This window comes from Terrimonas pollutisoli, from assembly GCF_029360765.1.
Taxonomy (GTDB): Bacteria; Bacteroidota; Bacteroidia; order Chitinophagales; family Chitinophagaceae; genus Terrimonas_B; species Terrimonas_B pollutisoli.
Genome location: NZ_JARKNA010000007.1, coordinates 65,957 through 181,299 on the forward strand (window position 1 = coordinate 65,957; position 115,343 = coordinate 181,299).

Below are 115,343 nucleotides of genomic sequence, written 5' to 3' on the forward strand. Positions count from 1 at the left end.
TGTTGCACCATCATTATCCCGAACCGTCAAACGGAAATTATATATTCCATCAACCAAACCCGACAAGGAAGCTGATGCCTGGGTAGCATTGCCAATCGTTGCTGTATTGGGACCTGATACCTGTGTCCACTGATACGATGCTATCGTTCCATCTGCATCGGATGAGCCAGTCCCATTCAAAGTAGCTGTGCTCGTCGGCAAAGTAATGGTGATATTGTTACCTGCATTTGCCACCGGAGCCTGGTTCACAACTGGGGCCGGGTTAACTGTTACAGTTACCTCATCCGTGTCTGTTGCACCATCATTATCCCGAACCGTCAAACGGAAATTATATATTCCATCAACCAAACCCGACAAGGAAGCTGATGCCTGGGTAGCATTGCCAATCGTTGCTGTATTGGGACCTGATACCTGTGTCCATTGATACGATGCTATCGTTCCATCTGCATCAGATGAGCCAGTTCCATTTAAGGTAGCTGTGCTCGTTGGCAATGTAATCGTAATGGCATTACCGGCATCCGCCACAGGTGCCTGGTTAACTACCGGTGCCGGGTTAACTATTACAGTCACATCATCGGTGTCTGTTGCACCATCATTATCCCGAACCGTCAAACGGAAATTATAGGTTCCTGCTATCAAACCCGACAAAGAAGCCGATGCCGAAGTAGCATTGCCAATCGTTGCTGTATTGGGACCTGATACCTGTGTCCATTGATACGATGCTATCGTTCCATCCGCATCAGATGAACCAGTTCCATTCAAGGTAGCGGTGCTCGTTGGTAAAGTAATCGTAATGTCATTGCCAGCATTAGCAACAGGCGCCTGATTCGGTGCCGGTTGACTGTTAGATACATTTAAAACAACCCAATCTGCATCCGCAGCGCCTTCTGCATCGTATGCTTCCAATCTGAAAGTATAAGTTCCGTTTATAAGTCCACTAAGGCTAACATCACTTGAGCTGGCATTTGCTAAGGTCGCATTGCCGGGACCCGATACCTGCACCCACCGATAAGTATTTCCACCGGAACCTGATAAAGTGGTGGTAGTGGTTGTAACTGTTTTGTCCTCACCTGCATCGGCTGTAGGTCTGGGCAACCATGGTGGCATTTCATTCACCTGCACAGTTACCACAAATTCCCTTGACTGTTCACGAACCTGCCACAACTCATCTTCGGTAACACAAGTAATCAATTGTTCCGGAAAATTCATTGATGCAAGACTTTGTCCGCTGGAGTTGAGGCCATCCCAGGTAATGGGACCGCAATTTCCACCATCCCAGAAAGGATTATTGAAACCATCCTTATGTGTCCAGGTAGATTTATTCCCTTCAACGGTTATTTGCGAGCAGGATGCCCCCTGTTGCGCCCAAACGTAGATACCGACATTTGTCCAGGGTCTGCGTTCGGAGTAAACAGAATTATTTAGCAGCTTAATGTTATTACCACCTGCAATCCCGATTCCATAGTTGCCGGGAAATACGAGTTTATTGTTTTCAACAATTACATAACCACCGTCAAAATCTCCACTCATTAAACCGCCACCAGAAGGACTCGGGCCACCTCCTCTGAACAGGTTATCTTTCACCAGTACAGGGCTTCCGGAAGTACCGTTTGAACGATACATATTAACGAGATCCTCCGCATATGATTCGCCCCGAAAACATTCACCGCGATTTCCACTTACACTATTGCCACTTCCGGTAACTGAATTGAATTGAACAAATTGCCCTCTGGGAAAAGGCCCCTGGGCATTGATAAATTGATTGTTATTGACTTTTATTCCAGAGCAGGAGGTAGCGTATACACCCGATTTATTATTCGCGAAGAAACAATTCTCAATAGTGACATTACTACAATTTTCAAGCTCTACACCAATTCCTTTTGAAACGCCGAAATAGCAATTACGGATCGTAATATTATTCCCATTAAAAATCGTGATATTATTTCCATTCATATTTGTGAAGGAAAGATTTTCAATCACAAAATTTGATTGGCCATTATAAGTTCGGGGAGCGCTGGCAGGAAGCTTTAGATAATTAGTCTGCGAAAAAGAAACCTGACAACAAAATACACAGACAAGCGCAGCCACATAGTTTCGGATGACGTTACCTACGGTAACGTAGTTTTTCGTAGGGTACATACGTATAAGATATTGGATTATAATAGGTTCTAATGTGAATTTAATCAAAGTATATGCCAATTGCAAACAAAATCCTAAGGAAGTTTTGTTTTGTTGTGTGAAATCAATCCATGGCAAAATTTATATGAGAAAGCCCTTAGCGTTTTGACGAAGTAGAATTTTAGAGTCCTGCATATTCTGTTTAAATTCTTTTTTTTGAATTAATAGTATAATGCCAATTTTATTTTTATTTTTACCCATATGATCGCAATCAAGATCCTGTGATTAACTGCTAATCAGAGTTTTTACACTCTTTTGACTCCACTACTCCCAGCTAAAACCGCATAGTTTTTTTAATTCCGAGCAATTATTTATTATTATGAAAACTCTTGCGCCAGTAGTGCTTTTCTGCTATAAGCGGCTAGATACTCTCAAGCTTACGATCGAAAATCTCCAACAAAATTTTCTTGCGTCTGAAAGTGAATTATTCATTTTTTCGGATGCTGCGAAGACGAAAGCTGATGAGCCGCTGGTTTCAGAGATCCGCCATTACCTGAAGACACTTGAAGGTTTTAAAAAGGTAACCATCACAGAAGCTGCTGAAAACAAAGGGTTGGCCAAATCCATCATTGGCGGAGTCACGGATATGCTGAATAAATATGACAAGATCATTGTGCTGGAAGATGACCTCGTTACCAGTCGGAATTTCCTTGTTTATATGAATGAAGGATTAAATTACTACGAGAATAATCCCAAAATATTTTCGGTTGCAGGTTTTAGTACGCCTGTCAGGGGCCTGAAAAAGAATACGGTTTTTTTTACAAAACGTTCAGATTCATGTGGCTGGGGTACCTGGAAGAGCAGGTGGGAAAAAATTGACTGGGAGGTAAAGGATTATTCCTCGTTTATGAAGGATAAGTCAGCGCAACGAAAATTCAATGAAATGGGCTCAGATATGACTGGTTTATTGAAAAAACAACGGGAAGGCAAAATAAATTCCTGGGCCATAAGATGGTGTTTCCACCAGTTCAAACACGACCTGTATTCCGTTCATCCCGCCGTTTCAAAAATTCAAAACGTTGGGTTCGATTCCTCACATGCAACCCATACAAAAGAAAAGTTCAATCGGTTTTACACGCATCTTGACAACGACCCGACTTTATCAACAGATTTTTCTGTTCCGGTCAAAATAGACAAAAAGATCATTAATCAATTTACCCGACCCTATAAAATTTATAACAGGGCCTGGTACAAAATTGTAAATGCTGTATTATCAAAAATTTAATTTCTATTTTCACCGATTATTAACCCCTTAAAAGTAGTAGTATAAAGAATTGACAATATGGCTGAATGTGCGATAATAACGACAAGTTGGGATGATGGACATCCATTGGATTTTAAAATTGCCGAGTTATTGGACAAATACAAACTGCCGGGAACATTTTATATTCCAAAAAATAATGCTGAAAATAGAGTGATGGATGAAGGTAGTATACAGGCATTGGCAAAAAGATTTGAAATTGGGGGACACACATTAAATCATTTGACTGCGGAGGAAATTGATCTGAAAACCTGGAAAGTTGAAGTAGAAGCATGTTACAACTGGCTTTCAAACATAACCGGAGAATACCCTACTAGCTTCTGTTTTCCAAAAGGTAAGTACAACAAAGGGGCGGCTGATGTAGTTTTCAAGACTGGATTTAAGTTAGCCCGGACAACTGAGCTGATGAATTTAACAACAGGGACAGACAGAATAATTCCGACTACTATTCAAGTTTATGAACATTCAAAGGTAACTTACTTCAAACATCTTCTAAAGAGAAGAAGATTCAACAATCTCTTTTTATGGATGCAGGGAAATTGTCAAACAGACATTGAACGCCTGGCAGACAAATACCTTGAAGAGTCGATTGCAAAAAATGGGTGCCTGCATATATGGGGGCATTCCTGGGAAATAGAAAATAAAGGCCTTTGGAAAAAGATGGAAAATGTCTTCAAAAAGATTTCTGGCATCCCTGAAATAAAATATGTTTCCAACAAACATCTTATCCAATTTTCGTAATCGTTAGTTTTTCCAATCTTTTTTGAAAAACATCGCTTTTACAAACAACTAAAAGCTATTCGCAACCGGAACCTATCAAAAGAAAATTGTTTAATGAGACCAAAAATACTGTTCATATTACACCTGCCGCCGCCTGTACATGGCGCCGCCCTGATGGGCGACTATATAAAAAAGAACAAAAGAATCAATGAAACTTTTGAAAATAGCTTTTTGAATCTTTCAGCTTCAAAAAGTATAGATACGATTGGTAAAGCAAGTTCAAAAAAAGCTCTGTTTCTCGTTCAGCTCATCTATTCTACCATTAAATCTCTTATTCGCACCAGGTATGCGGTATGTTATGTCACATTGACCAGCAAAGGCGTTGCTTTCTACAAGGATTTTTTGATTGTGACTATTTTGAAAATTTTCCGCAAAAAAATTCTACTTCATTTCCATAATAAAGGCGTTGCCGAGGGTAGTAAGAGTAATAAAATCAACCGGTTTCTTTATCAGTTTGTGCTGGGTGGAAAAAAAACAAGGATCATCCTTTTATCACCTTTCTTGTATTCTGACATCAGCCAATATGTAGAACCTGCACGGATCTTTTATTGTGCCAATGGCATACCAGAAAGTAACAACACACCTGCGATAAAAGTAAAGCAGAGCCGCACCCGCCTTCTTTTTCTATCCAACATGATGGTGGCTAAGGGAGTGTTCACTCTTTTGGAAACATGCTTGCAATTAAAGAAAAAAAATATCGATTTTGAATGTCATTTTGTTGGAGATTGGCTGGACATTACCGAAAATATGTTTACCGAAAAAGTAAATCAACTTGAATTGGGTGAAATTGTTACTGCCCACGGGAAAAAATACGGAATCGAAAAAAACAAATTTTACCAGGATGCAGATATTTTTGTCTTGCCTTCGTTTGACGAAACCTTCAGCCTGGTGTTACTTGAAGCCATGCAATTTGGATTGCCGGTTGTCGCTAGTGCTATAGGGGGTATTCCGGATATTGTTGTCGATAATGTAACCGGCTTTCTCGTTCCACGGCAAGATGCCAGTGCCCTGAGTGAAAAGCTCATCACTTTAATAAACAATCATGAATTACGTACATCTATGGGTATTGCAGCAAAAAAAAGGTTTGAGGAGAATTTTACGATGGACAAATTTGAAAGTAGATTTTTAAACATTTTAAACCAGGTTGCAGAGGCTGCTTAAATTCGCAGCGATTTACGGACAGAACAGTTACTGTTTCAATTAAACCTTACCAAATTTAGTATTGCTGTAATATTTGTACCTCGCTTACTTACTACGAAACACTAAATAATATGAAAACAATACCAACCATCAATGTATTAGGTTATGAGGTGTTTAATTCCACGCTTGACAAAATTTCATATGACCAAAAAACATTACTTAATACTTTTAGCCCAAACTCTTACGGTCTTGCAACAAAAGATAAGGCTCTTGAAAAAGCACTAAAAGGAACAGATATTCTTGTTTTAGATGGAGTCGGTATTGCCATGGGATCGATACTGTTGCATGGAAAGAATATCAGGAAAATTGCCGGACAGGATTGTTTCGATTATTTTGTTGCAGAAGCAAATAAAAATAAACAGAAAGTCTTTTTTATGGGTTCCTCAGAGGCTACGCTGTCAAAAATTATTGCCCGGTTAAAAAAAGAATACCCTGACATTAGCGCTTCTTCTTACTCCCCTCCTTTTAAGTCTGAATTCACACAGGAGGATAATAATAAAATTATTGATGCCATAAATGCATTCGAACCCGATATTCTTTTTGTAGGGCTCACAGCTCCCAAGCAGGAGAAATGGGCCTATGAACACAAAGACCGCATTAATGCCAGGATCATTTCTACAATTGGAAACGTATTTGACTGGTATGCCGGCAATAGTTCAAGACCGGCTAAAATATGGATAAAACTAAGGCTCGAATGGCTGGTAAGAATTTTCTTACGGCCTGAAATCTTCAAACGAAACACGGGTAATCAACTAAAATTTGTAAGGGACCTTCTATTGCATATTACTTATATAAAAAGAATTAAAGATTAAACTATGTTAAAAGTCGCATTGATTGGAGCCGGTAAGATGGGAATTTCTCATTTGTCAATTTTAGGAGCATCCCCTGAAGTAGAGGTAGTGGGTGTTTGTGATACATCAAAAATGGTAAATGATTTTTTATCCAAATACGGGAATTTTAATTGCTTTACTGATTATAAAAAAATGATTGCTGAAGTGAGGCCTGATGCGGTGGTTGTGGCCGTACCCACAAAGTTTCACTACACAGTTATAAAAGATTTACTGGAAAACGGTATTCATGTTTTTGCCGAAAAACCTTTTTGCCTGACCGTACCCGAAGGAAAAGAATTGGTAGAACTGGCAGCGAAAAAAAATCTCGTTACACAAGTTGGCTATCACAATAAATTCATTGGCACCTTCCGGGAAGTAAAGAAGATAGTCGACAGTGGTGTTCTAGGCGACGTATATCACTTCGTTGCCGAATCGTACGGCCCGGTTGTAACAAGAAAAAAACAGGATACCTGGCGTTCCGACCCATCAGAAGGTGGTGGCTGCTTGCTCGACTATGCCTCTCATGTAATTGACCTGATAAACGACATACTTTCTCCTGTGAAAGCTTCAAAAGGCACACTCTTGAAATCAATTTACTCAAACCAGGTGGAAGATGCGGTTTATTCCCTGTTAGAGCTGTCATCCGGCGTCACCGGGGTACTCTCTGTAAATTGGAGCGACGATACTTACAGAAAAATGTCGACTTCCATTACTATAGCAGGAACAAAGGGAAAGATTATTTCTGATGCTAACGAATTGAAAGTTTACTTAAAAGGCGATGCCCAATTAAATGGCTATTCAAAAGGTTGGAATGTAAAATACATCACGGAACTAACCGAAGAGGTAGACTTCTATTTACGGGGAGAAGAATACTCTGCACAGTTAGACTATTTTATCCAGGCGGTTCAGAAAAAGAAACCGAATACCATCAACACCTTTGCCAGTGCACACAATACAGATTACGCCATTTCAATATTAAAAAAAAGTTCAACTACTATATAATGGAAAAAATTCTTTTTGGAGATAATCAATTCTTTGCCGTTAACCATATTTCAGACGAAAAATCAAGGGCGCAGTCCATTCGCTTTAAAACAGATGAAGCCATTATAAAAACGCTGAATGATGCAAGAAATGAAGGAATCAATACTTTCATGTGCACCACCCACGACAGGATCGCTAATATTTGTGATATCATCCGGAAACAACCGGAAAACTACCAGGGCTTTAAAATTTATCCCTGTATGCCTTATGCTCATAAGTACGCTAACGCCGTTACTGAGTTGGGCATAGCCGGTACACTTAAACAGTATGTGCCTGGCAATTTTTTTGGATCTCTATTTAAAGGAGGGGTTGCCTATTTATCAAAAGATTATATGGCAATCATGGAACTGCTGATCGATTCGGAAATGAAAATGTTCAAAGGAATAGACACCCCCGTTATTTTCTTACAAAACGTGATCACAGATTTGCTTTTGGGATTAAGGGCGGGAGAAGTTTTTGTTGCCTTCTATAAATATATTCAGAAAAAATATAACGCAGAGGCGGGTTTTATCACGATGAATATGCCAAAGCTGCTGGATGTATTAGAAAAAGGAGGAATTAAAAATCCTATTATTTGTTCATCCATTAATAAAGCTGGTTTCCGGATGTCAGGCGGTAAAGAAATCTATGAAAAAACCTTAAAGGCAAGAGAGTTAAGAGCCATTGCAATGCAGGTATTAGGCGGCGGCGCTATTTCCCCGAGAGAAGCAATCGAATATGTTAGTAACTTGCCGAATATTGAATCGATTTTGTTTGGAGCCTCCTCTAAGGGTAATATTCATGAAACGGCATCACTCATCCGTCATTATGATCAAAAGCGTTTATCGGCTTAATATTTAGAGCGCAGTCCATTTAAAAAGTATCCTATCGTAATCCTGTTTATATTTCGAAGATTTGTATGAATGCCAATGAAATTGAAAAACTAAGTGTAGTTGGAATGCATTCAAAAAAAATACAATGAACCATAGACTTACAAATTTACTACGGATAACTTTTATTGTATTAGACTTAGTTGTATTGAACCTGGTATTCCTGATCTGCCAGTATGTTTTTGCAGACGCCATTCAATCCAATAAGATCCAATACACCTACTTATGGTTTTTTTCTAATGTAGCCTGGTCCGTTGGAAGTTGGGGCACCCGTATTTATCACGATGCCTACATTTATTCCTTCGAAAGGTTTTCGAAGCGAACCATGTCGGCTTATGCATATTTTCTTGCATTGGTGATGCTCTACCTCTTCTTTTATAAAGAGGCGGATATTTCACGTTTATTCCTGGTCAGTATTCTTTCTTCCTTTGCCATTAGCTTGTTGATTAACCGGTTTATGCACCTGGCCATGCAACAATATTTTCAAAGCAAGGATCATATTGTTCGAAAAGTGATGATCATTGGCTATAATGACAGGGCAAAAAAATTGGCGACCTATCTTGAACAGGAGCCTCTTAAAACCGAAGTTGTGGGTTTTTGTGAAGAAGAAGAAAATGTAAATGAACTCTCGGTTTATCCCATTGTAGGAAGCATCAGTGATGCCATCGAAGCATCCAAACAATATAAAGTCACTGAGATATTTTCCACCATTGCTCCTGAGCAGCAATCAGGGATTTACAGGTTAATTAATGAAGCAGACCAGGCTTGTATCCGTTTTAGAATTGTTCCCGACTTCAATCATTTTATTCGTAAACCAGTCCATCTTGACTATCTAAAAGACATCCCGGTTTTGTCACTACGCAAAGAGCCACTGGATGACGTGGGTAATCGCATAAAAAAAAGGTTTTATGATGTTGTGGCAAGTTCACTGGTAATCCTATTTATTTTATCCTGGTTGATCCCTATTGTCGGTCTTTTAATCTGGCTGGAATCAAGAGGACCTATATTTTTTACCCAACAAAGAAGCGGTAAAGGCGGTAAGGCATTTAATTGCTTGAAGTTTAGAAGCATGAAGGTGAACAAAGAATCCAATGAAAAGCAAGCCACTAAAAATGATGACCGTATTACCCGGCTTGGAAGCTTTTTAAGAAAATCGAGCCTTGATGAAATGCCACAATTTCTGAATGTATTTATGGGTGATATGAGCATTGTTGGCCCCAGACCGCATATGCTGAAACACACTGACGATTATTCGAAGCTACTGAATCGCTATATGGTTCGACATTTTCTAAAACCCGGCATAACAGGTTGGGCACAAATTCACGGCTATCGCGGCGAAATAAAACATATGCAGGATATCAACAACCGGGTTGAATACGACCTCTGGTATCTCGAAAACTGGAGCCTTTGGCTCGATACCCGCATTATATTGATGACTGCCTTTAATATGGCGAAAGGAGAAAAGAACGCTTATTAATAACATTTTGTTATCTGCAGCGAACTTAGAATGATATTTGCTAAGGTGTAACCAACAATCACTTTTATTAGTTATATCTTAGGTCTGGTGAAAAAAAATACTTTCCTTTTTATTTCTGCCTTTTACTCAAGTTTATTGTCAGCCCAGGTTAATAGCCGTGGCGCTGAAAAACTTATCCCGAAAGTTTCCCTTGTTACGCACAAGTTAGGTGGCACTGAGGTCAGGCTAAAAATGCTGCAATATGGCCCTGCTTCCCATTATGTTTTTATCAACCTCCATGACGATGAGAACACTTCTGTTGAGGGAGTGTCAAGTACATTAGAAAATTCCGGAGGTACTTTGATAACGATTGAAAATAACGGCAAGCGAAATATTCAATTCAGGCATCGTGGAAAAAATTATTCCATTGACCCAAACCGGATATTTTCAAGAACAGGTATTAGAAAAACATTGGCACAATCGGGAAAAGCAAACTCAAAACTAGTGGATGAAGTAGAGAGCTTTGCTTCCCATATTTTAAAATTAATACCTGGCGAAACAAGATTTGTGATTGCATTGCACAACAATACTAACGGAAATTTATCCGTGACTGAATATTTGCCCGGTAACAAAAGAGAAAAGGATGCTAAAAAAGTGTTTGTTGCAACCGGCCAGGATACTGATGATTTTTTCTTAACCACCGACAGCCTCTTCTTTCAGTATTTATCTGCCAGGCATTTCAATGCTGTGCTGCAGGACGATATAAATGTTGAGCAAGACGGGTCACTAAGTGTATATTTTGCCGGCAAAAATATTTCTTACCTGAATTGCGAAACTGAACATGGAAGGGTTGCACAAAATGAAAGAATGATAGCCGCGGCTTTGAAATATATTACTGCAAAAAATTAGAACGAACTTACCTTTCAACAACCTGCAACACGACAAATTCCTGTTCCATGTTCAATGAATGCTCGTACAGTCTTTTAATAAATGATTGACCCCATTTTGCATAATAATAGAGCATGTTTTCACGGCGTTCCTGCAGCCCTTTATTGGGAAACAAAGCCATCTTGATCTTTTCGACCTGGCGTTGCTGATCAGAAAATTTTCTTTTTTCAGCCCTAAGCATTTTCTTTTCCAGTTCTTTCAACCGGTGCAGCGTTATTGTTTTTAAAGATTCAACATGCCTCCCGAGAGTGACGTCAATTGATGCTGCCTGGTCCTTTATTGCTTCGTATAATCTTTCAGTATCCGTCAATGTTCCATTCAGCCGGAGCTTTTTATCAGAATCCCGTCTTACCAATTTATTGACCAAATCCTGTTCAGGCAAAAAAAGATCTTCAATTGTAAGCTGAAGCCTCTCAACTTTTTCCTTCCATTTATCTTCAATGATCAGAAAAGAATTTCTTAAAACTTGTACAGGGTATGGAACCTTGTAGTGATCAAACAAATCTTTTAATTCCAGCCAGTAAGACAACTCTCCCCCTCCGCCGATAAATGCCACTCCCGGCAAAATAGTTTCCTGGTACAAGCCACGGAGGATTACGTTAGGACTAAATCTTTCGGGGTGATTCTTCAGCTCCCGGAGCAATTGGTCCTTTGTGAAAGACATTTTGGTATTCAATACATCGTAACGATCATTCTTAAACTCAATTCTCTCACGAATATCATCTTGCAGGTAAAATAAATTAATATCCCTCGGATGTGCCTGCACTTTATAAAGCTCTCCTAACTTCGAAGAAGTGTTTTCAACAATGGCTGATGCTGTTTGACGCAATAAGTCGTCTTCGAAAACATCAATCATCTGTCGTTTTAAATTTGCATTGTCAGGCAACAATACTACCAGGCCGTATTTGGCGAATAATGCATTGATAATTTTAAAAGTCGCAGTTTGTATATCATCGTGCTGAGAATAACTATTTCGCAGCAACTCAACGGTCTCCTTTCCATGTGACAATACGGCCAGCTGACCTTCAATCTTATCTATTAACTGCAGAAAATCTTTGTCAACCTTCATCCGGCCAACTGCTCCCTTTTGTTTTGTATTCCAAACAATTTTCTCACCATCCAGGCTGATGTTATTCAACTCATCCAGGTCCGCATCTTCCGACCCAATGTAGTATACGGGAACAAACTTGTGCCCGGGTAAAGCCTGCGTCAGATGATCGGCCAGTTTAATGGCATGAATAATTTTATAAATAAAGTATAACGGCCCCGTAAAAATATTATTCTGATGTGCTGTTGTTATAACAAAAGTGTCACTGGACAACAGGCTGTCGATATTTTTTCTAACTGCTTCAGCCGCTTCTACAACTTCATACTGTTTTCTTAGTTCCTGTACCAGCAACTCACGGTTTGTTGCAAACTTTTTTCTCGATTCGATAGCTTTTTTTATTCCATCTAATGTTGGAGGATGTGCTGTAAAAGAAGCCAATTTTTCTGAATGGTCAACATAATCCTGTACGAGTTTAGTAAAAGCCCCGGTCTGGCGATAAGATAGTCGTGTAGATATACAGTCCATATTGCTATAAAAGTAAGAAGTTGGTAAAACGCTGCCTACCTCTCAACAAATTTTTAACGATTTCGTTCAAATCCGGCACTCAAAACACAAAATTTTGTATTCATTCAGTGTGTTTGCAGCTAAGATAGATCACCGGAACAGCAAGCCATTTAAAAATCTTTAAAACATTTGTAAATTCGTAACACAAGCTTGCACATGGAAACCTACGGTAAAATACTCCTATTTGCCATGCCTGCCTTCCTGGCCCTGGTGTTATTTGAAAAATGGTATGGCGTCTACAAAGGAAAAGATACGGTCCGTAATCTCGATATGATCAGCAGCCTGAGCAGCGGGATTACCAATGTGACAAAAGATGTGATTGGTCTTTCCTTTATCGTTCTGTCCTATCCGTTTTTATTAAAACACCTGTCACTTACCCAAATACCAAATAAGGTGATCGTTTATATCATTGCCTTCTTTGCTTTGGATTTTGCCGGTTATTGGGTTCATCGCCTGCAGCACGTCACCAATTTCTTTTGGAATGGACATATCGTTCACCATAGCAGCGAGGAATTCAACCTTGCCTGTGCCTTACGACAAAGTATATCATCAATTGTAAAGACCTTTGCTATTTTCCTTTTACCTGCTGCTTTATTCGGGGTTCCTGCTGAAGTAATAAATGTAGTGGCTCCCCTTCATTTATTTGCTCAATTCTGGTACCACACCCAGCACATTAATAAGATGGGCTTTTTAGAAAAAATTATTGTAACCCCTTCGCATCACCGGGTGCATCATGCCATCAACCCGGAATATATTGACAAAAACTACGGCCAGATTTTTATTTTTTGGGATAAATGGTTTGGCACTTACCAGGAGGAATTGCCAAACATCCCTCCTGTATACGGCATTACAAGACCCGTCAGAACATGGAACCCTATTAAAATAAATTTTCAGCATTTCTGGTTATTGTTGAAAGATGCGTGGCGAACCCATAGCTGGAAAGATAAATTTACCCTATGGTTCAAGCCAACTGGTTATCGTCCGGCTGACATGATCGAAAAATATCCTGTTTACAAAATTGAAGATGTGTACAATTTTGAAAAGTATGACACCCGGACATCATTTGCCTTTAATACATGGTGCTGGATTCAATTGCTCATGATACTTTTCTTCATCAGCTATTTGTTCGGGAATATTGCAACTATCAATCAATTGGATGAAACTTATATTTTCTGGTATACAGGCTTTATTTTTCTAAGTGTGTATGCACTTACAGACCTGATGGACAGGAATAATTACGCTATAGTTTTTGATATTCTTCGTTGCGGACTTGCTTTATTATTCCTGTATGAGCAACAGGACTGGTTTGGAACAAATGATTATTCGGGGTCCATTAAATATTTTCTCGCTGCCTATTTTATTGCTTCTTTTTTGATCAACTGCTGGTTTGCGTGGAGCCACAGCAAAGAAGATCATTCGCTGGCAATAAGTTCATAAATTTTATAAGCGGGGAATCAGGAAGATGTTTTGATCTTTTCTTTTGTCAATTCATTATTGACTGTTCGCCAGATCTGTAATGGGTTCTCGTTTTTTAGTTCGTCCGGTAACCTGTCATTGGTCCAGTTTTGAAACACTACGGGCCTTACAAAGCGTTTTATTCCATCTGCTCCCACTGATGTGAAACGGGAGTCTGTGGTAGCAGGGAACGGTCCACCATGATGCATGCTGAGGCAAACCTCCACACCAGTTGGAACATTGTTTAAAATAAACCGGCCGCAAATACTTTTTATTTCTTCCACTATCAGTTCGTGTTTGGATAGATCTGCTGATGTTGCCATTAATGTCGCAGTCAATTGTCCTTCCAGGTGTTTGACTACGTCTGCCATTTCATCGGCATCTTTACAACGAATAACCAATGAATAAGGACCGAATACCTCCTGGTGCAAAACCGGGTTGTTCAAAAATGCTTCGCCGGTCGCTGAAGCAATAGTTGGAGCGGCTTCGTTGAGTTGCGGATCTTTCTCCGAAACGGCAATCGTTTCTACATTTTCCTGGGATAAAGCATTGCCCCGTCTTTCCACATAATTTTTATAGATACCCGGATGCAACATCGTGCCGGGTGAAACCTGCTTTATTGCTTCACCAAGCTGTTGAATAAAATGTTGAAGACCGTCACTTTCTATGCCAATAATTAAACCCGGGTTAGTGCAAAACTGGCCAACTCCCAGCGTAATAGATGACGCATATAGGACAGCCAATTCCTTTGCTGACTCTCGTAATTTTTGTGGAAATACAAAAACCGGGTTGACACTTCCCATTTCGGCAAAAACAGGGATGGGTTTTGGACGTTGGTTGGCCCAGTCAAACAATTGTCTTCCCCCAAGATAAGAACCGGTGAACCCGACAGCCGCTGTGTGAGCATGTTCGACAAGTGCTTTACCTACTTCAAAACCCGCTCCATGCATATGAGCAAATATGCCTTTGGGCATGTTACAATCCTCAGCGGCTTTTAGGATCGCCTCTGCCACCCTTTCACTCGTCTGTGCATGAGCTGGGTGAGCCTTTACAACAACCGAACACCCGGCTGCAAAAGCACAAGCCGTATCGCCTCCCGCGGTTGAATAGGCAAAAGGAAAATTGCTTGCTCCAAAAACAACAACGGGCCCAAGCGGAACGACTGTTTTTCTCAGGTCCGGCTTTGGTGGTGTTTTATCAGGTATGGCGGTGTCTATTCTTACTTCCAGCCAATCACCCTTTTCACAGGCGTCGGCATAGCTGTTTAATTGAAAAATCGTTCTGGCTCTCTCCCCTCTAAGCCTTGCTTCGGGCAAGTTCGTTTCACTCATAGCAATTTGGATCAGTTCATCGCCAGCGGCCTCCACCTCTTTCGCTATCGCCCTCATAAAAGTGGCCCGTTGCTTCAGCGAATATTTGCGATACTCCTGAAAAGCCGTCCATGCCAGTTGCATGGCTTCATCGATCTCTGCTAATGTGGCGTCTTTAAACTCCATATTCATTTTTTTTATAAATCATTTTTAAGCAAATAAAGTTAGTAAGATTGTCGCACAGACACACGGCGACTAAAACACCAACTAAGGTTGTGCCAATTCAAAAAAAATACCCGCGAGGGGGTATTCTCTATACTAACTGAATGAATTTATTTTGGAACTGCAACCAAAGACACTTAAGATCTCAAAATAACAAACCATCGCAAACCGTCCCCACCGTCTGCCCCGCTGAAGCGGGGCTTTTATTATTGAAACCCTTCGGGTGGTCCTTTGGCGGGAGTGCCTGAAAATCATGAATATTTTATTTACTAAAATTTGTAACTTAACTTTTCTGATCGCAAGCCACCATTAAGGCTACTTGTAAAACCGGACCAGTTTTGAGTTCTACACGGGTTGTTTTCAGAAAAATTTAAGGCACTGAAATACTGAGAGGGGATAAAAAAAGCGACTTGCGCCGCTTTTAAAAAATTCACTACGGAATAATCCTTATTGTGATTTGCTTTCAAATTAGAAATTGAAGATAGTATCAAAATATTAAAAAGCATAAAATGAGTAAAAAAATTTTAGGCCTGGATTTAGGAACAAATAGTATTGGATGGGCATTGATAAAACTAGATTCTGAAAATAAAGATGGTAAAATCATAAACTTAGGCAGCCGTATTATCCCTTTAGGTGCAGAAGTATCCAACTTTGAACAGGGAAACCCGCAAACTAAAAATGCAGACAGACGGATGGCAAGAAGCATCCGACGGATGGGCAAACGATACAAAGCCAGAAGAAACAAACTGCTCTATATACTTTATCAAACAGGTTTGCTGCCAGACCAGTTTCAGTTTTCGGCCCCATTCGATAATCCATTAGCAATTCAAAAGATAAACCTACTGCCCATTCGAAAAAATAGCAACCAGCTAACGGCCGTTGAATTAATGCGGCTAAAAGTAAAAGCCCTGACTGAATCAATAGGATTAAAAGAAATTGGCCGGTTAATTTTTAATTACAACCAGTTAAGGGGCTATTCCGGTGGCGGAGAGGATGAGGAAGAACAAAAAGAAGAAACAAATGAAAGCAATAGTGAGGATGCAGATTTTTTGAAGTACGAAAAGATCATAAAGCAGGTAAAAATAATAAACGATCCTGTAAAGCAGGAGGGGAAGAAAAAGGGCAAAGAATATTTTATCGCAGAAGTTGAACTCGATGGTGAAATCCTGAAAGGAGAAACAGTTTTGAATACCTTAAAAAAAGATGACGAAATTGAATTACAAATAATAACCAGAAGAGATAAAAAAGGGAACGTCACTTCTATAAATTTTTCAATTCCAGTAAAGACCAACTGGCGTAAATCAATGGAGGAACTGGAAGAGGAACTGGATAAACTTTCTGACGAAAAAGGATCTGAAGCCTATTTATGTGAATATTTTTCGAAAAAACTTTCTGACAAGAATTATAAAATTCGAAATAAAGTAATCCTGCGAAAACGTTACGAGGCAGAGTTTGACGCTATTTGGCAATCACAGATTAAACTAAATCCGGAATTCAGACAAATAGTGGAAAACCAGCAACTGCTGAATACAGTTGCCTCTTTTATTTTTCCAGGCAATAATCCTGACCATAAACAGGCGGATTACAGAAATCGCACCATTGAAAAAGGATTGAAGTATCTAATAAAGGAACAAGTAATTTATTACCAACGGGAACTTAAGGACCAGTCAGATTTGATTGGTTTTTGTCGCTATGAAAAAAGTGAAAGAGTAATTCCTAAAAGCCACCCCCCATTTCAGGAGTTTAAAATCTGGGAACAGATCAACAAGCTCTCCATTAATACCAAGATTCAGAAGGGAATAAAAAAGAATGGTGAACCAAAATATGAATACAATGACGTTCCTTTAGCAACAAGTTACAAACAATGGCTTTTTGACGAGTTCCAAAAGAAAAAAGAAATATCAGGTAAGGGATTTTATGTCAAGCTTGAAAAAGAAGGCACTATAATAAAAAATGAAACTTTTTTAAATGGGATACATAAAGATGCCAAACTTAAAGGAAATGAAACCCTTCTTTTTTTAAAAGCGCAGCTTAAGGAATGGTTTGAAAAACTTAAACTGAATGAATCAAAAAATCTTATAGAGTTTTGGGAAATCCTCTATAACGCAAAGGGTAACGAATACGACCTCAATAGCGAACGGTGTAAAAAAATAAGAACTTTCATTGAAAGTAAAACCGGAATTATTGAAAATATTGATAAGCTGGTTATCCGGTTTGCCAAAATAAAGTTTGCCCGGAACTATGCTTCCTTATCGCTAAAAGCAATTATAAATCTATTGCCTTTATTAAGGACCGGTGATTATTTCGACCCTTCTTTGCCTCATAGTATCCATTCCACCATAGTCAAAATACTAAATGAAAAACAGGAGGACCCCTTTTTAAAATCTGTTCAGGAAATACTGGATAACTACCAGCATATTTTTTTAGCTGATGGAGGAATGCAGTCCAGCTACGCAGCCATACTGGTGTATGGGAAACACACGGCTGAAACTTATACAGGCGATGATATTAAGAGCTATGCGGAGATAAAACAAATTCCACGGGGAGAATTAAGAAATCCTTTAGCCGAACAATTAATAAATGAAACCCTCAAGATGTTGGCAGCTATCTGGAAGCAGCATGGTGAAAAGCCTGATGAAGTACATATTGAACTGGCAAGAGAATTGAAGAACAGTGCCGACGAGAGAAAAAAAATATATGACGCAAATAATAATAACAGGAAAATTAATGAGCGGGTAAAACAAAGGTTAAGAGAGTTAAATAAGGAAACTTCGTTAGGCAATATTGAGCGATACAGACTTTGGAGCTTGCAAGCCTCTGAACCCTTTCCCACTCCGGAAAAAGCCAGTGAACCCACAGCCGGAGAAATAGAAAAAATGCGTCTTTGGGAAGATCAGAAATGTATTTCCCCTTACACTGGTCAGCCAATACCGCTTAGCCAATTGTTTGATAAAGGCCTTTATGACATTGACCACATTATTCCCAAATCAAGATATTTTGACGATTCTCTTACTAATAAAGTGGTTTGTGAGCGGAGTGTCAACATAGATAAAGGTAACAGGACAGCATGGGAATATTTCGAAGCAGGCTCTGTGACGGAAAAATTGCTTTCAAAAGAACATTTCACCAGTCATGTCAATCAAAACTTTTTTGGCAAGAAAAGAAAAAACCTACTGGCTACCAAAATTCCTCAGGACCCTGTGGCCAGACAATTAAAAGACACCCAATACATAGCTACAAGGGTAAGGGAAGAAATCTCAAAAATAGTTGGCAGCGATAATGTAAAAACAACCACCGGAAGTATTACAGATTATTTAAGGCATAACTGGGGACTAACAGATAAATTCAAAGGCCTTACATCAGAACGTTTCAATAACGCAAGACAGCTTTTAAAAAACGAAGAGAAAAGAAATGAATTAAAATGGAGCAAACGGATTGACCACCGGCACCATGCAATGGATGCTCTAATTGTTGCCTGTACCCAACCGGCACACATACACCGGCTGAATAACCTGAACAAGGAACTGCAGGATTGGCTTTCAAAAAACAAAGAAAAAGTTTCAAAAGATTTTGCCGGTACAGATGAGGAGTTGATGGAAGAATTTTTAAACCTTGCCAAAGACAAGAGAGAGTCGTTGTTAGAAGAAATAAAAGGGTTCCGGAATTTTGAGCAGCCATGGAAAAGTTTCTCCGTTGATTCAAAAGCCGCTTTGGAAAAAATCATCGTTTCCCACAAACCAAAAGAGAAATTGCTGATTCAAAAAGCAGAAAAAGGCAAAGACGCAAACAAAAAAGATGTGCTACGCATCAGGGGTAAATTACATGATGCCACGCTATATGGTTTAAGCCAAGGCAAAGAATCTTACCGGATAAAACTCAGTAAGCTGGCAGGCAAACAATTTGCTACAGAGAAAACAATTGAAAAAATTATTGACCCTCTGATAAAGGAAGCACTGAAGAATCACTTGGAGAAATATAAGGGTAATAAAACTGAGGCATTTTCAGCAGAAGGCATTAATGATCTAAATAAAGAAAGAAAAGTTCCTATTTATGGATTTAAGATATTCTACAAAGATCAATCGGAAAAACTGAGCCTCAAGCAACTTGCAACAAAAAAGGCAACTCCGGAATTTTTCAATGAAGTACTTTCCAGGATGATTGATGAAGATTTAAAAAATAAAATCATTTCTCATGTTGATGCATCAGGCGGTTACAAGGAAGCCTTTTCTGAACAAGGCATTAAACAGTTTAATAAGAAGCTGGAAGAAGAAATTCATACAAGGCATCCCGGGAAAAAATTCAGGCCGGTAACATCTGTTAAAATAGAGCCTCTTGAAGATAAAACAAGTGAGGAAGAGATCGATTTATCATTATTGCCACTGGAAAGGAAAAGCAGCTATAATAAAAATCTTCTAATAGCAACTGGAAGCAATTACGCATTTGCTGTTTTAGAGAAAGATGGAAACAGACATTATGACGAAATAAGTTTTTTTGACGCCGCTAAAATTGTCAACGAAGCATTCAAAAAGGGAGATAAAAACATTAGTCGTGTAATGGCTCGTCATTTTGAAGTCAAAAACCATGGTTCAACACTCTTGTTTCTGCTGAAACAAAACGATATGGTTTACCTGCCGGATGAGGGAGAAGCGATAATTATGGATGAGGGGAACTCCGGTTATACTACATTCTGGAATGATAAAAAAAGCAGGTCTCCTAAAATCTACACTGTTGTAAAATTTAGTGGGAATGAAATTTACTTTCTCAAACATGATATTGCACAGGTGCTAATTAATAAAATTGAATTTGGTAGTCAAAATTGCTACCAAAATATAAATGGCAATTCGATAAAAAATAGTTGCATTAAATTGCTAGTTGATCGTCTTGGCAATATTCAGCCGTTTAAGCGTATTAACAATGACAATTCACGATCATCATTTCAAAAGATTAAAATAATGCCGACATCAGAACAAGACAGGAATGAAATATTGCAAAAGCCCGAAGCCGGCCTTAACATTTCCGATATAATGTCATAGCGGTTTACTGAAACTCAAAATCACCATTCTATGATTAAAGCGGACGCCATATTCCGGCAAACTGTCTTGCGTATTACATTTACTGCCTCCGCAAAACAATAAACTATCTTTTGACGTTATGCCTGTAATCAATTCTCCACGCATAGGTGTTTGTGCCTACGAAGGTGATACTATTGATACAAAAAGGGATGGGGCATTCGTGAAACGATGATTTCAATTATGCAATTCTGGCAGTCCCGGCATTACACAAGATGTATTACACATTTTGTGTAATGATGGAAAGGCCACAGACTAAAACAGGAACTGTGCCGTTATAGAATAACAACCCACTATCCCATGATAAAACGGACGCTTTATTTTGGCAACCCGGCTTATCTGAAAACCGCCAATGAACAACTGGTGATAGAAATGCATGACAGCGGTGAAACCAAAACCGCCCCGATAGAAGATATCGGGTTGCTTATTTTAGACCACCAGCAGATCACCATCACCCAGGCTTTAATGGCAAAGCTGCTGGCCAATAACACGGCAGTGATCACCTGCGATCATACCCACCACCCTACCGGTATGTGGTTGAGCCTCGACGGGCACACCCTGCAAAGCCAAAAATTCCAGGCACAGATAGAAGCTACTGTCCCGCTTAAGAAACAATTGTGGCAACAAACCGTAACCGCCAAAATAGAAAACCAGGCGGCCTTATTAACCATACAAAGGGAAGAAAACAAATTGCTACTCACCTATGCCCGTGAGGTAAAAAGCGGCGATAGCGAAAACCATGAGGCCAAAGCAGCGGCTTACTACTGGAAAAGAATCTTTCCTGATTTTTTGGAGTTCAGAAGGGAACGTTATGGACCGCCACCCAATAATTTATTGAATTATGGTTATGCGATTTTAAGAGCCCTCGTGGCAAGAAGCCTGACAGCATCGGGCATGTTGCCTACCTTGGGCATCCATCACCGCAACCAATACAATGCCTATTGCCTCGCCGACGATATTATGGAGCCTTACCGGCCTTTTGTGGACAGGATCGTCTGCCAGATCATAAGGGGTAACGGAAAGTTTTTGGAAATGACACCGAATATGAAAAAAGCATTGCTGGAATTGCCGGCGACTGATGTAATGATAGAAGGACAAAAAAGCCCGCTGATGAATGCCGTGCAAAGAACAACAGCTTCACTGGCTAAGTGTTTTGAAGGGAAGAGCAGAAAGGTGATGTACCCGGTGATGGAATGAGGGAATGTCTGAACCGGGATTTGTGCAGATTGTATGGATTTGGAGGATAACTCTGGACCGCTGAAATTTCTTAGAATGTTTGAAAGATTCAATGCCTATAGAATAATGTGGGTACTCGTATTTTTTGACCTGCCTACGGAAACCAAAAAGGACCGGAAGATCTATGCCAAATTCCGTAAGGATATCATGGCGGATGGGTTCAATATGTTCCAGTTCAGCATTTACCTGCGGCACTGCGCCAGCCGGGAAAATGCCGATGTACATATCAAAAGGGTCAAAACCATCTTACCGCCAAAAGGACATGTAGGCATTATGTGCATAACGGATAAGCAGTTCGGGATGATGGAGATCTTTAGAGGCAAGGAAGCTGTGGAAACACCCGACACGGTGCAGCAATTAGAACTTTTTTAGTGCTGTTTCCGGCTCCGAAGGAGTAACCGGTTTATAGATAGTCACCACACCGTTAGGCCGGCTCCATCGGAGCCACCCGTTAATCCAGGAATTCAAATAAATATTTTTCTTCAAAAGGAATTTCAAATTTTTGTAAGAGATTATGATACTCCTCTTTGAAAGTGCTCTTTTTGTGATGCTGTTCTCCGACGCTACGGTCGGAGTCAGACTTTTATCGTCTGACCTGGTTCAACACATATTGTACAACAGCATTGATATGGGAATGTGAATAGGAAAAGACCCCATATCCCTCCTGCCAGCTGAATTTTTCTTTGATCCACTTTTTACTATTGATGAATTCATTGCTTTCTACTTTTATTTCCTTTACAAAATCGGAAATGAGAACAACCGGCTTAAACCCGACGAAGATATGGGTATGGTCCGGCATACAGTTTACGACCAGCATTTTTGCCTTTCGGTTTTGTACCAGGGCTGAGATGTATTTATGCAATTCCTCTTTATTTTCCTTTGCAATCAGGCTTCGTCTTCCTTTGACTGCAAAAACAAACTGCAGGTAGATTTGTGAATATGTATTAGGCATAGGAAGGGTTTGACTGGTTTCTTATTCAGGCGGCTCCAACGGAGCCATATCCTGAAATTACCGATTTCTATAAACCGGACGCCCCTCCGGGGCATGTGTGTAAGTGACCTGCTTCCGGGTATAGAAATAAAAAAATGGGCCCGGAGACCCATTTTTCTGATCGTAAAACCTGGCTCAAAAACATTAAAATCAGTAGTTTATCCAAAACCTGTTGTTAAAGAGCTAAGCTACATGATAATTTGAAAGCAAATCACAACATAGCCGTCATAATCCTGCAACTGGTTGCGGTTGTTAAAGAGCTAAGCTACATGATAATTTGAAAGCAAATCACAACCCAATCCTAGCAATATTGATAAGAAAAGTGGTTGTTAAAGAGCTAAGCTACATGATAATTTGAAAGCAAATCACAACTGAGTTCATTCTGCTGCTTTGCATGTGTCTGTTGTTAAAGAGCTAAGCTACATGATAATTTGAAAGCAAATCACAACGGAAATATTACCGGGATCTATTGACAGAAGTTGTTAAAGAGCTAAGCTACATGATAATTTGAAAGCAAATCACAACACCTTCAAAACTGCATTAAAAAACCCGTTCGTTGTTAAAGAGCTAAGCTACATGATAATTTGAAAGCAAATCACAACTATCGGACAGTCGGGTTAATTTATCAACGGTTGTTAAAGAGCTAAGCTACATGATAATTTGAAAGCAAATCACAACTGACTTACCGCCGCACTCATCGTCCATCACGTTGTTAAAGAGCTAAGCTACATGATAATTTGAAAGCAAATCACAACAAAAGAGAGAAGTTCGTATTCGTGTAATAAGTTGTTAAAGAGCTAAGCTACATGATAATTTGAAAGCAAATCACAACAGGGTTACAGGTCATAAACACCTTACCCAAGTTGTTAAAGAGCTAAGCTACATGATAATTTGAAAGCAAATCACAACAAGGTCGGCTATTTCTTGCTTCAACCCTTCGTTGTTAAAGAGCTAAGCTACATGATAATTTGAAAGCAAATCACAACTACTGGTTTTGTTGCTGCTTTTTTCTTTGTGTTGTTAAAGAGCTAAGCTACATGATAATTTGAAAGCAAATCACAACTACTGGTTTTGTTGCTGCTTTTTTCTTTGTGTTGTTAAAGAGCTAAGCTACATGATAATTTGAAAGCAAATCACAACCCATGTCAATGAATCTTGACGGCTAACATAGTTGTTAAAGAGCTAAGCTACATGATAATTTGAAAGCAAATCACAACCAAAAAGAAACCAATGACACCACTTACCACGTTGTTAAAGAGCTAAGCTACATGATAATTTGAAAGCAAATCACAACGATGGCTGCATGAATAAATGGCAAAAGCAAGTTGTTAAAGAGCTAAGCTACATGATAACCCCGACGATAAATGTCGGGACAAGTTGTGAAAGCAAATCACAACTGGATGATGTAAGTGCTGGCCGGTTGAAGGGTTGTTAAAGAGCTAAGCTACATGATAACCCCGACGATAAATGTCGGGACAAGTTGTGAAAGCAAATCACAAATCAAATAATTTATAATTTCGGAAATATTTTCCCGTTATACATTTTGCGTTATACATTTTGTGTAACACATTTTGTATATTTGATTTATGGCTATACAAAACCCCTTTCCGCTGACGGCTTATTACGGGCCTGAATATTTCTGCAACCGGCAGGCTGAAACCAAACGTCTCACCGATAATGCTCTAAACGGGGTGCATACCACCCTGCTGAGCATACGGCGAATGGGAAAGACCGGGCTGATACATCACCTGTTTCATAAGCTGGCGAAAAGAAAAGATACTTATTGCCTGTATGCAGATATTTATGCTTCCCAATCGCAGAAAGACCTGATCGGCCAGCTCAGCACAGCCATTCTGAAAGCCTTTCCTTCCAAAAAAAACGCCGGCAAAAAGGTAATGGATTTTATAACCAGCCTGCGCCCCGTTATCAGCTATGATAACCTGACGGGACAACCCGAAGTTTCATTTCAATTTTCCCAGGCGAAGCAACAGGAGCAATCGCTGGAAAATCTGCTACAGTTCCTCGACAGCCTCGATGTATTGATCATTATTGCCATTGATGAATTTCAGCAAATAAGCCAATACCCTGAAAAAAATACGGAAGCGCTGTTGCGTACACTGATTCAACCCCTGAAAAATACACGGTTTATTTTCAGCGGCAGCAGCCGTCATGTGCTGACGCAAATGTTTACAAGCAATAAGCGACCCTTCTTCGGATCGGCCCAATTGCTGGAACTGAAAAGCATCCGGCAGGGCGACTATGAAGCTTTTATTGTACAAAAGTTTGCGGATCACCGTCGCAGAATAGATGCCGATGCCCTGCACTTTATCTGCGAGTGGACGCGGCTGCACACCTATTATACACAGGTAGTATGCAACAGGCTTTTTACCGAAGGACATTCCGGAATAACATTGCAAATAGTACAAACTGCCTGCAGTGAATTATTAAATGAACAGGAGGCTAATTTTTTTCAATACCGTAGCCTGCTTACACCTACGCAATGGCAGGTATTGACGGCCATTGCCAAGGAAGATAAATTATACCAGCCTAATGCCAGACAATTTATATCGCAATACAGGCTGGGCACCCCATCCAATGTAAAACGCAGCCTGGAAGCATTGATGACCAAAGAAATGATATACCAGGAGCCTGAAGCAACAGGCAGTTTTTACCGGGTATATGATTGCTTCCTGGCCCGCTGGCTGCAAAGAATGTAAAAGTTATTTTTCAATAGCGGCGTTATACAGAGGCAAATCCACCATTGCTATAATAAAGCGGATCCTTTCCTTTGGCAATCCCTGCTATCTGAAAACTGCAGTCGAGCAGCGGTTTATTTTCTTCGCTTTGCGTCGCCAGATTGCTCCGGCTGGCTGCAAGAGACTATAGACTCAGCAATCATAAAGCCAGCCTCGCAATGACGGAGATTCCGGAACCTGCAAACATCTTCATTCACCTGTTGAAAGCAAATCACAACTATGATGGAGAAAATCTTTTCAGGGATGCTGTCAATTCTTCCTGGGATTCAGGAGGCAGATACACTATTTATATCCACCTATTTTTAGAATAAAAAATGGGGTTAACTGCAAACAGTATAACACACAAAAATTGTTCTCATTTTTTTGTAACAGTATTCTTATTTTATCAGTGAATTTCCATTCAAAAATACAATGAATTAAGTGGACAAAATTTTCGTATTCTGCATGTGCAACGGGTTGAATTCCCTATCTCACCTCTGCCAAAAAATTGTAATTTTAAACAGCAAAAATTCATTGCTTGTATAACTATTACGAAAGGGTAAGATCCCGCCCGGAAATTTATAACCAGCTTGCCTGCCGGGAACTCTTGTTTGTTCATTATAAATGCCCGATGGAGGTGAACAGGCAGGATAGCTGGTCGCAACATAATTATATCCAGTATATATTGACCGGTAAAAAAGCCTATCACACTCCGGGCCGATCCTGGCTGATGAAGAGCGGAGATGCTTTTTTTGTAAAGAAAGGCGCCTGGATCATCGAAAAGTTTTTTGAAGAACCCCTCTGCATCATGACCTTTTTTATTCCCGATTCCTACCTGCAGTCTTTTATGCGGGAAAATAATTCATTGAGACAGGCCGGCCAGGCAGAGCCTCAAAAAAATGAATTGCTGATACCGCTGCGGGTAAACAGCATCATGACCGCTTATTTCGATTCACTCATTCCTTATTTTTATTCGGAAACAAAACCATCGGAAGATCTGCTGGAACTGAAATTTCGTGAACTGCTGCTGAACATTCTTGATAATCCTGAAAACGGTGAGCTGAAAAACTACATGCTGCATCTTCTTTCACCGCAACATGAATCTTTTCAACAGGTGATGGAAGCCAACTGTGTTTACAATCTTTCGCTTCCCGATTATGCCAAACTGCTCAACCTTAGTTTATCATCTTTTAAACGGCATTTTATTGCTGTGTATAAAACCACACCAGGTCACTGGCTGCAGGAGCAAAAACTGAATCATGCATACCACCTTCTTGTGAGCAGCGATAAACCAGTAACGGATATTTCTTTCGAAAGTGGGTTTGAGAACAGCACTCATTTCAGTCATCTCTTTAAAAAACGGTTTGGCCTTTCCCCTTTAAAATACCGCAAGGAAAACGTCGTCTCCCGGGTTTCCTGAAATTGAACTTTTCTGACAGCAAACTGAACCGTATAAACAGGCCATAGGAAAAGGGCGGATTTAATTTTATAACAGGATTTCGGTGATCCATTATAAACTGATTTCGCTAATTAAAAACCCGTTTATGCAAAAGCAAAATCTTTATTCGGTTTTATTACTCGTTGTGCTGGTTTTTACTTTTTCAGTACAGAAACAAACCGGAAGCAATAGTGAGAATAAAAATAAAATAGATGCACCAGCATCCATTATCAACAGAAGCCATTCAGTTCAGTCAGTTCAGGCTAATACTTATACCTCTGAAGTTGCTTTTAAGTGGATAGATATGCAACTGGAGCTGATGCGTACCAGTTCGCCTTTTATCGGTGGATTGCCGCCGTCACGGCCTTTTGCCTATACCGGTATAGCATTGTATGAAGCGGTGGTGCCCGGCATGCCTGCTTACCAATCATTGTCGGGACAATTAACCGATATGCCTGCTATGCCGAAAACTGTTCCGGGTCTTGCCTATCACTGGCCTGCCTGTGCCAATGCAGCATTAGCAGCCATGAACCGCAACTTTTTTCCCAATACTTCTGATGCCAATAAAGCAGCTATGAATGCGCTGGATAATAAACTGAATGCAGTGTATAGGACTGAAGCCGGCGAAGAAGTTTTTCAACGCTCTGTGCAATTTGGAAAAGCGGTGGCACAATTGATTTTCGACTGGTCAAAAGCTGACGGAGCTGCCAATGCCAATGCACCATATACTCCGCCTGTGGGCCCCGGTCTCTGGGCGCCAACGCCTCCCGCTTTTACACCGGCTTTCGGACCTTATTGGGGAAAAAACCGGTTATTCGTTGCAGGCAGTTTAGATGGTACTGCGCCGGATGCTCCGCCGGCATATTCCATAGATCCTTCTTCTAAGTATTACAGGATGGTAAAAGAAGTGTATGATATTTCACAAACTCTAACGGCTGATCAAACAGCCCTGGCTTTGTTCTATCGTGACAAGCCCGGCTATGGCGACGGGCATTACCTGTCGATCTTAAAACAGGTACTGCAACAGGAGAAACCGAAACTTGATTTTACGGCAATGGTTCTTGCAAAAGCAGGCATTGCCTGTGTGGATGCAGGCATTGGTTGCTGGAGAACAAAATTTCAACACAACCAACAACGTCCCATCAAGTATATAAGAGAGGTTTTGGGTCATCATGAATGGAATACTTTGTTCGACACGCCGCCTTTCCCTGATTTCCCATCGGGCCATTCCACTATTGCAGGATCGTTTGCAGAAATACTCAAAGGTTTTTTCGGAAACAATTATCATTTTACCGATCACACTTATGATTATCTCGGCATGGCGCCGCGTTCATACAATTCTTTTAACGAGTTGGCAAAGGAGATCGGCGATTCCCGGGTGTATGCCGGCATTCATTACCGCTATTCCTGTGAAAAGGGATGTGAGCAGGGAAGGAAAATCGGGCAGAACATTGAAAACAGGCTGAAGTTTTTGAAGGAGTGATTCATACCGACGAGACATTAAAATTGTATCATTATCCCTTCAGCAATGTCTGTCGGCTCGGACACTTTGGTCTGAGTCCGACATTTATCGTCGGACATTATACCAATGGCTATGACGCTGCCGGGATTAAAGAGCTAAGCCACATGATAACCCCCGGCTATACATGCCGGGGCTAGTGAGTGTATTCCAATTTGTCGCTATGCGAAGTAGAAAATATAACCACAGAGAATACAAAGATGGCCAGAGTGCACAGAGAAAAACCTTCGTAGCCTCTGTGTAAAACCTGTGGCTGGTCAATGCCTGATCATTACCCGGCTGTTTTCTTTTACTGACCGGTAAATAGCTTCTACAATGGCGATGTCCTTTAGTCCTTCTTCACCTGGCACCAGCACAGCTTTATTTTGAATGATAGCCAGTGCATCATCATCCATTTGCTTTGCCTGTTGATTGAGCGGTGAGGCTATTAGCTGTATTCCGTCACTGGTAGTTCCACTGACGCCGCTATACGCCTGGAATGGCTCTAACTTGTATCCCCCGTTTTTACATTTTACCGAAAGCGTATTCATATTCTTTCCAAAACTTGTTTCGCAATTGGCTATTGCGCCGCTGGGAAATTCAAGCGTAAACTGCATTGTCTCGTCAACTTCCGTATAGATTTGAGGCCGTGTAGTACTTTGTTTGGCGGTTACAGCAATGGGCTCTTCGCCGGTTACATACCGTGCTGCATTCAGCGGATACACTCCCATATCGTACATGGAGCCTCCGCCCATTGCTTTTTTTTGTTTCCAGTGATCCGTACGGGTATCAAAATATCCGGCGGCAACCGAAACATTGGTGATATCACCATATACTTTGTCTTTTCTAAACTGGATAATTTTCTGCGTGTTTGCTTCATGCTGCATGCGATATCCTATGCTCAGTTTTACTTTATTCTTGTTGCAGGCATTGATCATCTGCCTGCATTCGGCAGCAGTAACTGCCATTGGTTTTTCGCACCATACATGCTTACCGGCATTGGCAGCCTTGACAACATATTCCGCATGCATTGATGGAGGCAATACAACATATACTACATCTATATCCGGGTTATTGGCAATCGTCTCAAAGTTTTGATAGTTATAAGTGTTCTTTTCTGAGATATTGTATCGCTGTTGCCAACGCTTTGCCTTCTCGGGTGTGCCGGTGACAATGCCAGCCAATAAACAATGTTTTGTTTGCTGTAATGCAGGGGCCAGCAAATCGGTGCTATAGTAGCCAAGACCGACTAGCGCTACGCCCAGCTTCCCTTTTTTTGCGGGAAGAAAAACAGACGGGAATAAATTTTCAGACAAGCCGAGAGCAGCCACCGCCCCGAATGAATTTTTTATGAATATCCTGCGTGTGTTCATAGTTGGTTATTTAAAAGACAAACAATAATTTTTTGTTATGGTCGATCTATTTTCTCATACAGGCCAAGCCGGCTCTTCAGGTCCTGCATCTCCTGCTGCATCTCTTTAATTTGACGCAATAAATGAGAAATGGTTTCCAATCCCTCGAGATTAATATCCATATCATAATGCCACCGAACCAGTTTCTCCAAATCGGGCAGTTGGTCCTGGCTAATAAACACTGCATTTTCTATGGTAGTCACTTCCAGCAATCCTGAACTGCATAGTGAATGCAAAAAAGATACTTCTATATTGTGCGAGACGCAAAAAAGATCGGCAGCTATCATTTCTTCGTTGTCCATACGATCAATTTTTTGAAGATAATTTTGCTAATTCAGCAAACAATTCTTTTTGTTTGTCAGTAAGATGAACAGGTATGCTGACGTGAAAGGTTACGTACAAATCGCCAAATTGCTCCGCTGATTTATACACCGGGAAGCCTTTTCCTTTCAGTCTTACTTTGAATCCATTTTGCGTGCCCGGTGCTACTTTTAATTTTACTTTACCATTCAGCGTGTCAACTACAGTTTCACCGCCCAACACAGCAGTGTACAGATCAATACTCGCCGTTGTGTAGATATCATTTCCTGCACGTTTGAACTTCGGATCCTCCGCAATACTGAATGTAATGTAGAGATCACCTGCGGGCCCGCCATTTGCACCTGCACCGCCATATCCTTTTAACTTAATAACCTGGCCATCTTCAACGCCGGCGGGAATAGTAATACGAATGTTCTTACCATTTACTGTTAATGTCTTTTGATGCGTGGTATAGGCTTCCTTTAAATCAAGCTGCAAAACTGCCTGGTGATCCTGCCCCCTGAATTTTGTTTGCCGACCGGCGCCCCTCCCCGATCTCCCAAATAATGCTTCAAAGAAATCAGAGAAACCCTCTTCATTAAAATCACCTGAAAAAGACTCCCCACCTGTACTCCAAGGTCGTTGCTGAGACTGACGTGCCTGTTCAAACTGTTCAGCATGCTGCCAATCCTTGCCATATTGGTCATACTTTTTTCTTTTTTCCGGATCACCCAACACTTCATTCGCCTCATTGATTTGCTGAAATTTTTTGTGTGCTTCTTTGTCATTTGGATTCAGATCAGGATGCATTTTCCGGGCTAGTTTGCGGTAAGCTTTTTTTATTTCATCCTGTGTCGCATTTTTGGGAACATCCAATATTTTATAATAATCTACAAACTCCATAATAAATTTTTACCCGGTTTGAGAAATCATTACCTGTTAAGTTAATTATTTATTTTATTAGTAGCCTGTTGAAAAACAAAAATGGACAGGCGATGGCTGTCCATTCACTTAAATGATCCCGATTTATCAGGGTAATTCCTTAATCTCTATTTTTTTCCACCTGACTTTAATTCCACCGCCATCATGAATTTGTAAAGCAATAAAGCCATTGCCTGCTCCTATCTTTTCATCTTTCAGATACACCATCTGATGACCATTGAGCCATGTAGTGATCTCGTCATTGACAACTCTTATTTTGAGGTTGTTCCATTTTCCTGTTTTTAAATATTGTTCATCTTCTGTTTTGGGTTGTATCAGCCAACCCCTGCCGTAGGATTCATAGATGCCACCGGTATGATGATCCTCCGGCGCTACTTCTACCTGCCAGCCGCTGATCTTTACTCCTTCAATGGACGAACGGACAAACACACCGCTGTTGCCATTGGCTTCCTGTTTGAACTGAAGAGTCAATTCAAAATTCTTATAGGATTTATTGGTTGATAAGTAACCATAATTTTTATCGGGCCCGCTTTCACAAACCAGTTCCTTGTTTTCTACATACCATTTCTCTGTGCCATGGATAGTCCAGCCATCCAGATTTTTACCATTAAAGATCTTTTTTTGTGCGGATGCTGCGCCGATCAAACAAATACAGGTAAGAAGAAAGACGATATTTTTCACAATTATTAATTTCCGGGTAAGATAAGAAAATTTGAATTTCTGCTTCCCGGTACATCTGTGTTCCGGAACAGACGCATTAAAGTGCACTCAAAAAATTTTAAAATAAAAAAATAGGACACGAATGACAAGGGTTGAACAGATAATACTTCGGCAAGCTCAGTACGGATTTGTTATCCACCTGTGGCGGATAAATCCGTAAAATCCGATTGATGGGATATACTCAGTTAAATGTTTTAACCAAGTATGAGAGTTTGCTATTCTATGCTGTCTAAAAAAATCTGTGTAAATCTGTATAATCCGTGTCATCCATGTCCTAAGCTACTCAGACTTTAATGCGTCTGCCCTGATCTGTGCTCAACCAATTTGCCCTGTGATTTATTTTTATTTGAGCAATGCAGCAACCTTTTTTCTTTTTTACCGTATGTATATTTTTAAGAAAGGAACAGGTGCGGGGGAAATGCGGCAGCGTTGCCGACTTTTGAAAATGAAATGACCCAAACAACTATTTGCTGATCCTAAAACCGGCGGGCTGATTTTGGAAAATATCAGGCAAATCATAAAAGGATGCGTGGCCAATGACCCTAAACATCAGCGGATGCTTTATGAGCAATACCGGGGTTATGCACTCAGGATTGTGTTCAGGTATATTTACCGTTACGAAAAAGCGGTGGATGTAGTAAATGATGGGTTTGTAAAATTATTCGCCGGTATTTCAAAATTCAGGACAGATAACGATGATGACATTGAAAAAATATGGATGGGGTGGATGAAAAGGATCATGATCAACGTTGCGATTGATGAATTAAGAAGGGGAAATATGCTGCCTGAAATAGGCGGTATTCCCGAATGGGTTTGGGATATACCAGACAGTAACCAGGATGCAGGCCAGTTGCTGCTTTACAAAGACCTTATCATTCTCATCAAAGAATTGCCGCCGGCTTATCGGGCTGCGTTTAACCTATATGTGATTGATGGCTACAGCCACAGCGAAATTGCTGATATAATGAATATAGCCATTGGCACATCCAAATCAAATCTTTCGAAAGCAAGACTCTTATTGCAGACAAGCATCAAAAAAATGGAGGAGGAAAAGCTATGCAGGATTTAAACCAAAATATGGATGAACTGCTTCGAAAAGCTGCTGAACATTATCCACTAAAGATAAATGAAAGTGGATGGGAAACGATTGTCTCTTCACTTACAAACACTGCTGAGAAACCAGCATCGCGAAAGAAAAATGGTTTTATAAAATATACGGGCCTGTTTTTACTCTTCATATCTCTTTTGCTGGCAGATGGCATCATTACCCGCTCTTTGAAAAAGAATGGATCAGGCCAATACATTCAGCCAGCTCCTGAAAAAAAATCTGCTGTTACTTCTTCAAAGCAGAATGATGTGAGCAAACAAAGCGGAGGAAAGAAAGAACAGGATCAACCGGTCCTACAAATTCCTTTTCCTGTAACAACGGCGGAAGATGAAGATATTGCAATCAGAAAAACTTCGCTGCTGTTTAAGGAACCAATACCCCGAACAAATAATCAACAATCAAAAAATTCTTTTTATAAAATTGCAGAAGCAAACAGGATTTCCAATCCTTACAATAACATCAACCTTACAGACAACAAAGAATTAATTGAACATCTCTCCTTATTGAAGAATAAAAATTTATCTGTGCCGAAAGTGCAGCCACCGGCAGAAACAACTTTAACCAAAAGAGAAATATTTCAGCGAAAAGGATTATATGCAGGCGTTGTAACCGGGCCACTGTTTGACGAAGTAAAAAACCAGGGATTGAAAAAAACAGGTTTCAGTGCGGGACTTGTTGGAGGCTACAGGTTTAACGCTCATTGGTCAATTGAGTCAGGGTTGTTGTTTGCAAAAAAACCTTATTTCAGCACGGGAAAATATTTCAGCATGGACAAGATGGGTTCAATGCCGCAGGGAATGGAAATCCTCAGCATCGAAGGAAAAAATGTAATGCTGGAAATTCCTGTAAAACTGAAGTATGATTTTTTGCGGCAATTAAACCATCACTTTTTTTCCACGGCGGGACTTAGCTCTTTTATAAATACCAATGAAAAAAATAATTATCTCGTAGCCATAAATGGCGTGCAACAATCCATGGTAAGCTCGTATAAGAACAGGTCAAGATCTGCCGCGGCAACGCTTGATTTCAGTGCAGGCTACGAATTTAAAATCGGCAAATCGGATCATATACGTATAGAACCGTACCTACAAATTCCATTAAAAGGCATGGGTGTCGGCTCCATGCCCATGAAAAGCTCAGGCATAAGACTGGGCATAATTAAATCTTTTAATTAACAACCACCTTCCATTTGTTGAAGATCATTAACCCGGTTATCAACCGGAGCAGGATAACTACATCCTGAGGTAAAAATTTTTTAACCAATTGTAAAAACGATGTTATGAAACAGGTAATAAAACTTATTGGAATTACATTTATTTTTTCGCTGCTGTTTGCTGCTTGTCGTAAAGATGGCCGTCTTGTCCCAGAATCAAATAATATATCCGAAGAAGCGGATGCAGTTGCCGCCCGTGGTTCACACGGAGACAAACATGAAAACGGCCCAGGACATGTTTATACGTTGAGCAACCAGGCCGATGGTAATAATGTATTGGTTTATCGCCGTGCTGATAACGGTCAACTCAGTTTTTTATCGTCTTTTTCCGCCGGTGGCAACGGTACAGGAGCCGGCCTGGGAAACCAGGGCGCAGTGGCGTTAACGAAGGATGGTAAGATAGTATTGGCAGTTAATGCAGGCAGCAATACTGTATCATCGCTGAAGGTGACAGGCAACGGGCTCAATCTGAAATCAACAGTCAGCTCCGGTGGTATGCAGCCTGTTAGCGTTACCGTACATGACGACCTGGTATTTGTATTAAATGCCGGAGGCAATGGAAACATTTCAGGATTCAAGCTGCTCAACAACGGAAAACTTCAGCCCATTGCAAACTCCACCCGGCCGCTGAGTGTCGCCGCACCAACCGGCCCTGCACAAATTTCATTTGTACGTAGCGGCAAAGTACTGGTGATAACGGAGAAAGCTACCAACACCATTACGACTTATACTGTGAATGAGTGGGGCATTCCAGGAGATATGCATACCACAATCTCATCGAGCCCAACGCCGTTTGGATTTGCAACCGGAAAACGTGGGCTCATCTTTGTGTCGGAAGCAGTGGGTGGGGCGCCGGGGGCCAGTGTACTTTCATCGTATCGCATACAACCCACTGGTGAAATTTCTCTGGTGGATGGATCCGTAGGCGCGGGACAAAGTGCAGCCTGTTGGGTAGTGCTAACGAATGACGGCATCTATGCTTATACAACCAATACCGGCAGTAACAACCTTACGTCATTTGACGTAAATCCATTCTCGGGTGATATAGACCTCCGCGATGCCATAGCTGCCACTACGCCTGCTGGTCCTATTGACGCCGCATTAACCAGCAACTCAAAATTTTTGTACGTTCTTAATGCCGGTGGGCATAGCATCAGCGCATTTACCGTATCAGCAACCAGTAGTTTAGGCTCTATTCAGACTGTGCCGGGATTACCGGCTGGCGCTACCGGGCTTGCGGCCGACTAAGTCATATCGCCGGGATGAATTTATTTTCATTCACCATCATGATGCGAACATACCGCCGGTTTGAACCACCGGCAGAACGATCACCACAGAAGCGACTGTCTTAAAAAAATCTCTTTATGCAGAGATGTTGGCTGGCAGGGTGAAATGAGCGGACAGCGGAGAAAACAAGCGCCTTAGGGTTAAGACAGCCGCTTCTGTATTTATAAAAAGAAAACAGCACTATGAAACAGTTCATTTATTTTTTTGCCTGCACGGTACTTTTTATAACCGGTTGCAAAAAAGAAACCACATCCACCACCCCGCTGAATGAAACACCAGGTACGGCTGCCATGGCTATTGACTGCGGCTCGTTTTCCAATGGCCCGTATGGCAGTGTGAGCGGCAAGGCAAAAATTTATAAACCAGGAGATAACTATGAACTGGCACTTGAAAATTTTTCCAGCAGCAACGGCCCCGACCTTAAAGTATATTTAAGCAAAGAAAAGCAACCGGTAAACTTTGTTAATCTCGGCTCATTGAAGTCAACATCAGGCAACCAGGTATATCCTATACCATCATCTGTAAACATAAAGGATTATAGCTTTGCATTAATTCATTGCCAGCAATACAACCATCTTTTTGGATTCGCTCAGTTAAAACAGTAACGATCTATGAAGCATTTGTTGTTTGTGTTATGCTGTCTCGTCATCAGTAATAAACTCCGGGCACAGGGTTGCAGCGATGCCGGCTTTTGCAGTCTTGGCATACTGAAGACCAATGCTCCTTCAGCATCAAAAAAATATTCATTAGCGATTGGCGCCAATTATGGAGCAGGTGAGCAAAGTACCAATACTTTTAATCCTTACCTGGAATATGCAGTAAGATTTAACAATCGTATCAGCGGGCAGGTAAAAATGACAGCGGTTTATGCCAGCGGTTTTTTAGGCTCTACATTTAATGTGGGAGATATATTCGGCTTCGTCAACTATGCTGTAAAAACAAAAAACAGTAACCGGCTTAGTTTATTAAGCGGAGTAAAAATTCCTTTATCTCATGCCAACGATAAAAATGATGAAGGCAAACCGCTTCCATTGGACTATCAATCCAGCGTCGGCACATTTGACATAGTTGAAGGAATCAACTACATCATCAAAGAGAAATGGGAATTAAATGCAGGCATACAAATTCCCGTGATACATAAAAATAAAAATACTTTTTTCCCTGATGAATACACCGATCCACGCATCAGCCATTTTGCGGCTACTAATAATTTTAAAAGAAAAAGTGATGCATTGCTGCGACTTGGCCACTACTTTTATTTCAAACAATCTTCCATTACGCTGAAGCCAAACATACTGGCCATTTATCATCTTGGTGAAGACAGTTATGAAAACAGGCTTGGCATGCGTCAAAAAATAAAAGGCTCTGATGGATTAACGATGAATGCCGGCATTATCGCAACAAAACGATTTCACAACGAAAATGATCTCGAGCTGATCGTTGCGGCTCCATTTGTTGTAAGGGATACAAGATCGGATGGATTAACAAGAAGTGTCGTGGTGAATATTCAGTATCGTTTCCGATTCTAACAGAAAGACTCTTAGTGGCTAAAATCGGCAAAAAATTCCACACATGTGCTGGATAAAATGATTACACCAGCTGAATAATAATCTCTTCAATGACAACCCTGTCACTGCATGACAGGTTGTTGTTTTGCCTGGTATTGGAAAGGCACGACGAGTCCGACAACAATTCCATATACCAAATGGCCAATCAAGGAAGCAATCATTACAAGCATTGCCTCTCCCATCTCTGGTACGGGTATCAGCATTCCAATTAACCACAACATAATTTGAGCGAATACAAATACTGCAACGCCGAATACTGTTCCTTTCAAAACCTTACTCTGAATTCTTACAATTCCGTTGAACCAGTAGACATATGCTGATGCGAAAATTATCCCGATCATAAAATGGATAACATAACCGATGACAATTGAACATCCAGCATTGCGGATAACATCTCGGCGGGATTCAGTTTTGGAAAACCTATTGCAGGCGCTGCCAATCCAACTGCTGTCATAACTGCGGTTGCCGTAATACCGGCTAAAAAAGCCTGTATTAATTTGCCCGCCATATTATTTATTTTTGTTTCTCTTATAAAACGTCACACAAATCATTCCAGAACTGACAATAAGCATTGGAGTATTTTAAACTTCACTGGCCGGGGTAAAATATTCAAAATGGCTATAGCAGAATGGTTGCCTGTTGAAAATAACAAATTGAAAACATATAGCATTTACTACGACCCGAGGGAATTTATGGAGTCGTTTCCCATGCAATGATAACTTCATTTACAAATAATCAAAACCAAACAAAATGAAAAATGCAATCAACTGGTTTGAAATACCGGTAAAGGATTTTGCAAGAGCAAAAAAAATTTTATGAAACAATTTTTGGCGAACCGGTTACAGAAATGCCACGCCCGGATTTTAAATATGGTATGTTGCCTGCTGATATGCAAAACGGTGTGGGTGGAGGAATTGTTCAGGGTGAAAGTTATGAACCTTCTGATAAAGGAACTTTAATTTACCTGAACGGAGGAGATGATTTAGCTGTACCGCTTTCAAAGGTAGAGAAGGCAGGGGGCAAAATCCTGTTGCCAAAGACCTCTATTGGACCGAACGGTTTTATGGCCCACTTTACAGACAGCGAAGGAAACAAAGTGGCTCTTCACTCTATGAAATGAGTAAAAGTAGCTCTGGATTTTTTTTTGAGTAATCGCAAGACAGGCTTGCGTGCCGATGGCCTCCTCCGACGTAGTTCAGGAGGAGGCTTCATTCAACTACTTCCCCTTCCAAATCATAATCATATGCCTTGGTAATTGGCCTCTCCTCCGACGCTACGGCCGGAATCAAACATTTATCGTCTGACCCTTATCCCTCTCCCATCCTTCGACAAGCTCAGGACGAGGGGACGGTACTACAGTGCGAAGCCGGGCTCAATATCTACCACATCAGCTTCAGCAAAAGTCTCAGCTTATGACCTCTCCTTCCAAATCGTAGTCGTATGCCTTTGTGATCTTCACATTCACAAACTCGCCTAATGACAATTTTTTCTTGGTGTGAATGACCACTTCGTTATCTACCTCAACACTATCAAACTCGGTACGACCCAGGTAACGGCCGGCTTCTTTTTTATCGATAATTGTCTTGAAAACTTTGCCCACCTTCTGCTGGTTCAATTCATAAGAAATTTCCTGTTGTGTCTCCATAATATCCTGGGCCCTTCTCTCCTTCTCTTCCTGTGGCACATCATCAACCAGGTCATGGGCCGACGTACCTTCTTCATGCGAATAGGTGAAAATGCCAACACGATCAAACCGCTGCCGTTCGAGAAATCCTTTTAACTCTTCCACATCATCCAGCGTTTCACCGGGAAAGCCTGAGATCAATGTTGTACGCAAACAAATACCGGGAACTTTTTCACGAATAGCGGCAGTCAGGTCCTCCATTTCTTCCCTCGTTATCTGCCGTTTCATTGCTTTGAGCATGTTGTTGGCCGCATGTTGCAAAGGCATATCCAGGTAATTGCAGATATTATCCCTTTCCTTCATCGCATCCAAAATCTCCATCGGAAACTTGGAAGGATAAGCATAATGCAACCGGATCCACTCCAGGCCTTTCACGTCGGACAAACGACGCAGCAAATCAGGTAACATTCTCTTTTTATAAATATCAAGACCGTAATACGTGAGCTCCTGGGCAATCAACATTACCTCCTTCACACCTTTTTTCACTAAGCCTTCTGCTTCTTTTATCAATTCTTCAATTGGCTTACTGATATGTTGCCCACGCATCAGGGGAATGGCGCAAAACGAACAGGTACGATTACAGCCTTCTGAGATTTTCATGTAGGCATAATGCTGTGGCGTTGCAAGCAATCTTTCTCCAACTAATTCTGTTTTGTAGTCCGCTTCAAACTGTTTTAGAATCAACGGCAATTCCATGGTTCCGAAATAGGCATCTACTTCGGGTATCTCGGCTTCCAGGTTGTTTTTATAGCGTTCGCTTAAGCAGCCTGTCACATACACTTTGTCCAGCTTACCACGACGTTTCAACTCCACCTGGTCAAGAATGGTATTGATGCTTTCTTCTTTCGCCTTGTCAATAAAGCCGCAGGTATTCACAACTACGATATTGTGATCAAGCTTTTTATTCTCATGCACTACATTGATATCATTAGCCTTCAATTGGCCACTCAGCACTTCGCTATCCACCATGTTCTTGCTGCACCCGAGAGTGATGATATTGACTTTATCTTTTTTTAATGTCTTCGTCTTCATTACGCCTCTTTTCTTTCGAGATTAAATAAACTATCCACAAACTCATGTTTATCGAACACCAGCAGATCTTCCATTTTTTCTCCTACGCCAATAAACTTCACCGGTATTTTAAATTGGTTGGCAATAGCCAATACCACCCCGCCTTTTGCTGTACCATCGAGCTTAGTAATTGCCAATGCTGATACATCTGTAGTGGCGGTAAAATGTTTTGCCTGCTCCACTGCATTTTGTCCTGTACTTCCGTCCAATACTAAAAGAACTTCATGTGGAGCATCAGGTATTGTTTTTTGAATCACTCTTTTGATCTTGTTCAATTCATCCATTAAATGGGCCTTATTATGCAAGCGACCAGCGGTGTCGATCAATACCACCTCGCTTTTCTTTGCTATCGCACTTTGCACAGTGTCAAAAGCCACTGCTGCCGGATCGCTGCCCATGTCCTGTTTTACAATTGGCACTCCTGCTCTTTCACTCCAAATGGTCAATTGATCAACCGCAGCGGCACGAAAGGTGTCAGCGGCTCCCATCAACACACTCTTGCCCGCTTTTTTAAAATTATAGGCCAGCTTGCCTATTGTTGTAGTCTTACCCACACCGTTTACACCGACCACCAGTATGATATACGGTTTTGTCGGCAGTTCCGAATCAAATGCATAGCTGTTCGAATGTGGTGCGTCAACCAGCAGCGCTTCAATCTCTTCCTGCAGCATTTTATTCAGCTCACCGGAGTTCATGTATTTATCTTTTGAAACCCGTTTTTCGATCCGGTCAATGATCTTTACCGTTGTTTCAATACCTACATCTGCGCTGACCAACGCCTCTTCCAGGTCATCCAGTACTTCCTCGTCAACGGTGCTTTTACCGGCAATAGCTTTTGTTATTTTTGAAAAAAAGCCTTCCTTGGTTTTTTGCAAACCCTGGTCAAGACTTTCTTTTTCCTTTTTACCAAATAGTTTATTAAAAAACCCCATTTTGCTTATTTATTTATTTATTGACCCTTCCGGCTTCGTTTTATTATGATAAAAACAACCGTCAAAACAATTATCGCAAACACCATTCATGCAAATGGACCTAAAGAAATTATTTGCATAAAATTAGCAGCAGTATAAAAGAAAAAAGCCATCACACCAAAGGGCATGACAGCTGATATCATTACTCCCCTTTAGGGGATGGGGGTACTTATTTCTGAGCTAAAAAGTCTTTTACTTTATCCTTGTGCACAATTTGCTCTTTGAAAGAGTAGGCACCGGTTTTAGGACTGCGAACAGCTTTGACAACTTTTGTCCAGTTTTTTGCCTCTGCTGATGCTTTAACGTCTTTTACCTTAGCGTTTTTTGAAGTTGCTTTTGCCATGTTATGCTAATTTGAAAATTTTCAAATTGATTTACTTAATCTCTTTGTGAACAGTCACTTTCTTCAGGATGGGGTTGTACTTTTTCAACTCCAGTCTCTCAGGATTGTTCTTTTTGTTTTTTACCGTGATATAACGGCTGGTACCAGGCTGACCACTGTTTTTGTGCTCAGTGCATTCCATAATAACCTGTACACGGTTTCCTTTCTTTGCCATTTTTATTCGCTTTTTGCCCTTTTGCCAGGGTGTGTTAGATTTTTTCTCCTTTTGCTCTCATTTCCTTTACTACGCTGTAAAGACCATTCTTATTGATAGTACGGATAGCATCCGTAGACAATTTCAGGGTGATCCATTTGTCTTCTTCTACAAGGTAAAACCTTTTTTTCTGCAAATTGGGCAGAAAACGACGTTTGCTCTTGATATTAGAGTGAGAAACTTTGTGTCCCCCGATTGGTGTCTTACCTGTAACCTGACATACTCTTGCCATGACGATCGAAATTTAGGACGGCAAAGGTAGGGATATCAAGCTAGAAACTAGAAGCTCATGAAAAGTTTTTTTCGAAATTCTTTACAAAAGCCGGAAACGCTCCCATTCAACCACTCTGATCCGCAAAATTAAGGTTTTGATTGCCCATCGTTTATCCGAACAGTTGTTACTCTTATTTCGCCGGCTCGCCGGCCATTTTTGCCTAATTGCCTGCTTTCAAGTAGTTTCGCCACTCATTTGTATTCAACAGCCCGGTGATTCTCACCCGGGATAACTTAAAACACAATCAAATTAAGCTATGGCATACGATGTAGTGGTAATCGGTAGCGGGCCCGGTGGTTATGTGGCTGCTATCCGTGCATCTCAATTAGGTCTGAAAACAGCGATCATTGAAAAAGAAAGCCTCGGAGGTATTTGTCTTAACTGGGGATGTATTCCCACCAAAGCATTATTGAAAAGTGCCCAGGTATATGAAGATATTAAGCATTCAAAAGACTTCGGAATCGAAGCCAGCGGCACAGTGAATTTTGAAGCCGTTATTAAACGCAGTCGCGGTGTGGCTGATAAAATGAGCAAAGGTGTTCAATTCCTGATGCGTAAAAATAAGATTGATGTGTTGATGGGTTTTGGCAAAGTGGTGGCTAAAGGAAAAGTGGAAGTGACCGCTGCCGACGGGAAAAAACAAACCGTAGAAACCAGGCATATCATCATTGCAACAGGAGGCAGAAGCCGTGAGCTTCCTTCACTGAAACAGGATGGCAAAAAGATCATCGGTTATCGTGAAGCGATGAACCTGCCGACCCAGCCTAAATCCATCATTGTTGTAGGAAGCGGTGCTATCGGTGTTGAGTTTGGCTACTTCTATAATAGCATGGGCACCAAAGTGACGATTGTTGAATTCCTGCCAAGAGTTGTTCCTGTTGAGGATGAGGATATCTCCAAAGAACTCGACAAGAATTTGAAAAAGCAAGGCATCGAGATCATGGTGAGCAGCGAAGTAACATCCGTAGATACTTCAGGCGCCGGTGTGAAAGCGAAAGTAAAAACGGCGGATGGCGAAAAGACCCTCGAAGCTGATATTTTATTAAGCGCTGTGGGCATTGCCGCGAATATCGAAGGCATAGGTTTGGAAGAAATGGGTATCAAAACAGATAAGGGCCGCATACTGGTTGATAAATATTATCAAACAAATGTACCCGGAGTATATGCGATCGGCGATTGTGTCCCTGGTCAGGCTTTGGCCCACGTAGCCAGCAAAGAAGCCATCATTTGCGTAGAAGCTATTGGTTACGCTGAAAAGAAATTCAATCATCAGCCTGAAGCGCTGGACTATAACAATGTCCCGGGCTGTACGTATTGCTACCCCGAAGTAGCTTCTGTTGGTTACACAGAAAAACAAGCAAAGGATGCCGGCTATGAAGTGAAGGTGGGCAAGTTCCCGTTAAGTGCTTCCGGAAAAGCTTCTGCTGCAGGACATGGTGAAGGTTTTGTAAAAGTGATCTTTGATGCCAAATACGGCGAGTGGCTCGGAACCCATATGATCGGCTATAATGTGACAGAGATCATTATTGAAACCGTTGTAGGCCGCAAGTTGGAAACTACGCATCACGAAATACTAAACAGCATCCACCCGCACCCAACTATTAGTGAAAGTGTGAAAGATGCGATTGAAGTGGCACTGGGTGAAGCGATACATTTATAGTCTGTCTGAACGAGGATTTATGAGATTTATGGGATTACGAGGAAACTTGTAATCCCTTTTTTTGGGCCTCCTCCCGATCCCAACACGTCGGGACCACCTATCCGCAGCCCTAGCTTAAAAAGTGTTTGTTATGCTATCAGGCCGTTTACATTTGTTCGGTACACTTTCCTGATTGAATAGTTTAAGGATGTGGCGGCTTAATTTTTCCCAAAAATCATTCAAAATCCCCAAAATCGTGGTTCGAATTATTCTTTCCACCCAGCATGGGTACAAAGGAAAAATTGTCAAAGACCTCTTCCTTTAATGCGCCATTATCCAGTTTGGTGATACGCATCATCCGCTGCACTTCGCCCATGCCTACAGGAATCACCATCATGCCACCGGGTTTTAACTGGTCAATTAGTTTTTGTGGAATCTCGGGTGCAGCAGCAGTAATGAGCACCCGGTCAAAGGGTGCATAGGTCGGCAACCCTTCATAGCCATCTCCATAAAAAAATTTGATCGAATGATATTTCTTTAAGAAGTCAAACTTTTTGTTTTCATCAAACAGCTTTTTCTGCCGCTCGATAGTATACACTTGTGCACCCATTTCTGCAAGCACCGTTGCCTGGTAAGCACTGCCGGTGCCTATTTCTAATACTTTCAGAAAAGGTTTTAATTCCAGCAACTGTGTTTGGTAGGCTACCGTATACGGTTGTGAAATGGTTTGACCTTCACCGATAGGAAAAGCCCTGTCTTCGTAGGCCAGTTCATCAAAGGCAGAATCTAAAAAGAAATGACGGGGAATATTATTGATAGCGTTCAACACTTTTTCATCCGTGATACCTTTAGTTCTGACCGTATCAACTAATTTCTTGCGTAATCCCTTATGACGATATGTATCTTCTGTTGGCCTTCTCATAGCAGCCGCAAGATAAGCTAAGAGGACAAAAGAAAAGCTAAGAGTAAAAGAGAAAAAGAGTTATTGCTTTTCTGTAATAACAGGTAAAACTTCGTTTATACTTTTTTTTCGGAGAACTAAACCGACCTTCAAAAAAAAGAGTGAACGAAACTATAAGATCGTTCACTCTTTCTATTTTAAGAATTCACTGTAAGGGTTGCCAACTTTCAAAAAAGTTGGCAACCCTTACAATAGCATTACAGCTTCATGTCTGCGATAATTGCCTTTAGTTTATCATCCAGCTGTTTATTCACTTTGTCAAAGTCGGCTGCATTATCCAGTTTTTCCTGTATGCTGAAATAGAATTTGATCTTCGGTTCGGTGCCGCTTGGCCTTGCCGATATCAAACTCCCATCGGCTAATACAAACTGCAGCACATTTGACTTGGGCAGGTTGATGGTCCACTCCTCGCCTGTCTGTGGATTTTTACCCTTGCTTATTTCATAGTCCAGCAATTTCACAACAGCCGATCCGTTGATGGTCTTAGGCGGGTTGCTCCGATAGCTCTCCATCATGGCAGCTATTTGTTGTTGCCCGTCCATTCCTTTTTTAGTAATGGAAATGAGATCTTCTTTGAAGAAACCATATTCAACATACAAATCAATCAATTTTTCAAACAGGCTTCTTCCTTTATTCTTTTCATAGGCTGCCATCTCGCAAAGCAGCGCCACGGCACTTACTGCATCTTTATCCCTGATCTTATCACCGATCATCAGGCCGAAGCTTTCTTCGCCACCGATCACATAGTTTTCTTTTCCTTCTTTCTCGCGGATCATTTCAGCGATCCATTTAAATCCTGTCAGTACATTATAGCAGGCCACCTCATTTTTCTCTGCAATGCGGTTGATCAAACCAGTGGTTACGATCGTCGTGATCACCATGTCATTTGGCTGAGCAATCCCTTTAGCTCTCCTGGCCTCGATCATATAGTTAAATGCCAGTACCGCTGTCTGGTTGCCATTCATCAACACCCATTCACCATGATTATTTTTTATACCGATGCCCACCCTGTCTGCATCCGGATCTGTACCCAGCAAGATGTCTGCATCGATGGCTTTGGCTTTTGCCAGGCCGATACTCATGGTTTCTTTTTCTTCCGGATTAGGATACCCCACTGTTGGAAAGTTTCCATTCGGTTCCTTCTGTTCCTCTACAATCGTCACATTGGTAAATCCAAAGCGCTTCAATACATCAGGCACCAGCATAATACCGGTGCCGTGTATAGGCGTGTATACAATTTTTAAATCGTGTTGCTTGGCGATCACATCCGGGTAAACGCTCAATCCTTTTACCATCTCCATATAGGCATCATCCACCTCTTTGCCGATAATGGTAATATTTCCATCACTACCGCTCCACTTCACATCATCTACGGAAGCAATTTTTTCCACTTCTTTGATCACATTTTTATCATGTGGTGGCACCAGTTGTCCGCCATCATTCCAGTAAGCTTTATATCCATTATATTCTTTTGGATTGTGCGAAGCAGTACATACCACGCCACCATGACATTTAAAATACCGAATAGCAAATGACAATTCCGGCGTAGGCCGCAAGGCCTCAAACAAGAAAACCTTAATACCATTAGCGGCAAATACATGCGCCGTTGTCTCTGCAAAAAAACGGCTGTTATTGCGGCTGTCATGGGCTATAGCTACACGAACTTCATCAGCACCCACAATTTGTTTCAGGTAGTTGGCGTATCCCTGTGTAGCCATACCAACAGTATATTTGTTCATACGGTTGGTACCCACACCCATAATGCCACGAAGCCCGCCGGTACCAAATTCCAGGTTGCGATAAAAAGAATCAGCTAATTCATTTGGATTTTCTTGCTGAAGTTTTAATATCTCGTCTTTTGTTGCCTGGTCAAAATTTCCACTAAGCCAGGTATTCACCTTTTGTTGAATGGCAGCATCCATATAATTAGTTTATGATTTTGGTTTATGGTTTTGTTTGATCGTTATCGGGTTGAAGTTATCAATTTTTAGCATGCAAATCTACTTAAGCCGGGGAAACGTATTTTTGTTTTATGAAGCCAGCACCTGTGCTAAACTCATCGTCTGTTGCGACGCTACTTTCATCTTCCTGGAAAAAGCTCTGCCTTTTTTTATTATTTGTTTGTTCGTTTATTTTTTTAGCTGCACAGGATACGACTACGACAAATATCGGAACGGTTGTGACACAACAATTAGTCAGTCCTGCGGCAGAAAAAGTTGATCAGGTGCCTAATAAAAAAAGGGTCTTACTAATTGCAGGTATCAACGTGGCCGGTTACGGTGGTTCTTTGATCGCATTAAACAGCGCCTGGTATAAAGGTTATGCAAAAACATCTTTTCACAGTTTTGACGACAGCAGGGAGTGGTTACAGGTGGACAAGGCGGGGCATGCCTGGGGTGCTTATAATGCCAGTCGCGGCACTACAGCCATGTGGGACTGGGCGGGGTTTCCGCATAAAAAATCAGTATGGATCGGCGGCCTTAGTAGCATGGCTTATCTCACCACTATCGAATTCATGGATGCGTACTCCGCTAAATGGGGATGGAGTTGGAGCGATATCGGCGCCAATATCTTTGGTTCCGGCCTGTTTATGGGCCAGGAATTTTTGTGGAATGAGCAGCGCATCCAATATAAATTTTCATTTCATCACAAAGACTACGGTGAACAACAACTGGAACAACGGGCTGATGATCTATTTGGCAAACCCTGGTATGAACGAATGTTGAAAGATTACAATGCACAAACCTATTGGCTGAGTTTTAATCTCCGGTCCTTTTTAAAAAACAGCAACCTGCCCGCCTGGCTCAATATCTCGTTTGGCTATGGCGCCGATGGGATGTTGGGTGGCTTTGAAAATAAATGGACGGATGATGCAGACAACGAAATCAGCCGGACCGATATTCCAAGAAAAAGACAATTCTACCTGGCTCCTGACATTGACTTTACCAAAATAAAAACCAAAAGCAGGTTTCTAAAAACAACTTTCGCCGTGCTGAATTCTTTCAAGTGCCCTGCACCAGCTTTGATGCTGGATAGTAAAGGCAAGTTGAAAGCTTATGCTATTTACTTCTAGGAATCTTTTGACCGGGGACCACGTAACGAATCATAATTCATTGATCCATTTTCGAAAATGAGGGGCCATTTCCTGGCTGACGATAATTTGATGAGGTAAGTCGGGGAAAACCAGGTCGACCTGCAATTTCACTTTTTCATAGGCCTTGTAACTTTTTATAAACCCAATATTGATGATATATTGGCGATTGGCCCTGAAAAAAATGGAGGAATCCAATTCGTCTTCCAATTCGGCCAGGTGCCGTTCTGCGATATATTTTTTACCGTCTTTGTCGATTACATATACCAATTTATTTTCTGTATAGATAACCACGATGTCGTCCATCTTTAGCGGGATATTTTCAATCCCCTTTCGTACCAACAATCTCGACCTGCCCTTTGGCTTGAATAATTGTAAAAACGACTCATTGTGTTGAGCAAAATGATTTTCCAGTGTTTTATACTTCGCCAATGTTTTGTTCAGGTCCCGTTGATCAATTGGTTTAAGCAGGTAGTCGATACCATTGTGCTCAAAAGCATTTAACACGAATTGATCATAACCCGTTACAAAAACGACGGGACTTTTTATACTGACCTGGTTAAAGATTTCAAAAGATAAACCATCCGGCAATTGAACGTCAGAGAATATCAGGTCGGGGGAGGGATGAGCAGATAAATAATCAACGCTCTCCTTTACCGTAGCAATGGAAGCCACTACTTCAGTATCCGGCGCCGTGTCTAAAAGCATTTTCTTAAACTCCTCGGCTATAATCCGCTCATCTTCTATGATAACAGCTTTCAACATTTTATTTTTTCAATACTCGTAAAAGTAATTGCTGTTTTTTCAAACCTCTTGTCTGATCAACTACGCATTTGAGAGAAAAACTGCGAAAGGAATTTTTGGTATACCAGGAGTTAAGCTCTGAATAATATACGTGGTCGGAATCCGACGGCTTATTCAGCATTGCTTTGTTTTTCTCAGTGATGGTATGAAAAAACGACGTCATACAGCAAGACATAGTCCTTACTGGACAGACAGGCAGGTTATGACCGCTGATGCATCAGTCTACCAAATAAGCAGGATTTGACAAAGGAGTGACTTTGGTTTACCGCTCATCATCGCGATTGACAATGGAGACTTGTCCATTTTTTACCTACAGGCGTTTGTGCATTTATTCTAAATAAGCACCCACGATATTTTCTTCCTTCACTTCAACAAAAATATGTTCCTGCAGCGTGGTAGCGATCGACAGACCGACATAGTCCGAATGAACCGGAAATGAATTATGACTTCTTTCCACCAATACAAGAGCCTGTATCTTTTTGGGATGATAAGTAAGGAATGGCTTTAAAGCATACAATAACGTTTTACCGCTATTAGCCACATCATCTACCAGGATGATGACTTTATCATTAAAATCGAATGTTTCACTTAATTCGATTTCGTGTGGCATGCGTTTATCAAGCGCAATAGTTAACAGTTTTGTTTTTACGTCCGATATTTCCCCAATCATTTTTTGAATCGTACGGGCAACTACACTCCCACTTTCCCGGATACCGGCTAATATTATTTCTTTTTCGTCATGATTATTCTCTATTATCTCCAGTGCCATCCGGCGGAGTTTCTGGGCTGCTGCCTGCTGATCAAGTATATAATTTTTGTTTTTTGTCATAAACCTATTAAACCTTTTAAACATTAAACTTTTAAACCTTTGCCTAACAACCCGTAAATTAGCGATTGTATTTATACACCATGCAAATAGCGCAACAAATTTTATTCATTCTTGTCAGTGGCCTTGCCATTTGGTTGTTTTCAAAAAAAGTAAAAGAGATTAGCCGAAACATCAAACTGGGTCGTGATGAAGATTTGAGTGACAATTCAACACAGCGCTGGCAAAACGTGTTGCTACTTGCCTTTGGTCAGAAAAAAATGTTTCGCAATCCATTGGTGGCTGTACTGCATTTTTTTGTGTATGCCGGTTTTATCATTATTAATATAGAAGTGCTGGAGATTGTGCTCGATGGCATTTTTGGCACCCATCGTTTATTTGCTAATATGCTGGGAGGCTTTTATACTTTCCTGATCAACGCATTTGAAGTATTGGCGGTTTTGGTAATCGTGGCCTGTGCAATTTTCCTTGTCCGCAGAAATATCATCAAACTCAGGCGATTTATCAATAAGGACCTGGATGGCTGGCCACGCAGTGATGCCAATTATATCCTGATAACCGAGATCGCATTGATGCTTTTATTTCTCACCTTAAATGCGAGTGATACCTTACTGCAAACAAGAGGTGTTGAACATTATGCGGCACACCCTACCGGCAATTTTATTTTCTCCCAATTACTCCAGCCTGTTTTAAATGGTACTGACAACAATGGCCTCCTGACGATAGAAAGAGCCTGTTGGTGGTTGCACATTATTGGCATATTTGCTTTTTTAAATTACCTGCCTTACTCCAAGCACCTGCATATTATTCTTGCATTTCCGAATGCTTATTATGCAAGATTGCAGCCAATGGGCAAAATGGAAAATATGCCGGCTATACAAAACGAGGTACTGTATGCTATGCAACCAGAACTGGCACCGACAGATGCATCTACAGAGCCACCTAAAAAATTTGGCGCTAAGGATATCACAGACCTGAGCTGGAAAAATTTACTGGATGCATATAGCTGTACAGAGTGCGGAAGATGCTCGGCGGCTTGCCCGGCTAATATTACCGGTAAATTGTTATCCCCCCGTAAGATCATGATGGATACCCGTGACCGGGCCGAAGAAATTGGTAAGAATATTAATAAAAATGGGGAATTCAAGGAAGACGGTAAGACCTTGTTGCATGATTACATTTCTGTGGAAGAACTACGTGCCTGTACGAGTTGTAATGCCTGCGTACAGGAATGCCCTGTCAGCATCAATCCGCTTGATATTATTCTTCAACTTCGCCGCTACCTGGTGATGGAGGAAAGCAATTCACCCCAGGAATGGGCGGTAATGTTTAGCAATGTTGAAAATAATTTTGCGCCCTGGAAATTTAGTCCCGATGAAAGAGACAGATGGACAGAAGAGGTGTAACTACCAGGGTGTTTTATTTTTTACCATAACATTCTGATCTTATTCGTGCATTCAACAATTGAATTTTCTCAATGAACATACAATCATTCCCCTTCCAAACATTTGACTGGTCTTCTATCCCAAAGGAGGAGCATGCAGGTGAAACAGGTGTTGCATACTGGCAGGTAAAAATGCTGAACAACATCCGCATCCGGCTGGTGGAATATTCGCCCGGTTACAAAGCCGATCACTGGTGTAAGAAGGGCCATGTGCTCTATTGCTTTGACGGCGAGATGCAGACAGAATTGGAAGACGGCCGGGTGATGAAACTTACAGCAGGCATGTGTTACCTTGTTGGAGATAATAATGAGTCTCATCGTTCCTCTACCATCGATGGCTGTAAACTTTTCATCGTAGATTAAATACTTCTAGTGTTATTTTTAATCACAAGCTGACGTATCCTACAAAGAGGCTCAGAGATTTTCACATGCCGCCTTATCACTAGAGAAACTATTGAATTATTTTTTCTCCCTGTGTCTCAGTGCCTCTGTGCCTCGGTGCTTCAAACAAATTCTTGTCGTTAGAAATTATGGAACACAACGCCACGGACATAGGGGCACAGAGATGTTCACATTCCGACTTATCACCTGTTTACAATATAATAAACTTAACATGACACTAGCTGATCAATTCAATCTGCTCGTTTACTGTCGCAACACAGCCAGGCAACTATCGCTCATCTGCGCTTGGGCCATACATGCCCGGAACCGGCACATTTAATAAACGCAGGTAAACAGACAATTGTCCGCGGTGATGAATATGATGACTGAGAGCCCAGCCCCTGATAGCAACTTTTTTGGGCGTATTAAACATCACCTTATCGCCCACACGAACTATCCATGGCTTGCTGAAATCCTCATCCTGCATGGAAGAAAGCTCATTAACAGCCGTATCAAGATTTGTTTGAAATATAGAGATCAACTCATCCTGTGAAGCTGCTACATGTGCTTTAAAGGGCCTGGCGGCAAAGTCAAAGTCATCAATATTTTTTATATCAGCTATCCATTTAAAATTTTCAGCAATATGTGTCGCCAGTCGTCCGAGCGACATTGATTTTTCATGTGGCTTCCATTCGGCTTTCTCTAATGGTACTCTCTCCAGCATTTTCTTAGTGAGCGAAGCTTCGTGTTTTAATTCAGCAATAAATGCATCTTTTATTGGCATACCCGGGGATTTAAAATTTATTCATGTTTAATGATCTTTATGCGTCAGCTTATCCAGTCTCTCTTCAAATTTACCAACCTGTGCTTCTATATGACCGGTCACCTCTTCGGGATGTCCCAGTTTATGTATAGCATCCCTCTTCTTCCACATTTTCCAGATTTGTATCAGTGCTGTAACCGCAAATATGCCACCTATCACCCAATTCAGTACGTCCTGGTTGGTATTGATTTTATCAGCGATCAGTTGACCGCCAAAAATGAAAAGCAGGTTTCCGATAAATGTCCCGATGCCGATGCCGGCGATATAAGTGTTATAATGACTATTGCGGGGCAATAATATTTTTTTTGTAAACAGCACTGTGCTCCAACCAAACCAGAATGGGATTTGTACGGGGTTCACAACACTCATCGTAAAACCCAACAAAATGGTAGGCATATTACTGCTAAGGATGATATTCTTCCCGACCTTGGGATGAAGTGCTGCATAAAAGCTGGTAACGGCTAACGCAAGTACAATAGCCAGGGTAACCCACTCCAGTATCCGGAATATTTTTTCCTGCTTTCGTATCCAATCCATCGCCACCAGTGAAAGACGTACATACATGATTTCGGCCAGTAATGATCCCGCGGAAAATAACATGGCAGCATAAATGCCATCCGACACCGATATCTGCATAGCGGCAACATTCAACGTTCCCAACGGCAATGAGCCAAGGAAGCTAACAAGCATGCCGGTAAGAAAAATTTTGAACAGTGGATGCATAGAAACGAAAATACGAAAGCCCCTCCAAACCTCCCCGAAGGGGAGGCTTCCCTTTGACACCGTTCAGGAGATCGAAGGAAAAAGTGCCGTCTAAAGAATTATCATGAAAAAAATATTAATCACCAATGATGCTTTTTGAAAAACGAGGTTAGTGTGTTGGTGGCTTCCCCTATTGGGGGAAGTCGGAAGGGGGCCTAGTCATATTTCTCGAGCAATTTAAAGTGATCCCTTGACTGTTTTAAAAAGTTCCATCCTCTTTTAAATGCCCAGTAGGGTGTTCCATTCTTATGATTATGCCTGCTGATTTGATATAAGGCTTTCCAATGTGCTAATAAAACTTTATACGCTTTGCCCAGGCTCATATTACAATCATAAATATGATTGGGTTCAGCACCGCAACCGTTGAATTCGATGATCTGGAAATTTTTTCCTTCTTTAAGATCTTCGATTGAGGTTGTTTTTATATCGTACCTGCCATAGTAAAAAGAAGTGTAATGACTAAGTTCATCAAACACTTCATGCATTTTTTCATTGATCTCGTTGTGAAGATTGGTAAAATGTGCGCCGCGGTTATGATTGCCTGCATACGACAGGTAGAATATTTCACCGGCCGGTAACACCCTGTCAAACCGATGACCATGGCGATGCTGCATTTCCGCCATCCTGAATTTTGCACGGGGATGTTGCTCCGTTAATTCTTTTAAAGTAGATAACCCGTCTCCCTTTACGTGTAACAGCTCTTTATCAATAAAACCACTAACGATTCCTTTTTTTTGATTGGGATGGCGGTAATAAAACACACTCACTTCCACCGGCAGCTCGATCAAATCCTGTACGATATATTCAACAGGTATTTTTTCATGATATTTGATGAGTTGCTCTTCGTTTTCAATTTTCCGGAACAGTATGCCCTTCATGCCCACATCGGGTTTCACAATAAAAGGAAACCGAAAATCAGCTTCTGCAATTCTTTTTTTGACTTCGGCAACCGGCCAGTCATGCATAATATAAATAGTGCGGGGAACAAGCTCCGGGGGCAACTGATCATACATTTCTTTTTTTCCTTCTCCTTCAAATCCGCCAAAAGTGATAGTCGGATTGGAAGAACTGAAAAACCAAAATGACCAACTTCTTAAACAATACCAAAACCATACAGGACTGATGGGAGCATAGAGTACGTAAAAATTCCATAGCTCCCAATTCATCAATCGTTGAAAAAATTTGTTGTTCTTCATGCAGAACCGCAAAAATAAGCATGGGCAAATAGGAATTGAAAAAGATTTCACTGAACAAATCAACCATGAAATCCTTCGCACCGGGTTATTCCACTATAAAAAAATTATCCTTGCCATCCCTTACAATCCGATAATCCGTAATAGATTTGGTTCAAATTTTCAATTGCATGAACGTTCCAATAGTTGCTGAATTATTTGCCAATGGACAATCGCCGGATGTATTGTTTTGGGTAGGCTGTGCGGGTAGCTTTGACCAACGTGCACAAAAGATCACCAAAGCGTTTGTTACCATATTGGACAAGGTGGGAATCAACTATGCTATCCTGGGAAAAGAAGAAATGTGCACAGGAGATCCGGTTCGCAGAGCAGGCAACGAGTTCATGTTCCAGATGATGGCCTATCAGAATATTCAACTACTGAATAACTACGGCATCAAAAAAATTGTGACTACCTGCCCGCATTGTTTTAACATTATAAAAAATGAATATTCAGAGCTGGGCGGCAATTATGAAGTGATTCATCATACTGTTTTTTTACAGCAATTAATAGATGAAGGCAAAATAAAAATCAAAGAAGGCGGCAGTTTTAAAGGCAAAAAGATCACCTATCATGACAGTTGTTATTTAGGCCGTGCCAATAATATTTATGAGGCGCCGAGGAAAGTGTTGGAAGCATTGGATGCAGAGCTGGTGGAAATGAAGCGATGCCGGAGTAAAGGCTTATGCTGTGGCGCCGGCGGTGCGCAAATGTTTAAAGAGGAAGAAAAAGGCACTACCCGTGTCAATATTGAACGAAGTAATGAAGCTATCGCAACCGGTGCGGCTATTGTTGCCTCTGCATGCCCTTTTTGTAATACGATGATGACGGATGGTGTAAAGCTGGCCGAGAAGGAAGAGAATGTGAAGGTATTGGATGTAGCTGAATTGGTAGCAGCGAGTTTGGAATAAGTCTTTCAATTAATGTGAGTGAGAGATTTTTAAGTTTTCAGTAGTTGTTGGTCAACATCATTAAATGTTTCTGCTTCATCTTCGATCCAAACTTTTTGGCTGGCAATGGTAATGTCGGGTACATCCCTCTTTTTTTTTGCTGAATAAATAATGCCCAGCCAGGTGAAACCAGCTTTGGCGGAGTTTCTTCCATCTAATAAAATTTCTCCACTCTCCCTCATTATAAATCCAGTGTGCGAGAACGATCGGTTGATTCTGCGTATGTTCCATCGGCATAAATTTCTTGCGTAATTTAGCGGGATGAAACGCCCATATAAAGTTTTTGAAAGACAGCGAATGGTTATGGGGCGTTCCATTCGGCCAAAAAGAAATAAAAAATATACAAATGAAACTTGACTATAAATACCTTCTGGACGGTAGTTTTCATTCCGGATCAAAGGTTTGGATTTACCAGGCCAACAGAGTTTTTTCATTAGAGGAAGCGCTAAGTATTGAGGATATATTGAACGATTTTACCGCTGCCTGGAAAAGTCATGGCACCCCGGTGAAAGGCGCTGGCTACCTGTTTTTCGGTCAATTCATTATTCTGATGGCTGATGAAACCGCCACAGGTGTCAGTGGTTGCAGCACCGATAGCTCTGTCAGGGTAATTAAAGAAATTGAGCAGCAATTTTCCGTCAGCATGTTCGACCGCACCACTCTTGCCTTTGTAGTTAAAGACAAAATACAACTGCTCCCTCTCTCCCAACTACAATATGCCGCTGATAACAGGTTTATTGACGGAGATACTCTTTATTTCAACAATCTTGTGCAAACCAAAGAAGAATTGGAAGACAATTGGATCATTCCACTTAAGGAAAGCTGGTTGAAAAATCGCCTGAGGGTAAAAATCGAAAGCTAAAAATTGCTAGATTTATAAGGTCTGCGGCAGTAGCTCAGTGGTAGAGCTTCAGTTTCCCAAACTGAAGGTCGTGGGTTCGATTCCCATTTGCCGCTCAGTTGTTTATTTATCAATCAACTTCTTATTAGATTTTAACGAAAGCAATCTGCCATCCTGTCATTTACTTCCCCGCTTTCTTGTATATTTGCTCCCCGGAATTTTATCGGATAAATATTTCAAGATGCCTGAGTTGCTGACACAGAAGACACATGATGAATCAAGGCAAGGCGAAGCTTATGCTCCCTTTACCAATGATCCTGCCGTTTATCGGAAGCGATTTTATATAGAAAGTTATGGTTGCGCCATGAACTTTGCTGATAGCGAAGTGGTTGCTTCCATTTTAAGTAAAGAAGGTTTTGGCGCTACCCGCGATGTAGAAGAGGCCGATCTGATTTTTTTAAATACCTGTTCTATTCGTGAAAAGGCGGAACAAACAGTTCGCAAACGGCTCACCGAATTTCGCAAGCTAAAGAAAAGAAAACCAGGGACGCTGGTTGGTGTGCTGGGTTGCATGGCAGAAAGATTAAAAGCAAAATTCTTAGAAGAAGAAAAACTGGTGGACATTGTCGTAGGCCCTGACGCTTATCGTTCGCTGCCCGGACTGGTAGAAGAAGCTGAAACGGGTCAGAAGGCCATTAATGTATTGTTGAGCCGTGATGAAACCTATGCTGATATCTCACCAATTCGCTTAAACAGCAATGGCATTTCTGCTTTTGTCAGCATCATGCGGGGTTGTAATAATATGTGTTCGTTCTGCGTGGTTCCGTTTACCCGGGGCAGAGAAAGAAGCCGCGATGCGGAAAGTATCGTAAATGAATGCAGGGAACTTTTTGAAAATGGTTACCGTGAAGTAACTCTGTTGGGGCAAAATGTGGACTCTTACTATTACCAGCCCGGCATCCTCCAAACCTCCCCCCAAATGGGAGGCTTAGCTGGCGCACAGCCCTTGCTTTCCGACAACTCTTCAAATAATAAGGAAGACCTCCTATCAGCAAAAAACAATTCGAAAAGCGAGGCTGGAGCTATCACCTTTGCAAAACTATTAGAACAGGTTGCCCTGATCTCACCCTTGCTGAGAATACGTTTCTCCACTTCGCATCCAAAGGACATTACCGACGATGTGCTGTTTACCATGGCGAAGTATGAAAACATTTGCAATTACATACACCTGCCGGTGCAAAGCGGTTCAACAAGAGTATTACAGTTGATGAATCGCACTTATACCCGTGAATGGTACAAGGCGAAAGTGGATCGCATCCGGGAAATTTTACCAGGCTGTGGTCTTAGCAGTGATATCATTGCCGGCTTTTGTACAGAAACGGAAGAAGATCACCAGGACACGCTGAGCATTATGGACTATTCGAAATACGATTACTCCTATATGTTCTTTTACAGCGAAAGGCCCGGCACCCTGGCGCAAAGAAGATATACTGATGATATTCCGCTGGAGACCAAGAAACGAAGGCTGGCCGAAATAGTGGAAATGCAAAACCGCCTCTCGCTGGAAAGCAACCTGAGAGACATTGGAAAAATTTTCAAAGTATTAATAGAAAGCACCAGCAAAAAAAGAGATACCGAATGGATGGGCAGAACTTCTGAAAATAAAGTGATGGTATTTCCGAAGGAAAACTATTCCGTTAAAGAAGGAGACTATGTGCTCGTGAAAGCAGAGGATTGCACACAGGGAACATTAATGGGACATATAGCCGACATCCCACAATCTAAGTTTTAAATCATAATTGCCGCAGTAGACACCGGCAACAAACATTATGGACATTCAATCAATAAAAAACCGGTTTGGCATCATTGGTAACTCACCTGCCCTAAATTATGCGTTGCAGGTAGCCGCCCAGGTAGCCAATACGGATCTTACAGTTTTAATAAATGGAGAAAGTGGTGTAGGTAAAGAAGCATTCTCCATGATCATTCACTCTTTATCCAACAGGAAACACAATCCTTTTATCGCTGTCAACTGTGGCGCTATCCCCGAGGGTACGATCGATTCAGAATTATTCGGTCATGAAAAAGGATCATTTACCGGTGCTGTTGATTCGCGGAAAGGCTATTTCGAAACCGTGAATGGCGGTACTATTTTTCTAGATGAGATTGGCGAAATGCCTTTGGGTACACAGGCCAGGTTATTACGGGTACTGGAAGCAGGTGAATACATTCGTGTAGGTTCAAGCAAAGTGCAGAAAACAGATGTACGGGTAATTGCCGCTACCAATAAGGAACTTTTGCAATTAGTGCAACAGGGAAAATTCAGGGAAGATCTTTATTATCGTTTAAGCACTGTTCCCATCCGGGTGCCGGCATTGCATGACAGGAAAGAAGATATTCACCTGTTGTTTAGAAAATTTGCCGCTGACTTTGCTGATAAATATAAAACCGCTCCTATTCAACTGGATGATGAAGCAAAAAACCTGTTAATTAATTATCCATGGCCCGGCAATGTGCGGGAATTAAAGAATATTGCAGAGCAGATGTCAGTTCTTTCACAGGAAAAACTGATTACGGCCAAAGACCTCAATAAATTTTTGCAGCCTTATTCCAACAATCGTCTACCTGCATTAACGTCCCATCATGGCGCTACACAGGATTTTGGCAACGAAAGAGAAATTCTTTATAAACTTTTCTTCGACATGAAGAAAGATGTAACAGAATTGAAGCGGATGTTCCTGGAGATGTTGCAAAACCCCGGCATGGCGACCAAGGATCATGAATTTATCAACGGTCTCAAAGAATTGAAGTCGGCGGATGGGCTACAACCCTATTTAGTGCCGCAGGTACAGCAGCCTCAACAAGCAATACAGCCTGTTTTGATGAACAATGACATAGATGATCATGAGGAAGTGGAAGAAAGTCTCAACATCATGGACAAGGAAAAAGAGCTGATCATAAAAGCGCTAAAAAAACATAGGAGCAAAAGAAAGGATGCGGCAATGGACCTGGGTATCAGCGAACGGACATTATACAGGAAACTGAAGGAATATGATATTGATGAATAAATCAGAAGTTAGAAGTCGGAAGCCTGCCGGCCGGACAGGCGGGTCAGAAGTCAGAATTACGAACAGCAAAAAGCTTTCCGCTAATAAAGCGCTTCGTATTTTATACCTGGCGGTTGTAGCCGTTGCATTTCTTTTTGCAGCAGCAGGCAATAGTAGTTGCAACGTTTATAAATTCCGCGATGTTTCTATTCCTGACAGTATACGGTCGGTCAAAGTAAATTTCATCGAGAACAGGGCTTCCTATGTCAACCCTCAACTAAGCCCGAGACTTACAGATAAACTCAGGCAAAAGATCGTCAGCCAAACCAGGCTTTCACAAACTAATAATGATAATGCTGACTGGGATATTAGAGGGCATATTTCCAATTATTCATTCAGCACTTCTGGTCTTACCACCCAGGGAGGCAATCGCCAACAAACAACAAACAGGCTGACAGTAACGGTGCATATCATTCTAAACGATCAGAAAGCCAATAAAACCCAGGAGTATGATGTAAGCCGGAATTTTGAATTCGCCGCCACTCAATCCATACAACAAGCAGAAGCCAGTCTGGGGGACGAGATCATTCGTGGCCTCACAGATGATATTTTCAACCGCATTTTTTCCAATTGGTAACCTACAAAGGAACAAGGCACAAGTAACAAGGCGCAGGAATCATAAAACATAAATCAACCGCATTAACTGCAACATTTGAGCTATCATGCAGTTTCAGTTGCTAACCAATAACTGTCAATTTCTTACCTTGCGGCCATGAACGCTCCTGTCAATGAAATAACCAAATCCCTTACCGGGAAATTATCACTTCGTGATTGCTCCGTAGATGAACTGCAGCAGCTTGTAAACAAATATCCTTTTTTTGGCCCGGCGCAGTTACTCTTTGCGAAAAAACTAAAAGATCAAAACACTTCTTCGGACAATAAACATATTCAGAAAGCTTCCCTGTTTTTTCAAAACCCAGTATGGTTCGATCACCTGATCAATGATAATTCAGACGACACCATTGTTGAAAAAAAGGAAGAACCGGTTGTGTTTAACAGGAACACCGAAATGGAAACTCCGGCTACGGTGGAGAAAGTAGTTGACCAGACCTATTCCCACAAAACACAAAAGGAAAATGACGAACCCTTTGATGAAGAAGGTTCGTTGGAAAATCAACCTGCATTAGAAATACCGAAACTAAAAATAGAACCGATTGATCCATCCAAAGCAGAACTGACATTCGAGCCGTATCATACCATCGATTATTTTGCTTCACAAGGAATAAACCCTAAACAAGAAGAAAAGCCAAAGGATTCGTTTACCAAACAACTTAAAAGCTTTACCGAGTGGCTAAAAATAATGAAACGATTACCTGTCTCTGAAATTACCGCTGACATCAGCCCTGCTGATGAGAAAAAGGTAGAGAAGATGGCAGAAACATCTATTAACGACCGCGAAGTTGTTACAGAAACCATGGCGGAAGTGTGGGAAAAGCAGGGAAATGTTCGAAAAGCCACCGAAGTCTACCGGAAATTAAGTTTGCTCAATCCCGCCAAAAGCTCTTATTTTGCAGCCAAAATTGAACAATTAAAGAATTTGTGATATGACTATTTTATTTGTGATTTTGATCATTCTGGCTTCAGTGGTGTTGGGACTTATTGTATTGATCCAAAACCCTAAAGGCGGTGGCCTGACTGGCAGTATTGCCGGCTTCAGCAATCAATTCATGGGTGTAAAACAAACAACAGATGTGCTGGAAAAAGGCACCTGGATTTTCGCTGCTGTTGTGGGTCTTCTATGCCTGCTTTCTGCTTTTTTCATTACCGGCAACACTTCTTCTGGTTCAGTAGATAGTAAAGCCAGTGGCGCATCGGTTCCGGCTGCTACGCAACCCGCGACACAGCCTGCACAATTACCATCGAACACCGTGCCTCTTGATTCTCCTGCCAAATAATCAAAACGTTATAATATTCAGAAACCCTGTCGCAAAGACAGGGTTTTTTGTTTAATTTGTTTTTTATACCATAGCTATAAGATTAAACTAATATTTAAATGGTATAATCTATCCATATCTCAGAAAACTAAAAAGGGATGAAAAGAAAAATCATACTCGGCTTTCTACTAGCTGTCGTTTTAATAGTTGCTTTTGTAGCCTGGAAATTTTTGGGCCCCACTTTACATGCTCCTGAAAAAAAATATTTCTATATACACACCGGTCAAAATTTTGAAGGTGTAAAAACGGACCTGAAACACCAAAAAATAATGTCTGGTTCAATTTGGTTTGGCTGGGCCTCAAAAATACTTGGGTATGAAAAAGTAAAGCCCGGGCGTTACGAAATAAAAAAAGGAATGAGCCTTGTAAGCCTGGTTCGTATGCTGAAGAATGGCCAGCAATCCCCGGTAAATTTTGTGATCACGAAATTAAGAACAAAGGAATCGCTCGCTTCCCGCATTGGTAATTTGTTTGAATGTGATTCAGCCCAAATGATGCAATTTCTTAATAATGCTGATTCATTGAAAGAATACAATTTTGATACAAGTACCGTCATGGCAATAGCGATGCCTTTTACCTACACGATTAAATGGAACACAACGCCACAAAACATCTTTCAACATTTTAATGCCGCTTATAAAAACTTTTGGACAGATGAACGGAAACAAAAAGCCACGAACCTTGGCTTAACTCCTGTGCAGGTATCAACGCTGGCTTCTATCATCGAAGAAGAAACCAACTCAAAAACAGACAAGCCAAATGTAGCCAGTGTGTACCTCAACCGGATTGCAAAAGGAATGCCCTTGCAGGCGGACCCAACGGTGAAATTTGCATTACGGGATTTTGGAATTAAAAGAGTATTAAGAGGCCATCTTGATACTCCATCGCCATACAATACTTATATCAATAAAGGTTTGCCGCCCGGTCCCATCTGTACACCGGCAGTTGAAACAATCGATGCCGTATTGAACTCTCCCAGGACAGACTATATCTATTTTGTTGCAAACAGTGCTTTTGATGGCACTCATATTTTTACTACTAACTATGCAGAACATATGAAGTATGCAAAACTGTACCAGCAGGAATTGAATAAAAGGAATATCAAATAATTTGCATGCATTGGCTAACCCGTCTACGGAGAAGATTCCTGGTATCAACACCGGTAAAATTCCTGATCAGGAAAAGCAAAAAGATTTTGCTGCCGGGTTTCCAGGGTATTCCGCTTTTCGATGTGATCCGGTTTTTCTTTTTACAAGCCAATAAAACAGGATTCACCGAAAGAGCCTCGGCCATTTCTTTCAACTTCACTATGACCATTCCGCCCGCCGTGATCTTCCTGTTTACCCTTATCCCCTACCTGCCTATTTCACAGGAATTCGTCAACCAGATGTTTTCATTGATAAGAGATGTAATGCCCGGTGAAAAGAACAACGGAAGGTTGATAAAATTTTTATCGGATATTTTAAGTAACCAACGTACTGGTTTGTTATCAACCGGCTTTTTGCTGGCGATGTTTTTCTCGTCCAATGCAGTCATGGGCATCATGCGATCCTTTGATCGAAACTATATTGGTTTCACAAAGCGCAATGATTTTCATGAACGGCTGGTAGCACTGCGTCTAACATTTATCTTGTTTATTTTATTCTTCACGTCCATCCTCACTCTTATCATGCAGGGATCTGTACTAAGGTGGTTAGGCATCACCAATTCCACCCTGATCACCGTGATTCATAACCTGCGCTGGGTAGTTATAGTTTTACTTTTTTTCTTCAGCATCTCGTTTATATATCGTTATGCTCCTTCCGTGCACAAGCGATGGGAACTAGTCAATCCCGGATCGATACTGGCCACGTTCCTGATGATTCTCTTTACCGCAGGCTTCTCTTATTGGGTCAGCAATTTTTCGAATTATAATGAACTATATGGCTCTATTAGCACGGTGCTGATCCTGATGTTACTAATTTATTTTAATTCACTGGTATTGCTGATTGGATTCGAACTAAATGTGAGTATCAATTCCTTAAAACACGAAGTGGATGAAAGGAATAAAAACATTGTCAGCGGAAATCATGTAGCCTGATTTTTGTTGAAATTTGTAAAGAACCCTAAACCTAACGCTATGCAAAAATCATTCTTTTCACTGGCGCCTGCCCTGGCAATCGCTTTGCTTCTGGCTCATTTAGTGAATGAGCCATTACCAATCGGCTCCGCACTGCCTAACCCAGACACAAAAATGAAAGACATTTCAGGCAAAGAAGTTTCTTTCAGGGATGTAAATAAGAAAAATGGATTGCTGGTAATGTTTAGTTGTAATACCTGTCCTGTTGTGGGTAAATACCAATCAAGAACATTGGAAATAGGAAAGTTTGCCAGTGATAAAGAAATCGGTGTAGTGCTGTTAAACTCCAACGAAGCGACAAGGGATGATGGCGAATCGTATGAAGACATGAAGAACTATGCAAGGGAACAGGGGTATAAATTCAGTTATGTAGTGGACAAAAATTCGGTAATGGCCGATGCGTTTGGCGCCACCCGCACTCCGGAGCTATTCCTCTTCGACAAATCAGGTAAGCTGGTCTACCACGGTGCCATTGACGACAATGCAAACGGTCCTGATAAGGTAACAAGGCAGCATGCCAGGATTGCTATTGAGGAAATGGTAGCCGGTAAACAGGTGTCTACTACCACTACCCGTTCGGTTGGCTGCACTATAAAAAGATTATAAACCGGAAACAAGTGATACACAGCCTGCAAAAAAAATTGTAGGCTTTTTTATGTACCCGTATGGAAATAAATCAGCCTTGCATCCTAATGCTGGATCGTTCACTTTATCACCTAAAAACCACGCTTATGTTATCCCCCGCACTGATCAACAAAGCTATTATCCTTGGCTTTATGGTAATGGTTGGCTATTCTATCGCAAAAAGTATACAGGCTGGCAGTCCGCTTGGATTGATATTGGCTATTGTAAGTCTTTGTGCAGGCATCTATTTTCTATACCTGCTGGTGCGGGCAAAAGAGCAGGCTGAACAGGAAGATACCGTTTAGCTTACCGCTTCAACATAGCTTCTATTTCTTTTTTCAATTTTTCCTTAGAAAAAGAATCTTCGACAAACTTTTTATACCTGTCGTTATTGTTGACAAAAAGAGTGGCCGGCAACGCACCTGACCAGGATGCATCAATTTTGGGGCAGAAATAATCTGCATTGGTTTCATCCAGCCAGGCTGACACACTGGTTATTTTTCTTTTTTGCAGAAATGCATCGACCTTCGACGGGTAATCATCTTCCATGTCGAGGCTGACAAGCAACAGTTGAAGGTTGTCCTTTTTGTATTCTTTTTCAAGGGCCAGGAAATAGGGCATTTCTTCAATACATGGTTTGCAATAGGTAGCCCAAAAATTGATCACCAGCGGCGTTTTGCTTTCTGCAATTATTTTCTCAAGATCCGTGATCTTTATTTTTTTTGCTTGTTGTCCGAAAACAGGCAGCGTAATAAATAAAGCACTAAATATGATTGTAACTATTTTCATTAAGCATTGTGAATTGATCCTTCGACCCTTCGACAGGCTCAGGGGTCAGGATTGAATATTCAAAATTTTATTCCGTTCTTTTAAAACTCCACTCATTTAATAGCTCATTGTATCTCGCTTCATCCAGTTTCCGCTGATCATAATGACCAGCCAGTGATTTTTGCCGGAATGCTTCGTATAAACTAACAGCGCATGCAACGCTTATATTCAATGATTGAATAATTCCGGCCTGTGGTATCACGAAGCTGCCATCTGCCATTGCCCTTATCTCCTCACTCACCCCATTATGTTCGTTGCCAAAAACCAGCGCTATGCTTTTGGTAAAATCGACCTGGTATAAACTTACTGCATCGTCACTTAAATGAGTCGTTAAAATGGATGAATACCTTTTACGCAAGGATGAAAAACATTCTCCTGCATTTTCATACTGATGAACAGTCAGCCATTTTTTTGCACTGGATGAACTTTTGAAGCCCCATTTTTTATGCCGGGGAATTCTCGTATTCAAAATAAAAAGTTCCTGTATCCCCACCGCATCGCAGGTTCTCATCACTGCGGAAATATTATGCGGATCAAACACATTTTCCAGAACGATGGTGATATCGTCCTGTCGTTTATTCAATACGGCGGTCAATTTTTCCATTCGTTGTGGTGTCATAAATCAACAGGCTTTAGCTTGCATTCCTGTTCAAATTAAGTATATTTATAAGGAATGATTTTCGCTTTTTTGTGACAAAGAAAAAACATTTTATGAAGTACTCACCTGTTCAAAATTATATTAACGGAAAGTTTGTCAATGGCACCTCCGAGCGGTCATTGGATGTTATTTCTCCAATTGACGGAGAGTTATTATCGAAAGTACCGATGTCTACAGCGGCGGACCTGGATGCAGCGATAAAAGCGGCTAAAGCGGCTTTTCCTGCCTGGAGCAAAACTCCGATCAAAGAAAGAGTACAGGTATTCTTTCGTTATAAACATTTATTGGAAAAACATATCCGGGAGCTTTCGGAGTTAATACAGGAAGAAAATGGCAAAACCTACGGCGAAGCATTAGCTGAAATTGAAAAAAGTGTTGAGCTCACTGAGTTCGCTACTTCGCTGCCGCAACTAATCACCGGCGAAGTATTGGAGGTAAGTAAGGGAGTGGAATGCAGAACAGAGCATGTACCGCTGGGGGTTGTTGCTTCTATTGTGCCTTTTAACTTTCCGTCCATGGTTCCCAACTGGACCATTCCGAATGCCATTGCGTTAGGCAACTGCATGATCATAAAACCATCGGAGAAAGTGCCACTGAGTTGCGGTAGATTAGCTGAGTTATTAAAAGAGGCCGGCCTGCCGGATGGCGTCTTTAACGTAGTGCATGGTGATGGTGAAATTGTAGAAGCTATTTGCGATCATCCGGGTATTGAAGCGGTGTCATTTGTGGGTTCCACAAAAGTGGCCAGGATCGTTTATCAACGTTCCACTTCTCATTTTAAAAGATGTCTTGCCCTGGGTGGAGCTAAAAATCACCTGATGGTATTGCCGGATGCGATTCCTGCAATGACGGCGCAAAATGTTGCCGCCAGTATGAGTGGTTGTGCCGGCCAGCGGTGTATGGCGGCTTCGGCTATGGTAGGTGTAGGTAATATTGATCACATCATTGATAAAATATGCGAGGAAGCAAAGAAGATTATTCCTGGCGAAAACCTCGGTGCTGTCATTAATAAAGCTTCACAGGAAAGAATTGAAAAATATATTACGGAAGCAGAACAACAGGGCGCAAAGGTATTAGTAGATGGTCGTCATGCAACCGTAAAAGGTAAGGAAAAAGGAACGTATGTCGGTCCCACAGTGATCGACTATGTAAAACCTGATATGTCAGTGGCAACAGAGGAAATATTCGGACCGGTCATTTCGATCATGCGTACGAATACTGTTGATGAAGCGCTGGCAATTGAAAATGCCAATCCATATGGCAATGCGGCTTCAGTGTTTACACAAAATGGTGGTATGGCACGTTACGTCATTGACAGGGCCAGTGCAGGAATGATCGGCGTAAATATCGGCGTACCCGTGCCAAGAGAACCTTTCTCCTTCGGCGGCTGGAATGAAAGCAAATTTGGCGTGGGTGATATAACCGGCAAAAGTTCCATTGAGTTTTGGACAAAGTTGAAAAAGAGTACAACCAAATGGAATCCTGAGGCTGGAGTAAACTGGATGAGTTAGGCGGCCCCCTCTAAATCTCCCCCCAAAGGTGAGACTTGCTAACGCACAACCCTGATAGTCGAAGTATATTTATTTGTTGGAAGTTGTTATAATGCTGATGTGGAAGATACACAGTTTGGATATGCACCAAAGCACCGCTCCTTCTCCTTGGGAGAAGGAGTTGGAGGATGAGGCCGGAATCCTGAAGCGGGAGTAAACTGGATGAGTTAGCCTGTCTGAACCACGATTTATAGGATTATGGGAAAATTAAATCCTATAAATCATTTAATCCGCCCAAATCATGGTTCAGACAAATGGATTAAGAACACGACAATGATTATGATTTTTATTATATGCGCAGATTAAACTCATAATCAATCTTAATAATCATGAGAATCTGCGTTCTTTTAAATTTATATGAACACAAGAACAATTTCCAAATCGCAAGAACTTCAAAGCACCCCTTTGGGAGAAGGGGGCGAAATAATTCAAACCAACCAGGATTACACGTTGTTTTCCTGGAGCAAACAAAAAGGTACTAATCCTATTGCTGTTAAATACGGTGAAGGAGTTTATCTCTATGACTATGACGGCAAAAAATATATTGACTTTTCGTCGGGCTTGATGAATGTGAACATTGGTCATGGCAATCAACGCATCACTGATGCCGTGGTTAAACAAATGCAGCAAGTTGCTTACGTTACTCCCAGCTGCGTAACAAAAGTGCGGGGTGAGTTGGGAAAAAAATTAGCTGCAATTTGCCCCGGCGACCTAAATAAAGCCTTCTTTACTTTATGTGGCGCTACGTCTATCGAGAATGCTATTAAACTGGCCCGGTTATATACTGGCCGGCATAAAATAATAACCCGTTATCAATCATATCACGGTGCATCGTATGGAGCCTTGAGTGCCAGTGGCGACCCGCGCCGAATACCGATGGATGCACAACAGGCTCCCAACTTTGTACATATTGATATTCCCTACCTGTATCGTTGGGAATATGGCGAAGAAAGTCTGCTGAAAGAATCTGTTGCACAACTGGAACGAATGATTGCTTATGAGAATCCCGGGAATATCGCCGCTATTTTATTAGAGGGTGAATCTGGTTCATCAGGTTGTTTGCAATACCCGGTTGGTTATTTGAAAGCTGTAAGAGAAATCTGCAACAAGCATGGCATTTTATTAATTATGGATGAAGTGATGAGTGGCTTTGGCCGAACAGGCAAATGGTTTGGTTTTGAAAACCACGGCATCATACCTGATATGATCTGTATGGCTAAAGGATTAACCTGTGGCTATCTTCCCTTCGGTTGCCTGATGGTATCGGATAAGATCGCCGCAAAATATGACGATGCTGTATTACCACTGGGTCTTACTTACTCAGCTCATCCGGTCAGTTGTGCCGCTGCACTGGAAACATTGAAGATCTATGAAGATGATGACCTGATCGCTAATGCTGCAGCTATGGGTAAATACCTGGATGCACAAATTGAAAAGTTGAAACAAAAACATCCAAGTATTGGCAATTGGCGAAATACCGGTTTACTAGGTTGCCTGGAATTGGTAAAAAACCGGCAAACAAAGGAACCGATGGCGCCGTTCAATGCAAGGCCTGATGAAATGACGGTGATGAACAAGGTAGCGGCAAAGATCAAGGAGCTCGGGATGTACACTTTTGTTCGGTGGAGCTATATTTTTATCGCACCGCCGTTGATTATTACAAAAGAGCAGATTGATGAAGGACTGACGATCATAAGTGAAGCGATCAGGATCGCTGATGAGCACACAACTTCGTAGGGAATTACGACAATTGCGAATTTGCCTGTCGGCTCAGGCGCACAGAACTCTGTAAACCCAATCATATAAAAATGGCAAATACATTTACACGATTATACATCCAATTTGTCTTTGCCGTTAAACACCGGCAAAGCCTTATTCACAAGGAGTGGAAAAATGAACTGTATAAATATATAACCGGTATCGTTCAAAACAACAAAAGCAAAATGCTGTCTATAAATGGCATGCCGGATCATATTCACATTTTTATTGGTTATAAACCTTCAGTTTCTATTCCAGACCTTGTTAAAGATATAAAAGTGGCAAGCAGTTCATTGATAAATGATAAACATTGGACTAACCACCGGTTTAACTGGCAGGAAGGTTATGGCGCTTTTTCATACAGGCTTCGGGACATTGATGAAATATGCAGGTACATTCAAAATCAGGAAATACACCATCAAAAGAAAACATTCAGGCAGGAATATATTGAACTACTAAAAGATTTTGATGTGGAATATGATGAAAAATATTTGTTTGAATTGTTTGATAGTTTATATTCAACTCCTACGGAGTTGGAGAGAGACTCATGATACATTTCTATAAATATTTGTCTCCTACGGAGACATGAAGATAAAACCAGGTCATCTAATTTAAACTCCTCCGGAGTTTAATATTTATAGAAGGATTGTTTAAATTCAAACAACGACTCCGCAGGAGTCGAATATGCTGAAAAAATAAATCAGAAATACCAGTGCAAGAAAATATACATGCCTCCTCTCTGGTCAACGAAGACCTCGCCCCTATTCCATCCGAAAAAAGAAAATGGGGAACATGGAATTATGCAGCGCTATGGATCAGTATGAGCCTTTGTATCCCTACCTACATGCTGGCAAGTTCATTGATCGGTGGTGGTATGAATTGGTGGCAAGCTATTCTCACCATCTTTCTTGGCAATACGATCGTTTTGATACCAATGATCTTAAACGGTCACGCCGGTGCAAAATATGGAATCCCCTTTCCAGTTTTTGCCAGGGCAAGCTTTGGAACAAAAGGCGCCAATGTTCCCGCCATCTTAAGAGCTATTGTCGCCTGCGGCTGGTTTGGTATTCAAACATGGATCGGTGCGGCCGCCATTTATAATATATTGAGAGCATGGAATCCATCATTACCGGAAATTGACAACCAGTCTTTATTTCCGCAGGCAATACCAATGGTCTGCTTTCTTGTTTTTTGGTTGTTGAACATGTTTATTGTTTACCTCGGTGTAGAAAGCATAAAAAAATTATTAGTATTCAAAGCCATTTTTCTTCCGGTGGCTGCATTGGCTTTACTATTTTGGGCTATTAGTGCTGCCAACGGATTGGGTCCTATACTGGAACAACCATCCAAATTATCGGGTGCATCATTCTGGAATTATTTTTTTCCGGCATTAACGGGCATGGTAGGTTTTTGGGCAACCTTATCCTTAAATATTCCTGATTTCACCCGCTATGCTAAATCGCAAAAAGCACAAATAAATGGGCAGGCAATTGGTTTGCCTCCATCCATGACCTTATTTGCATTTATTGGAGTGGTGGTAACCTCTGCAACGGCCATTGTATATGGAAGTACTATCTGGGATCCTGTAGCACTGGCTGGAAAATTTGAAAATAAAATGATGGTAACATTTGCCATGATCGCTGTTGCTATTTCAACCTTAGCTACTAACATCGCTGCGAACATCGTTAGTCCGGCCAATGATTTTTCCAACCTTGCTCCCAATAAAATCAATTTTAGAATGGGCGGTTATATCACCGGTGTGATTGGCGTTCTGATCTTTCCCTGGAAATTGATCGCCGATCCTACCGGGTATATTTTCACCTGGCTGATTGCTTATTCTAGTTTGCTTGGACCTGTGGGCGGCATCATGATCGCCGATTATTATTTTATCCGGCGCCAGCAATTAGAGGTAAATGAACTTTATAAGCACAACGGCAAGTACAGTTTTAAGAATGGTTTTAATACCAATGCCATAGTTGCCTTGTTGATTGGCATATTACCCAATGTGCCCGGCTTCCTGGTTACAATAAAACTAATTCCGGCAGATTCAGTGCCTGTATGGATTGCTCATTTATACAATTATGCCTGGTTCGTTGGGTTTTTCGTTAGTGGGATTCTTTATATATTACTAATGAGGAGAACCATGATTTATAAGATTGAGAAAGATTATGAGGATATGATATTGAAAATGCAAAAGACAGATGTGCTGGCGCAGAAATAGGTTAACTCCCTAAGATTGCCTGGTAAGCGATGATGCGTTTAAATTTTTTGTATGTCCATATTAATAAAAAATGGAAGGATTATCACAGCAGATGCAGATTATACTGCTGATATTTTTATTGAAGGCGAAGTGATAAAAATCATTGGTAAAGACCTTGCATTAAAAGCCGATCAGGAAATTGATGCCAGAGGCAAACTAGTTTTTCCTGGTGGTATCGATCCGCATGTCCACCTGGATATGCCGTTTATGGGAACCTTTAGCAGCGACAATTATGAAACCGGAACAAGAGCGGCGCTGTATGGCGGCACTACGATGGTGATCGATTTTATTTTACAAAAGCAAGGTAATTCTCTACGCTCCGCATTGGAAGAATGGAGGGGCCGGAGCGATAATAACTGTGTCGGTGATTATAGTTTCCATATGGCTGTCACTGATTTCAACGATAATACGAAGAAAGAGATCCAGGAGATGATCGAAAAAGAAGGTATCACTTCTTTCAAAACTTTTATGGCCTATAAAGGCGCCCTCATGATCGATGACCGGCAAATGGTGGGACTGATGGATGAAGTAAAAAAACATGGCGGACTGATCAATGTTCATGCTACTAATGGCGATATGATCGATTATCTGATTGCCAAACACAAAAGCGAAGGCAAACTTTCACCACTTTATCATTACTTATCACAGCCTGAAGTAACGGAGGCTGAAGCCAGCGAACGTTTTGCCGATATGGCCAATTACACCGGCTGCCCGGGTTATATTGTTCACCTGACCTGCGAAGGCGCATTAAATGCCGTTCGAAATGCCACCCGGCGAAATCAAAAGCTATTTGTGGAGACCTGCATACAATATTTACTGCTTGATGCTACGTTATACCAAAAAGATTTTGAAGGCGCCAAATGGGTGATGAGCCCACCGCTTCGTCAAAAGAAAGACCAGGAAACACTGTGGGCCGGCATCAACCAGGGACTGGTGCAAGTAGTAGCAACTGATCATTGTCCATTCAAATGGGAACAAAAATTGATGGGCAAAGATGATTTTTCTAAAATACCCAATGGACACCCGGCCATTGAAAACAGGATGGAACTTTTATATAGTGAAGGCGTTCATAAAGGAAAGATAACATTAAACAAATATGTAGAATGTGCCTGCACCAACCCGGCAAAAATATTCGGCATGTTTCCTCGAAAAGGAACAATTGCTGTAGGTAGTGATGCTGACATTGTCATTTTTGATCCCAGTGAAAAACATGTGTTGTCTGCTAAAACGCATCACATGAATGTTGACTATAGCGGTTACGAGGGTTGGGAAGTAACAGGAAAAGTGAAAACCGTGTTATTAAGAGGACAGGTTGCGATTGATGAGAACAAATGTTTAGTGGAAAAAGGCTATGGACAATTTATCAAACGAAAAAAAGTCAGATCCATGATTTAAGAGATTAAAAGGATTATAAGGAAATAGAAAATTAATTTTCGCAACGCACTACAAACTTGAAAACTTAAAATTTTAAAACTTATCTCATGCCACGAATGATTAAATCAGGACTTATTCAAATGTCGTTGCCAAAATCAGAAGGCGAAGGAACGATCGAAGAGATTAAGGAAGCAATGGTGCAAAAACATATTCCGTTAATCGAGGAAGCCGGAAAAAAAGGCGTCCAGATACTTTGCCTGCAGGAGATTTTCAATACTCCTTATTTCTGCCCCGGCCAGGATAAAGCATGGTATGAATCAGCAGAGGCTGTTCCTGGTCCTACTGTTGCACGAATGCAGGAGTATGCAAAGAAATATAATATGGTCATGATCGTTCCGGTCTATGAAAAAGAACAGGCGGGTGTTTTATATAATACAGCAGCAGTGATTGATGCAGATGGAACATTTTTAGGTAAGTACAGGAAAAATCATATCCCGCATACCTCCGGTTTTTGGGAAAAATTTTTCTTCAAACCAGGGAATCTGGGTTATCCCGTCTTTCAAACAAAATATGCGAAAGTGGGTGTATATATCTGCTATGATCGTCATTTTCCGGATGGAGCAAGATGTTTGGGATTAAACGGAGCGGAGATCGTTTATAATCCTTCGGCGACAGTGGCAGGTCTTTCACAATATTTATGGAAATTGGAACAACCAGCTCATGCTGCTGCCAACGGATATTTCATGGGATGCATCAATAGAGTAGGTACAGAAAAGCCCTGGAACCTTGGCAAGTTCTATGGCAACAGTTATTTTGTTGATCCAAGAGGACAAATATTTGCCCAGGCCAGTGAGGATAAAGATGAATTATTGATCGCCGATTTTGATTTGGATATGATTGAAGAAGTGAGAGCTACATGGCAATTCTTTAGAGACAGAAGACCAGAGACCTATGGAAAACTCGTAGAATTATAACCCCTGTCCCCTAAAGGGGAACTTAGGTCAATTATTCATTACAGGTTTTATAAGTTCTTTAAAGTTCAGGATTAATGATTATGATACCGGCGACAGTTTTTCATGGCATCTTAGTTGCGTCGCACTCTTGGACTTTCTGTACATCGGGCATCAGTTAAATCTCCGTAGCAATTGTTATTTTAATATCCGGGATCTATGGCTATAATAAACAACAGACTTTCTAAAGAACAATACGAAGCAAACTTCGCTGACATTCATCCGCCGTTTGAAAACAAAACAGCAGCTGAAGTGGATGCAAACCGATGCCTGTTTTGCTATGATGCCCCCTGCACCAAGAGTTGCCCAACCCATATTGATATACCTAAGTTCATTAAACAGATCACGACAGAAAATATAAAAGGATCTGTTCATACTATTCTTTCTTCCAATATCATGGGTGCCGGTTGTTCAAGAGTTTGCCCGGTGGAGAAATTATGTGAAGGCGCCTGTGTGTACAACTTATTAGAAGAGGAACCAATTCCTATTGCAAGATTGCAGCGTTACTCTACGGAAATTGCAATGGAGAACAAGTGGCAGTTATTTGAACGAAAAAAAACAACGGGAAAAAAATGTGCTGTTGTAGGCGCCGGCCCTGCTGGTTTAAGCTGCGCCCATACTTTATCAAGAGAAGGCGTTGATGTGACGATCTATGAAAAAGAAAGTAAAGGAGGCGGCCTGATGACTTACGGAATCGCCGCTTATAAAGTAACGCCACAGTTTTGCGAAGATGAAGTGAATTACATTACGGCTATTGGCGGTATTGATATAAAATACAACCAGGAACTGGGGCGGGATATAACCCTGGCTGAACTCCAAAAAAATTATGATGCCGTTTATCTCGGTATTGGTGTTGGCGTAGCAAGACAATTGGATATACCGGGCGAAGAATTGGAAGGTGTAGTAGATGCTATTAGTTTTATTTATGATATACGCAGCAGAGAATATTCATCTGTTCCAGTTGGAGATAAGGTTGCTGTGATTGGAATGGGAATGACAGCGATCGATGCCGCTACGCAAGCAAAGCGGCTTGGGGCAAAAGAAGTAACATTAGTTTACCGGAGAACAGAAGAGGAAAAACCCTGCACGGATGTTGAGCTGGATATCGCTAAGCTGGATGGCTGTGAAATCATCTGGCTGGCAGCACCGAAAGAAGTGAAAGGTGAAACGGCCCGCCCGAATGACCCGGTCGGACGGGGAAAAGTGAAAGAATTGGTTTGCAGTGTGATGAAACTGGGCGATCCTGATACAAGTGGAAGAAGAACGCCTGTTGACACTGGTGAAACATTTACGCTGACTGTTGATATGGTTATCAAAGCAGCAGGGCAAGTGCCTTTTGAAGAGTTGGTAAAAAATAATCAACTGGAAAATAAAAACGGAAAACTTGTTATTGATAAAAATTGTTCTACTAATATAAAAGGCGTTTTTGCAGGTGGTGATTGTGTTAATGGAGGAAAGGAAGTCGTAGATGCGGTGCAGGCGGGAAAACTGGGAGCAAAGGCGATTCTGGAATATTTGAAGCCCCCTTCCGATCCCGACGTGTTGTCGGGACCACCAACATACTAACCTCGCTTATCGGGAACTCTGCAATCAATCGGAGTTTTCGAAAATGTTGAGTAGTGATATAATGCTGATGTGGTAGTTGTGAAGTTTGGTTTAGTAATGGAGTACCGCCGCCTCTCTTTGGGAGAGGAGGAAGGGAGGTGAGGCCTGAACAGCGAACAGAATGATGAAGTGTCCGCCAGCCGGCGGAACAGCAGCTGAATAGAATTACTGAAGCTGGTAACATAAAAGAAAAAATTATGGCAGACATCAGTTCAAACTTTCTTGGCATCAAATCTCCCAACCCGTTCTGGCTGGCGAGTGCCCCTCCTACGGATAAAAAATATAATGTGCTTCGTGCCTTTGAAGCAGGTTGGGGCGGTGTAGTTTGGAAAACGTTGGGTTCGCAGGTGAAAAATGTATCATCAAGATATTCCGCTGTTGATTTCGGCCGGCAACGGGTAATGGGTTTTAATAATATCGAACTCATCAGTGATCGTCCACTGAATATAAACCTGCAAGAAATTACGGAGTGCATCAAATTATTTCCCGATCGTGCCATGGTCGTTTCCTTAATGGCCGATAATGACAAGAAGAGCTGGCATGAATTGATAAAAAAAGTAGAGGATACAGGCGCACACGGACTGGAATTAAACTTTGGCTGTCCGCACGGTATGACAGAAAGAGGAATGGGTGCAACTGTTGGACAAGATCCCGAGATCGCCTGCATGGTGGTGGAATGGGTGATGGAAGCAGCTACAATTCCTGTTATCACAAAACTTACACCCAATGTTCATTCCGTGGTACCAACCGGAAGATCGGTGGTAAAAGCAGGCACCAATGCATTATCATTAATCAACACGATACAATCAGTAACAGGTGTCGACCTCGATACGCTGGTTCCCAATCCTTATGTAGCAGGTAAATCAGTGTTTGGTGGTTATTGCGGACCTGCTGTAAAACCTATCGCGTTGAAAATGCTGACGACTATTGCACAGGATGAATTGACCAGGCAAGTTCCCATTTCCGGCATTGGTGGTATCAGCACCTGGAAAGATGCAGTTGAATTTATGCTATTGGGTGCTTCGAATGTCCAGGTATGTACGGCAGCAATGAAGCATGGCTTCAGAATCATTGATGATATGATTGAGGGGCTCACCAACTGGATGGATGAGAAAGGTTTTAAGACCCTCGATGATTTTATCGGCAAATCAGTAAGCACCATTACACATTGGGAGGATTTGGATATCAATTATCATCATATCGCCAAAATAAACCAGGATAAATGCATTCACTGCGGCCTTTGCTATATTGCCTGTGAAGACACATCGCATCAATCTATAAAGCTGGATTATGGTAATCCTTACAACACGTATACTGTGATTGAAGAAGAATGTGTGGGTTGTAATCTTTGTAAGCTGGTATGCCCTGTTGACCAATGTATAACGATGGAGGTACACCGCAAAGGGGAAGAATACCTGAACTGGAAAGAATTTGTACGCAGAGGACTTCCCCTCAATGATCATTAATACTTCTTCCTCCAATATTTTTCTACCTTTGGGCTTCATCTATTTTTCTTTTATAAACCAATAGACTATGAATAAGGGTGTAAAAAAAGCATTGAAAATAACGGGTATCGTTGTAGTAGTATTAGTTGCTCTCGCATTTATCATTCCCATTGCTTTTAAGAAACAGATCACTGAACTGGTAAAAAAAGAGGTTAACAAAAGTCTCACAGCAAAAGTTGATTTCGCAGACGTAAGTCTGTCCCTTTTTCGTCATTTTCCAAAAGTATCAATCAGTCTCAATGATCTTACTGTTATTGGCACCGGTGAATTCGCCGAAGACACTCTTATTGCGACAAAGAACCTGGATGCGTCTGTTAATTTGATAAGTGTCATCAAAGGAAAAGACATCAAAGTATCCGGTGTGTACTTAGAGTCTCCCCGTGTTCATGCCCTGGTAAATAAAGATGGAAAAGCAAACTGGGATATCGCTAAAGAAGACAGTTCTGCATCAGCCTCTTCCGATACTTCTGCTTCGGCATTTAAAATGACACTGCAGAAATATGCCATTAAAGATGGGTATATCTATTATAAAGATGAAAGCAGTGACATGAGTGCGGAGATATCAGGCCTTGATCACGAAGGCAGCGGTGACTTTACACAAGATGAATTTATTCTTTCAACCGTCACCAAAACCAATGCCGCCAGTTTTACCTATGCGTCTATCCCCTACCTGGCTAATACAAAAACAAGCATTGGCGCTGATATAAAAATTGATAACAAGACCAATACGTATACTTTCAAAACGGATGATATTGCGTTGAATAATTTAAAAGTATCGGCAGATGGAGCTTTTCAACTGGTGAATGATAGCACGTATAATATGGATATAAAATTTAAATCTCCTTCCAATGAGTTTAAAGATATCCTGTCACTGATCCCTGCTGTCTACAAGAATGATTTCGCAACCATAAAAACAAGCGGCAGCGCTTTATTCAACGGCTGGGTAAAAGGCATTTACAGCCCGACACAAATGCCGGCTTATGATGTAAACCTCGAAGTAAAAGATGGATTCTTTCAGTACCCTGACTTACCCAAACCGGTGAAAAATATCCAGGTTGCTATGCACCTGAGCAATCCTGATGGAAAAATGGATAATACCATAGTTGACATTTCAAAAGGTCATCTAGAAATGGATAACGAGCCATTTGATTTCAAACTGCTCTTTAAAAATCCGGAAACAGCGCAATACGTAGATGCAGTAGCAAAAGGCAAGCTTGACCTGGCCAATGTTTCCAAGTTTGTCAAACTGGAAGGCAACACAAAACTGGCAGGACTTATTTGGGCCGATGTTTTTGCAAAAGGAAATTTATCGGCCATACAAACCCAACAAGGACCATTTACTGCAGGCGGATTCCTGGACATAAAAAATCTCTTTTATTCTTCCAGCGACTTTCCACAACCAATTCAAAATGGCAATATGAAAGTGCAATTGCAAAATAGTGGTGGCATCGCTGATAACACTACCGTTGACATTTCAGCCGGTCATATTGAAGTAGGAAAAGATCCAATGGATTTTTCTTTACAATTGCGCAACCCTGTCTCATCCGTTGATTTTTCCGGAACTGCAAAAGGGCGTTTCACTTTAGATAATGTTAAACAATTTACGGCCCTGGAGCCCGGCACAAGTGTAAGCGGGATATTGAACGCTGACTTAGGATTCAGCGGTAATAAAACAGCCATCGATAAAAGTGAATATGACAAGATCAATATCAGCGGCACCGCCGGATTGTCGAATGTAAAATATGCATCGAAGGATTATCCGACAGGCGTCACTATCAACAACACCCAACTTAATTTCAATCAAAAAAACATTAACCTTAACAGTCTTAGCGGAAATTATTTGAATACCAATTTTACCGCCAGTGGTGTATTGAACAATGTGATCGGGTATGCCATGCAGGATCAAACCCTATCCGGTAACCTTGATATAACGGCCGATAAACTGAACCTGAATGACTGGATGGGGACTGAACCTGCTCCTTCTACTGAGGCTTCAACAACATCAACTTTAGCCGATCCATTTTTGGTGCCCGACGGAATCAATATGACTATCAATGCCAAAGCAGCAGACGTAAAATATGATAAAGTAAACTATAGAAACATCAATGGCACACTGGTGTTAAATGATCAAACCGTAAAGTTGCAAAATGTGAAAACCGATGCACTGGATGGTTCAATTGCTTTCAACGGCTCTTACTCTACCAAAACAAATAAAAAACAACCGGACATCGCCATCAGCTATGATGTAAAAGATGTTGATGTACAAAAAGCATTTTTAGCATTCAATACCTTTCAAAAGTTGATGCCTATTGGACAGTTCCTGTCTGGCAAATTAAGTTCGCAGCTTAGCATGACGGGCAACCTGAATGGAGACATGATGCCAAACCTGGGCAGTCTTACCGGCCAGGGCAACCTGCTTTTACTCGAAGGTGTGTTGAAGAAATTCGCCCCACTTGAAAAACTGGCCGGCACATTGCAAATTGACGAGCTGAAATCCATCGCCATAAAAGACATTAAAAACTACATTGAATTTGCCAATGGCAAAGTATTGGTAAAACCATTTACTGTAAAAGTCAAAGACATTGATCTGCAAATTGGCGGCATGCACGGATTTGATCAATCCATCGATTATGTGGTAGCCATGAAAGTTCCCCGGAAATATTTAGGAACACAAGGCAACAACCTGGTCAATGGCCTGGCGACACAGGCAAGCAGCAAAGGAATTCCTGTTACGCTGGGTGATGTTGTAAACCTGAATATCAAAATGGGCGGCAGTATTTCCAATCCCTCTATCAAAACTGACCTGAAAGAAGTAGCCGGAGATGCAGTAGCAGATCTCAAACAACAGGCGGCTGATTTTGCACAGGCAAAAGCCGATAGTGCGAAGCAAAGAGTAAAAGATTCGGTGAATGCCGTAAAGAACCAGGTGGTGAATGATGTGAAAGAAGATTTAAAAAATAAAATTTTCGGCAATAAAGATTCGGTTCAAACAAATACTACAGACAGCACCAAAAAGAAAGCTGAACAAACGATAAAGAATACCATCAACGATCTGTTTAAGAAAAAGAAGAAGGCGGCGGCGGATACAACCGTTAAGCAATAAAAGAAAGAAGCCGCCAAACCTGGCGGCTTTTTTCTTTAGCCAGTAAGACTGTACGAACACATCAAGTCTATATCATCAACCGGAGTACATGCATTTGAAGGACCGTAAAAGCCGGTATTCTAACTTATCATCCTGATTGATCTATATCGAAAGCAGCTGATAAAATGATAACCTCCACTGCGTAGACACTTCTTTGATGGCAGTCCTTTTTGCATTCTTTCTTGCCGTATTCTTATAAACTCCATCCAATGCACTCTTTCTTATATTTGCAACGTGAAATTGTTGAGAAACATATTGTTCGTTGTTCTTTGCCTGCAGACCATTTTGCCGCATTCTCTTTTGCAGGATATCGTTCGCCTGCCTGTATTAGTGACTCATTATTTTCATCATAATCATTCCGGCCGGCACTTTCATTTTACAGATTTTATAGCCCAGCATTATTTCAACAAGGGGTATCATGATAAGCACCCGGATGAACATGATAATTTACCTTTTCGTCATCATGACTACGATGTGCAACAAATCATAATCGTCCTGGCATCGCATGATTATTCTTGTGCTCTTCCACCAGTGTACAATGTAAACAGGAAAAATAAAATCGTTTTCAACCAGCATTTCTGTTCTTCTTCTGCTTCATCCTCTGTCTGGAAGCCTCCAAAATTTGCTTAGTTTTTTCCGAAGACAAAATGTTGTGGGTGCAACCACACCGCTACTACGCATTTACAAAAATTAAGCACTCAAAAAATGAAAAGAATAGTATTGCCTGTTTTGGCATTATTAGTATTTAATGCTGCACATAGCCAAAATACTTTCAGAGCAATAATAAAAGACAGTACCACAAAAGAAGTGCTGGATGGAGCTTCCGCATCTTTGAAAGCTGATACCCTTTATTCTGTTACCAACCAATCCGGAGAAATAGTTATTAGCGGAGTTCCTGACGGAAGACAGGTTTTTGTAATAAGCCATGTAGGTTATCAAACAAAAGAATTTGTATTCAACTTTCCTCTGCCTGATACTGCTACTGCAGAGTTGTTGCTTGTTGCAGTAGCTGAAGCACTGGATGAAGTGGTAGTACAGGGCACAAGAAGCAATCGCAGTATTGCCAATACGCCTACCCGGGTGGAAGTGCTGACAGAAGAAATTGATGAAGCCGCAACTATGGATCCGAGTAAGGTGGCCCATTTGCTTACGCATAGCACAGGCATCCAGGTACAGCAAACTTCAGCAACCAGTAATACAGCCAATGTCCGCATCCAGGGACTTGACGGACGTTATACCCAGATATTGAAAGATGGTTTCCCTTTATACGGAGGTTTTAGCGGTTCATTGAGTATTATGCAAATCCCACCACTTGATCTGCGGCAAATTGAATACATTAAAGGTGGAGCATCCACACTATATGGCGGCGGCGCCATTTCCGGATTAATCAATTTGATTTCGAAAGAACCAACTACAGAAGAAACATTGATTCATTTGAATGCATCCCATATCGGCGCTTTCGATGTCAACAGTTTTGTAAGTAAGAAAACAGGCAATAGCGGTTTTACATTATTGGCGCAACGCAATACCCACAAAATATTTGATGCGGACAAAGACGGGTATTCCGATTGCCCGCAACTGACAAAATATAATTTCAATCCAAAATTGTTTTTTTATTTCAGTGATCGCACCCGCTTATCAGCCGGCGCCACTTTTACCAACGAAAAAAGACAAGGCGGTGATGTAAACCTGGTCAACAATGAAGCAACCACCTCCGATCATTATTACAAAGAAGTAAATGACATCAGCCGTATCACTACACAAATAAAGTTTGATCATAAACCCGACACCCACCAAACGATAACAGTCAGGAACAGCTTTAATATTTTCAAACGAAGTTTATCCATTACTCCGTCTTTTTCTTTGGGTGAATATCGTTTTGCCGGCAAGCAGTTATCATCTTTTTCAGAAGCCACCTACAGCAACAGGAAAGACAAGAACATTTTTATTGCCGGAATGAATTTTTATACTGATGATTTTAATGAAACAGCTTTGCAAAGCGCCATCCTGAGAAATGAAGATTATAAAACACTGGGTACATTTGTTAATTACACTTTCGACATAGGCGACAAACTGGCTATTGAAAGCGGGTTAAGAACTGATTATGTTTTTGATGAAAAATGGTATGTGTTGCCTCGAATATCTGTTTTATTTAAGTGGACAAAAAATCTTACAACAAGAGTTGGCAGCGGAATGGGTTATCGTAATGCAAGCATTTTTAACCAGGAAGCGGAGTTGCTGGGCTACCGGAATGTAATGCCTGTCGACAAGAATACGACGCATGCAGAAAAATCTTATGGTGGCAACATTGACATTGGATACAAGGTAACATTAGGAGAAAACTATTTTATCCATTTCAATCAAATGTTTTTCTATACTTATTTGGATAAGCCGTTAATACTGCTACAAACAACACCATCATCAGGTGTTTACAATTTTATGAATGCAATTGGCTATACCCGGAGTGCCGGTGCGGAAACCTTTTTCAAATTTGGCTTCTATGATTTTGTTTTGTTTGTCGGTTACACCTATACCAATGCTACCAATCATTTCAACAATACGAAGGCTGACGTAACACTTACACCCCGGCATAGTTTGAAAGGTGATCTCTTATATGCCATTCCCGGCAAATGGCGTATCGGGGTGGACTATGAATTTAAAAGCAGCCAGGCTTTGTCTAATGGGCTTAGGTCAAGATCATTTTGGACATTTGGTGCAGTGATTGAATACACCTGGAAGAACTATACACTCTTTGGTAATGTAGAAAACTATACCAATCTGCGGCAAACCGATTTTGGGAGTTTAAAATCTGCACCATACAATACGCCACAGTTCACCGAAGTATGGGCACCGCTTGATGGTATTGTGTTCAATTACGGTCTAAAGATCAGGCTATAAAATTTCAGGTTAAATGTTTGTAACCTGCCTGTAAGAGTAATACTTTCTGACAAACTTCACATAGCAACCTGACGCCTGTCAGCAAACAATCGTGGATGACATATCATCTTACATAAACGAAAGCAAGAGGGAATGAAACTACCATTTACTACCGAACAATTTTTTGAAGTTTTTAAACAGTATAACCTCTCTGTTTTTCCCATGCAGATTGTGTTTTTTTGCTTGCTTTAGCTACTGTTTATCTTATCTTCAAAAAGAATTACCAGTCAGATAAATTCATTAGCGCCTTTTTGTCTTTCCTGTGGTTATGGATGGGCACAGTTTATCATTTTATCTTTTTCTTATCTATTAACAAAGGCTCTTACCTGTTTGGGGTTTTATTTATTATCGAAGGTGTGTTGCTTTTTTATGCCGGGTATATCAAACAAAGATTGTCGTACAGTTTTAGAAGTGATCTTTACGGGATTACCGGCATGCTGATGATCCTTTTTTCCTTAGTCATTTACCCTGTTATCGCTTATTTTCTTCATCATACCTATCCTTCCTCTCCCACTTTCGGGTTGCCATGTCCTACCACAATATTTACTTTTGGACTGCTGTTGCAAAACCAAAGAAAAACTCCTTTCTCTATTCTTATTATACCGCTGTTATGGTCGCTGATAGGATCTACGGCCGTTTTTCTTCTTGGTGTTGCAGAAGATATTAGTCTATTGATATCTGCAAGTATAACAACCTTGCTAGTGTTTCTTAAAAACAGGAAAACGTAAAAGTCTTTTTCTTTTCTTTGTTCCTGTTGCATTGATCCAATTCATCTTTGCCTGCTTATCAACTTTATCAATTCAGTAATTTTTGCCAGGTGATGATCATCATGGTCTGCCACGAAGAGAAAGTGATCCATGGTGCGCATAGGAGTTTTGAGCCGCGGGTGAAGGGCTGTTTTGAATATGCTCGCTTCATCAAGTGATTCCAGCATTGCAATGGTTTGATGCCTCGCCTCCCTGAATGAGTGAAGCAATACATCAAGAGGCTTTTCATTATGCCCGGCTGAATTTGTTTTTATGTTTTGCAGATCTGCTGGTCTCAGTTCCTGCTTAATGGAAATATTCTTGCACTTTCTGAAGTACGCCGAAAGAAGAACGCTGTTGTGGTCACCCGGAGCAAAGCGAAGGGTATTCAACCAAGGCATAGAAAATGTTCAATGAAAATTAACGACGATAGTTCAGTTTTATAAATTTCGTATACGCCAGGTCTATACCCTTTGCTGCCGGGTGCCTGCGTCTTTGTAAGAAATGTTTCGGACAGAAGTAATTGCATTGAGTGGCCGGCGTGGAACAAAAGCACCCGCCACGGCGTAGCAAGCCGCTGCGGATACAACCCCTCTAAACAAAAAAAGAGCCACCTAAACAAATGACTTCTTTTTCAGTCGGGATGACTGGATTCGAACCAGCGACCCCGTCGTCCCGAACGACGTACGCTACCGGACTGCGCTACATCCCGAAAATCCAATGATGTAAAAATAAAAAAAAGACCCTTGAAAAAATTCAAGAGAATTTAACCTCTGCGAAAAATATTAAATCAAAATAGGATACTATTTTCGTGCGGCTTCCGTTTTTTGAAAAACTCAAAATTTAACCCAACATGAGAAATTTTTACCTCTTTAGAAGGCTTAAAAAAACAGTTCTTGCTTTCTTAGGCATCCTTATCCTGGTGATAACCCTGGCCAGTTGTTCAGCGGCTGGCAAATTCAAACGTTCTTATGATTCAAGGTCGATTCCTGCGGATATCAAAAAAGATGGCTATGTGCTTTTAGTGTTAAAGCAAGATGTAGGTGGTTTCAGAGGTGTCCAAAACCGTGGTGTCAAAAAGCTTATGCGGAGACATTACGGGGCTGCCTTTGAGATGGTATCGCCCACTGATCTGAAAAATACTAAATATGACGATACTGATAAGTATCGATATATTATTGGCAGAGATTTTAACACTGGTTGGGTTGTGACCACCAACCAACCAATGTCTGCCGGCGGTACTTTCACTACTCACCGCGAATACCATGAAGAAACCATTTTTGACAGAAAAGAAAATAAAGCATTTCCATCTATCGGGTATCCCAGTGCCAGTTATTCTCTGGGCATGAAAGCTTTCGCGAAATTCATGAAAAAAAGGTGATTTATCTAGTTGCAGGATAACTGAATAAAAAAGAGCTTCACAAGGAAGCTCTTTTTTATGTCGGGACGACAAGATTCGAACTTGCGACCCCTAGCACCCCATGCTAGTGCGCTACCGGGCTGCGCTACGTCCCGAACTTTAATACGATTGACGTATTGGAAAGGGGATTGCAAAAGTAGGGTTTTTTAGCATTTTTCCGAGCCAAAAACAGCCTTAATCTCCGCCATTTAATGAATTATCCATTAAACCAAGCCTGCCCGTTGATCCAAAATCTGCTTTCAGGAGGTAAATCACTGATATTTTTATTTGACATGTATTACTCTTATATCCCCGTAATCTACCGGATCTTTAATATCTTAACAGCCTTCCTTATATTATCTTTTCTAAGAATGAACGTATAAACACCGGCAACATAGTTTTTCAGACTTATCATATTACTGCCAGGTCTTAAATAAACTGTTTGTAAAATTTTCCCATTAATATCTGTCACTAAGACGTATAACTTGTTTCCGGCCCAATTGGTTGAGCTTACTTTAATAAATACGTCCTCTATCACAGGATTGGGATATATCTGTATGGCATATCCTCCAACTGTGATATCATTCAGAGCAGTATAAACAACATTGAAGTCGTCAGAAAAATTCTTACAGCCGTTGTTATCAGTTACTTCTACTTTATAAATGCCGCTTTGCCTTACATCATATTGCTGATTGTTAGCGCCGGATATCAAAGAGTTATTCAAATACCATTTATATCCGGCATATCCACTCGAAGTACTTAAGGAATTGCCGGTAGCAGTTATTATCGGTTTGGCAGGTAATATATTTGCCTTAACTTTTAATGTATCGGATAAAGAAGATTCGCAACCGTTTTGCGTGGTTTTGACCATATAATCTGCCGTTTCTTTTGCAGTATACATCTGGTTGACAGCGCCTGCAATAGCCACGTTGTTTTTAAACCACTGATTGCCTATGGTGGCTGAAGAGGACAATATTACACTGTCACCAATACAGAAAGTGGCTGTTCCGGCAATTTTTGTAATAATTGGGCGACTGGGAACAGGGTACACTGTCACGATTGTTCCGACTGAAGCTAGAGAATAGCAAGTACCGTCTGTTACCCTTACTGTATAATTGCCGGTTTGCGCAGAGGTGTACTCTTTGCCGGTTGCTCCCGGAATCAATACATTATTTATATACCACTGATTGGCTGTGTCAGCAGAAGAAGAAAGTTTTATCGTTTCAGGTTCACAAAATGTGGTGGTGCCAGATACAATCGAAATCACAGGTGTTGCGGGAACAGGAAGGGCTATTCCATTATACCAGCCGAGTGAAGCAGATGTGCATCCCTCGGGTGATGTGGTTGAAACCGAATATTTTCCTGTTTCTTTTATAACGAGCTGCTGGCTGATAGCACTCAAAATGGCCACGCCGTCTTTGTACCACTGATTGCCCGTAGTGGCAGACGATGAAATGGTTGCACTGTCTCCCATGCAAAAAGGCCATGTTCCTGAAACCCTCGTAATAGTGGGCTTCGGAGGAAGAGGATGAACTGTCACATTGATTCCATCTGACGGATCAGAAGTACAATTGTTTACCGTTACCCGCACCGTATAGTTGCCAGATCGTGCAGTGTTATATTCTCTTGCAGTAACTCCCGGAATTAATACATTATCCTTATACCATTGATTGCCTGTAGAAGCGGATGAAGACATTTTTATTGTCGTAGTTTCACAAAAACTGGTGGTACCGGAGATAATTGTAATCGCAGGCGTTGCCGGTATCGCATTCACTTTTACACTTATAGTATCGGAATAATTAGGACATCCGGTGTTACTATCGGTAACTTTTAGATAAAAGCTGCCCGCTTCATTAGCAGTATAGTTGTCACCATTGGCTCCGGAAAGAGCAACCGCATTTTTAAACCATTGATTATTGTGATTTGCTAAAGAAGAACTGAGGGTTACTACACCACCTTCGCAAAACGTTGTAGCACCCGCAACATTCAGTGTTGGCTTAGCCGGCGTTGCCAGGTTGTTTATCGTAATTGTATTGGAAGGATCAGTATAGCAGGCACCCACCAGAATTCTTACGGAATAATTTCCAGCTTGTCTTGCCCATATCGAATCGGCAGTAGCACCAGGAATGGACGAGCCATTAATGAACCACTGTAAATTGGAAGAAGAGGATGCTTTCAATAAAACAGAATCCGTTCCGCACTTATCAGTAGCACCCACTGCGCTTATAGTAACGTTATTGGCTATTGTCGCACAGGTGTTGAAGGTATAAGCGTTGCAAATTGTGCCCGGGTCTATCATGTTCTGCGGCGTAACAGTCCACGTGTAACTGGTACCGGCTGCCGGTGTAAACATGTAGTTTGTATCGGTAGTCGTTATTTCTGTAGCCGTTCCGGCTTGTGGCGTAATTTTTAATCTGTACCCGGTAGCATTTGCATCTTTTCTCCATTTAAACTCCAGGGGTATGCCATGAGCAATATTCGTCGCATTATCAGCGGGAGTCAATAATGAAGGACACAATGGAATGCCCGTTGGTATAGGTAACTGGTTTTTTAAAAAAGAAAGATTGGTTGAATTGGCTGTTATAATATCTGCCAGTCCATCTCCGTTAAAATCGGCAACCACCGGATTGCCCGAACCGTTGGAAGTTGCATAAGCAGCGGTTTGGAAAGACAAACTGCCGGCAACAGAATTGTTTTTTAATACACAAACCTGAGAAGAAGAATACCAATTCGCAGTTACAATATCGGGCTTCCCATCCGCATTTAAATCGTTGATAGCAATACCTCTTGGACTGTAGGTAGTTGAAAAGTCAACCTTAGCTGCAAAGCTGATGCCTGCCGTACTTGTGTTTCGTAAAACCGAAACGTTACTAGACCCCAGATTGGTTGAAGCCAGTTCCGGCTTACCATCTCCATCCAGGTCAGCTGTTGCTACATCCCAGGGATAAACGCCGGCTCCATAATCGGTTTTAGCATTTAATGAAATAGTGCCTGCGATAGAAGTATTCTTAAAAACCGAGATCGCATTGGCACCGCTGCAGGCGACCATGATATCCGTTTTATCATCATTATCCAGATAGCCTGTACAAATCCCTTCCGGTGTTGCCGCCGTAGCAAAATCAATTTTAGCAGTAAAAGAAATATTACCTGCGGCAGAAGTGTTTCTCAATACAGAAATGCTGTTAGCGCTCTGGTTGGCAGTAATAATATCCGCTTTACCATCATTGTCAATATCAGCAATAGCCAACTTTCTTGGTTCTGCACCGGTAGCCAAACTTACAGGCGCTGAAAAACTGATAGTACCGGGACTGCTATTGTTTTTCAACACATAAACAAGATTAAAGGTAGGATTTGCCACAACCAGGTCAAGCAGGCCATCTGCATTCAGATCGGCTGTTTTTACACTAATCGGGTTTACCACCCCCCCAATTATTGTGTATGCAAAACTTACTGTAGCTCCGTAAGAAGTATTACGGCCAATGCCAATAAAATTGTCCGGGAAATTGGTATATATCACATCCGGCTTACCATCTGTATCAATATCTCCTTCGGCAACAAAACCACGGCCGGTATAACCAACCGCGGGGGCAAATGAAGAGCCTGTAAAATCAAGGCCTCCTGCGGGGTAGGTAACAATAAAAGGCATTTTTGAATACCCGATGAGGTTATTAACAGCTACAGAAACAGGTTGAAAATTGGCGCCATTGGGTACCGTTACGATAAGGGAAGTGCTGGTAGCGGTCGCAACCGTAGCTTTTACCGCTCCAAAATAAACATGATTGTTGGCAGAGGCGGTACTGAAGTTTGTACCTACAATAGTTACCTGGGTGCCAATGGAACCCGAAGTTGGGCTAAAGGAAGTAATGGAAGGTTGTTGGGCTTGTGTCTCAATAATTAAAAGAACAAGAGCAGTCAGCGCTAAATTTTTTTTCATCAGTCCGGAGTCTTTACAAATCTGGTGTTAGTTGGTTTCGAAGTGGTAGTTGACCCGCTAAAGTATATAATAAATTGTTGTTGTAAAAGCCACAGGCAATTTCTTTCTGACCGTTTGAACCATGTCTAAGTTTTTTCCGAACCAAAAACAACCTTTATCTTCGCCGCTTAATGAAACTACTCATTAAGAACGCAAGAATCGTTGATCCAAATTCTCCTTTCAACGGGCAATTCACTGATATTTTTATTGAAAACGGGATAATCAGCCAACTAGGCCCTGATCTCACACAAAAAGCAGATAAAGAAATAAACACTCCGGGCCTCCATGTCTCACCGGGATGGGTGGATGTTTTTGCCAACTTTGCCGATCCGGGTCATGAATTTAAAGAAACTCTTGAGACCGGTGCGGCAGCAGCTGCAGCTGGTGGTTATACGGATATAATGGTCATCCCTAATACCAATCCTTGTATACATAATAAGTCTACTATTGAATACATCGTTCAAAAAGGCAAAATCCTGCCGGTTTCCATTCACCCTATAGGCGCTATTACAAAAAACACTGAGGGAAAAGAGCTGGCTGAAATGTATGATATGCGGGCCAGTGGCGCCATTGCTTTCAGTGATGGGATCAACAGTGTTCAATCTGCCGGTTTGTTATTGAAAGCATTGCAATATGTAAAAACTTTTGAAGGCACACTCATTCAAATTCCCGATGATAAAAGTATCAACGCCCATGGGTTGATGAACGAGGGCATTGTGTCAACACAATTAGGATTGCCCGGCAAACCGGCCATGGCGGAAGAATTGATTGTAGCAAGAGATATTAAGTTGACAAGATATGCTGAGTCACGACTGCATTTTACAGGCGTGAGTTCAAAAAAATCGCTGGAATATATCAAACGGGGAAAAGAAGGTGGTATAAAAATCAGTTGTTCTGTTACACCTTATCACCTTTTCTTTTGTGATGAAGACATGAAGGATTATGATACCAACCTGAAGGTTAATCCTCCCCTTCGCACCAAAGAAGACAGAATTGCCTTGCAACATGCCGTTACCGAAGGAACTATTGATTGTATTGCTACACATCATTTACCTCACGAGGTTGACAGCAAAGTGGTAGAATTTGAATATGCCAAATACGGCATGATCGGGCTTGAAACGGCGTATGCTGTATTGCGCACCGCTCTTCCGGCAGTAGCCGCCGAAAAATGGGTTGAACTGTTATCATTAAATCCACGGCGCTTGTTTGGACTTGATACCGCCAGCATCATAGAAGGCAATAATGCATCGCTGACATTATTCCATCCTGAAAAGAAATGGACAGTAGAAGAGAAAAACATTTTTTCAAAATCGAAAAACTCTCCTTTTATCGGAAAAGAATTAACCGGTAAAGTCGCAGGCATTGTTCATAAAAACAAAGAAGTCATCTTTTAATATTCGTTCCTATTCATGATCAACCTTACTCCCCTCATTAAAGGAATTATCACTGGTGTGATATTAGTGGCAACGTCACTTTTATTATATTATTTTAAATCGCCTGCTGAATCAAAGCTGAATTACATTATTTATGTGTTGTATGCAGCGGGTATTGCATGGGCACTCATCAGTTATTCCCGCTCTGCTGAATTCACCGGAAAATTTGCTGACCTCTTTGGACAGGGCTTTCGGTGTTTTATTGTTGTTATACTGATCATGGTGGCTTACACGGCTATATTCAGCATGCAACATCCTGAGTTTGCCGAAGAAGCAGCCACTTATTATCGGGAAGACCTGGTGAAAGAAAAAAATAAAACGCCGGATGAAATTGAAAAGCTGGTAGCAGAAGCCAAAAAACAATATACTACGAGCCTTGTTTCCATTACAATTTTCGGATATTTGATCACTGGTGCCATCATCACAGCTATCGGTTCAGCATTATTAATGAGAAGAAAATAACGCATGGATATTTCCCTGGTCATACCACTATTGAACGAAGAAGAATCATTACCGGAATTATCCGCCTGGATAGAAAAAGTAATGCTCGAGAATAATTACACCTACGAAATTATTTTCGTTGACGATGGTAGTACAGATAATTCATGGCAAGTAATTGAGCAGTTAAGAAGTAAAAATTCGAACATAAAAGGCATTAAGTTTCAGCGCAACTATGGTAAATCGGCCGGGTTGAATGAGGGCTTTCGTGCAGCGCAAGGCGATGTGATCATTACCATGGATGCCGACTTGCAGGATAGCCCGGATGAAATTCCGGAACTCAGAAAGATGATCCTTGAAGATGGCTACGACCTGGTAAGCGGATGGAAAAAAAAGCGGTACGACAATAGGCTTACTAAAAATTTGCCCAGCAAACTTTTCAATGCATCTGCAAGGCAGATGAGCAAAATAAAATTGCACGATTTTAATTGCGGCTTGAAATCTTATAGCAAAAAAGTAGTGAAGAGTGTAGAAGTATATGGTGAAATGCACCGCTATGTTCCGGTATTGGCAAAATGGGCGGGCTTCAAAAAGATTGGGGAAAAAGTAGTGGAGCACAGGCCCCGCAAATATGGTGTAAGCAAATTTGGATGGACAAGATTCATCAATGGGTTTCTTGATCTGCTCACCATTTTCTTCATGGGCAAATTTGGTAAACGTCCCATGCACTTTTTTGGGGCCTGGGGCACGGTATTTTTCCTCGGCGGATTGCTGATTGCCTTGAATCTTATCATTTCGAAAATTATTGACCCGCACAATTTTGCTTTAACCAACAGGCCGGGATTTTATATCGCCTTAATTTCAATTGTAATTGGTATGCAATTATTCCTGGCGGGTTTTATCGGTGAATTGATTTCTAGAAATTCACAAAGCCGCAATTCATATCTCATCGAAAAGAAAGAAGGCTTATAATGGCAAACGTTGTGATCATTGGCCCGGCACATCCTTTAAGAGGGGGATTGGCTACCTTTAACCAACGCCTTGCCAAAGAATTTATTCAAAGTGGACATACATGTTCTATTTATTCTTTTTCCCTTCAATACCCGTCGTTTTTTTTCCCCGGCAAAACTCAATATTCTGACGAACCGGCGCCGGAAGGAATCACCATTCATACGGAGATTAATTCAGTAAACCCTCTTAACTGGCTAAAAGTTGGCAATCGTTTAAAGAAAGAAAAGCCTGATATCATTGTGGTTCGTTACTGGCTCCCGTTCATGGGACCAGCTTTGGGATCCATATTAAGAAGAGTGAGAAAAAACAAGCACACTAAAATTGTTTGCATCGCTGATAACATAATTCCACACGAAAAAAGAGCCGGCGATAAACCGTTTACCAGTTACTTTATCAAAAGTTGTGACGCCTTCATTACTATGAGTGAAAAGGTGCTGAATGATCTACGCTTATTTGATGTTGAAAAACCTGCGCAACTGGTACAACATCCCTTGTACGACAATTTTGGCCCAATCATTTCAAAAGCTGAGGCTCGAAATCATTTAGGCCTGCCAATTGATGAAAAGATTATTTTATTCTTTGGATTCATCCGCAAATACAAGGGACTTGACCTATTGCTGGAAGCAATGGCTGACCAACAAATAAAAGATGCTGGAATCAAATTACTTGTTGCCGGTGAATTTTATGAAGATGAGAAGCAATACCAGGAACAGATCAACCGGCTTGGAATCAAAGACCAATTAATTTTAAAAACTGATTTTATTCCGGATAGCGAAGTTCAATACTATTTATGCGCAGCTGATGCTATCATTCAACCTTACCGCAATGCCACGCAAAGCGGCGTCACACCACTCGCCTACCACTTTGAAAAACCAATGGTAGTTACCAATGTTGGTGGTTTACCTTCTCTTGTGCCAGATCAAAAAGCAGGCCTGGTAGTGGAGCCCAATCCTACAGCAATTGCCGAAGGAATTTTAAAATTCTACCAATTAGGAGAGGATTATTTTATTCCGCATCTTCGCAGCGAAAAACAAAAATATAGCTGGCAAAATATTGTAAAAGCCGTTCTCAATCTTTCGGGAAATAACCATTGAAACGTTTGTTAAAGCGTTCACATCAACAGTGAGTCCCGGGGACCAGTTAGTAAAACCATATTCTATAAAACAATCGACGCATGATCTATCGAAGCAAAGCTCCCTTAAGAATTGGATTAGCCGGTGGTGGCACCGATGTTAGCCCTTACAGTGATCAATATGGGGGAGCAATTCTGAATGCCACTATCTCCTTATCCGCCCATGCCAGCATCGAACCTATTGAAGGCAATGAGATCATCATTGAATCACTAGATCAAAAACAAACGCAACAGTTTGATTGGGTAAAAGAATTGCCCATTGACGGCACCTTAGATCTGTTAAAAGGTGTTTACAACCGCATACAAAAAGATTATACAATACCTGCTAACGGCTTCAGGTTGTCTACCTTTGTAGATGCACCTGCCGGCTCCGGATTAGGCACTTCTTCTACATTGGTAGTGGCCATCATTGGTGCATTTACAGAAATGCTAAAACTACCTTTGGGTGATTATGACATTGCTCATTATGCATACGAAATTGAACGAACAGATTTAAAACTTGCAGGCGGTAAACAAGATCAATATGCAGCCACTTTTGGCGGTGTCAACTTTATGGAATTTTATGAAGATGATAAAGTAATTGTTAACCCTCTTCGTATAAGACCTGAATATTTGCACGAACTGCAAAACAATCTTGTTCTTTATTTCACATCAACGAGCCGGGAATCCGCCACCATTATCAAAGAGCAACAAAAAAATGTGAACGAGAGAAATGAAAAATCGATTGAAGCCATGCACCAACTGAAAGAGCAGGCGAAGAGAATGAAGGAAGCATTATTGAGAGGCAGGTTACATGAAATTGGGGAGATCCTTGATTTTGGTTTTCAACAAAAAAGGCTGATGGCTCATAATATTTCCAACAAAGGCATTGAAGACATTTATAACGCAGCAATACAGGCCGGCGCTACGGGTGGCAAAATATCCGGGGCCGGCGGTGGGGGCTTTATGACATTTTATTGTCCCAAAAACACCAGGTACAAGGTTATTGAAACCTTAGAATCATTCGGCGGTTATTGTAAAAACTATCAGTTTACCAAACATGGTTTAACAACCTGGACAGTATTATAGCTATGAAGACCTTTTTTTTCTTTGCAAGAAACCTGAAAAAAACTTTTTTGTGGCTACGACTGCACATATTGATAGGCCCGTTTGAAAAAATGTTTTTAAACCTGGCCAATATGTCAAAGCTTTCCCGCTGGGCGCATGAACAAAAAAACAAAAGCTCTTTCAATGATTTTTTTGCGTACAAGTCGGATTATAATAAACGTTTTTCCCTATACCAGCATATCACATCAGCAGAAACAAAGAACGAGTCAATCGACTATTTGGAATTTGGAGTAGCCGGGGGCAGTTCGTTCAGCTGGTGGGTAGAGCATAATACGAATCCCCATTCACGTTTTCATGGCTTTGATACATTTGAAGGACTGCCGGAAGCATGGGGACCTTTTAAAGCAGGTGACATGTCAACGGGTTCAAAAGAACCGGACATTAAAGACAGCAGAGTTAGATTTTACAAAGGTCTTTTCCAGCAAACCCTGCCTGGTTTTATTCAACAATACAGCAGCACAAACCGCAAAGTGATTCATATGGATGCGGATTTGTACACATCAACATTATTTACTTTAACAAGTTTGGCGCCCTTGCTAAAAAAAGGGGACATTATTCTGTTTGATGAATACCTTGTCCCTTCGCATGAGTTCCTGGCTTTTGATAATTTTATAAAATCATACTATATCAATACCGAATTTATTGGAGCTGCCAATAATTATCTTTTTTCGGCTTTTAAAATCATCTGAGACATGAAAGACAGAATAACAGAAATAATAAAAGCTTCGATCAATACCAAACAAAAGATTTTGGAAGATGAATTGCTTTTGCAAACCATCAATAACTGTGTCCATAAAATTGTAATGGCTTTCAAGAATGGTAACAAAGTCTTGTTTTGCGGTAATGGCGGCAGTGCCGCCGATGCCCAGCACCTGGCGGCTGAATTTTCCGGTCGTTTTTATACCGATCGAAAAGCTTTACCTGCAGAGGCGCTGCACTGCAACACATCCTATCTTACAGCTGTAGGAAACGATTATAGTTTTGATGTCATCTATTCCCGCCTGATTGATGGCATCGGCCAGCATGGTGATGTATTGATCGGCCTGTCCACCTCCGGCAATTCAAAAAATATTATCAAAGCTTTTGAAACCGCCAAAGAAAAAGGCATGATCACCATCGGCTTCACCGGGATGACCGGCGGCCAATTGAAATCTGTTAGTGATTATTTGATCAATATTCCCTCTACAGATACCCCCAGAATACAGGAAAGTCATATCATGGCGGGACACATTATCTGCCAATTAGTAGAAGAAAAATTATTTGCCCCCATCCCCTAAAGGGGAATTAAGAAAATTCCTTATGAATGAAACTTCACTAAATGAAATAACTCTTCCGGGCCTCCCCTTTAGGGGACGGGAGGGGCTTATACTCGCAGGCGGATTGGGAACAAGATTAAGATCGGTTGTGTCCGACTTGCCAAAATGCATGGCGCCTGTTGCTGGCAGACCTTTTTTGTTTTATGTTATCAACTATCTCAGGTTACAGGGAGTAGAAAAATTTATTTTTTCTCTTGGCTACAAACATGAGATCATTATTGATTATTTAAATGATCAATTTTCAACGCTCAATTTTCAATGCTCCGTTGAAGAAGAACCATTGGGAACGGGTGGTGCTATTCAACTGGCTTGTCAATATGCAACAGAAAAAAATGTACTTATTGTAAACGGCGATACTCTTTTTAAAATTGATGTTGATACGGTAAATTCTTTTCATGAAGATCAAAAAGCTGATTGCACACTGGCGTTAAAACCGATGCATCGTTTTGACCGGTATGGTGTGGTAGAAATGAATGAGAAAGGACTGATCACCGATTTCAAAGAAAAGCAGTTTTATGACAAAGGGCTTATCAATGGTGGTGTATATATTTTAAATGTTGAAAATTTTTTGGCTAAAAAATTCCCGGCAAAATTTTCATTTGAAAAAGACTATCTCGAGCGATACTACCAACAGGGCAAAATCTCCGGCATTGTACAGGATAGCTATTTTATTGATATTGGCATACCTGAAGATTACAATCGTGTGCAGGATGAGTTAAAACAGGCACCGCTAAACTTAGAAGCTATCGATCAAAGCTGGACATTATTCCTCGACCGGGATGGTGTCTTAAACCACGACAAAGTTGGTAGCTATATTTTTAATCCCGGCGAGTTTGTTTTTTATGATGGTGTGCCACCTGTGTTTAAATTATTCAAGGAAAAATTTGGCCGCATTGTCATTGCAACCAATCAACGTGGTGTTGGCAGGAACTTAATGAGCGTTGCTGACCTGGATGCTATTCACCAAAAAATGTTGACAACTATAGAAGCTGAAGGCGGCAAGATAGACGCCATTTTTTACGCCAGCTCCATCGATAATAATGACATTATCCGCAAACCAAACCCCGGCATGGCCTTACAAGCCAGGGCCCGGTTTCCCGAAATTGACTTTTCCAAATCGATCATGGTAGGCAACAATATCAGCGACATGGAGTTTGGTCGCAATGCCGGCATGTATTGCATCTTCTTAAAGACAACTATTCCCCATATAGAGCTTCCCCACCCGGCTATCGATATGAGTTTTAACTCATTGACAGATTTTGCCAAAGCTTTATGATCTATCACAAAATTTTATAATTTTTTTGTCGTTATTGCCCCCGGAAGACTGGTATGTGCTGTTAATTAAGACCTATTTTTGCGATCACCAAATTTAATACCGACGAGACATTGAAACACTACTATTGGACGCATCGAATGTCTGTCGGTATTATATCGAAACTTATGATATTATATTAACGTATAAATGATATAAATTCTGTGAAAACGTTGACGATGAAAACAGGGCTTGCATTTTTACTGGCTTTGATCTTTTTTCAAACTGGCTATTCGCAACTGATTTCAGCAGCTGACCGCAAAAAATTAAGAGCAAAGGAAGATACCCTGCAGTGGTATGGACGATACCTGGTCACCGATTCTTTAACAGAAGATCGTATGATCTCCGACAGCATCTTTACCCGTACACTGGTGAGGGCATTACAAATAAAAAATTCTTTTTATTATCCTTTTGATTCTGTTAAAGGCATTTCAAAATTGTATGCCCCGGACAGCACCTTTCGCATTTTTAGCTGGGGGTTGGAGTTTGATGATTTTTATTCCCGCCAGCGAGGGGCCATTCAATTAAAAACGAAGGACGGATCACTTAAGTTAATACCACTTCGTGATGTATCTGAATTTACCGACAAACCCCTGGATTCGGTGCGTACCCGCAACAACTGGATCGGCGCCATTTATTATAACATCATCAAAACACAGGACAAAGGAAAAAACTATTATACCCTTTTCGGTATTGACTATAATAATGTACGAAGCTCCAAAAAATGGATCGAGGTACTGACTTTTAATGATAAAAATGAGGCCCTTTTTGGCGGTCCGTATTTTTCTTTTGCAAAAGACAGTGTGCCAAGGCCAGTTCAAAACCGTTTCAGCATCGAGTATAAAAAAGATGCCCGGGTGTTGGTAAACTTTATTGATGAACTGCAAATGATATTAGTGGATCACCTGGTATCCGAAACAAATGAACCGGAAAATAGCTGGACACTTGTTCCCGATGGCGATAATGAAGCATTCAAATGGGAAAATGGTAAATGGGTACATGTAGATAAAGCGTTTGATTATAAGATCGACATGCGTGGCGTTGATCCCTATCTCGGCAAACCTCCTGTTGGTGAACCTATTCTTGACAATAAGGGAAACCGCGATGAAAAAAAGCTGCTGGAAAAATCTGATAAAAATAAGGGGAAAGAAAAACCCGTGATCGAAGAAAATAATTAATCCCAATTTCACGCAAAGCCGCAAAGAAATAAAGGCGCAAAGAGTTTAAACCCTTTGCGCCTTTATTATTTTTCACTTTTGACTGTTGCCTTTTCACTTAATCATCCAGCTTCAATACCGCTAAGAAAGCTTCCTGTGGCAGCCCCTCCTAACCTCCCCTTCAGGGAGGAACAGTGTCTTCTAGTCGTCGAGCTTTAATACTGCGAGAAATGCTTCCTGTGGTACCTCCACATTTCCAATCTGCCTCATTCGCTTCTTACCTTCCTTCTGTTTTTCCAACAGCTTTCTTTTACGGCTGATATCACCACCATAACATTTAGCGGTAACATCTTTCCGCATCGCTGAGATATTTTCCCTTGCTACTACTTTGGCGCCGATTGCTGCCTGTATGGCTATCTGGAACTGCTGGCGGGGCACCAACTCTTTTAATTTCTCGCAAAGCTTTCTGCCAAAGTCCTGCGCACGGCCACGATGAATCAACGCTGATAAAGCATCCACCTTATCACCATTTAACAGGATATCCATTTTTGCAATATCACTATCACGATAGCCGATTGGGTGATAGTCAAAGGAAGCATAGCCCCTTGTTTGTGATTTCAGCTTATCATAAAAATCAAATACGATCTCGGTCAATGGCATTTCAAAAATCAGCTCTACCCTTGTAGTCGTCAGGTAACTTTGATTTACCAGTATTCCACGCTTGCCCAAACACAGCGTCATGATGTTGCCGATATATTCCGGCTTGGTAATGATCTGCGCTTTGATAAATGGCTCTTCAATCCGCTCCGTCTTTACCGGGTCAGGAAACTCCGTCGGATTATTCACGATGATCTTCTCCCCTTTTGTTGTGTAAGCAATAAAACTTACGTTGGGCACAGTCGTGATCACCGTTTGATCAAACTCTCTTTCCAGCCGCTCCTGGATGATCTCCATGTGCAGCATTCCCAAAAAGCCGCAACGAAAACCAAAGCCCAATGCCTGCGATGTTTCCAATTCATAGGTCAGCGAAGCATCATTCAGCTGCAGTTTGTCCATGCAATCCCGCAGTTCTTCAAACTCATCCGTATTCACCGGGAAGATGCCCGCAAATACCATCGGCTTCACCTCTTCAAAACCTTTTATCAGCTCGGGATTAGGATTGCTTGCGAGTGTAATTGTATCACCTACTTTTACTTCTTTCGCATTTTTGATACCAGTAATGATATAACCTACATCGCCCGTTTTTACCTCGCTCTTTTCTGTCATTTTCAGCTTCAGTATCCCCACTTCATCGGCCTCATATTCCTGGCCAGTGCTCACGAATTTTACTTTATCGCCTTTTTTGATCGAACCATGCAGGATACGATAATAAACGATAATACCCCGGAAGGAGTTGAATACGCTGTCGAAGATCAGGGCCTGCAAAGGCGCCTCCGTTTTACCCGCTGGTGCGGGAACGCGGTTAACAATCGCATCCAGCACTTTATCTACACCCAAGCCCGTACGACCACTGGCATGCAGAATATCTTCCTTCTTACACCCAATCAATTCGATGATCTGGTCCTCCACCTCTTCGATCATGGCGCCATCCATATCGATTTTGTTGATCACCGGGATAATCTCAAGATCATTGTCAATAGCCAGGTAAAGGTTAGAAATGGTTTGTGCCTGTATGCCCTGCGTAGCATCTACCAGCAGCAGGCAACCTTCGCAGGCGGCCAGGGCCCGGCTCACTTCGTAGCTAAAGTCTACGTGGCCGGGAGTGTCGATCAGGTTCAGGATATATTGCTGCCCGTCGGTATGTTTATAATTGATCTGGATCGCATGGCTTTTAATGGTGATCCCTTTTTCCCGTTCCAGGTCCATATCATCCAGCACCTGATCCATCATGTCGCGGTCGCTGATGGTGCCGGTGCTTTGTAAAAGCCTGTCAGCCAGGGTAGATTTGCCATGGTCAATATGAGCGATAATGCAAAAATTCCGGATATTCTTCATGTACGATTTGCCCCTTTTTCGGGACGGGCAAAGGTAAGCGTTTTGGGGCGAGGAAGGAAGGATTGTTTGGCCAGCTTTTGCACCTTGACTGGGCTTTTCCTGCAAGTTCACCCTGAGCCTGGCGAAGGGCATTCTTAAGGGCTCTGTCCCGATGCCGCAGGCCGATCGGGATGCCAACATTCTCGTCGCATTCGCTATTCAGCAGACAGAAAAATTAACGATGAAAATGGGTAAACTATTTTTATTGCATGCAGCTTTCGATTCAATCCTTCTTTGATAGCCTGGCAACTGAACTCCTTTGATGATTGTAGCAATCGATTACACCAGTTGTCCTTATACTTGAGGCACCAAATGGAACACCAAATTGTTCCTCAATCGCTCATGCTGATGTTAAGTTCATCGTTCCAATAACATAAGCTGAGACGCAAAGCGTCGCTCAATATCTGTAACGCTGCTCAGCTTTTTGTCCCAGCTTGACATTTACTAATAAGCAACAGAATAAATTTTTATCTTTAGTATCATCGTTCGGCAGCCGTCGCCGGGGCAACGAATAAATGAAGCACGCAACAGCACAAATGCCTGAACGCCGTAAGGCAAAATTTGCGACAAACAGACAATGAAAATTGAGGACCACATACCAACAGATATATTAAGGCCATACATCAAGGCTTACAGAATTATTGAAAGCCGGGACGAATTGGTTAATAGAGTTGTACCGAACACTTCGCTTGCTATTGCGTTTCGTTTTAAAGGACAAATTTCTTACCTCAACGATGCAGACAAAAGCGTTTTGCCCATCGCAACATTTTCGGGCTTACGTAAATCCGTTCGGCTTATCAACTATGCACCTCAAACATCGGCTCTAATTGTATTGTTCACAGAAACGGGAGCAGCTGCATTTTTCAGGCAACCGCTTCACGAACTGTTTGAAGAAAGCGTCTCATTGGATAATTTTTTCCCCTATTCAGAAATTTCAATCATAGAAGAACGTTTAGCCGAAACTAATAACAACAAAACAAAAATCGCTGTTATTGAACAGTTCTTATACTCAAAACTTCTATACAATAAGCCCGATAAACTTGTGTCAGAGGCTATTGTTAAAATTTATGCAAACAACGGATTGACGAGAATAAGAGCGTTAGCAGATGATTTATTTATCAGCCAGGATGCTTTCGAAAAGCGGTTTAGGAAAATGACGGGAACTACACCCAAACAGTTTTCTTCCATAGTCAAAATGAAAGCCATTATACGCCAAAACCCTGCATCATCATCTTTTCTTGACACAGCGCTTGAAAACGGTTATTACGACCAGGCTCATTTCAACAAAGACTTTAAACTTTTTACGGGACAAACGCCAACGGACTTTTTCAAATCGGCTTCCTATTGGTAAAATCAATGATTTTTTACAATGATTTGGTTTCAGTACCTGCCAACTTTGCAATAACAAAACCTGGTAACAATGAAATCAGTAATTAAACCCTGCCTTCTCCTCTCCTCTTTGCTAACAGGGCAGTTTGGTTTTACGCAGACTAAATCAAATCATTCAATAAAAGCCAATAAAATGGAAGCTACTGTAAGTATTAACAAAGCTGTTATTCGTAACCTTTACGAAAATATTTTAAACAACAGAAAATTTGAGCTGATTGATCGTATTGTTTCAGCAGACTATACGAATGCCCAGGGAGAAAAGGGTATTGAAGTGTTTAAAAAAGGAATAATAGCAATCACAAAAGCTTTTCCTGATGCGAGGTGGACGTTGACGGAGATCGTTGCGGAAGGAAATAAGGTTTTCGTGAAACAAAAGGTAGAAGGAACACACAAAGAACAATTTCAAAATATTGCAGCAACAAACAGAAGCATTTCTAATGAAGGGGCTGGCATTTATGAGTTTAAAGACGGCAAAATAATTAGTCACCAAATCCAAACCGACAGACTTAGCTTCCTTCAACAGTTAGGTGTTTTACCATCTGACCCGACGGCTCTTTCAAAAGAAAAAGAATCTACTATGTTCTTTGTTGATAAATTTTTCATACCAAAAAATGCGATTGCAGAATTTACGCAAAGAATGCAATACAACAGGAACTTTATCAAATCTCTTCCTGGATTTATTAAAGACGAAGTAATGGCTTATGAGGACAACAGCGGTGATTTAATTTTAATGACCATTGCCGCCTGGCAGAATCAGGATTATTTGGATAAGGCAAAAAGATCAGTCCAAACTGAGTATGAAAAAATAAATTTTGACCCGGCAGAATTTACTGAGCAACTGAATATAAAAATGGAAAGGCAACTGTATAAAGCTTATCAACAATAGAAGAACGGCGACCTGGCAATATTTCCGGGCGACCGAAATGGCGTCGGTAGCCCGGCTCATTTAAGCATAGCAAAAGAAATTCTAACTTGTAATAGCAAATCACAAACCAGGGCAAGCCGAACCGGTAAACAATAACCTCCGGTAAGAGAGAGTAACAACATAAAATGAAAACCAGTAACCATACGCCCAACGAGAAAATTGCTGACTACGTTCAGCGCATCCTGGTTATTGAAAATTTCAGTGTAACTACACCTTTTGTACTGCCCTTATATGCCAATGCCGCTCCTACTTTATTATTTCAAACAGCAAAAGGGCAGGTCAAAAACAATACGAACAACCTCACTTTATTTGGTCAAACCGTTTTTCCCGAATCCTTAACGCTCAAAGAGAATTTTACACTCATCGCCTATTTTTTTAAGCCATTTGCTTTGTATTCACTATTCGGCATTTCGGCACAGGAGCTCACGGATAACCCCATTGACTTAAGACTTTTGTCGCCCAAACGAACTGCCGAATTGCAGGAGCAACTGCTCAATGCCGGTTCTACCGAAATAATGATGGAACTGCTGAATGAATATGTGTATAGTTTAATTACAAAAGTTAAAACCGATTTTGAACTGATCAAATTTGCTACTTCTCAAATTGCTAAAAACCCGGGTAAGGAAATTTTACACACCCTTCAGAGTAAACTATATCTCACCGAGAGAACGTTTCAGCGAATGTTTGAAAAGAACATTGGAATCTCACCCAATTTGTTCAGGCGCATCAGCCAGTTTAATTCAGCCTTTCAGCAGTTAAACACCAAATCGGTTACCAAACTGACCGATATTGCTTTTGACAACGGGTATGCCGATCAAAGTCATTATATCCGGGCATTCAAAGAGTTCACCAACATAACACCCACTGACTACCTCCGGTTTAGCGGAAGATTATGATAAGCATTTTGTCGGTTTTGTTCTATTCCTTTCGTTGTAACGATCTCACTTTTGCTATATAATTTTAAACAACAACAAAATGACAAATCAAATTTATCCCTGCCTGTGGTTTGACGGCCAGGCGCAGGCAGCTGCAAAATTCTACTGCTCTATATTCAAAAACTCAAAAATTACAGCAGACAACCAAATGGTCGTCACTTTTGAATTGAATGGCAAAAAATTTATGGGCCTCAATGGTGGGCCGCAGTACAAATTTTCACCGGCTACTTCATTTGTGGTTGAATGTGAAACACAGGATGAAATTGATTACTACTGGGAAAAATTGGGCGAAGGTGGTATTTATAGTCAGTGCGGCTGGCTTGACGACAAATTTGGATTGTCCTGGCAAATTGTTCCCAAGGTGCTGCCCGTACTATTAAGCAATCCGGACAAGGCGCAAAACGTAATCAAAGCTTACATGAAGATGACCAAATTTAATATCGAGGCGCTGGAAAATGCCTGATACCATTTTACAGTTTGCGACGGACCTTCTCCGTATTTTTTTACGGGAAGGTCTGTCGTTTTCTTTGCAGGTATTAGTTAAAGAAGATCGTTTTATCTCCCTCTCCTGAACTAACAAATTTTCATACTTTCATTTATACGAAGGACAATTAACTCCTTAACATCATGCCAACCCTGCGAAAGCCAGATTAGCAAAACCACAAGCTATGCAGGAAAACAAAATTAGTAGCCGGTAGCACAATCCAGTTCATTTATTATTTATTACAGTCGCATTAAAACAAAAAAGATTATCTTAAAATAAAAAAAATATGCTCTCCCGTTTTTGCCTTGCAGCAGCCTGTACTATGCTGCTCATCTCCTGTGGTCAGCAAACACCGGTAGTAAAAGAAACTGAAGCAGTAAAACAGGAAATACAAAAAGCCGAAAAAGATTTTGAAACAATGGCAGCTGAAAAAGGAATAGCCGAAGCATTTTGGTTTTATGCTGACTCCAATGCCGTGATCAAGCGCAACAATGACAGCCTTATTCATACAAAAGAAGGGATTAAAAATTTTTACGCCGCAGATTTTTATAAAACCGCTTCGGTAAAATGGTCACCAGATTTTATTGATGTGTCACCAGATGGAAATATGGCATATACCTATGGGAAATATCTTTGGCAATCGAAAGACAGCACTGGTAAGCCTCTTGAGTTTAGCGGTATTTTTCACACGGTTTGGAAACGGCAACCAGACGGCTCCTGGAAATATGTATGGGATTGACGCAGTAAACTATCACTTATTCATAAGCTGATTTGAGCTCCAGTATAATGGGAGGAAGCTATGATTTTGCAAAGAACAAATCATTTATAAAAAGGTAGACAATCCCAGACATAAAATTTTTGTTCGTTTCTGGATTGAAAAAGAGGTTCAGGAGGGAAAAGAGAATATCTTTAAAAAAAAATAGCCTAATAGATGAAATTAAGAGTATTTATCTATCTCTTTTTCGCATTATCGGTCCTCGCCTGCAAACAAAAAAATAATAATGTTTCTATAATTGGAAAATGGGAATATCAGACATTAGAAAGTCATTCTGGGCAAAAAATAAACTTACAGGACCCGTCGATAAGTGTAATTCACGAAAGTAACAAAGGACTAATTCTTTCATTTAACCAGGACAACACATTTAAAGTTTCAAAAAACAATTCCGGGAGTGAAATGGTAGTATCGGGAGGGACTTATAATGTTTCAACTGATAAAAAAACAATTTCAACCCAAGCATCAGACGGGGACGAAGCAATTTTTTCTATCATTGATTTAACATCGGAAAATCTTAAAGTAAGCATCAATAGTACAAGCGAAGAATATCTTGTGTTTAAAAAAATGACTAAGTAACTATTATTACACTGCTCACTATGATGCTGGCTCATAACCATCCTGATCTCCTGAAAAAATAATACAACAAGCAGCAGGCAACGATCGTGAAGGCAATAACACCATAATAACCATAGTGCCAATCCAACTCCGGCATAAACTTAAAGTTCATACCGTAGAACCCGGCTATCATGGTTGGCACCGCGATGATAGCGGCCCAGCCGGCAAATTTTTTAGAAGTATCATTTTGTGAAATGGAGATCAATGAAAAATTTGCCTCCAGCGCCGTGCTCAGCAACTCTCTTGTGTTGTCTACCATTTCATTGATGCGGATCGCATGATCATAGATATCCCGGAAATAGGGTTGTGTTTCATTGGAAATACACTTTATATCAAATCGCATCAGTCGTGTACAAATATCCATTAGTGGCGACACAGCTCTCTTCACTTCAAGCAGCTCTCTTTTCAACTGGTAGATTTGTTCTGTTGTTTCCCGGCTTGGTCTTTCTTTAAATATCTTGTCTTCCAAAACCTCCAGTGCCGACTCCAATTCATGCACCACGGGAAAATACCGGTCGACAATAAAATCCATGATTGCATACAACACAAAGCCCTGTCCCTTACTCAGCAATTCCGGCATCGATTCACATCTTTGACGGACATCTACATAAGCGACAGTTGATCCATGCCGGACGCTAACAATAAAATTGGTTCCCACAAAAAAATGGGTTTCGCCAAATTCAGTATGTTGCTCAGCGTTGATATTAGCTGTACGTAGCACTACAAAAATAGAATCGCCATACAATTCAATTTTCGGCCGCTGGTGGGCACGGTGAGCATCTTCAATGGCCAGATCGTGCAAGCCGAACTCCCGCTGCACTTTGCCCAATATTTCACCGGATGGTTCGTGCAACCCGACCCATATAAACTTGTCGGTTTCTTTCAGTACTTCATGAATCTTGTCGAGCTCAATATCGGCCAGTCGTTTACCGCCGGAGTAGGCGGCGCAATTGATAATCTCTTTCATGGCAGTGAAGTTGAATGTATCAATATGGTTTGCTCTGGTAAGTTCGGAAAATAAACAGAGAAGATCAATTTAAAACCCTCTCTCCTTTTGTCGCAATGCCATAGGCATAATAGTTGTAGCGCTGGTCAAAAACAGTTGTATGATACGCAAATTAAAATCCGGAGAATACAGATTGTATTCGATAAAGAAAGACCCAAGGACAAATAAACGCCGTAACCTTGGCACTTTTTCATCATTGGCAGCCGCCAAAAAACATGAAAGAGAAATACAGTATTTTAAACGGCATAAATAGCTAATAAACCGGCTACTCATCAAATTAAGTTATCGTTAAAACCCACCTGTTATTTTATGAGCGGTAGAGGGTTCAGCCTGCTTTCCCGTGTAATGGCATAGAAATTGCGCGGTTCCTGAAGCCATCAGTTTCTCCTCCAGCTATCGGTTATCATTCATTTTTTAATCTTCTAAATTTCACAGTGTATGAAAAAACTATTGCTGACCTTATTGATGGGTGGATTCATCTTTGCTGCTGCCAATGCCCAGGATCAAAAAGTCAAAGAAGACTGGGATAAAAAAGTTAAAACAGAATTGGCACTTACTGATGAGCAGGTGGCAAAGTACGATGCCGTTAGCAAAGAATACGGCGAAAAAATAGATGCCATCATGAAGGATGCTTCGCTGACAAAAGAAGCTCAAAAAGAAAAAAAGATGGAACTGAAAAAAGAAAAACAGGCCAAGCTGTTTGAATTTTTCACCCCGGAGCAACAAACAAAATACAAGGACCTGATAGAAAAAAAGAAAGCTGAAAAACCAGTGGAAAAACAACCAGCCCAATAAAAAACCTGTTTGATCTTACAGAGCCGGCTTAACAACCGGCTTTTAAAATTTACTCCGCAAGTTTTTCCATCCATATTTTAGCTGCAGCAGCGAATCATCATTCATTTCACAGGCAGGATTTCTCTTTACTCCTGAAATAAAGCGAAGACCCCGGTAAAAAACCCGGGGTCTTCGCTTGTGAACATGTGGACACAAAAAATTTCCTGCAGTGACTTTAAATATTTTTTCAACTATTAACCAATGGTATCCCGGTCATAAACCCTTTTGTCAAGCATCACAGTTTAATTTTGATTTGTATGCCTGGGCAACCAGATAGCTATGATTTATAGTTTAGGATTTTTTGTTCCTGCAAATAAGAGCAATTGATTATTTCGGATTCTTTACCGGTGCGCTGCCAGCCGAAGGTGGATTATATACCAATTCATTGTCCGGAACATCCCAATAATCCAGGAAATTGTATTCAATAGTTGCATTGGTATTCACTGCACCGCTACCGGTGATCACTACCGCACCTGTTCTTCCACCGCCTTCTGATACAGGGTTAATAATTCCCCAACGACGTGCATCATAGAAGGATAATCCAATAAAAGGCAAGGCCACCCTTCTTTCTCTTCTTAATTCTTCTTTGGCTTCCGTCAATGTAAGGCCCGTACCACTAACAGCAGACAATCCTGCACCCTGCGAATTACGCACTGCATCTATAAGCGCCAATCCTGCATCTATACTGCCTGTATAAATCAAAGCTTCAGCTTTCATCAATTCATTTTCTTCGAAGCTGCCGGCAAGAAAAGTTTCCTCGCCACCCGCATCTGTATTTGTATACACCTTAACCCCTGCAAGACCGGTGCCCTTATTGATTAACCGGTAACGGGTGTTAAACACATGTCCCCGGTCACCGTTGCCAATCCATGTAACTGTTTGTGCTACATTATTGGCAAGACGTTTATCTCCTGGTTTAAAATCCTGTACTAAACGTTCACTTAATTTATAGGTATTACCCCCGGCCAATGCACTTTGAACTTTGGAAGCTACAGTGCCGCTGGTGGCAGAAAGAAAATCACCTGCGGTATTTGACCTTCCTGTAAATACTTTATCAGTGGCCAGAACACCATCATTGGTGAGAGTAAGAATAGAAGTCCACTGGTCCGCCGTCATAGTAGCAACCGGTGTGTTTACTAATATGTTCCTTGCTTTTAAGGTATTAATATTTCTTTTCCACATATCAGTGGTTAAAATGCCACCTTTACCCACCTGGCAAAAACTTGGGATCAATTTACCCAATACTTCATTATAAGCCGTAACAGTTGTAACGGTATTTAAAGCGGCCGTTGCTAAATCAAGTACCCTATTCGATTCTGATATAATGGCTTCTTTAGTTACATAATTAGCATTGGTTTTACCTGCGGTATTATTAACAATTGCACCATCTGAATTATTAATTACACCTGCGTAATAAATAGACCCGATACGGGCATAAGCAAATCCCTTCCACCAATAGGCCCATGCCTGGATGGTAGCTTTTTTTGTTGCTGCTTCTGACAAGAAGCTGGTTTTTTCAACAGTATATAATATAGTGTTGCAGGCATTGATCATGGAATACATATAAGCCCACTCATAATAAAGCGTATTTTGTCCCTGGTTACTGTTGAAATTAACAACATTGCGGACTAACGCCTTTTGTGTATTAGGTGAATTGGGATTAAGCACTACAGTACCATTATCAAGAGTAACTTTATCAGGGCAACCTATCTGGTTAATAAATGCATTGGCAGCCTCCACTTGTATGGCATCCCCCATCATTTCATGAAAACCAATAGCCCCAGACCAGAAAAACCCATAAACACCGTCTGAATATTTAAGGTCCCTGAACCCATTTCTATAAATACCTCCCTGAGCCAGAGCAATAGTACCCGCTTCGGTGATAGCACTTTCAGGAATAGGTTGATTCGGATTTTTTACTTCTAATTGTTTTTTGCAGGAAATAATACTGCTAAAAAGTATTGTTGCAAAAAATATAATTTGTATTTTTTTCATTGTCTTATCGTTTTAATTGTTAGAAGCCTACATTTATTCCTACCTGGTAAGACCTGAGATTGGGTACTGTATTATGATCCACACCCCTGTCAAAAGCAGAATTACTGGTTCCGGAACTTATTTCAGGGTCGAAACCTGTGTATTTTGTAAAGGTCACCAGGTTGCGGGCCATCAACACAAGCTGCAATCGTTGGATCAAAGGGCTGTTAATGATTTTTGCCAGGTCATACGCAACAGAAAGGTTTCTTAACCTTAAAAAAGACGCATCCTCATAAAAATAGTTCTTGGTACCATTAGCTTGCACCTGTGCATAAACGCCGCGGTAAAAAGCTGTGTAAGCGCCGGTCTGCCCATCTATTGTTACCGGGTCGGCATAATCTCTATGGATACCATCCCTGTACATCCATTCTTTTGTCTGGTTATACAAGTGACTGCCATATACCCAATCCCACTGCATGGAAAGAATAAGATTGTTTTCAAAGCTCACATCATTAATAAAGGACATATTAAACTTTGGATTAGGATCACCAAAGCTTACTTTCCCCGGTGTTACAAATGGTTGTTTTGTTGCTTTATCAACCACCCAGCCATTGCTGGCTACGGTATAGTTAGCCTGCAAATTTTTAGCTATGTAAGGATTGCCGCCCGGATCTAACTGGTCCACCGCATGAAGTAATAAGTTTCCATACAACTGGCCGATTTTTTCTCCGGCTTTCAACACATAATTACTGCTGCCGGCATTTGATAATACTACTATTTCTGTTCCACCCTTAACAGAAGTGATTTTTGAGCTCTGTTTACTGAAATTGCTGGTAAAACCCCAGGTGATATTTTTGCTTTTTAATACATTAGTATTCAAAGAAGCCTGAAACCCGGTGGAGGCTAAACCAAATGCATTATCTCTAATTGTACCGATTCCTGTGCTAGCCGGAAGGTCAACATTATATATAGCATTATCTGTACTGCGGTCCCAATAAGTAGCTGAAATATTAATACTACTTAACCAAGCCCCTTTCAGTCCCCGAAAGGTCATATCCGTACCTATTTCAAATTCTTTTGAAACTTCTACGTCAAGGTTAGGATTAGGATTGCTTGTTGGAAATGTAAATGCGACATTAGAACCTAAGTTAACTGTATTGAGAACTAAGTAGCGGTCAAAAGGCCTTGGCTGAATACCTGCTTCTCCATACGCTGCCCTTAATTTAAACTCGGATAAAACGTTACCCATTTTGCCATCTTTCCAAAAACCAAAAGAAGAAAGCCGGAGATATGCGTCGCCGCGGGGGAAAGTAAAAGGTTTTGAACCACCACCAAATGCAGAAGAGTAGTCACTTCTGATACCTCCTGAAATACCCGCAATTTCGCCATATTCAAAACGCTGGTTTGCCAAATAACCATAGGTAACAAATGGTTCAGTATAGTCAGACTGGATACGGTAAGTAACCATCTGGCTGGCGGTATATGGGGTATAAAAAGGGGCGTCAGCACCCCAGGTAATATATTGCTTGAATACGTTTTTACGATAGTCGAAAGCAAATAATGTCGTTGTTTTTATGGGAATATTAATATTGAAATCTTGCTTAAAATCTGTATTAAAAGTGGCAGTACTTATAAAATTCTGGAAGGTGGTTCTGTACCTGAAATTATCAATTGAACCGGACGTCCCTACTGATGGTGTGGGTGCATAATTTCCTGTCCACCACCGGGTGCCCCAGAATTTTGCGCTGGCATTATCGTCCTGCGGCTTTACATCATAAATAACATCCTGTGTCTGGTGGTTTAAACCATACTTCACATCTAACTCGACAAACCGCATAGGTTTGTAATTAAGATTGAAATTCTGAACGACATCAATTTTATTATCCAGGTTGCTGGAGTATTGAGTCCTGTAATTGGGGTTATACCCGTTAACGCCTGTAGCATCGCCAAAATAATAGCCATAATTTCCATCGGGCATTTGGTAATCATAGTTGGCAAATGGCCTGGAGTTGTTTAAGGCAAAAATGATACCCCTGCCGGTGGCATCGTTTAAAGTATTCCTGGTATATACTAATTGGGTAATGCTCCTGAACTTTAAATTTTTTGCCAACTCAACACCAAGATTCGAAAGCAGGTTGGAACGGGAATATTTTCCATTATTTCTGAATGTGCTGGTTTGCCTGTTATCAGAAACGGCGAAACTGAAATCCATTTTTTCCTTTGCACCTGAAATAGTAATGGAATTATTAGTGGTATAGGCTGTTTCAAAAAACATTTTATAGTGGTCATAATACTGCAGGTTTTTATCATAGAGTTTGCTGGTTGTTGTAGTTGGGTCAACCAGGTTCACCTGTACGTTTTCCCTGTAGACACTGATAGCAGGATCCAACGCAATAAGGTTTCCTGAAGAGGCAATTACTTCTCCGTTTGCATTGGTTGTAAAAGGATGCAGGCGGGCTTTGCTTACATCCCCTTCGTTTAACATAGTGTTCATCGAAGCATTGGAAGAAATATCAATCCTTATTTTTCCGGCTTTCCCTTTTTTAGAAAACAACTGAATGACCCCATTGGCTCCTTGCGCACCATATATAGTGGCAGCCGCTGCTCCCTGAACAACTTCAATTCTTTCTATACCGCTTAAGTCAAGCGAATTCAGATCCGTTGCCCTTACTTCGAGACCGTCTAATAAGATCATGGGAGAGGTACCCCGGTTAATAGTATTGATACCCCGTAGCAAAATATTTGTGGGTCTGCCGGGTGAGCCATTCGTACTGCTGATTTGAGCCCCGGCAATTTTACCTACCAGCGCCTGGTCAACAGAAGCCGTCGGCGCCGATGGCAGTTTATCGGCAGAAATTGATTCAACAGAAATACCCAACTTCTTTTTACTTGTTGCAATGCCCGTACCTGTAACCACCACCTCACTCAATGCCTGGCTACCTTCTTTCAGCGCAATACTAAGTAATCCAGAACTACCTACAGCCACTTCCTGCTGATCAAAACCTACACTGGAAACAACCAGTTTAGCACCGGGTTTTACCTTCATTTTAAATCCACCGTTGGTATCTGTGACCGTGCCTGACCTCGAGCCTTTTTCCTGCACCGTGGCTCCCGGAATAGGAAGATCTTTACTGTCTGTTACTTTACCGGAAATTTCTACTGTTTGCGTCCATGCTGTTTGCACAATACATAGCATGCTGCAAACCGTGACGATTAGCAGTTTTCTCATGTGATTTTTTGTTTTGGTGAATAAATAAAATCCGGAGTATCACTTAGCCTGCTGATACTTCAGATTTCTATAATAGCTTCTCACGGGAACAATAAACCTGTCCCGGCATAATTATTTTTACCAGATTTTTTTAGTAGCTAACAAATACGATCCCTGCCCGGCGTTTTATTCATTTTGCCAGGAATGAGGATCAGTGCAAGCATTTAGCAAGGATAAGTTCTATGGCGTTTTGCTCGTTAGCGGGAATGATTATTATATGTGCAGCTCATCGTTGTACCGGGCGAATGCCCTATAAAAAAATATTACTTCTTACTAAATAATAAATGAGGCAAGTGCAGATGAAGATACAAAACGAATAGACATACTGAAAAAAAATTTCACGATTTCATAACGGCCATCTCTCTTTATTGAATTTTATGTTCAAAAGTTCTATCAAAATCTTTTTCAAAAGATTTACTTTGTTACTTACTGCGTCATTCAGAAATTTCTGAATTAGTAAGTGCTTGTTTTTTTAAGACTCGTCATTGTACAGTTTACGGTAACTGCTGAGTTTATCCAGCTCAAGTATTGTAGTCTTTCCATCCTCGCTTTCGTGATACATGGTCGCAAATTTTGCATCGAAGATTATTTCATCGTAAGTATAAGAAGTACGCTGAATAACCGTAGTGGAATACACATCATCAAAGCCTCCCACTTGTACATATATTTCTACATCCGCTGCCCGATAATCTTCTTCTGTTAATCCCAATAAAGGGCTATTTTCATCAATAGGATGCACTACGGTCCAGTTCATCATCAGCGTATCTACCCGGCTTCTTTCCAATGGCAGTTCATAAAACTTATAACTCAGTTTTTCATTTTCCTGCACCTGCAACGCCAAATTCACTTTTATCACAGCATCTGTAAGATTATGATTGTCCTTATAAGATGCAATGCGAAACATCAGCGCCTTTTTATCCTGGTAAGGCGCTATCAATGCATGATCGCTAAAGGCAATATGCGATTTGGGCCTGGCAAATCTTCCATAAATAAGACCCGTGGCTACAGCAAATGAAAGAAAACCACCCATGGCTTCGATAGCAGCCACCATATTGGCAGCATCACCAACAGGATTCACCCGTCCATATCCCACCGTGGTAAAAGTTTCTGCACTAAAAAAATAAAGCTCTTTAAATTCCTGCCAGTCATTAGAAGCAATGATTCCGGTAAAACCACTTGCGCCGATCAAGTAATAAATGATTGCAAAAAACAAATTGATAGTAAGAAAAAACAAAACAATTACCGTAACGAATTTCCATAGCGGCATATTCAGCATGGTATGAAAAAGACTAAACCTGTCCCAAGCCGAAACACCGGTTTTTTTAAGATTATAGCTGCCGTCGCGGTTGATAAAACGGCCGCCAAAACTGTTTACATTGGTTCCAAAACCAGTATCGTTGTTGGTTCTCGAAAAGGGATTGATTCGCTTCAGTACAGACATAAATGATAATTGTATTAAACAACAAAATAGAAAAAAACAAGTTCGCTTTTCTTCGTTACATCAATGAAGGTATATTTGGTTTATGAAATTAAAAGTATTGCTGACGGGTGCGACGGGTATGGTGGGTGAAGGTGTATTGCATGAATGTCTGCAACATGAGCAGGTTGAAAAAATATTGGTGATCAATCGCAGGTCTTGTGGTGTGCAACATCCCAAACTGGAAGAGATCATACACGAAGATTTTTTTGATATCAATCCTATAGCAGACCAATTGGCCGGCTATACTACCTGTCTTTTTTGCCTGGGTGTTTCTTCCGTTGGAATGAAAGAATCCGACTATCATCGCCTCACCTACACACTTACTTTATCTTTTGCTGAAACAGTAGTGAAAAAAAATCCTGCTATGGTGTTTTGTTACATCTCGGGTCGCGGTACAGACAGCACAGAAAAAGGCAGGCTGATGTGGGCGAGGGTTAAAGGCAAGACAGAAAATGATTTAATGACACTGCCCTTCAAAAATGTCTATGCTTTCAGGCCGGGGTACATGCACCCGACAAAAGGATTAAAAAACACCTTGAAAGGGTACAAATATTTGGGCTGGTTGTATCCATTTCTCAGAGTCTTTTTCCCGAAGTCCGTGTCAACCCTGAAGGAGCTTGGGCTGGCCATGATCCGGGTTGGACTGAATGGATACTCAAAAAACATCATCGAAGTAAAAGATATCGTACAACTGGCAAGAGAAAACATAGCCGCCAGTGTTCCAACAAAGTAAATTGGCAAAACCCGAATGAATAAAGTCGTTACCATAAAAAAAGTCTCACCTGGCTCTGCAGAAGCGCAATTGATGTCGGCTGCCTTGTGGGAGGAAATTCAAAGCCGCTATGGTTTCGAAGCTCCCAATCCATTCGACGTTGCTTCATTTGCGGCTGGCAATGCCGGTTTTTGGATTGCCAGCGATGCTGCTGACAAACCGGTGGGCAGCATTGCCATTGCACCATTAAACAACACCGAAAGTGAAATCGATATGATGTATGTTTCACCTGGCTACCGTGGTTGTGGCATTGCTCAAAAACTAATGGCAGCTGCTGTAAAGCATGCAAAAGAAAATAATTTCATCCTGCTAAAACTCAGGGCAGGTGCTCCTCAACCCGAAGCACTTCGTTTTTACGAAAAGGAGGGATTTACCCGAATCCCCGCATTCGGTAAATGGGTGGACGATTCTACGGCTATCTGTTTTGAAAAAAAGATTGGCTAATCATAATACCAGTTTATATCCTGCCACGGTAATTTATTTACGGACGTCAATCTGTACCTGCATTAAGGCTGCCAACTATCGAAAATTTTCGATCGTATTCATCAGCCAGCCGTCAAAGCAGGAGCAAATCTCACCGGGTAAATACTCCCAGGCGAGTATGAATCCCGCCCTTATTTCAACGTTTTTCCAAGTGCATACACCTATAAAATTTTTCTATACCCCATTAGAATCATGGGGAGCCTGCTGATGCTAAAATTTAGTAAACTTTAATAATCAACACTTTATTTTCAATATAGCAACTTTTCAAAAAAAATTGCAGAAAATACTATGACAACTGCGAAGTTTTACCTTGTTTTACCTTCGATTTGATCACGTACTAAATCCAAACTATGAAACTAACTGTACACACAATTTTAGCTATTACCTTCTCCTTATTCAGCAACAACTCCTTTTCACAGGTCAGTATTCAGTCTACCAAAGGTTATAGCGTAAACGTTTATGTGGAGCCGGTAGCCCTCGTTATCAATGCAAAAAGTTGCCCGTCGGGATATAATTACAATCTTCTCCTGAACTACGTTATTACTTATACTGGTAGCAATATTCCCAAAAATCTTCATACCCTGCAGGGCACTGTTACCAATAGCTCAGTATCGCATTCTTTTAAGCTCCCTAATAAACAAGGAACAGGCTCAGTAGTTTCCCACTCTAATGTATGGAGAACTGTCAGTGATTGTGCCACTGCTACACTCAGTACTATGTCACTAAAAACAATAAATATTGAAATAGAAGGTGACGGTATTAGTCATCAGGTTGTTTCCTATGCTTTTGCCGGTATTCTCCCGGTAAAGATGGTTAGTTTTTCGGCCGTGCCCGAACAGCAAAAAGTGAAGCTGCAATGGCAAACAGCCACGGAGATCAATAATGATTTTTTTACGGTAGAGCGTTCCGCAGGTAATAATGAATGGACTGCTATTAAGACCGTAAAGGGTGCAGGAAACTCAGCGGAAGAAAAAAACTATGAAGTATATGACAATGCCCCTGTAACAGGCACCCTGCACTACCGCATTAAACAAACTGATCACGATGGGAAGACAAGTTATTCAGAAACCAGGACGGTAAAATATGTTTCTGCTTCGAACAGCGTATCTCTTTACCCGGTTCCCAACACTGGCAATACGATTAGCATGACCGGTATCACCGATTACAAAAATTACGAGCTGGCATTATTAAACACCGCAGGAAACTTACTTTACACTACTGTCATTTCAAAAACCAGTGTTGAATTACCTTCTTTGCCAAAAGGCATCTATTTTATCCGAATCACCAACAAGCTGACAGCAGAAGCCACCAACCTTCGCTATGTCAAAATTTGATTTCTTAGAAATCGTTCCCGTTCCACCAAGACAAATCAAGGGTCTCTTTCCAGAGATCCTTTTTTGTTATAATGAATAGCAAGATTTCTAAACCCCGCCGGTTCACCGCATTTTAGTTTTGTCAATAAATTAGAAATAACATGAAAGAGCATTTATTGACAACACTGGAAAACTCAAAAAACTACACCCTGGCAGTAGCGGAAGCAATGCCTGAAAAAAACTATTCCTTCAAACCTGCTGCTCCCGTCTGGAGTTTCTTAGAACAATTACACCATATCGGCTATGGCATTAGCTGGTGGCAGGATAATTACATTCTAGGTGTAAAAACAGATTGGTCACCTACTGCCGTAAGCAAAGACAAAAAAGAAGTGATAGACTATCTCCATAAAAATTATGATAGCCTAAAGCAATTAATAACAAAAGGTGAAGTGGATGAAAATTTCATCAAAGGATTCCAGGCAACAATAGACCATATCACGCATCATCGCGGACAAGCAATCGCCTACCTTCGTTGCAATGGGATTAATGCCCCTGAATATGTTTTTTGATGTTTATACGCCGCCTAAAAAGG

104 protein-coding genes, 3 tRNA genes and 1 CRISPR repeat array (1 of these 108 cut by a window edge) are annotated in these 115,343 nt (G+C 41.1%); of the genes, 72 read left to right on the plus strand and 35 right to left on the minus strand.

The window, feature by feature from the left end:
* Positions 1–2,139, minus strand: a 2,139-nt coding sequence (locus P2W73_RS13785; protein ID WP_276502643.1) for a PKD domain-containing protein, incomplete at its 3' end; no start/stop codon positions are given.
* Positions 2,140–2,497: 358 nt separating this feature from the next.
* On the opposite strand from P2W73_RS13785, the gene P2W73_RS13790 reads away from it, so the two are divergent.
* The 8 genes from P2W73_RS13790 to P2W73_RS13825 all read left to right on the plus strand — a co-directional run bounded on the left by P2W73_RS13790 (position 2,498) and on the right by P2W73_RS13825 (position 10,524).
* The gene (locus tag P2W73_RS13790) at positions 2,498–3,403 is read left to right on the plus strand and encodes a glycosyltransferase family protein (RefSeq protein WP_276502644.1); all 906 of its coding nucleotides are present in this window, start codon (positions 2,498–2,500) and stop codon (positions 3,401–3,403) included.
* 57 nt (positions 3,404–3,460) lie between these two features.
* Entirely contained in the window at positions 3,461–4,180 is a 720-nt protein-coding gene (locus P2W73_RS13795; protein ID WP_276502645.1) for a polysaccharide deacetylase family protein, read from the plus strand.
* A 93-nt stretch (positions 4,181–4,273) separates the two neighbouring features.
* Positions 4,274–5,380 carry a glycosyltransferase family 4 protein gene (locus P2W73_RS13800; RefSeq protein ID WP_276502646.1) on the plus strand — a complete coding sequence of 369 codons (1,107 nt, stop codon included), beginning with the start codon at positions 4,274–4,276 and terminating at the stop codon, positions 5,378–5,380.
* A 110-nt stretch (positions 5,381–5,490) separates the two neighbouring features.
* Positions 5,491–6,231, plus strand: coding sequence for a WecB/TagA/CpsF family glycosyltransferase (locus tag P2W73_RS13805; RefSeq protein ID WP_276502647.1), 741 nt, complete (start codon positions 5,491–5,493; stop codon positions 6,229–6,231).
* Positions 6,232–6,234: 3 nt separating this feature from the next.
* Positions 6,235–7,251 (plus strand): Gfo/Idh/MocA family protein, encoded by a 1,017-nt coding sequence (locus P2W73_RS13810; RefSeq protein ID WP_276502648.1) that lies wholly within the window; start codon positions 6,235–6,237, stop codon positions 7,249–7,251.
* Entirely contained in the window at positions 7,251–8,123 is an 873-nt protein-coding gene (locus P2W73_RS13815; RefSeq protein ID WP_276502649.1) for an aldo-keto reductase family protein, read from the plus strand. The genes P2W73_RS13810 and P2W73_RS13815 overlap by 1 nt, the downstream gene beginning before the upstream one ends.
* 124 nt (positions 8,124–8,247) lie before the next feature.
* Positions 8,248–9,636, plus strand: a complete 1,389-nt coding sequence (locus tag P2W73_RS13820) for an undecaprenyl-phosphate glucose phosphotransferase (RefSeq protein WP_276502650.1) — start codon at positions 8,248–8,250, stop codon at positions 9,634–9,636.
* Positions 9,637–9,723: 87 nt separating this feature from the next.
* Positions 9,724–10,524, plus strand: a complete 801-nt coding sequence (locus tag P2W73_RS13825; RefSeq protein WP_276502651.1) for a hypothetical protein — start codon at positions 9,724–9,726, stop codon at positions 10,522–10,524.
* A 7-nt stretch (positions 10,525–10,531) separates the two neighbouring features.
* Here P2W73_RS13825 and bshC read toward each other — a convergent pair whose 3' ends face one another.
* Positions 10,532–12,136 carry a bacillithiol biosynthesis cysteine-adding enzyme BshC gene (bshC, locus tag P2W73_RS13830; protein WP_276502652.1) on the minus strand — a complete coding sequence of 535 codons (1,605 nt, stop codon included), beginning with the start codon at positions 12,134–12,136 and terminating at the stop codon, positions 10,532–10,534.
* A gap of 195 nt (positions 12,137–12,331) precedes the next feature.
* On the opposite strand from bshC, the gene P2W73_RS13835 reads away from it, so the two are divergent.
* On the plus strand, positions 12,332–13,612 hold the full coding sequence (locus tag P2W73_RS13835; protein WP_276502653.1) for a sterol desaturase family protein: 1,281 nt from the start codon (positions 12,332–12,334) through the stop codon (positions 13,610–13,612).
* Between the two features lie 17 nt (positions 13,613–13,629).
* On the opposite strand, the gene P2W73_RS13840 is transcribed toward P2W73_RS13835, so the two are convergent.
* The gene (locus P2W73_RS13840; protein WP_276502654.1) at positions 13,630–15,126 is read right to left on the minus strand and encodes an aldehyde dehydrogenase (NADP(+)); all 1,497 of its coding nucleotides are present in this window, start codon (positions 15,124–15,126) and stop codon (positions 13,630–13,632) included.
* A 545-nt stretch (positions 15,127–15,671) separates the two neighbouring features.
* Between P2W73_RS13840 and cas9 the strand changes: the two genes are divergently transcribed.
* From cas9 to cas2, 3 genes are all read left to right on the plus strand, one after another.
* Positions 15,672–20,195, plus strand: a complete 4,524-nt coding sequence (gene cas9 / locus P2W73_RS13845) for a type II CRISPR RNA-guided endonuclease Cas9 (protein ID WP_276502655.1) — start codon at positions 15,672–15,674, stop codon at positions 20,193–20,195.
* Positions 20,196–20,531: 336 nt separating this feature from the next.
* Positions 20,532–21,428 carry a type II CRISPR-associated endonuclease Cas1 gene (gene cas1, locus P2W73_RS13850; protein ID WP_276502656.1) on the plus strand — a complete coding sequence of 299 codons (897 nt, stop codon included), beginning with the start codon at positions 20,532–20,534 and terminating at the stop codon, positions 21,426–21,428.
* A 75-nt stretch (positions 21,429–21,503) separates the two neighbouring features.
* Positions 21,504–21,839 carry a CRISPR-associated endonuclease Cas2 gene (gene cas2, locus P2W73_RS13855; RefSeq protein ID WP_276502657.1) on the plus strand — a complete coding sequence of 112 codons (336 nt, stop codon included), beginning with the start codon at positions 21,504–21,506 and terminating at the stop codon, positions 21,837–21,839.
* Between the two features lie 211 nt (positions 21,840–22,050).
* Here the strand turns inward: cas2 and tnpA (P2W73_RS13860) are convergent, their stop codons facing one another.
* A complete protein-coding gene (tnpA, locus tag P2W73_RS13860) occupies positions 22,051–22,419 on the minus strand; it encodes an IS200/IS605 family transposase (RefSeq protein ID WP_276502658.1) in 369 nt (122 codons plus the stop codon).
* A gap of 210 nt (positions 22,420–22,629) precedes the next feature.
* Positions 22,630–23,752: a CRISPR direct-repeat array (repeat unit 47 nt; unit sequence GTTGTTAAAGAGCTAAGCTACATGATAATTTGAAAGCAAATCACAAC).
* A 292-nt stretch (positions 23,753–24,044) separates the two neighbouring features.
* On the opposite strand from tnpA (P2W73_RS13860), the gene P2W73_RS13865 reads away from it, so the two are divergent.
* From P2W73_RS13865 to P2W73_RS13880, 4 genes are all read left to right on the plus strand, one after another.
* The gene (locus tag P2W73_RS13865) at positions 24,045–25,175 is read left to right on the plus strand and encodes an AAA family ATPase (RefSeq protein WP_276502659.1); all 1,131 of its coding nucleotides are present in this window, start codon (positions 24,045–24,047) and stop codon (positions 25,173–25,175) included.
* A gap of 197 nt (positions 25,176–25,372) precedes the next feature.
* Positions 25,373–25,525 (plus strand): hypothetical protein, encoded by a 153-nt coding sequence (locus P2W73_RS13870; RefSeq protein ID WP_276502660.1) that lies wholly within the window; start codon positions 25,373–25,375, stop codon positions 25,523–25,525.
* Between the two features lie 206 nt (positions 25,526–25,731).
* Positions 25,732–26,613 (plus strand): helix-turn-helix domain-containing protein, encoded by an 882-nt coding sequence (locus P2W73_RS13875; protein WP_276502661.1) that lies wholly within the window; start codon positions 25,732–25,734, stop codon positions 26,611–26,613.
* 124 nt (positions 26,614–26,737) lie between these two features.
* Entirely contained in the window at positions 26,738–28,114 is a 1,377-nt protein-coding gene (locus P2W73_RS13880) for a vanadium-dependent haloperoxidase (protein WP_276502662.1), read from the plus strand.
* 293 nt (positions 28,115–28,407) lie between these two features.
* Here the strand turns inward: P2W73_RS13880 and P2W73_RS13885 are convergent, their stop codons facing one another.
* The 4 genes from P2W73_RS13885 to P2W73_RS13900 form a co-directional block, all read right to left on the minus strand.
* Positions 28,408–29,502, minus strand: coding sequence for a Gfo/Idh/MocA family protein (locus P2W73_RS13885; RefSeq protein ID WP_276502663.1), 1,095 nt, complete (start codon positions 29,500–29,502; stop codon positions 28,408–28,410).
* Positions 29,503–29,537: 35 nt separating this feature from the next.
* A complete protein-coding gene (locus P2W73_RS13890; protein WP_276502664.1) occupies positions 29,538–29,843 on the minus strand; it encodes a chaperone modulator CbpM in 306 nt (101 codons plus the stop codon).
* A 4-nt stretch (positions 29,844–29,847) separates the two neighbouring features.
* On the minus strand, positions 29,848–30,744 hold the full coding sequence (locus P2W73_RS13895) for a DnaJ C-terminal domain-containing protein (RefSeq protein ID WP_276502665.1): 897 nt from the start codon (positions 30,742–30,744) through the stop codon (positions 29,848–29,850).
* A 126-nt stretch (positions 30,745–30,870) separates the two neighbouring features.
* Positions 30,871–31,464, minus strand: a complete 594-nt coding sequence (locus P2W73_RS13900) for a 3-keto-disaccharide hydrolase (RefSeq protein WP_276502666.1) — start codon at positions 31,462–31,464, stop codon at positions 30,871–30,873.
* A gap of 535 nt (positions 31,465–31,999) precedes the next feature.
* Between P2W73_RS13900 and P2W73_RS13905 the strand changes: the two genes are divergently transcribed.
* The 5 genes from P2W73_RS13905 (at position 32,000) to P2W73_RS13925 (ending at position 36,640) form a co-directional block, all read left to right on the plus strand.
* On the plus strand, positions 32,000–32,572 hold the full coding sequence (locus P2W73_RS13905) for an RNA polymerase sigma factor (RefSeq protein ID WP_276502667.1): 573 nt from the start codon (positions 32,000–32,002) through the stop codon (positions 32,570–32,572).
* Positions 32,560–33,786 (plus strand): porin family protein, encoded by a 1,227-nt coding sequence (locus P2W73_RS13910; protein WP_276502668.1) that lies wholly within the window; start codon positions 32,560–32,562, stop codon positions 33,784–33,786. Before P2W73_RS13905 ends, P2W73_RS13910 begins: the two co-directional genes overlap by 13 nt.
* 104 nt (positions 33,787–33,890) lie before the next feature.
* A complete protein-coding gene (locus P2W73_RS13915) occupies positions 33,891–35,072 on the plus strand; it encodes a lactonase family protein (protein ID WP_276502669.1) in 1,182 nt (393 codons plus the stop codon).
* 221 nt (positions 35,073–35,293) lie between these two features.
* Complete coding sequence (locus tag P2W73_RS13920; RefSeq protein WP_276502670.1) at positions 35,294–35,716, plus strand: DM13 domain-containing protein; 423 nt, start codon at positions 35,294–35,296, stop codon at positions 35,714–35,716.
* A gap of 6 nt (positions 35,717–35,722) precedes the next feature.
* A complete protein-coding gene (locus P2W73_RS13925) occupies positions 35,723–36,640 on the plus strand; it encodes a hypothetical protein (RefSeq protein WP_276502671.1) in 918 nt (305 codons plus the stop codon).
* Between the two features lie 101 nt (positions 36,641–36,741).
* Here the strand turns inward: P2W73_RS13925 and P2W73_RS26435 are convergent, their stop codons facing one another.
* Entirely contained in the window at positions 36,742–37,020 is a 279-nt protein-coding gene (locus P2W73_RS26435) for a hypothetical protein (RefSeq protein WP_338116872.1), read from the minus strand.
* Positions 37,017–37,187 (minus strand): hypothetical protein, encoded by a 171-nt coding sequence (locus tag P2W73_RS13935; RefSeq protein ID WP_276502673.1) that lies wholly within the window; start codon positions 37,185–37,187, stop codon positions 37,017–37,019. The genes P2W73_RS26435 and P2W73_RS13935 overlap by 4 nt, the downstream gene beginning before the upstream one ends.
* A 285-nt stretch (positions 37,188–37,472) precedes the next feature.
* Here P2W73_RS13935 and P2W73_RS13940 point away from each other — a divergent pair, with 285 nt between their 5' ends.
* Complete coding sequence (locus P2W73_RS13940) at positions 37,473–37,799, plus strand: VOC family protein (protein ID WP_276502674.1); 327 nt, start codon at positions 37,473–37,475, stop codon at positions 37,797–37,799.
* Positions 37,800–38,084: 285 nt separating this feature from the next.
* Here the strand turns inward: P2W73_RS13940 and rimO are convergent, their stop codons facing one another.
* From rimO to rpmB, 5 genes are all read right to left on the minus strand, one after another.
* Entirely contained in the window at positions 38,085–39,395 is a 1,311-nt protein-coding gene (gene rimO / locus P2W73_RS13945; protein WP_276502675.1) for a 30S ribosomal protein S12 methylthiotransferase RimO, read from the minus strand.
* The gene (gene ftsY / locus P2W73_RS13950; RefSeq protein WP_276502676.1) at positions 39,395–40,366 is read right to left on the minus strand and encodes a signal recognition particle-docking protein FtsY; all 972 of its coding nucleotides are present in this window, start codon (positions 40,364–40,366) and stop codon (positions 39,395–39,397) included. The genes rimO and ftsY overlap by 1 nt, the downstream gene beginning before the upstream one ends.
* Positions 40,367–40,574: 208 nt before the next feature.
* A complete protein-coding gene (locus P2W73_RS13955) occupies positions 40,575–40,748 on the minus strand; it encodes a DUF4295 family protein (RefSeq protein WP_276502677.1) in 174 nt (57 codons plus the stop codon).
* A 31-nt stretch (positions 40,749–40,779) separates the two neighbouring features.
* Positions 40,780–40,962 carry a 50S ribosomal protein L33 gene (gene rpmG, locus P2W73_RS13960; protein WP_276502678.1) on the minus strand — a complete coding sequence of 61 codons (183 nt, stop codon included), beginning with the start codon at positions 40,960–40,962 and terminating at the stop codon, positions 40,780–40,782.
* 34 nt (positions 40,963–40,996) lie between these two features.
* A complete protein-coding gene (gene rpmB, locus P2W73_RS13965; protein ID WP_276502679.1) occupies positions 40,997–41,233 on the minus strand; it encodes a 50S ribosomal protein L28 in 237 nt (78 codons plus the stop codon).
* A gap of 298 nt (positions 41,234–41,531) precedes the next feature.
* On the opposite strand from rpmB, the gene lpdA reads away from it, so the two are divergent.
* Positions 41,532–42,935 carry a dihydrolipoyl dehydrogenase gene (gene lpdA / locus P2W73_RS13970; protein WP_276502680.1) on the plus strand — a complete coding sequence of 468 codons (1,404 nt, stop codon included), beginning with the start codon at positions 41,532–41,534 and terminating at the stop codon, positions 42,933–42,935.
* Between the two features lie 214 nt (positions 42,936–43,149).
* Here the strand turns inward: lpdA and P2W73_RS13975 are convergent, their stop codons facing one another.
* Together P2W73_RS13975 and P2W73_RS13980 are read right to left on the minus strand one after the other, a co-directional pair.
* Positions 43,150–43,836, minus strand: a complete 687-nt coding sequence (locus P2W73_RS13975) for a protein-L-isoaspartate(D-aspartate) O-methyltransferase (RefSeq protein WP_276502681.1) — start codon at positions 43,834–43,836, stop codon at positions 43,150–43,152.
* A gap of 236 nt (positions 43,837–44,072) precedes the next feature.
* Complete coding sequence (locus tag P2W73_RS13980) at positions 44,073–45,797, minus strand: phospho-sugar mutase (RefSeq protein WP_276502682.1); 1,725 nt, start codon at positions 45,795–45,797, stop codon at positions 44,073–44,075.
* A 110-nt stretch (positions 45,798–45,907) separates the two neighbouring features.
* On the opposite strand from P2W73_RS13980, the gene P2W73_RS13985 reads away from it, so the two are divergent.
* Positions 45,908–46,948 carry a DUF2279 domain-containing protein gene (locus P2W73_RS13985; RefSeq protein ID WP_276502683.1) on the plus strand — a complete coding sequence of 347 codons (1,041 nt, stop codon included), beginning with the start codon at positions 45,908–45,910 and terminating at the stop codon, positions 46,946–46,948.
* A 30-nt stretch (positions 46,949–46,978) separates the two neighbouring features.
* On the opposite strand, the gene P2W73_RS13990 is transcribed toward P2W73_RS13985, so the two are convergent.
* Together P2W73_RS13990 and P2W73_RS13995 are read right to left on the minus strand one after the other, a co-directional pair.
* Complete coding sequence (locus P2W73_RS13990; RefSeq protein ID WP_276502684.1) at positions 46,979–47,731, minus strand: LytR/AlgR family response regulator transcription factor; 753 nt, start codon at positions 47,729–47,731, stop codon at positions 46,979–46,981.
* A gap of 367 nt (positions 47,732–48,098) precedes the next feature.
* Positions 48,099–48,599: a phosphoribosyltransferase family protein gene (locus tag P2W73_RS13995; RefSeq protein ID WP_276502685.1), complete on the minus strand. Its 501-nt coding sequence runs from the start codon at positions 48,597–48,599 to the stop codon at positions 48,099–48,101.
* A gap of 80 nt (positions 48,600–48,679) precedes the next feature.
* On the opposite strand from P2W73_RS13995, the gene P2W73_RS14000 reads away from it, so the two are divergent.
* Together P2W73_RS14000 and P2W73_RS14005 are read left to right on the plus strand one after the other, a co-directional pair.
* Positions 48,680–50,002, plus strand: coding sequence for a 4Fe-4S dicluster domain-containing protein (locus P2W73_RS14000; RefSeq protein WP_276502686.1), 1,323 nt, complete (start codon positions 48,680–48,682; stop codon positions 50,000–50,002).
* Between the two features lie 71 nt (positions 50,003–50,073).
* Positions 50,074–50,403 (plus strand): DHCW motif cupin fold protein, encoded by a 330-nt coding sequence (locus tag P2W73_RS14005; protein ID WP_276502687.1) that lies wholly within the window; start codon positions 50,074–50,076, stop codon positions 50,401–50,403.
* Between the two features lie 307 nt (positions 50,404–50,710).
* Here P2W73_RS14005 and P2W73_RS14010 read toward each other — a convergent pair whose 3' ends face one another.
* The 3 genes from P2W73_RS14010 to P2W73_RS14020 form a co-directional block, all read right to left on the minus strand.
* The gene (locus tag P2W73_RS14010) at positions 50,711–51,205 is read right to left on the minus strand and encodes a DinB family protein (RefSeq protein WP_276502688.1); all 495 of its coding nucleotides are present in this window, start codon (positions 51,203–51,205) and stop codon (positions 50,711–50,713) included.
* A 27-nt stretch (positions 51,206–51,232) separates the two neighbouring features.
* Positions 51,233–51,967, minus strand: a complete 735-nt coding sequence (locus tag P2W73_RS14015) for a LysE family translocator (RefSeq protein WP_276502689.1) — start codon at positions 51,965–51,967, stop codon at positions 51,233–51,235.
* Positions 51,968–52,161: 194 nt separating this feature from the next.
* Entirely contained in the window at positions 52,162–53,202 is a 1,041-nt protein-coding gene (locus tag P2W73_RS14020) for a hypothetical protein (RefSeq protein WP_276502690.1), read from the minus strand.
* A 167-nt stretch (positions 53,203–53,369) separates the two neighbouring features.
* Between P2W73_RS14020 and P2W73_RS14025 the strand changes: the two genes are divergently transcribed.
* A complete protein-coding gene (locus P2W73_RS14025; RefSeq protein ID WP_276502691.1) occupies positions 53,370–54,149 on the plus strand; it encodes a (Fe-S)-binding protein in 780 nt (259 codons plus the stop codon).
* A 29-nt stretch (positions 54,150–54,178) separates the two neighbouring features.
* Here P2W73_RS14025 and P2W73_RS14030 read toward each other — a convergent pair whose 3' ends face one another.
* On the minus strand, positions 54,179–54,370 hold the full coding sequence (locus tag P2W73_RS14030) for a hypothetical protein (protein WP_276502692.1): 192 nt from the start codon (positions 54,368–54,370) through the stop codon (positions 54,179–54,181).
* A gap of 164 nt (positions 54,371–54,534) precedes the next feature.
* Between P2W73_RS14030 and P2W73_RS14035 the strand changes: the two genes are divergently transcribed.
* The 11 genes from P2W73_RS14035 (at position 54,535) to P2W73_RS14085 (ending at position 63,118) form a co-directional block, all read left to right on the plus strand.
* Positions 54,535–55,050, plus strand: a complete 516-nt coding sequence (locus P2W73_RS14035; protein ID WP_276502693.1) for a hypothetical protein — start codon at positions 54,535–54,537, stop codon at positions 55,048–55,050.
* A 23-nt stretch (positions 55,051–55,073) separates the two neighbouring features.
* Positions 55,074–55,145: transfer RNA gene (locus P2W73_RS14040), tRNA-Gly, on the plus strand.
* Between the two features lie 125 nt (positions 55,146–55,270).
* Positions 55,271–56,821 (plus strand): MiaB/RimO family radical SAM methylthiotransferase, encoded by a 1,551-nt coding sequence (locus tag P2W73_RS14045; protein ID WP_276502694.1) that lies wholly within the window; start codon positions 55,271–55,273, stop codon positions 56,819–56,821.
* 37 nt (positions 56,822–56,858) lie between these two features.
* Positions 56,859–58,097 (plus strand): sigma-54 interaction domain-containing protein, encoded by a 1,239-nt coding sequence (locus P2W73_RS14050; protein WP_276502695.1) that lies wholly within the window; start codon positions 56,859–56,861, stop codon positions 58,095–58,097.
* The gene (lptE, locus tag P2W73_RS14055; RefSeq protein ID WP_276502696.1) at positions 58,090–58,713 is read left to right on the plus strand and encodes an LPS assembly lipoprotein LptE; all 624 of its coding nucleotides are present in this window, start codon (positions 58,090–58,092) and stop codon (positions 58,711–58,713) included. Before P2W73_RS14050 ends, lptE begins: the two co-directional genes overlap by 8 nt.
* Positions 58,714–58,848: 135 nt before the next feature.
* Positions 58,849–59,679 (plus strand): DUF8458 domain-containing protein, encoded by an 831-nt coding sequence (locus tag P2W73_RS14060; protein WP_276502697.1) that lies wholly within the window; start codon positions 58,849–58,851, stop codon positions 59,677–59,679.
* Between the two features lies 1 nt (position 59,680).
* Positions 59,681–60,031, plus strand: a complete 351-nt coding sequence (gene secG / locus P2W73_RS14065; protein ID WP_276502698.1) for a preprotein translocase subunit SecG — start codon at positions 59,681–59,683, stop codon at positions 60,029–60,031.
* A gap of 137 nt (positions 60,032–60,168) precedes the next feature.
* The gene (gene mltG / locus P2W73_RS14070; protein WP_276502699.1) at positions 60,169–61,179 is read left to right on the plus strand and encodes an endolytic transglycosylase MltG; all 1,011 of its coding nucleotides are present in this window, start codon (positions 60,169–60,171) and stop codon (positions 61,177–61,179) included.
* Between the two features lie 5 nt (positions 61,180–61,184).
* Entirely contained in the window at positions 61,185–62,150 is a 966-nt protein-coding gene (locus tag P2W73_RS14075; RefSeq protein ID WP_276502700.1) for a YihY/virulence factor BrkB family protein, read from the plus strand.
* A 39-nt stretch (positions 62,151–62,189) separates the two neighbouring features.
* Complete coding sequence (locus P2W73_RS14080) at positions 62,190–62,795, plus strand: thioredoxin family protein (protein WP_276502701.1); 606 nt, start codon at positions 62,190–62,192, stop codon at positions 62,793–62,795.
* A gap of 125 nt (positions 62,796–62,920) precedes the next feature.
* The gene (locus P2W73_RS14085; RefSeq protein WP_276502702.1) at positions 62,921–63,118 is read left to right on the plus strand and encodes a hypothetical protein; all 198 of its coding nucleotides are present in this window, start codon (positions 62,921–62,923) and stop codon (positions 63,116–63,118) included.
* Between the two features lies 1 nt (position 63,119).
* Here P2W73_RS14085 and P2W73_RS14090 read toward each other — a convergent pair whose 3' ends face one another.
* Both P2W73_RS14090 and P2W73_RS14095 read right to left on the minus strand, forming a co-directional pair.
* The gene (locus P2W73_RS14090) at positions 63,120–63,602 is read right to left on the minus strand and encodes a TlpA disulfide reductase family protein (RefSeq protein WP_276502703.1); all 483 of its coding nucleotides are present in this window, start codon (positions 63,600–63,602) and stop codon (positions 63,120–63,122) included.
* Positions 63,603–63,669: 67 nt separating this feature from the next.
* On the minus strand, positions 63,670–64,260 hold the full coding sequence (locus P2W73_RS14095) for a TrmH family RNA methyltransferase (RefSeq protein ID WP_276502704.1): 591 nt from the start codon (positions 64,258–64,260) through the stop codon (positions 63,670–63,672).
* A gap of 92 nt (positions 64,261–64,352) precedes the next feature.
* Here P2W73_RS14095 and P2W73_RS14100 point away from each other — a divergent pair, with 92 nt between their 5' ends.
* From P2W73_RS14100 to P2W73_RS14155, 12 genes are all read left to right on the plus strand, one after another.
* Positions 64,353–65,810, plus strand: a complete 1,458-nt coding sequence (locus P2W73_RS14100) for a CoA-acylating methylmalonate-semialdehyde dehydrogenase (RefSeq protein WP_276502705.1) — start codon at positions 64,353–64,355, stop codon at positions 65,808–65,810.
* A gap of 396 nt (positions 65,811–66,206) precedes the next feature.
* Positions 66,207–67,586 (plus strand): aminotransferase class III-fold pyridoxal phosphate-dependent enzyme, encoded by a 1,380-nt coding sequence (locus P2W73_RS14105; RefSeq protein ID WP_276502706.1) that lies wholly within the window; start codon positions 66,207–66,209, stop codon positions 67,584–67,586.
* A gap of 71 nt (positions 67,587–67,657) precedes the next feature.
* Positions 67,658–68,158 carry an IS200/IS605 family transposase gene (gene tnpA, locus P2W73_RS14110; protein WP_276502707.1) on the plus strand — a complete coding sequence of 167 codons (501 nt, stop codon included), beginning with the start codon at positions 67,658–67,660 and terminating at the stop codon, positions 68,156–68,158.
* A gap of 161 nt (positions 68,159–68,319) precedes the next feature.
* The gene (locus P2W73_RS14115; protein ID WP_276502708.1) at positions 68,320–69,828 is read left to right on the plus strand and encodes an NCS1 family nucleobase:cation symporter-1; all 1,509 of its coding nucleotides are present in this window, start codon (positions 68,320–68,322) and stop codon (positions 69,826–69,828) included.
* Between the two features lie 51 nt (positions 69,829–69,879).
* Positions 69,880–71,262 carry a dihydropyrimidinase gene (hydA, locus tag P2W73_RS14120; RefSeq protein ID WP_276502709.1) on the plus strand — a complete coding sequence of 461 codons (1,383 nt, stop codon included), beginning with the start codon at positions 69,880–69,882 and terminating at the stop codon, positions 71,260–71,262.
* Positions 71,263–71,348: 86 nt separating this feature from the next.
* Positions 71,349–72,215, plus strand: coding sequence for a nitrilase-related carbon-nitrogen hydrolase (locus tag P2W73_RS14125; protein WP_276502710.1), 867 nt, complete (start codon positions 71,349–71,351; stop codon positions 72,213–72,215).
* Positions 72,216–72,410: 195 nt separating this feature from the next.
* Positions 72,411–73,817 carry an NAD(P)-dependent oxidoreductase gene (locus P2W73_RS14130; RefSeq protein ID WP_276502711.1) on the plus strand — a complete coding sequence of 469 codons (1,407 nt, stop codon included), beginning with the start codon at positions 72,411–72,413 and terminating at the stop codon, positions 73,815–73,817.
* Between the two features lie 236 nt (positions 73,818–74,053).
* Positions 74,054–75,322, plus strand: coding sequence for an NAD-dependent dihydropyrimidine dehydrogenase subunit PreA (gene preA / locus P2W73_RS14135; protein WP_276502712.1), 1,269 nt, complete (start codon positions 74,054–74,056; stop codon positions 75,320–75,322).
* Between the two features lie 67 nt (positions 75,323–75,389).
* On the plus strand, positions 75,390–78,464 hold the full coding sequence (locus P2W73_RS14140; protein ID WP_276502713.1) for an AsmA-like C-terminal region-containing protein: 3,075 nt from the start codon (positions 75,390–75,392) through the stop codon (positions 78,462–78,464).
* A gap of 282 nt (positions 78,465–78,746) precedes the next feature.
* Positions 78,747–79,133, plus strand: coding sequence for a hypothetical protein (locus P2W73_RS14145; protein ID WP_276502714.1), 387 nt, complete (start codon positions 78,747–78,749; stop codon positions 79,131–79,133).
* A gap of 75 nt (positions 79,134–79,208) precedes the next feature.
* Positions 79,209–81,401, plus strand: a complete 2,193-nt coding sequence (locus tag P2W73_RS14150; protein ID WP_276502715.1) for a TonB-dependent receptor — start codon at positions 79,209–79,211, stop codon at positions 81,399–81,401.
* Between the two features lie 218 nt (positions 81,402–81,619).
* The gene (locus tag P2W73_RS14155) at positions 81,620–82,168 is read left to right on the plus strand and encodes a DUF6064 family protein (RefSeq protein ID WP_276502716.1); all 549 of its coding nucleotides are present in this window, start codon (positions 81,620–81,622) and stop codon (positions 82,166–82,168) included.
* A gap of 41 nt (positions 82,169–82,209) precedes the next feature.
* Here the strand turns inward: P2W73_RS14155 and P2W73_RS14160 are convergent, their stop codons facing one another.
* Positions 82,210–82,587, minus strand: a complete 378-nt coding sequence (locus P2W73_RS14160; protein WP_276502717.1) for a DinB family protein — start codon at positions 82,585–82,587, stop codon at positions 82,210–82,212.
* A 237-nt stretch (positions 82,588–82,824) separates the two neighbouring features.
* Positions 82,825–82,898 (minus strand) — tRNA-Pro (locus P2W73_RS14165).
* Positions 82,899–83,039: 141 nt separating this feature from the next.
* Here P2W73_RS14165 and P2W73_RS14170 point away from each other — a divergent pair.
* Positions 83,040–83,567, plus strand: coding sequence for a hypothetical protein (locus P2W73_RS14170; RefSeq protein WP_276502718.1), 528 nt, complete (start codon positions 83,040–83,042; stop codon positions 83,565–83,567).
* Positions 83,568–83,627: 60 nt separating this feature from the next.
* Here the strand turns inward: P2W73_RS14170 and P2W73_RS14175 are convergent.
* Positions 83,628–83,701 (minus strand) — tRNA-Pro (locus P2W73_RS14175).
* A 203-nt stretch (positions 83,702–83,904) separates the two neighbouring features.
* Entirely contained in the window at positions 83,905–87,519 is a 3,615-nt protein-coding gene (locus tag P2W73_RS14180; RefSeq protein ID WP_276502719.1) for an FG-GAP-like repeat-containing protein, read from the minus strand.
* Positions 87,520–87,689: 170 nt separating this feature from the next.
* On the opposite strand from P2W73_RS14180, the gene P2W73_RS14185 reads away from it, so the two are divergent.
* From P2W73_RS14185 to P2W73_RS14225, 9 genes are all read left to right on the plus strand, one after another.
* The gene (locus P2W73_RS14185; protein ID WP_276502720.1) at positions 87,690–88,952 is read left to right on the plus strand and encodes a dihydroorotase; all 1,263 of its coding nucleotides are present in this window, start codon (positions 87,690–87,692) and stop codon (positions 88,950–88,952) included.
* Positions 88,953–88,967: 15 nt separating this feature from the next.
* Entirely contained in the window at positions 88,968–89,453 is a 486-nt protein-coding gene (locus P2W73_RS14190; protein WP_276502721.1) for a DUF4199 domain-containing protein, read from the plus strand.
* Between the two features lie 3 nt (positions 89,454–89,456).
* Positions 89,457–90,401: a glycosyltransferase family 2 protein gene (locus tag P2W73_RS14195; protein ID WP_276502722.1), complete on the plus strand. Its 945-nt coding sequence runs from the start codon at positions 89,457–89,459 to the stop codon at positions 90,399–90,401.
* The gene (locus P2W73_RS14200; protein WP_276502723.1) at positions 90,401–91,534 is read left to right on the plus strand and encodes a glycosyltransferase; all 1,134 of its coding nucleotides are present in this window, start codon (positions 90,401–90,403) and stop codon (positions 91,532–91,534) included. The genes P2W73_RS14195 and P2W73_RS14200 overlap by 1 nt, the downstream gene beginning before the upstream one ends.
* Before the next feature lie 80 nt (positions 91,535–91,614).
* Complete coding sequence (locus tag P2W73_RS14205; protein WP_276502724.1) at positions 91,615–92,640, plus strand: GHMP family kinase ATP-binding protein; 1,026 nt, start codon at positions 91,615–91,617, stop codon at positions 92,638–92,640.
* Between the two features lie 110 nt (positions 92,641–92,750).
* Complete coding sequence (locus P2W73_RS14210) at positions 92,751–93,368, plus strand: TylF/MycF/NovP-related O-methyltransferase (RefSeq protein WP_276502725.1); 618 nt, start codon at positions 92,751–92,753, stop codon at positions 93,366–93,368.
* 3 nt (positions 93,369–93,371) lie between these two features.
* Positions 93,372–93,956: a D-sedoheptulose 7-phosphate isomerase gene (gene gmhA / locus P2W73_RS14215; RefSeq protein WP_276502726.1), complete on the plus strand. Its 585-nt coding sequence runs from the start codon at positions 93,372–93,374 to the stop codon at positions 93,954–93,956.
* Between the two features lie 22 nt (positions 93,957–93,978).
* Entirely contained in the window at positions 93,979–95,271 is a 1,293-nt protein-coding gene (locus P2W73_RS14220; RefSeq protein WP_276502727.1) for an HAD-IIIA family hydrolase, read from the plus strand.
* A gap of 215 nt (positions 95,272–95,486) precedes the next feature.
* The gene (locus P2W73_RS14225) at positions 95,487–96,485 is read left to right on the plus strand and encodes a hypothetical protein (RefSeq protein ID WP_276502728.1); all 999 of its coding nucleotides are present in this window, start codon (positions 95,487–95,489) and stop codon (positions 96,483–96,485) included.
* A gap of 180 nt (positions 96,486–96,665) precedes the next feature.
* Here P2W73_RS14225 and lepA read toward each other — a convergent pair whose 3' ends face one another.
* Positions 96,666–98,459, minus strand: coding sequence for a translation elongation factor 4 (gene lepA, locus P2W73_RS14230; RefSeq protein ID WP_276502729.1), 1,794 nt, complete (start codon positions 98,457–98,459; stop codon positions 96,666–96,668).
* A gap of 616 nt (positions 98,460–99,075) precedes the next feature.
* Here lepA and P2W73_RS14235 point away from each other — a divergent pair.
* The 6 genes from P2W73_RS14235 (at position 99,076) to P2W73_RS14260 (ending at position 103,582) form a co-directional block, all read left to right on the plus strand.
* Positions 99,076–99,849, plus strand: coding sequence for a helix-turn-helix domain-containing protein (locus P2W73_RS14235; RefSeq protein WP_276502730.1), 774 nt, complete (start codon positions 99,076–99,078; stop codon positions 99,847–99,849).
* 69 nt (positions 99,850–99,918) lie between these two features.
* A complete protein-coding gene (locus tag P2W73_RS14240) occupies positions 99,919–100,773 on the plus strand; it encodes an ester cyclase (protein WP_276502731.1) in 855 nt (284 codons plus the stop codon).
* 164 nt (positions 100,774–100,937) lie between these two features.
* Entirely contained in the window at positions 100,938–101,708 is a 771-nt protein-coding gene (locus P2W73_RS14245; RefSeq protein ID WP_276502732.1) for a helix-turn-helix domain-containing protein, read from the plus strand.
* A gap of 79 nt (positions 101,709–101,787) precedes the next feature.
* The gene (locus P2W73_RS14250; RefSeq protein WP_276502733.1) at positions 101,788–102,210 is read left to right on the plus strand and encodes a VOC family protein; all 423 of its coding nucleotides are present in this window, start codon (positions 101,788–101,790) and stop codon (positions 102,208–102,210) included.
* 307 nt (positions 102,211–102,517) lie between these two features.
* Positions 102,518–102,970 carry a YybH family protein gene (locus tag P2W73_RS14255; RefSeq protein WP_276502734.1) on the plus strand — a complete coding sequence of 151 codons (453 nt, stop codon included), beginning with the start codon at positions 102,518–102,520 and terminating at the stop codon, positions 102,968–102,970.
* Positions 102,971–103,162: 192 nt separating this feature from the next.
* Positions 103,163–103,582 carry a lipocalin family protein gene (locus P2W73_RS14260; RefSeq protein ID WP_276502735.1) on the plus strand — a complete coding sequence of 140 codons (420 nt, stop codon included), beginning with the start codon at positions 103,163–103,165 and terminating at the stop codon, positions 103,580–103,582.
* Between the two features lie 31 nt (positions 103,583–103,613).
* On the opposite strand, the gene corA is transcribed toward P2W73_RS14260, so the two are convergent.
* Positions 103,614–104,588: a magnesium/cobalt transporter CorA gene (gene corA / locus P2W73_RS14265; protein ID WP_276502736.1), complete on the minus strand. Its 975-nt coding sequence runs from the start codon at positions 104,586–104,588 to the stop codon at positions 103,614–103,616.
* A 139-nt stretch (positions 104,589–104,727) separates the two neighbouring features.
* Between corA and P2W73_RS14270 the strand changes: the two genes are divergently transcribed.
* Positions 104,728–104,880, plus strand: coding sequence for a hypothetical protein (locus P2W73_RS14270; RefSeq protein WP_276502737.1), 153 nt, complete (start codon positions 104,728–104,730; stop codon positions 104,878–104,880).
* A 185-nt stretch (positions 104,881–105,065) separates the two neighbouring features.
* Entirely contained in the window at positions 105,066–105,422 is a 357-nt protein-coding gene (locus P2W73_RS14275) for a hypothetical protein (protein ID WP_276502738.1), read from the plus strand.
* A 366-nt stretch (positions 105,423–105,788) separates the two neighbouring features.
* On the opposite strand, the gene P2W73_RS14280 is transcribed toward P2W73_RS14275, so the two are convergent.
* The 3 genes from P2W73_RS14280 to P2W73_RS14290 all read right to left on the minus strand — a co-directional run bounded on the left by P2W73_RS14280 (position 105,789) and on the right by P2W73_RS14290 (position 112,144).
* Positions 105,789–107,456, minus strand: coding sequence for a RagB/SusD family nutrient uptake outer membrane protein (locus tag P2W73_RS14280; RefSeq protein ID WP_276502739.1), 1,668 nt, complete (start codon positions 107,454–107,456; stop codon positions 105,789–105,791).
* A 19-nt stretch (positions 107,457–107,475) separates the two neighbouring features.
* Complete coding sequence (locus P2W73_RS14285; protein ID WP_276502740.1) at positions 107,476–110,664, minus strand: SusC/RagA family TonB-linked outer membrane protein; 3,189 nt, start codon at positions 110,662–110,664, stop codon at positions 107,476–107,478.
* A gap of 511 nt (positions 110,665–111,175) precedes the next feature.
* On the minus strand, positions 111,176–112,144 hold the full coding sequence (locus P2W73_RS14290) for an ion channel (protein WP_276502741.1): 969 nt from the start codon (positions 112,142–112,144) through the stop codon (positions 111,176–111,178).
* Positions 112,145–112,226: 82 nt separating this feature from the next.
* Here P2W73_RS14290 and P2W73_RS14295 point away from each other — a divergent pair, with 82 nt between their 5' ends.
* The 4 genes from P2W73_RS14295 to P2W73_RS14310 all read left to right on the plus strand — a co-directional run bounded on the left by P2W73_RS14295 (position 112,227) and on the right by P2W73_RS14310 (position 115,320).
* Positions 112,227–112,916 (plus strand): NAD-dependent epimerase/dehydratase family protein, encoded by a 690-nt coding sequence (locus P2W73_RS14295; protein ID WP_276502742.1) that lies wholly within the window; start codon positions 112,227–112,229, stop codon positions 112,914–112,916.
* Positions 112,917–112,931: 15 nt separating this feature from the next.
* Positions 112,932–113,399 (plus strand): GNAT family N-acetyltransferase, encoded by a 468-nt coding sequence (locus P2W73_RS14300; protein ID WP_276502743.1) that lies wholly within the window; start codon positions 112,932–112,934, stop codon positions 113,397–113,399.
* A 389-nt stretch (positions 113,400–113,788) separates the two neighbouring features.
* Positions 113,789–114,772: a T9SS type A sorting domain-containing protein gene (locus tag P2W73_RS14305; protein ID WP_276502744.1), complete on the plus strand. Its 984-nt coding sequence runs from the start codon at positions 113,789–113,791 to the stop codon at positions 114,770–114,772.
* A gap of 140 nt (positions 114,773–114,912) precedes the next feature.
* Entirely contained in the window at positions 114,913–115,320 is a 408-nt protein-coding gene (locus P2W73_RS14310; protein ID WP_276502745.1) for a DinB family protein, read from the plus strand.
* 3 nt (positions 115,321–115,323) lie between these two features.
* On the opposite strand, the gene P2W73_RS14315 is transcribed toward P2W73_RS14310, so the two are convergent.
* Positions 115,324–115,343: the final stretch of a sigma-70 family RNA polymerase sigma factor gene (locus P2W73_RS14315; protein ID WP_276502746.1), read on the minus strand. 853 nt of this gene lie beyond the right edge of the window; only the last 20 of its 873 coding nucleotides appear in the window; its start codon lies off the right edge, out of view; it ends in the stop codon at positions 115,324–115,326.

Excerpts from the sequence above, each read along its gene's own strand:
- P2W73_RS14075 (WP_276502700.1), top strand. The coding sequence starts at position 61,185 with ATGCATTGGCTAACCCGTCTACGGAGAAGATTCCTGGTATCAACACCG.
- P2W73_RS13920 (WP_276502670.1), top strand. The coding sequence starts at position 35,294 with ATGAAACAGTTCATTTATTTTTTTGCCTGCACGGTACTTTTTATAACC.
- P2W73_RS14105 (WP_276502706.1), top strand. The coding sequence starts at position 66,207 with ATGAACACAAGAACAATTTCCAAATCGCAAGAACTTCAAAGCACCCCT.
- lptE (WP_276502696.1), top strand. The coding sequence starts at position 58,090 with ATGAATAAATCAGAAGTTAGAAGTCGGAAGCCTGCCGGCCGGACAGGC.
- P2W73_RS13870 (WP_276502660.1), top strand. The coding sequence starts at position 25,373 with ATGACGGAGATTCCGGAACCTGCAAACATCTTCATTCACCTGTTGAAA.
- P2W73_RS26435 (WP_338116872.1), bottom strand. The coding sequence starts at position 37,020 with ATGATCGGGATAATTTTCGCATCAGCATATGTCTACTGGTTCAACGGA.
- P2W73_RS14220 (WP_276502727.1), top strand. The coding sequence starts at position 93,979 with ATGAATGAAACTTCACTAAATGAAATAACTCTTCCGGGCCTCCCCTTT.
- bshC (WP_276502652.1), bottom strand. The coding sequence starts at position 12,136 with ATGGACTGTATATCTACACGACTATCTTATCGCCAGACCGGGGCTTTT.
- P2W73_RS14195 (WP_276502722.1), top strand. The coding sequence starts at position 89,457 with ATGGATATTTCCCTGGTCATACCACTATTGAACGAAGAAGAATCATTA.
- mltG (WP_276502699.1), top strand. The coding sequence starts at position 60,169 with ATGAAAAGAAAAATCATACTCGGCTTTCTACTAGCTGTCGTTTTAATA.
- tnpA (WP_276502658.1), bottom strand. The coding sequence starts at position 22,419 with ATGCCTAATACATATTCACAAATCTACCTGCAGTTTGTTTTTGCAGTC.
- P2W73_RS14240 (WP_276502731.1), top strand. The coding sequence starts at position 99,919 with ATGAAATCAGTAATTAAACCCTGCCTTCTCCTCTCCTCTTTGCTAACA.
- P2W73_RS13790 (WP_276502644.1), top strand. The coding sequence starts at position 2,498 with ATGAAAACTCTTGCGCCAGTAGTGCTTTTCTGCTATAAGCGGCTAGAT.
- P2W73_RS13880 (WP_276502662.1), top strand. The coding sequence starts at position 26,738 with ATGCAAAAGCAAAATCTTTATTCGGTTTTATTACTCGTTGTGCTGGTT.
- P2W73_RS14010 (WP_276502688.1), bottom strand. The coding sequence starts at position 51,205 with ATGCCAATAAAAGATGCATTTATTGCTGAATTAAAACACGAAGCTTCG.
- P2W73_RS14150 (WP_276502715.1), top strand. The coding sequence starts at position 79,209 with ATGAAAAGAATAGTATTGCCTGTTTTGGCATTATTAGTATTTAATGCT.
- P2W73_RS13885 (WP_276502663.1), bottom strand. The coding sequence starts at position 29,502 with ATGAACACACGCAGGATATTCATAAAAAATTCATTCGGGGCGGTGGCT.
- P2W73_RS14280 (WP_276502739.1), bottom strand. The coding sequence starts at position 107,456 with ATGAAAAAAATACAAATTATATTTTTTGCAACAATACTTTTTAGCAGT.
- P2W73_RS13990 (WP_276502684.1), bottom strand. The coding sequence starts at position 47,731 with ATGTTGAAAGCTGTTATCATAGAAGATGAGCGGATTATAGCCGAGGAG.
- P2W73_RS14060 (WP_276502697.1), top strand. The coding sequence starts at position 58,849 with ATGAACGCTCCTGTCAATGAAATAACCAAATCCCTTACCGGGAAATTA.
- rpmB (WP_276502679.1), bottom strand. The coding sequence starts at position 41,233 with ATGGCAAGAGTATGTCAGGTTACAGGTAAGACACCAATCGGGGGACAC.
- P2W73_RS14160 (WP_276502717.1), bottom strand. The coding sequence starts at position 82,587 with ATGCCTTGGTTGAATACCCTTCGCTTTGCTCCGGGTGACCACAACAGC.
- rimO (WP_276502675.1), bottom strand. The coding sequence starts at position 39,395 with ATGAAGACGAAGACATTAAAAAAAGATAAAGTCAATATCATCACTCTC.
- P2W73_RS14125 (WP_276502710.1), top strand. The coding sequence starts at position 71,349 with ATGCCACGAATGATTAAATCAGGACTTATTCAAATGTCGTTGCCAAAA.
- P2W73_RS13935 (WP_276502673.1), bottom strand. The coding sequence starts at position 37,187 with ATGGCGGGCAAATTAATACAGGCTTTTTTAGCCGGTATTACGGCAACC.
- P2W73_RS13805 (WP_276502647.1), top strand. The coding sequence starts at position 5,491 with ATGAAAACAATACCAACCATCAATGTATTAGGTTATGAGGTGTTTAAT.
- P2W73_RS13895 (WP_276502665.1), bottom strand. The coding sequence starts at position 30,744 with ATGGAGTTTGTAGATTATTATAAAATATTGGATGTTCCCAAAAATGCG.
- P2W73_RS13810 (WP_276502648.1), top strand. The coding sequence starts at position 6,235 with ATGTTAAAAGTCGCATTGATTGGAGCCGGTAAGATGGGAATTTCTCAT.
- P2W73_RS14180 (WP_276502719.1), bottom strand. The coding sequence starts at position 87,519 with ATGAAAAAAAATTTAGCGCTGACTGCTCTTGTTCTTTTAATTATTGAG.
- P2W73_RS14130 (WP_276502711.1), top strand. The coding sequence starts at position 72,411 with ATGGCTATAATAAACAACAGACTTTCTAAAGAACAATACGAAGCAAAC.
- lpdA (WP_276502680.1), top strand. The coding sequence starts at position 41,532 with ATGGCATACGATGTAGTGGTAATCGGTAGCGGGCCCGGTGGTTATGTG.
- P2W73_RS13925 (WP_276502671.1), top strand. The coding sequence starts at position 35,723 with ATGAAGCATTTGTTGTTTGTGTTATGCTGTCTCGTCATCAGTAATAAA.
- secG (WP_276502698.1), top strand. The coding sequence starts at position 59,681 with ATGACTATTTTATTTGTGATTTTGATCATTCTGGCTTCAGTGGTGTTG.
- P2W73_RS14210 (WP_276502725.1), top strand. The coding sequence starts at position 92,751 with ATGTCAAAGCTTTCCCGCTGGGCGCATGAACAAAAAAACAAAAGCTCT.
- P2W73_RS14270 (WP_276502737.1), top strand. The coding sequence starts at position 104,728 with ATGATACGCAAATTAAAATCCGGAGAATACAGATTGTATTCGATAAAG.
- P2W73_RS13820 (WP_276502650.1), top strand. The coding sequence starts at position 8,248 with ATGAACCATAGACTTACAAATTTACTACGGATAACTTTTATTGTATTA.
- P2W73_RS14080 (WP_276502701.1), top strand. The coding sequence starts at position 62,190 with ATGCAAAAATCATTCTTTTCACTGGCGCCTGCCCTGGCAATCGCTTTG.
- P2W73_RS13890 (WP_276502664.1), bottom strand. The coding sequence starts at position 29,843 with ATGGACAACGAAGAAATGATAGCTGCCGATCTTTTTTGCGTCTCGCAC.
- P2W73_RS13795 (WP_276502645.1), top strand. The coding sequence starts at position 3,461 with ATGGCTGAATGTGCGATAATAACGACAAGTTGGGATGATGGACATCCA.
- P2W73_RS14205 (WP_276502724.1), top strand. The coding sequence starts at position 91,615 with ATGATCTATCGAAGCAAAGCTCCCTTAAGAATTGGATTAGCCGGTGGT.
- P2W73_RS14235 (WP_276502730.1), top strand. The coding sequence starts at position 99,076 with ATGAAAATTGAGGACCACATACCAACAGATATATTAAGGCCATACATC.
- P2W73_RS14140 (WP_276502713.1), top strand. The coding sequence starts at position 75,390 with ATGAATAAGGGTGTAAAAAAAGCATTGAAAATAACGGGTATCGTTGTA.
- ftsY (WP_276502676.1), bottom strand. The coding sequence starts at position 40,366 with ATGGGGTTTTTTAATAAACTATTTGGTAAAAAGGAAAAAGAAAGTCTT.
- P2W73_RS13980 (WP_276502682.1), bottom strand. The coding sequence starts at position 45,797 with ATGGATGCTGCCATTCAACAAAAGGTGAATACCTGGCTTAGTGGAAAT.
- P2W73_RS14025 (WP_276502691.1), top strand. The coding sequence starts at position 53,370 with ATGAACGTTCCAATAGTTGCTGAATTATTTGCCAATGGACAATCGCCG.
- P2W73_RS13840 (WP_276502654.1), bottom strand. The coding sequence starts at position 15,126 with ATGGAGTTTAAAGACGCCACATTAGCAGAGATCGATGAAGCCATGCAA.
- P2W73_RS14190 (WP_276502721.1), top strand. The coding sequence starts at position 88,968 with ATGATCAACCTTACTCCCCTCATTAAAGGAATTATCACTGGTGTGATA.
- P2W73_RS13975 (WP_276502681.1), bottom strand. The coding sequence starts at position 43,836 with ATGAGAAGGCCAACAGAAGATACATATCGTCATAAGGGATTACGCAAG.
- P2W73_RS14030 (WP_276502692.1), bottom strand. The coding sequence starts at position 54,370 with ATGAGGGAGAGTGGAGAAATTTTATTAGATGGAAGAAACTCCGCCAAA.
- P2W73_RS14255 (WP_276502734.1), top strand. The coding sequence starts at position 102,518 with ATGCTCTCCCGTTTTTGCCTTGCAGCAGCCTGTACTATGCTGCTCATC.
- P2W73_RS14245 (WP_276502732.1), top strand. The coding sequence starts at position 100,938 with ATGAAAACCAGTAACCATACGCCCAACGAGAAAATTGCTGACTACGTT.
- cas9 (WP_276502655.1), top strand. The coding sequence starts at position 15,672 with ATGAGTAAAAAAATTTTAGGCCTGGATTTAGGAACAAATAGTATTGGA.
- P2W73_RS13985 (WP_276502683.1), top strand. The coding sequence starts at position 45,908 with ATGAAGCCAGCACCTGTGCTAAACTCATCGTCTGTTGCGACGCTACTT.
- preA (WP_276502712.1), top strand. The coding sequence starts at position 74,054 with ATGGCAGACATCAGTTCAAACTTTCTTGGCATCAAATCTCCCAACCCG.
- gmhA (WP_276502726.1), top strand. The coding sequence starts at position 93,372 with ATGAAAGACAGAATAACAGAAATAATAAAAGCTTCGATCAATACCAAA.
- lepA (WP_276502729.1), bottom strand. The coding sequence starts at position 98,459 with ATGAAGAATATCCGGAATTTTTGCATTATCGCTCATATTGACCATGGC.
- P2W73_RS14225 (WP_276502728.1), top strand. The coding sequence starts at position 95,487 with ATGAAAACAGGGCTTGCATTTTTACTGGCTTTGATCTTTTTTCAAACT.
- P2W73_RS14285 (WP_276502740.1), bottom strand. The coding sequence starts at position 110,664 with ATGAGAAAACTGCTAATCGTCACGGTTTGCAGCATGCTATGTATTGTG.
- P2W73_RS13910 (WP_276502668.1), top strand. The coding sequence starts at position 32,560 with ATGCAGGATTTAAACCAAAATATGGATGAACTGCTTCGAAAAGCTGCT.
- P2W73_RS14200 (WP_276502723.1), top strand. The coding sequence starts at position 90,401 with ATGGCAAACGTTGTGATCATTGGCCCGGCACATCCTTTAAGAGGGGGA.
- P2W73_RS14300 (WP_276502743.1), top strand. The coding sequence starts at position 112,932 with ATGAATAAAGTCGTTACCATAAAAAAAGTCTCACCTGGCTCTGCAGAA.
- corA (WP_276502736.1), bottom strand. The coding sequence starts at position 104,588 with ATGAAAGAGATTATCAATTGCGCCGCCTACTCCGGCGGTAAACGACTG.
- cas1 (WP_276502656.1), top strand. The coding sequence starts at position 20,532 with ATGATAAAACGGACGCTTTATTTTGGCAACCCGGCTTATCTGAAAACC.
- P2W73_RS14275 (WP_276502738.1), top strand. The coding sequence starts at position 105,066 with ATGAAAAAACTATTGCTGACCTTATTGATGGGTGGATTCATCTTTGCT.
- P2W73_RS14185 (WP_276502720.1), top strand. The coding sequence starts at position 87,690 with ATGAAACTACTCATTAAGAACGCAAGAATCGTTGATCCAAATTCTCCT.
- P2W73_RS14310 (WP_276502745.1), top strand. The coding sequence starts at position 114,913 with ATGAAAGAGCATTTATTGACAACACTGGAAAACTCAAAAAACTACACC.
- P2W73_RS13955 (WP_276502677.1), bottom strand. The coding sequence starts at position 40,748 with ATGGCAAAAGCAACTTCAAAAAACGCTAAGGTAAAAGACGTTAAAGCA.
- P2W73_RS14090 (WP_276502703.1), bottom strand. The coding sequence starts at position 63,602 with ATGAAAATAGTTACAATCATATTTAGTGCTTTATTTATTACGCTGCCT.
- P2W73_RS14260 (WP_276502735.1), top strand. The coding sequence starts at position 103,163 with ATGAAATTAAGAGTATTTATCTATCTCTTTTTCGCATTATCGGTCCTC.
- P2W73_RS14100 (WP_276502705.1), top strand. The coding sequence starts at position 64,353 with ATGAAGTACTCACCTGTTCAAAATTATATTAACGGAAAGTTTGTCAAT.
- cas2 (WP_276502657.1), top strand. The coding sequence starts at position 21,504 with ATGTTTGAAAGATTCAATGCCTATAGAATAATGTGGGTACTCGTATTT.
- P2W73_RS13865 (WP_276502659.1), top strand. The coding sequence starts at position 24,045 with ATGGCTATACAAAACCCCTTTCCGCTGACGGCTTATTACGGGCCTGAA.
- tnpA (WP_276502707.1), top strand. The coding sequence starts at position 67,658 with ATGGCAAATACATTTACACGATTATACATCCAATTTGTCTTTGCCGTT.
- P2W73_RS14045 (WP_276502694.1), top strand. The coding sequence starts at position 55,271 with ATGCCTGAGTTGCTGACACAGAAGACACATGATGAATCAAGGCAAGGC.
- hydA (WP_276502709.1), top strand. The coding sequence starts at position 69,880 with ATGTCCATATTAATAAAAAATGGAAGGATTATCACAGCAGATGCAGAT.
- P2W73_RS14095 (WP_276502704.1), bottom strand. The coding sequence starts at position 64,260 with ATGACACCACAACGAATGGAAAAATTGACCGCCGTATTGAATAAACGA.
- P2W73_RS14085 (WP_276502702.1), top strand. The coding sequence starts at position 62,921 with ATGTTATCCCCCGCACTGATCAACAAAGCTATTATCCTTGGCTTTATG.
- P2W73_RS14170 (WP_276502718.1), top strand. The coding sequence starts at position 83,040 with ATGAGAAATTTTTACCTCTTTAGAAGGCTTAAAAAAACAGTTCTTGCT.
- P2W73_RS13815 (WP_276502649.1), top strand. The coding sequence starts at position 7,251 with ATGGAAAAAATTCTTTTTGGAGATAATCAATTCTTTGCCGTTAACCAT.
- P2W73_RS14035 (WP_276502693.1), top strand. The coding sequence starts at position 54,535 with ATGAAACTTGACTATAAATACCTTCTGGACGGTAGTTTTCATTCCGGA.
- P2W73_RS13800 (WP_276502646.1), top strand. The coding sequence starts at position 4,274 with ATGAGACCAAAAATACTGTTCATATTACACCTGCCGCCGCCTGTACAT.
- rpmG (WP_276502678.1), bottom strand. The coding sequence starts at position 40,962 with ATGGCAAAGAAAGGAAACCGTGTACAGGTTATTATGGAATGCACTGAG.
- P2W73_RS13995 (WP_276502685.1), bottom strand. The coding sequence starts at position 48,599 with ATGACAAAAAACAAAAATTATATACTTGATCAGCAGGCAGCAGCCCAG.
- P2W73_RS14295 (WP_276502742.1), top strand. The coding sequence starts at position 112,227 with ATGAAATTAAAAGTATTGCTGACGGGTGCGACGGGTATGGTGGGTGAA.
- P2W73_RS14290 (WP_276502741.1), bottom strand. The coding sequence starts at position 112,144 with ATGTCTGTACTGAAGCGAATCAATCCCTTTTCGAGAACCAACAACGAT.
- P2W73_RS14015 (WP_276502689.1), bottom strand. The coding sequence starts at position 51,967 with ATGCATCCACTGTTCAAAATTTTTCTTACCGGCATGCTTGTTAGCTTC.
- P2W73_RS14005 (WP_276502687.1), top strand. The coding sequence starts at position 50,074 with ATGAACATACAATCATTCCCCTTCCAAACATTTGACTGGTCTTCTATC.
- P2W73_RS13835 (WP_276502653.1), top strand. The coding sequence starts at position 12,332 with ATGGAAACCTACGGTAAAATACTCCTATTTGCCATGCCTGCCTTCCTG.
- P2W73_RS14305 (WP_276502744.1), top strand. The coding sequence starts at position 113,789 with ATGAAACTAACTGTACACACAATTTTAGCTATTACCTTCTCCTTATTC.
- P2W73_RS14050 (WP_276502695.1), top strand. The coding sequence starts at position 56,859 with ATGGACATTCAATCAATAAAAAACCGGTTTGGCATCATTGGTAACTCA.
- P2W73_RS13915 (WP_276502669.1), top strand. The coding sequence starts at position 33,891 with ATGAAACAGGTAATAAAACTTATTGGAATTACATTTATTTTTTCGCTG.
- P2W73_RS14020 (WP_276502690.1), bottom strand. The coding sequence starts at position 53,202 with ATGAAGAACAACAAATTTTTTCAACGATTGATGAATTGGGAGCTATGG.
- P2W73_RS14000 (WP_276502686.1), top strand. The coding sequence starts at position 48,680 with ATGCAAATAGCGCAACAAATTTTATTCATTCTTGTCAGTGGCCTTGCC.
- P2W73_RS14250 (WP_276502733.1), top strand. The coding sequence starts at position 101,788 with ATGACAAATCAAATTTATCCCTGCCTGTGGTTTGACGGCCAGGCGCAG.